This is a genomic window from Celeribacter persicus (assembly GCF_003050785.1).
GTDB lineage: Bacteria > Pseudomonadota > Alphaproteobacteria > Rhodobacterales > Rhodobacteraceae > Celeribacter > Celeribacter persicus.
Genome location: NZ_QAOH01000006.1, coordinates 1 through 111,665 on the forward strand (window position 1 = coordinate 1; position 111,665 = coordinate 111,665).

Annotated in this window: 117 protein-coding genes and 1 tRNA gene (1 of these 118 running past the window's edge); 48 read left to right on the plus strand and 70 right to left on the minus strand. The window is 61.1% G+C overall.

The features are described 5' to 3' along the window. Positions 1 to 89 precede the first annotated feature (89 nt). Positions 90 to 165, minus strand: a tRNA-Thr gene (locus C8N42_RS09100). A gap of 258 nt (positions 166 to 423) precedes the next feature. Then, entirely contained in the window at positions 424 to 2,115 is a 1,692-nt protein-coding gene (locus C8N42_RS09105; protein ID WP_107816495.1) for an ABC transporter permease, read from the minus strand. A 217-nt stretch (positions 2,116 to 2,332) separates the two neighbouring features. On the opposite strand from C8N42_RS09105, the gene C8N42_RS09110 reads away from it, so the two are divergent. Beyond that, entirely contained in the window at positions 2,333 to 3,211 is an 879-nt protein-coding gene (locus C8N42_RS09110; RefSeq protein WP_107816262.1) for a hypothetical protein, read from the plus strand. A gap of 27 nt (positions 3,212 to 3,238) precedes the next feature. After that, on the plus strand, positions 3,239 to 4,465 hold the full coding sequence (locus C8N42_RS09115; RefSeq protein WP_107816263.1) for an MFS transporter: 1,227 nt from the start codon (positions 3,239 to 3,241) through the stop codon (positions 4,463 to 4,465). Between the two features lie 6 nt (positions 4,466 to 4,471). Here C8N42_RS09115 and C8N42_RS09120 read toward each other — a convergent pair whose 3' ends face one another. Further along, a complete protein-coding gene (locus C8N42_RS09120; RefSeq protein ID WP_107816264.1) occupies positions 4,472 to 5,152 on the minus strand; it encodes a hypothetical protein in 681 nt (226 codons plus the stop codon). 35 nt (positions 5,153 to 5,187) lie between these two features. Next, on the minus strand, positions 5,188 to 5,460 hold the full coding sequence (locus C8N42_RS09125) for a DUF2312 domain-containing protein (protein ID WP_425430521.1): 273 nt from the start codon (positions 5,458 to 5,460) through the stop codon (positions 5,188 to 5,190). 179 nt (positions 5,461 to 5,639) lie between these two features. Here C8N42_RS09125 and C8N42_RS09130 point away from each other — a divergent pair, with 179 nt between their 5' ends. Then, positions 5,640 to 5,855: a hypothetical protein gene (locus C8N42_RS09130; protein ID WP_107816265.1), complete on the plus strand. Its 216-nt coding sequence runs from the start codon at positions 5,640 to 5,642 to the stop codon at positions 5,853 to 5,855. A gap of 345 nt (positions 5,856 to 6,200) precedes the next feature. Then, positions 6,201 to 7,211 (plus strand): phosphoadenosine phosphosulfate reductase, encoded by a 1,011-nt coding sequence (locus C8N42_RS09135; RefSeq protein ID WP_107816266.1) that lies wholly within the window; start codon positions 6,201 to 6,203, stop codon positions 7,209 to 7,211. A gap of 8 nt (positions 7,212 to 7,219) precedes the next feature. On the opposite strand, the gene ureG is transcribed toward C8N42_RS09135, so the two are convergent. From ureG to C8N42_RS09150, 3 genes are read right to left on the minus strand one after another with little or no spacing between them, the layout of a single operon-like run. Next, positions 7,220 to 7,834 (minus strand): urease accessory protein UreG, encoded by a 615-nt coding sequence (gene ureG, locus C8N42_RS09140; RefSeq protein ID WP_107816267.1) that lies wholly within the window; start codon positions 7,832 to 7,834, stop codon positions 7,220 to 7,222. A 9-nt stretch (positions 7,835 to 7,843) separates the two neighbouring features. Further along, on the minus strand, positions 7,844 to 8,479 hold the full coding sequence (locus C8N42_RS09145; RefSeq protein WP_107816268.1) for an urease accessory protein UreF: 636 nt from the start codon (positions 8,477 to 8,479) through the stop codon (positions 7,844 to 7,846). Positions 8,480 to 8,485: 6 nt separating this feature from the next. After that, the gene (locus tag C8N42_RS09150) at positions 8,486 to 9,028 is read right to left on the minus strand and encodes an urease accessory protein UreE (RefSeq protein WP_107816269.1); all 543 of its coding nucleotides are present in this window, start codon (positions 9,026 to 9,028) and stop codon (positions 8,486 to 8,488) included. 75 nt (positions 9,029 to 9,103) lie between these two features. Between C8N42_RS09150 and C8N42_RS09155 the strand changes: the two genes are divergently transcribed. Both C8N42_RS09155 and C8N42_RS09160 read left to right on the plus strand, forming a co-directional pair. Further along, positions 9,104 to 9,841: a hypothetical protein gene (locus C8N42_RS09155; RefSeq protein ID WP_107816270.1), complete on the plus strand. Its 738-nt coding sequence runs from the start codon at positions 9,104 to 9,106 to the stop codon at positions 9,839 to 9,841. 39 nt (positions 9,842 to 9,880) lie between these two features. After that, on the plus strand, positions 9,881 to 10,219 hold the full coding sequence (locus C8N42_RS09160; protein WP_107816271.1) for a coiled-coil domain-containing protein: 339 nt from the start codon (positions 9,881 to 9,883) through the stop codon (positions 10,217 to 10,219). A gap of 158 nt (positions 10,220 to 10,377) precedes the next feature. Here C8N42_RS09160 and C8N42_RS09165 read toward each other — a convergent pair whose 3' ends face one another. The 7 genes from C8N42_RS09165 to C8N42_RS09195 all read right to left on the minus strand — a co-directional run bounded on the left by C8N42_RS09165 (position 10,378) and on the right by C8N42_RS09195 (position 15,567). Continuing rightward, positions 10,378 to 10,602: a hypothetical protein gene (locus C8N42_RS09165; protein ID WP_107816272.1), complete on the minus strand. Its 225-nt coding sequence runs from the start codon at positions 10,600 to 10,602 to the stop codon at positions 10,378 to 10,380. A gap of 226 nt (positions 10,603 to 10,828) precedes the next feature. Continuing rightward, entirely contained in the window at positions 10,829 to 11,869 is a 1,041-nt protein-coding gene (locus C8N42_RS09170) for a YncE family protein (RefSeq protein ID WP_107816273.1), read from the minus strand. A gap of 46 nt (positions 11,870 to 11,915) precedes the next feature. Then, positions 11,916 to 13,658, minus strand: a complete 1,743-nt coding sequence (ureC, locus tag C8N42_RS09175; RefSeq protein WP_107816274.1) for an urease subunit alpha — start codon at positions 13,656 to 13,658, stop codon at positions 11,916 to 11,918. A 10-nt stretch (positions 13,659 to 13,668) separates the two neighbouring features. After that, on the minus strand, positions 13,669 to 14,067 hold the full coding sequence (locus C8N42_RS09180) for a lysozyme inhibitor LprI family protein (protein ID WP_245890018.1): 399 nt from the start codon (positions 14,065 to 14,067) through the stop codon (positions 13,669 to 13,671). Then, positions 14,064 to 14,369: an urease subunit beta gene (locus C8N42_RS09185; RefSeq protein ID WP_107816498.1), complete on the minus strand. Its 306-nt coding sequence runs from the start codon at positions 14,367 to 14,369 to the stop codon at positions 14,064 to 14,066. Before C8N42_RS09185 ends, C8N42_RS09180 begins: the two co-directional genes overlap by 4 nt. Positions 14,370 to 14,420: 51 nt before the next feature. Next, complete coding sequence (locus C8N42_RS09190) at positions 14,421 to 14,723, minus strand: urease subunit gamma (RefSeq protein WP_107816275.1); 303 nt, start codon at positions 14,721 to 14,723, stop codon at positions 14,421 to 14,423. A gap of 19 nt (positions 14,724 to 14,742) precedes the next feature. Next, positions 14,743 to 15,567, minus strand: coding sequence for an urease accessory protein UreD (locus tag C8N42_RS09195; RefSeq protein ID WP_107816276.1), 825 nt, complete (start codon positions 15,565 to 15,567; stop codon positions 14,743 to 14,745). Positions 15,568 to 15,741: 174 nt separating this feature from the next. On the opposite strand from C8N42_RS09195, the gene pyrC reads away from it, so the two are divergent. From pyrC to C8N42_RS09270, 15 genes are all read left to right on the plus strand, one after another. Next, the gene (gene pyrC / locus C8N42_RS09200) at positions 15,742 to 16,782 is read left to right on the plus strand and encodes a dihydroorotase (RefSeq protein WP_107816277.1); all 1,041 of its coding nucleotides are present in this window, start codon (positions 15,742 to 15,744) and stop codon (positions 16,780 to 16,782) included. Positions 16,783 to 16,797: 15 nt separating this feature from the next. Beyond that, complete coding sequence (locus tag C8N42_RS09205) at positions 16,798 to 17,478, plus strand: orotate phosphoribosyltransferase (RefSeq protein WP_107816278.1); 681 nt, start codon at positions 16,798 to 16,800, stop codon at positions 17,476 to 17,478. Positions 17,479 to 17,711: 233 nt separating this feature from the next. Next, positions 17,712 to 19,253 carry a replicative DNA helicase gene (locus C8N42_RS09210; protein WP_245890020.1) on the plus strand — a complete coding sequence of 514 codons (1,542 nt, stop codon included), beginning with the start codon at positions 17,712 to 17,714 and terminating at the stop codon, positions 19,251 to 19,253. Between the two features lie 57 nt (positions 19,254 to 19,310). Further along, positions 19,311 to 20,351, plus strand: coding sequence for an alanine racemase (alr, locus tag C8N42_RS09215; protein WP_107816279.1), 1,041 nt, complete (start codon positions 19,311 to 19,313; stop codon positions 20,349 to 20,351). Further along, the gene (locus C8N42_RS09220) at positions 20,348 to 21,133 is read left to right on the plus strand and encodes an MlaE family ABC transporter permease (protein WP_107816280.1); all 786 of its coding nucleotides are present in this window, start codon (positions 20,348 to 20,350) and stop codon (positions 21,131 to 21,133) included. The genes alr and C8N42_RS09220 overlap by 4 nt, the downstream gene beginning before the upstream one ends. Continuing rightward, positions 21,130 to 21,879 (plus strand): ABC transporter ATP-binding protein, encoded by a 750-nt coding sequence (locus C8N42_RS09225; protein ID WP_107816281.1) that lies wholly within the window; start codon positions 21,130 to 21,132, stop codon positions 21,877 to 21,879. The genes C8N42_RS09220 and C8N42_RS09225 overlap by 4 nt, the downstream gene beginning before the upstream one ends. 7 nt (positions 21,880 to 21,886) lie before the next feature. Further along, entirely contained in the window at positions 21,887 to 22,354 is a 468-nt protein-coding gene (locus tag C8N42_RS09230) for a paraquat-inducible protein A (RefSeq protein ID WP_107816282.1), read from the plus strand. Between the two features lie 30 nt (positions 22,355 to 22,384). Next, on the plus strand, positions 22,385 to 23,755 hold the full coding sequence (radA, locus tag C8N42_RS09235) for a DNA repair protein RadA (protein ID WP_107816283.1): 1,371 nt from the start codon (positions 22,385 to 22,387) through the stop codon (positions 23,753 to 23,755). 26 nt (positions 23,756 to 23,781) lie between these two features. Beyond that, the gene (locus tag C8N42_RS09240) at positions 23,782 to 24,336 is read left to right on the plus strand and encodes a CvpA family protein (protein ID WP_107816284.1); all 555 of its coding nucleotides are present in this window, start codon (positions 23,782 to 23,784) and stop codon (positions 24,334 to 24,336) included. A gap of 165 nt (positions 24,337 to 24,501) precedes the next feature. Continuing rightward, complete coding sequence (gene purF, locus C8N42_RS09245; protein ID WP_107816285.1) at positions 24,502 to 25,974, plus strand: amidophosphoribosyltransferase; 1,473 nt, start codon at positions 24,502 to 24,504, stop codon at positions 25,972 to 25,974. Further along, positions 25,975 to 26,493, plus strand: coding sequence for a DUF2199 domain-containing protein (locus tag C8N42_RS09250; RefSeq protein ID WP_107816286.1), 519 nt, complete (start codon positions 25,975 to 25,977; stop codon positions 26,491 to 26,493). Positions 26,494 to 26,524: 31 nt separating this feature from the next. Then, on the plus strand, positions 26,525 to 27,193 hold the full coding sequence (locus C8N42_RS09255; RefSeq protein WP_107816287.1) for an SDR family NAD(P)-dependent oxidoreductase: 669 nt from the start codon (positions 26,525 to 26,527) through the stop codon (positions 27,191 to 27,193). Between the two features lie 112 nt (positions 27,194 to 27,305). Further along, on the plus strand, positions 27,306 to 28,088 hold the full coding sequence (gene surE / locus C8N42_RS09260) for a 5'/3'-nucleotidase SurE (protein WP_107816288.1): 783 nt from the start codon (positions 27,306 to 27,308) through the stop codon (positions 28,086 to 28,088). After that, positions 28,088 to 28,729, plus strand: coding sequence for a protein-L-isoaspartate(D-aspartate) O-methyltransferase (locus C8N42_RS09265; RefSeq protein ID WP_107816289.1), 642 nt, complete (start codon positions 28,088 to 28,090; stop codon positions 28,727 to 28,729). The genes surE and C8N42_RS09265 overlap by 1 nt, the downstream gene beginning before the upstream one ends. Before the next feature lie 98 nt (positions 28,730 to 28,827). Further along, the gene (locus C8N42_RS09270; RefSeq protein WP_107816290.1) at positions 28,828 to 30,000 is read left to right on the plus strand and encodes a LysM peptidoglycan-binding domain-containing protein; all 1,173 of its coding nucleotides are present in this window, start codon (positions 28,828 to 28,830) and stop codon (positions 29,998 to 30,000) included. A gap of 78 nt (positions 30,001 to 30,078) precedes the next feature. Here the strand turns inward: C8N42_RS09270 and C8N42_RS09275 are convergent, their stop codons facing one another. The 4 genes from C8N42_RS09275 to C8N42_RS09290 all read right to left on the minus strand — a co-directional run bounded on the left by C8N42_RS09275 (position 30,079) and on the right by C8N42_RS09290 (position 32,541). Continuing rightward, entirely contained in the window at positions 30,079 to 30,921 is an 843-nt protein-coding gene (locus tag C8N42_RS09275) for an ATP-binding protein (protein ID WP_107816291.1), read from the minus strand. Next, entirely contained in the window at positions 30,911 to 31,798 is an 888-nt protein-coding gene (tatC, locus tag C8N42_RS09280; protein ID WP_107816292.1) for a twin-arginine translocase subunit TatC, read from the minus strand. Before tatC ends, C8N42_RS09275 begins: the two co-directional genes overlap by 11 nt. After that, positions 31,795 to 32,250, minus strand: coding sequence for a Sec-independent protein translocase protein TatB (gene tatB, locus C8N42_RS09285; RefSeq protein WP_107816293.1), 456 nt, complete (start codon positions 32,248 to 32,250; stop codon positions 31,795 to 31,797). The genes tatC and tatB overlap by 4 nt, the downstream gene beginning before the upstream one ends. A 69-nt stretch (positions 32,251 to 32,319) precedes the next feature. Continuing rightward, the gene (locus C8N42_RS09290; protein WP_107816294.1) at positions 32,320 to 32,541 is read right to left on the minus strand and encodes a twin-arginine translocase TatA/TatE family subunit; all 222 of its coding nucleotides are present in this window, start codon (positions 32,539 to 32,541) and stop codon (positions 32,320 to 32,322) included. A 217-nt stretch (positions 32,542 to 32,758) separates the two neighbouring features. Here C8N42_RS09290 and C8N42_RS09295 point away from each other — a divergent pair, with 217 nt between their 5' ends. Together C8N42_RS09295 and C8N42_RS09300 are read left to right on the plus strand one after the other, a co-directional pair. Then, positions 32,759 to 33,085: a hypothetical protein gene (locus tag C8N42_RS09295; RefSeq protein WP_107816295.1), complete on the plus strand. Its 327-nt coding sequence runs from the start codon at positions 32,759 to 32,761 to the stop codon at positions 33,083 to 33,085. Between the two features lie 2 nt (positions 33,086 to 33,087). Next, positions 33,088 to 33,813 carry a helix-turn-helix transcriptional regulator gene (locus C8N42_RS09300; protein ID WP_107816296.1) on the plus strand — a complete coding sequence of 242 codons (726 nt, stop codon included), beginning with the start codon at positions 33,088 to 33,090 and terminating at the stop codon, positions 33,811 to 33,813. A gap of 201 nt (positions 33,814 to 34,014) precedes the next feature. Here the strand turns inward: C8N42_RS09300 and C8N42_RS09305 are convergent, their stop codons facing one another. The 3 genes from C8N42_RS09305 to C8N42_RS09315 are packed head-to-tail and all read right to left on the minus strand — an operon-like array spanning position 34,015 to position 37,013. Then, the gene (locus tag C8N42_RS09305; RefSeq protein ID WP_107816297.1) at positions 34,015 to 35,100 is read right to left on the minus strand and encodes an ABC transporter ATP-binding protein; all 1,086 of its coding nucleotides are present in this window, start codon (positions 35,098 to 35,100) and stop codon (positions 34,015 to 34,017) included. 56 nt (positions 35,101 to 35,156) lie between these two features. Beyond that, a complete protein-coding gene (locus C8N42_RS09310; RefSeq protein ID WP_107816298.1) occupies positions 35,157 to 36,209 on the minus strand; it encodes a methyltransferase domain-containing protein in 1,053 nt (350 codons plus the stop codon). Positions 36,210 to 36,233: 24 nt separating this feature from the next. Continuing rightward, positions 36,234 to 37,013, minus strand: coding sequence for an SDR family oxidoreductase (locus C8N42_RS09315; protein ID WP_107816299.1), 780 nt, complete (start codon positions 37,011 to 37,013; stop codon positions 36,234 to 36,236). Positions 37,014 to 37,240: 227 nt separating this feature from the next. Here C8N42_RS09315 and C8N42_RS09320 point away from each other — a divergent pair, with 227 nt between their 5' ends. From C8N42_RS09320 to C8N42_RS09340, 5 genes are all read left to right on the plus strand, one after another. Then, positions 37,241 to 38,416: a Hint domain-containing protein gene (locus tag C8N42_RS09320; RefSeq protein WP_245890022.1), complete on the plus strand. Its 1,176-nt coding sequence runs from the start codon at positions 37,241 to 37,243 to the stop codon at positions 38,414 to 38,416. A 102-nt stretch (positions 38,417 to 38,518) separates the two neighbouring features. Further along, the gene (locus C8N42_RS09325) at positions 38,519 to 40,126 is read left to right on the plus strand and encodes a peptide chain release factor 3 (protein ID WP_107816301.1); all 1,608 of its coding nucleotides are present in this window, start codon (positions 38,519 to 38,521) and stop codon (positions 40,124 to 40,126) included. A gap of 66 nt (positions 40,127 to 40,192) precedes the next feature. After that, on the plus strand, positions 40,193 to 40,780 hold the full coding sequence (locus C8N42_RS09330; protein WP_107816302.1) for an exopolysaccharide biosynthesis protein: 588 nt from the start codon (positions 40,193 to 40,195) through the stop codon (positions 40,778 to 40,780). Between the two features lie 114 nt (positions 40,781 to 40,894). After that, entirely contained in the window at positions 40,895 to 41,344 is a 450-nt protein-coding gene (locus C8N42_RS09335; RefSeq protein WP_107816303.1) for a hypothetical protein, read from the plus strand. A gap of 139 nt (positions 41,345 to 41,483) precedes the next feature. Then, positions 41,484 to 42,911 carry a DEAD/DEAH box helicase gene (locus C8N42_RS09340; RefSeq protein WP_107816304.1) on the plus strand — a complete coding sequence of 476 codons (1,428 nt, stop codon included), beginning with the start codon at positions 41,484 to 41,486 and terminating at the stop codon, positions 42,909 to 42,911. A 106-nt stretch (positions 42,912 to 43,017) separates the two neighbouring features. Here the strand turns inward: C8N42_RS09340 and C8N42_RS09345 are convergent, their stop codons facing one another. The 28 genes from C8N42_RS09345 to C8N42_RS09480 all read right to left on the minus strand — a co-directional run bounded on the left by C8N42_RS09345 (position 43,018) and on the right by C8N42_RS09480 (position 67,763). Further along, positions 43,018 to 44,682, minus strand: coding sequence for a ribonuclease J (locus C8N42_RS09345; RefSeq protein ID WP_107816305.1), 1,665 nt, complete (start codon positions 44,680 to 44,682; stop codon positions 43,018 to 43,020). Continuing rightward, entirely contained in the window at positions 44,679 to 45,455 is a 777-nt protein-coding gene (locus C8N42_RS09350) for a type III pantothenate kinase (RefSeq protein ID WP_107816306.1), read from the minus strand. Before C8N42_RS09350 ends, C8N42_RS09345 begins: the two co-directional genes overlap by 4 nt. Then, positions 45,455 to 46,207 (minus strand): biotin--[acetyl-CoA-carboxylase] ligase, encoded by a 753-nt coding sequence (locus C8N42_RS09355; protein ID WP_107816307.1) that lies wholly within the window; start codon positions 46,205 to 46,207, stop codon positions 45,455 to 45,457. Before C8N42_RS09355 ends, C8N42_RS09350 begins: the two co-directional genes overlap by 1 nt. Continuing rightward, positions 46,191 to 47,627 (minus strand): NADH-quinone oxidoreductase subunit NuoN, encoded by a 1,437-nt coding sequence (gene nuoN / locus C8N42_RS09360; RefSeq protein WP_107816308.1) that lies wholly within the window; start codon positions 47,625 to 47,627, stop codon positions 46,191 to 46,193. The genes C8N42_RS09355 and nuoN overlap by 17 nt, the downstream gene beginning before the upstream one ends. A gap of 12 nt (positions 47,628 to 47,639) precedes the next feature. Further along, a complete protein-coding gene (locus C8N42_RS09365) occupies positions 47,640 to 49,172 on the minus strand; it encodes an NADH-quinone oxidoreductase subunit M (protein ID WP_107816309.1) in 1,533 nt (510 codons plus the stop codon). Further along, complete coding sequence (gene nuoL / locus C8N42_RS09370) at positions 49,172 to 51,274, minus strand: NADH-quinone oxidoreductase subunit L (RefSeq protein WP_107816310.1); 2,103 nt, start codon at positions 51,272 to 51,274, stop codon at positions 49,172 to 49,174. Before nuoL ends, C8N42_RS09365 begins: the two co-directional genes overlap by 1 nt. A gap of 6 nt (positions 51,275 to 51,280) precedes the next feature. Next, positions 51,281 to 51,595 carry an NADH-quinone oxidoreductase subunit NuoK gene (gene nuoK, locus C8N42_RS09375; protein WP_107816311.1) on the minus strand — a complete coding sequence of 105 codons (315 nt, stop codon included), beginning with the start codon at positions 51,593 to 51,595 and terminating at the stop codon, positions 51,281 to 51,283. Between the two features lie 87 nt (positions 51,596 to 51,682). Beyond that, positions 51,683 to 52,297 carry an NADH-quinone oxidoreductase subunit J gene (locus C8N42_RS09380; protein ID WP_107816312.1) on the minus strand — a complete coding sequence of 205 codons (615 nt, stop codon included), beginning with the start codon at positions 52,295 to 52,297 and terminating at the stop codon, positions 51,683 to 51,685. Further along, the gene (locus C8N42_RS09385) at positions 52,294 to 52,683 is read right to left on the minus strand and encodes a carboxymuconolactone decarboxylase family protein (protein WP_425430524.1); all 390 of its coding nucleotides are present in this window, start codon (positions 52,681 to 52,683) and stop codon (positions 52,294 to 52,296) included. Before C8N42_RS09385 ends, C8N42_RS09380 begins: the two co-directional genes overlap by 4 nt. Before the next feature lie 30 nt (positions 52,684 to 52,713). Next, positions 52,714 to 53,205 (minus strand): NADH-quinone oxidoreductase subunit NuoI, encoded by a 492-nt coding sequence (nuoI, locus tag C8N42_RS09390; RefSeq protein WP_066704083.1) that lies wholly within the window; start codon positions 53,203 to 53,205, stop codon positions 52,714 to 52,716. A gap of 3 nt (positions 53,206 to 53,208) precedes the next feature. Next, the gene (gene nuoH, locus C8N42_RS09395) at positions 53,209 to 54,246 is read right to left on the minus strand and encodes an NADH-quinone oxidoreductase subunit NuoH (RefSeq protein ID WP_107816314.1); all 1,038 of its coding nucleotides are present in this window, start codon (positions 54,244 to 54,246) and stop codon (positions 53,209 to 53,211) included. Between the two features lie 15 nt (positions 54,247 to 54,261). Further along, complete coding sequence (locus tag C8N42_RS09400; RefSeq protein WP_211309171.1) at positions 54,262 to 54,684, minus strand: hypothetical protein; 423 nt, start codon at positions 54,682 to 54,684, stop codon at positions 54,262 to 54,264. Beyond that, complete coding sequence (nuoG, locus tag C8N42_RS09405) at positions 54,684 to 56,702, minus strand: NADH-quinone oxidoreductase subunit NuoG (RefSeq protein WP_107816501.1); 2,019 nt, start codon at positions 56,700 to 56,702, stop codon at positions 54,684 to 54,686. The genes C8N42_RS09400 and nuoG overlap by 1 nt, the downstream gene beginning before the upstream one ends. Before the next feature lie 7 nt (positions 56,703 to 56,709). Continuing rightward, complete coding sequence (locus tag C8N42_RS09410) at positions 56,710 to 57,108, minus strand: DUF5333 family protein (RefSeq protein WP_107816315.1); 399 nt, start codon at positions 57,106 to 57,108, stop codon at positions 56,710 to 56,712. Next, complete coding sequence (locus C8N42_RS09415; protein WP_107816316.1) at positions 57,105 to 57,515, minus strand: DUF5333 domain-containing protein; 411 nt, start codon at positions 57,513 to 57,515, stop codon at positions 57,105 to 57,107. The genes C8N42_RS09410 and C8N42_RS09415 overlap by 4 nt, the downstream gene beginning before the upstream one ends. After that, positions 57,512 to 58,018, minus strand: a complete 507-nt coding sequence (locus C8N42_RS09420; protein WP_107816317.1) for a DUF3291 domain-containing protein — start codon at positions 58,016 to 58,018, stop codon at positions 57,512 to 57,514. The genes C8N42_RS09415 and C8N42_RS09420 overlap by 4 nt, the downstream gene beginning before the upstream one ends. Then, positions 58,018 to 58,431 (minus strand): hypothetical protein, encoded by a 414-nt coding sequence (locus C8N42_RS09425; RefSeq protein ID WP_107816318.1) that lies wholly within the window; start codon positions 58,429 to 58,431, stop codon positions 58,018 to 58,020. Before C8N42_RS09425 ends, C8N42_RS09420 begins: the two co-directional genes overlap by 1 nt. A 9-nt stretch (positions 58,432 to 58,440) precedes the next feature. Further along, positions 58,441 to 59,739, minus strand: a complete 1,299-nt coding sequence (gene nuoF / locus C8N42_RS09430; protein WP_107816319.1) for an NADH-quinone oxidoreductase subunit NuoF — start codon at positions 59,737 to 59,739, stop codon at positions 58,441 to 58,443. A gap of 13 nt (positions 59,740 to 59,752) precedes the next feature. Further along, a complete protein-coding gene (locus C8N42_RS09435; RefSeq protein WP_107816320.1) occupies positions 59,753 to 59,974 on the minus strand; it encodes a DUF5337 domain-containing protein in 222 nt (73 codons plus the stop codon). Between the two features lie 13 nt (positions 59,975 to 59,987). Next, positions 59,988 to 60,680: an NADH-quinone oxidoreductase subunit E gene (locus tag C8N42_RS09440; RefSeq protein WP_107816321.1), complete on the minus strand. Its 693-nt coding sequence runs from the start codon at positions 60,678 to 60,680 to the stop codon at positions 59,988 to 59,990. Between the two features lie 64 nt (positions 60,681 to 60,744). After that, complete coding sequence (locus C8N42_RS09445; RefSeq protein ID WP_107816322.1) at positions 60,745 to 61,899, minus strand: NADH-quinone oxidoreductase subunit E; 1,155 nt, start codon at positions 61,897 to 61,899, stop codon at positions 60,745 to 60,747. Beyond that, positions 61,899 to 63,140, minus strand: coding sequence for an NADH-quinone oxidoreductase subunit D (locus C8N42_RS09450; RefSeq protein WP_107816323.1), 1,242 nt, complete (start codon positions 63,138 to 63,140; stop codon positions 61,899 to 61,901). The genes C8N42_RS09445 and C8N42_RS09450 overlap by 1 nt, the downstream gene beginning before the upstream one ends. Positions 63,141 to 63,142: 2 nt before the next feature. Then, on the minus strand, positions 63,143 to 64,039 hold the full coding sequence (locus C8N42_RS09455; protein ID WP_107816324.1) for a sulfotransferase: 897 nt from the start codon (positions 64,037 to 64,039) through the stop codon (positions 63,143 to 63,145). A gap of 3 nt (positions 64,040 to 64,042) precedes the next feature. After that, positions 64,043 to 64,645, minus strand: coding sequence for an NADH-quinone oxidoreductase subunit C (locus tag C8N42_RS09460; RefSeq protein WP_107816325.1), 603 nt, complete (start codon positions 64,643 to 64,645; stop codon positions 64,043 to 64,045). Between the two features lie 11 nt (positions 64,646 to 64,656). Next, positions 64,657 to 65,190: a NuoB/complex I 20 kDa subunit family protein gene (locus tag C8N42_RS09465; protein WP_211309172.1), complete on the minus strand. Its 534-nt coding sequence runs from the start codon at positions 65,188 to 65,190 to the stop codon at positions 64,657 to 64,659. Then, the gene (locus C8N42_RS09470; protein ID WP_107816326.1) at positions 65,181 to 65,546 is read right to left on the minus strand and encodes an NADH-quinone oxidoreductase subunit A; all 366 of its coding nucleotides are present in this window, start codon (positions 65,544 to 65,546) and stop codon (positions 65,181 to 65,183) included. Before C8N42_RS09470 ends, C8N42_RS09465 begins: the two co-directional genes overlap by 10 nt. 361 nt (positions 65,547 to 65,907) lie before the next feature. Further along, positions 65,908 to 67,101 (minus strand): DegT/DnrJ/EryC1/StrS family aminotransferase, encoded by a 1,194-nt coding sequence (locus C8N42_RS09475; RefSeq protein WP_107816327.1) that lies wholly within the window; start codon positions 67,099 to 67,101, stop codon positions 65,908 to 65,910. After that, positions 67,098 to 67,763, minus strand: coding sequence for an HAD-IA family hydrolase (locus tag C8N42_RS09480; RefSeq protein WP_107816328.1), 666 nt, complete (start codon positions 67,761 to 67,763; stop codon positions 67,098 to 67,100). The genes C8N42_RS09475 and C8N42_RS09480 overlap by 4 nt, the downstream gene beginning before the upstream one ends. A gap of 171 nt (positions 67,764 to 67,934) precedes the next feature. On the opposite strand from C8N42_RS09480, the gene glmU reads away from it, so the two are divergent. The 4 genes from glmU to moaA are packed head-to-tail and all read left to right on the plus strand — an operon-like array spanning position 67,935 to position 72,813. Next, complete coding sequence (gene glmU, locus C8N42_RS09485; RefSeq protein ID WP_107816329.1) at positions 67,935 to 69,287, plus strand: bifunctional UDP-N-acetylglucosamine diphosphorylase/glucosamine-1-phosphate N-acetyltransferase GlmU; 1,353 nt, start codon at positions 67,935 to 67,937, stop codon at positions 69,285 to 69,287. A 1-nt stretch (position 69,288) separates the two neighbouring features. Next, entirely contained in the window at positions 69,289 to 71,103 is a 1,815-nt protein-coding gene (glmS, locus tag C8N42_RS09490) for a glutamine--fructose-6-phosphate transaminase (isomerizing) (protein ID WP_107816330.1), read from the plus strand. A gap of 10 nt (positions 71,104 to 71,113) precedes the next feature. Beyond that, positions 71,114 to 71,758 carry a DNA alkylation repair protein gene (locus C8N42_RS09495; RefSeq protein ID WP_170109258.1) on the plus strand — a complete coding sequence of 215 codons (645 nt, stop codon included), beginning with the start codon at positions 71,114 to 71,116 and terminating at the stop codon, positions 71,756 to 71,758. 41 nt (positions 71,759 to 71,799) lie between these two features. Then, entirely contained in the window at positions 71,800 to 72,813 is a 1,014-nt protein-coding gene (gene moaA / locus C8N42_RS09500; RefSeq protein WP_107816332.1) for a GTP 3',8-cyclase MoaA, read from the plus strand. Here the strand turns inward: moaA and C8N42_RS09505 are convergent, their stop codons facing one another. Then, a complete protein-coding gene (locus C8N42_RS09505; RefSeq protein WP_107816333.1) occupies positions 72,814 to 73,908 on the minus strand; it encodes a hypothetical protein in 1,095 nt (364 codons plus the stop codon). Between the two features lie 79 nt (positions 73,909 to 73,987). Then, positions 73,988 to 75,151 carry a M20 aminoacylase family protein gene (locus tag C8N42_RS09510; RefSeq protein ID WP_107816334.1) on the minus strand — a complete coding sequence of 388 codons (1,164 nt, stop codon included), beginning with the start codon at positions 75,149 to 75,151 and terminating at the stop codon, positions 73,988 to 73,990. A 341-nt stretch (positions 75,152 to 75,492) separates the two neighbouring features. Between C8N42_RS09510 and C8N42_RS09515 the strand changes: the two genes are divergently transcribed. From C8N42_RS09515 to C8N42_RS09540, 6 genes are all read left to right on the plus strand, one after another. Then, the gene (locus tag C8N42_RS09515) at positions 75,493 to 76,551 is read left to right on the plus strand and encodes an ABC transporter ATP-binding protein (protein ID WP_107816335.1); all 1,059 of its coding nucleotides are present in this window, start codon (positions 75,493 to 75,495) and stop codon (positions 76,549 to 76,551) included. Beyond that, complete coding sequence (locus C8N42_RS09520) at positions 76,541 to 77,539, plus strand: ABC transporter ATP-binding protein (protein WP_170109259.1); 999 nt, start codon at positions 76,541 to 76,543, stop codon at positions 77,537 to 77,539. The genes C8N42_RS09515 and C8N42_RS09520 overlap by 11 nt, the downstream gene beginning before the upstream one ends. Before the next feature lie 59 nt (positions 77,540 to 77,598). Beyond that, entirely contained in the window at positions 77,599 to 79,311 is a 1,713-nt protein-coding gene (locus C8N42_RS09525) for a peptide ABC transporter substrate-binding protein (protein ID WP_107816337.1), read from the plus strand. 78 nt (positions 79,312 to 79,389) lie between these two features. After that, entirely contained in the window at positions 79,390 to 80,397 is a 1,008-nt protein-coding gene (locus tag C8N42_RS09530; RefSeq protein WP_107816338.1) for an ABC transporter permease, read from the plus strand. Between the two features lie 12 nt (positions 80,398 to 80,409). After that, entirely contained in the window at positions 80,410 to 81,327 is a 918-nt protein-coding gene (locus C8N42_RS09535; RefSeq protein ID WP_107816339.1) for an ABC transporter permease, read from the plus strand. A gap of 229 nt (positions 81,328 to 81,556) precedes the next feature. Further along, positions 81,557 to 82,621 (plus strand): YeeE/YedE family protein, encoded by a 1,065-nt coding sequence (locus C8N42_RS09540; protein ID WP_107816340.1) that lies wholly within the window; start codon positions 81,557 to 81,559, stop codon positions 82,619 to 82,621. Here C8N42_RS09540 and C8N42_RS09545 read toward each other — a convergent pair. The 7 genes from C8N42_RS09545 to C8N42_RS09575 form a co-directional block, all read right to left on the minus strand. Beyond that, complete coding sequence (locus C8N42_RS09545) at positions 82,554 to 83,840, minus strand: DUF3422 family protein (RefSeq protein WP_107816341.1); 1,287 nt, start codon at positions 83,838 to 83,840, stop codon at positions 82,554 to 82,556. The genes C8N42_RS09540 and C8N42_RS09545 overlap by 68 nt on opposite strands. Before the next feature lie 120 nt (positions 83,841 to 83,960). Next, positions 83,961 to 85,148, minus strand: a complete 1,188-nt coding sequence (locus C8N42_RS09550) for an amidohydrolase (protein WP_107816342.1) — start codon at positions 85,146 to 85,148, stop codon at positions 83,961 to 83,963. A 76-nt stretch (positions 85,149 to 85,224) separates the two neighbouring features. After that, positions 85,225 to 85,596 carry a carboxymuconolactone decarboxylase family protein gene (locus C8N42_RS09555; RefSeq protein WP_107816343.1) on the minus strand — a complete coding sequence of 124 codons (372 nt, stop codon included), beginning with the start codon at positions 85,594 to 85,596 and terminating at the stop codon, positions 85,225 to 85,227. Next, positions 85,589 to 85,960: a MerR family transcriptional regulator gene (locus C8N42_RS09560; protein ID WP_107816344.1), complete on the minus strand. Its 372-nt coding sequence runs from the start codon at positions 85,958 to 85,960 to the stop codon at positions 85,589 to 85,591. Before C8N42_RS09560 ends, C8N42_RS09555 begins: the two co-directional genes overlap by 8 nt. A 174-nt stretch (positions 85,961 to 86,134) precedes the next feature. After that, positions 86,135 to 87,568 (minus strand): NAD(P)(+) transhydrogenase (Re/Si-specific) subunit beta, encoded by a 1,434-nt coding sequence (locus tag C8N42_RS09565; RefSeq protein ID WP_107816345.1) that lies wholly within the window; start codon positions 87,566 to 87,568, stop codon positions 86,135 to 86,137. Between the two features lie 12 nt (positions 87,569 to 87,580). After that, positions 87,581 to 89,152: a Re/Si-specific NAD(P)(+) transhydrogenase subunit alpha gene (locus C8N42_RS09570; RefSeq protein ID WP_107816346.1), complete on the minus strand. Its 1,572-nt coding sequence runs from the start codon at positions 89,150 to 89,152 to the stop codon at positions 87,581 to 87,583. 110 nt (positions 89,153 to 89,262) lie between these two features. Next, positions 89,263 to 89,706 (minus strand): methyltransferase family protein, encoded by a 444-nt coding sequence (locus C8N42_RS09575; RefSeq protein WP_170109260.1) that lies wholly within the window; start codon positions 89,704 to 89,706, stop codon positions 89,263 to 89,265. A 77-nt stretch (positions 89,707 to 89,783) separates the two neighbouring features. Here C8N42_RS09575 and C8N42_RS09580 point away from each other — a divergent pair, with 77 nt between their 5' ends. After that, complete coding sequence (locus C8N42_RS09580; RefSeq protein ID WP_170109261.1) at positions 89,784 to 90,248, plus strand: GNAT family N-acetyltransferase; 465 nt, start codon at positions 89,784 to 89,786, stop codon at positions 90,246 to 90,248. Positions 90,249 to 90,258: 10 nt separating this feature from the next. Here the strand turns inward: C8N42_RS09580 and C8N42_RS09585 are convergent, their stop codons facing one another. Both C8N42_RS09585 and C8N42_RS09590 read right to left on the minus strand, forming a co-directional pair. Continuing rightward, complete coding sequence (locus tag C8N42_RS09585; protein ID WP_107816348.1) at positions 90,259 to 91,035, minus strand: gamma-glutamyl-gamma-aminobutyrate hydrolase family protein; 777 nt, start codon at positions 91,033 to 91,035, stop codon at positions 90,259 to 90,261. A gap of 133 nt (positions 91,036 to 91,168) precedes the next feature. Then, the gene (locus C8N42_RS09590) at positions 91,169 to 93,310 is read right to left on the minus strand and encodes a malate synthase G (RefSeq protein ID WP_107816349.1); all 2,142 of its coding nucleotides are present in this window, start codon (positions 93,308 to 93,310) and stop codon (positions 91,169 to 91,171) included. A gap of 182 nt (positions 93,311 to 93,492) precedes the next feature. Here C8N42_RS09590 and pepN point away from each other — a divergent pair, with 182 nt between their 5' ends. From pepN to C8N42_RS09605, 3 genes are all read left to right on the plus strand, one after another. Further along, positions 93,493 to 96,042, plus strand: coding sequence for an aminopeptidase N (gene pepN, locus C8N42_RS09595; RefSeq protein WP_107816350.1), 2,550 nt, complete (start codon positions 93,493 to 93,495; stop codon positions 96,040 to 96,042). 216 nt (positions 96,043 to 96,258) lie between these two features. After that, entirely contained in the window at positions 96,259 to 96,717 is a 459-nt protein-coding gene (locus tag C8N42_RS09600; protein WP_107816351.1) for a c-type cytochrome, read from the plus strand. 15 nt (positions 96,718 to 96,732) lie between these two features. Further along, the gene (locus tag C8N42_RS09605; protein ID WP_107816352.1) at positions 96,733 to 97,332 is read left to right on the plus strand and encodes a cytochrome b/b6 domain-containing protein; all 600 of its coding nucleotides are present in this window, start codon (positions 96,733 to 96,735) and stop codon (positions 97,330 to 97,332) included. Positions 97,333 to 97,374: 42 nt separating this feature from the next. Here C8N42_RS09605 and C8N42_RS09610 read toward each other — a convergent pair whose 3' ends face one another. From C8N42_RS09610 to C8N42_RS09625, 4 genes are all read right to left on the minus strand, one after another. Further along, complete coding sequence (locus C8N42_RS09610; RefSeq protein WP_107816353.1) at positions 97,375 to 97,698, minus strand: peptidase associated/transthyretin-like domain-containing protein; 324 nt, start codon at positions 97,696 to 97,698, stop codon at positions 97,375 to 97,377. Between the two features lie 16 nt (positions 97,699 to 97,714). Continuing rightward, the gene (locus C8N42_RS09615; RefSeq protein WP_170109262.1) at positions 97,715 to 98,248 is read right to left on the minus strand and encodes a dioxygenase family protein; all 534 of its coding nucleotides are present in this window, start codon (positions 98,246 to 98,248) and stop codon (positions 97,715 to 97,717) included. A gap of 110 nt (positions 98,249 to 98,358) precedes the next feature. Next, complete coding sequence (locus C8N42_RS09620) at positions 98,359 to 98,814, minus strand: Lrp/AsnC family transcriptional regulator (RefSeq protein ID WP_107816355.1); 456 nt, start codon at positions 98,812 to 98,814, stop codon at positions 98,359 to 98,361. Continuing rightward, the gene (locus tag C8N42_RS09625) at positions 98,811 to 99,266 is read right to left on the minus strand and encodes an Lrp/AsnC family transcriptional regulator (RefSeq protein WP_107816356.1); all 456 of its coding nucleotides are present in this window, start codon (positions 99,264 to 99,266) and stop codon (positions 98,811 to 98,813) included. The genes C8N42_RS09620 and C8N42_RS09625 overlap by 4 nt, the downstream gene beginning before the upstream one ends. 227 nt (positions 99,267 to 99,493) lie before the next feature. Between C8N42_RS09625 and C8N42_RS09630 the strand changes: the two genes are divergently transcribed. The 6 genes from C8N42_RS09630 to C8N42_RS09655 all read left to right on the plus strand — a co-directional run bounded on the left by C8N42_RS09630 (position 99,494) and on the right by C8N42_RS09655 (position 104,384). Next, positions 99,494 to 100,621, plus strand: coding sequence for a Hint domain-containing protein (locus C8N42_RS09630; protein ID WP_107816357.1), 1,128 nt, complete (start codon positions 99,494 to 99,496; stop codon positions 100,619 to 100,621). A 157-nt stretch (positions 100,622 to 100,778) separates the two neighbouring features. Then, entirely contained in the window at positions 100,779 to 101,801 is a 1,023-nt protein-coding gene (gene ilvC / locus C8N42_RS09635) for a ketol-acid reductoisomerase (protein ID WP_107816358.1), read from the plus strand. Between the two features lie 69 nt (positions 101,802 to 101,870). After that, a complete protein-coding gene (locus C8N42_RS09640; RefSeq protein ID WP_107816359.1) occupies positions 101,871 to 102,458 on the plus strand; it encodes a cupin domain-containing protein in 588 nt (195 codons plus the stop codon). Then, positions 102,448 to 103,392 (plus strand): DMT family transporter, encoded by a 945-nt coding sequence (locus C8N42_RS09645; protein WP_170109263.1) that lies wholly within the window; start codon positions 102,448 to 102,450, stop codon positions 103,390 to 103,392. Before C8N42_RS09640 ends, C8N42_RS09645 begins: the two co-directional genes overlap by 11 nt. Before the next feature lie 50 nt (positions 103,393 to 103,442). Continuing rightward, entirely contained in the window at positions 103,443 to 103,844 is a 402-nt protein-coding gene (locus tag C8N42_RS09650; RefSeq protein WP_107816360.1) for a hypothetical protein, read from the plus strand. 84 nt (positions 103,845 to 103,928) lie between these two features. Further along, positions 103,929 to 104,384, plus strand: coding sequence for a hypothetical protein (locus tag C8N42_RS09655; protein WP_107816361.1), 456 nt, complete (start codon positions 103,929 to 103,931; stop codon positions 104,382 to 104,384). A 77-nt stretch (positions 104,385 to 104,461) separates the two neighbouring features. Here the strand turns inward: C8N42_RS09655 and glmM are convergent, their stop codons facing one another. From glmM to glyS, 6 genes are all read right to left on the minus strand, one after another. Further along, entirely contained in the window at positions 104,462 to 105,808 is a 1,347-nt protein-coding gene (gene glmM, locus C8N42_RS09660; protein WP_107816505.1) for a phosphoglucosamine mutase, read from the minus strand. After that, entirely contained in the window at positions 105,798 to 106,826 is a 1,029-nt protein-coding gene (gene folP / locus C8N42_RS09665; protein WP_107816362.1) for a dihydropteroate synthase, read from the minus strand. The genes glmM and folP overlap by 11 nt, the downstream gene beginning before the upstream one ends. A 1-nt stretch (position 106,827) precedes the next feature. Next, positions 106,828 to 107,733 carry a dihydroneopterin aldolase gene (locus C8N42_RS09670; RefSeq protein ID WP_107816363.1) on the minus strand — a complete coding sequence of 302 codons (906 nt, stop codon included), beginning with the start codon at positions 107,731 to 107,733 and terminating at the stop codon, positions 106,828 to 106,830. 149 nt (positions 107,734 to 107,882) lie between these two features. Next, the gene (locus tag C8N42_RS09675) at positions 107,883 to 108,566 is read right to left on the minus strand and encodes a cell wall hydrolase (RefSeq protein WP_107816364.1); all 684 of its coding nucleotides are present in this window, start codon (positions 108,564 to 108,566) and stop codon (positions 107,883 to 107,885) included. Between the two features lie 207 nt (positions 108,567 to 108,773). Beyond that, positions 108,774 to 111,323 (minus strand): putative PEP-binding protein, encoded by a 2,550-nt coding sequence (locus C8N42_RS09680; RefSeq protein ID WP_107816365.1) that lies wholly within the window; start codon positions 111,321 to 111,323, stop codon positions 108,774 to 108,776. 125 nt (positions 111,324 to 111,448) lie between these two features. Continuing rightward, positions 111,449 to 111,665 carry the 3' portion of a glycine--tRNA ligase subunit beta gene (gene glyS / locus C8N42_RS09685; protein ID WP_107816366.1) on the minus strand. It continues 2,012 nt past the right edge of the window, so only the last 217 of its 2,229 coding nucleotides appear in the window; its start codon lies beyond the right edge, outside the window — the gene reads right to left on this strand; it ends in the stop codon at positions 111,449 to 111,451.

Consider the following 111,665-nt stretch of genomic DNA (forward strand, 5'->3'; position numbering starts at 1 on the left):
CTTGGCCTATGACCGTAAAAACGGTTATCGAACTCCGCAAGCGTCTGTTATATTTGAGTTTTTTGAGAATTTCACAGCAAAATGTGAAATGGTGCCCCCACACGGACTCGAACCGCGGACCTACTGATTACAAATCAGTTGCTCTACCAGCTGAGCTATAGGGGCACTTCGGGGCTCATTTAAGCGTGCGGGAAAGGGTGTGCAAGCGGTTTGTCGCTTTTCAACCCGGAACATCTTCCAAAGCCACCCGATTTTCATCCTCGAAGCAGGGGGAAACGGGTTGTGTACGGATGCCTGTAAGCCAGCCATAAAGACACATCCCCTCAACGGGTTTCCCGCACCAGCCGTGTCATGTCATATTCGGCCTCCGCGAAGTCTTCGGGCATCGCGCACCCCAACGCGGTCCAAAGCGGGGCAGGACGATCAGGTCAGATCCGATGCATTCTCGGAGCGCGCCAGAAGCAGCACGGCAACCAGTCCGACGGAGATCACCAGCAGCGCGGCGGGAGAGGCGGCTTCAAGCTGTTCGAGGGAGGCTTTCTCGAACACTCGCGTCGCCAAGGTGTTGTAATTGAACGGACGCAGCAGAAGCGTCGCGGGCAGTTCCTTCACACAGTCGACGAAAACCAGCAAAAGCGCGGTGCCGACTGAGCCACGGATCAGTGGCACATAGACCCGGCGCAACGTTCCGCCGAGCGTCTGCCCCAAAGAACGCGCGGCCATCGGCAGGGAAGGTGCGACACGACCAAGGGCGGCATCGGTCGCGCCCTGCGCAATCGCGAAGAACCGCACAACATAGGCAAAGACGATGGCAAAGGCCGTGCCGGTCATCAAAAGCCCCGGATCGCGCCCGGTCAACGCCGCGATGCCATCGGCCAGAATATGATCGAGCCCCGCCAGCGGAAACAGGATACCGATGCCCAGAACCGCCCCCGGGGCGGCATAGCCCAGCGTCGTGAAGGGCAGCACGACACGCGGCAGTTTGCGCCCGGTGAGACGCACGCCGTAAACCATGAAGAGCGCGGCCACAACGGTCAGAATAGCCGCGGCCCCCGCCACGGTCAGCGTGTTCGTAAGCGCCGTCAGAAGCCCCGGCGCAAGCCATTGCTCCGGCTCCCCCAGTGCGTGATGCAGGATCACCCCCACGGGCAGGATGAAACCCACGGCGAAGGGTACGAAACAGAGCGCCAACGCCAAGATGCCCTGCCAGCCGGTGAGACGGATCGGCGAAATCGGCCGGGCCTGACGCGCGCCTTGCGAGTAACGCGCCCGACCGCGCGAAGATTTCTCCAGCGCGACCAGAAGGAAGACGACCACCAGAACAACGGAGGCGATCTGCGCCGCGCCGCCCGCATTGCCGCCTTCGAGCCAGGTAGAGAAAATGCCGGTGGTGAGCGTCTGCACCGCGAAATAGGTGACTGTGCCGTAATCCGAGACCGTCTCCATCATCACGATCGCCGTGCCCGCTGCAATGGCCGGGCGGGCGAGCGGAAGACCCACGCGCCAAAACCGCTCGAACGGCCCCGCGCCCAGGGCACGGGCGGTTTCATAGACCGAGCCGGATTGCTCACGAAACGCCGCACGGGTCATGAGGAAAACATAAGGCGTCAGGGCGGCGGCGAGGACGATGATGGCAAAGCCGAGGGAGCGCACCTCCGGGAACCAGTAATCGCGCGCGGTCTGCCAGCCGAACACTTCACGCAAAAGCCCCTGCACCGGCCCGGCATATTCGAGAAAATCGACCAGAGCATAGGCCCCGACATAGGCCGGGATCGCCAAGGGCAGGAGCAAAAGCCATTCCAGAGCCCGCGAGAAGGGAAAGCGGTACATGGTCACGAGCCAGGCCGCGCCGGTGCCGACACAGGCGGCGAGCCCCGCGACGCCAAAGGCCAGAAGTGCCGTGGTGGTCATGTAACGCGGCAACGTGGTGGCCATGAGATGCGGCCAAATATTGTCGCTCGGGTGGAGGGCGATCCAGATCACGCTGATCAGCGGCATGAGCACGAGGGCCGCGATCACGAAGGCCCCCACCGACCACGGCGACAGGCGCGACACACGGGCAAGCCCGCCGTGACGGGCGTTTTGACGGGCATCGCAGGCCGGAAGCTGTTGCATTTGGTCGGTCATTTCACCGGCTTACTGCCTTTCGTACAGGACGTGAAGCCCAAGTTGCCCGTGAATGCGGGCAGGTTGCGACCGGTTTGCCGCATCAAAGCCCCCGCGAATTCGGTTTCCCTGACGATAAAACCGTTTATATTAACGCTAACGTGCCGCTTCCGGAGACAGGCCCGGTATAAGACCAAGAATATTAGAGACAGGACCCACCGAACCCATGATCATCTCCATGCATATCGGCGCCCATTGCACCAATGGCGCGCAGCTCATGCGCGGGCTTCTCAAGAACAAGACGGTTCTGGCCGAACACGGGGTCGCAGTGCCAGCGCCCTCGCATTACCGCGATGTGCTGCCGCAGATCATGAAGAAGGTAAAAAACAACCGCGCCAGCCCCGAGACGCAGGAGATGCTGCTCGACCAGATGCTCGAAATGGAGGATTGCACGCGGATGGTGCTGTCCTATGAGGATGTGATCTGCATGCACCCGCTGATTTTCGAGAAGGGTCAGTTCTACGGCAAGGCGGATTTCAAACTGCCCTGGCTGCGCAACACCTTCGCCGATCACGAGATGGAATTCTTCATCGGGGTACGCAACCCTGCGACCTTCATCCCCGAGGCCTTCTCCTACTGCGGTCCGAACACCAGTTTCGAGAACTTCCTGTCCGGCGTCAATCTCGACACGCTGCGCTGGTCGGCGCTTCTGACCCGCATCCGCAACGTCTGCCCGGATACGCCTGTCACCTGTTTTGCCTTCGAGGACACGCCGCTGACCTGGGCGCAGGTGATGCGCGAAATGACCGGGGTCGGGCAAATGGTGCCGATGTCGGGCGGGCTCGACATTCTCGCCACCATCATGAAGCGCGAGGGCATGAAGCGTCTGCGCACCTATCTGCACACTCACAAGCCGCAAACCGAGGAACAGCGCCGCCGCATCCTGCAAGCCTTTCTCGACAAATATGTCGACGAGGAAGCGCTTGAGGAAGAGATCGAGGTGCCCGGTTGGAACGAGGCGCTGGTGGCCCGGCTGACCGAAGCCTATGAGGAAGATCTCGACCGGATCGAAGCCATGCAGGGCGTGCGCTTCATCGCGCCCTGAAATCCCTGTAAACAAGGAGCGCAGCCGATGATCGACCTCTCCGTGCTGCGCCTCAAAAATTTCCGTCTGCTCTTCGCTTCAGCCAGCCTGAGCAATCTCGGCGACGGGGTAATCGCGGTCGCCCTGCCATGGCTCGCCACGCTTCTGACCTCTGATCCGGTTCTGATCGGTCTCGTGGCCGCCGCCCGTCAGGCCCCGTGGTTCGTCCTGTCTCTGCCTGCGGGCGTGATCACCGACCGGATTGCCCACGCCCGTGTGCTGATCCTCTGCGACACGGCACGGTTTGTCACCGCCCTTCTGACCCTCGCACTTGCGCTTCTGGCCACGCCCGGACCTGAGGCGGTTCTGCTGCTTGCGGCTCTGGCCTTTACCCTCGGTTCGGCGGAGGTGCTGCGCGACAACACCGCGCAAAGCTTCATCCCCGCGCTGGTGCCCGAACAGAGGTTGGAAAGCGCCAACGGACTGCTCTGGGCCTCCGAGCAGGCGGCAGGACAGTTGCTCGGCCCGCCGCTCGCCGGTGTCCTGATCGCCCTCACCATCGCCCTGCCCTTCGGATTTCAGGCCGCAGGCCTGCTCCTCGCCGTGCTTCTGGTGTCACGGATCGCCCGGCCCACCGCCCTTGAGCCGCGCCCGATGCCTGCCCCTTTCGTCACGGCGCTGAAAGAAGGGCTGGCGTGGCTCTGGCATCACGCCATGCTGCGCCGTCTGGCAATCGCCGTGGGCGCGTTCAACTTCACCGGTGCAATGTTCTGGGCAATCTTCGTGCTTTACGCGCAGGACGTGCTGGGCCTCGATGCGCTGGCCTACGGGCTGTTGCTCACGAGCGCGGCCTGTGGTGGTGTGGCGGGCAGTCTGCTCGGTCCCGCGATCCTGAAACGCACCGGCCCGACGCGCGGATTGTTCATTGCCATGGCAACCTTCGTATTGACCGCCGCCACGCTGGCACTCAGCGCTTCGCACATGCTGGTGGCCGTGATGCTGGCCGCCGAAGCCTTTACCACGATGATGGCGAACATCGCCGCCGTCACCTACCGGCAGCGCACCATCCCCGCGCCGCTTCTGGGGCGGGTGAATGCCGCCTATCGGTTCTTCGGCACCGGGCTTGCCGCCTTCGGCGCATTGGCAGGTGGCGTGGCGCTGGCGCTCGCAGCCCCTTTGGGGGCGGCGAACGCGCTGCATCTGAGTTACGGGCTTGTGGCCTGCGGTGCGTTTATTCTGCTGATCTACGGTGTCTTCCAGTTGCGATTGGAGTGATCCGGCTTACGGTGCCAGATGCTCTGCAACCAACCCATCGATGCCGCTCACCGGATGCGCCTTGAGCCAACGCGCCACACGGCATCCGGCCTGCGCATAAAAGCTCGCATCGCGCGCGCCCATGGAATGCCGCCAACTTTCGGCCTTCTCGGGCAGCGCCCCCTGCCCCGGATCGCAACTCTCGGGATTGAGATCGAAGCGCGGGTCACGCGACACCCAGACGGCAATGCCTTCGTCGAGCCAAGCCGGAAACCGCGCCTGTGCCCGCAAGCCGATCTGCCGGTGCAATGCCACATGGCTCAGTTCATGGGCGATGATCTCCGTGTCGTGACCGCGCGGCGTAAGGTAGAACAGATGACTGCCATAAGCCATGGCGCGCGCCTCCATCCCGCCCATGACCTGATTACAGGTTTCGGTGTAACAGATCAGCATGCGCGGGCGTTTTTGCGGCCCGAAAGCCATGGCGACCCGAGCTTCGGCCAGCACAAGACGGCGTAGCATGTCCTCGGAAGTGGTTGATCCGGTCAGTTCGGAATAGACCTCGGGAGCGATCCTCTTGAACCCGAAACAGCCGGGACAACCCCCGGCCAGAACCGGGGTGAAGCCCAGCGCCAGAAGCCCCAGACCGAAACCCAGCACGAGCGCGATCAGCGAAAGCGCAATGCGGTGGCCGAGACGCCGGGCCATGAGAGGTGCTCAGAGGAAAGCTCTGGACAGGCGCCTCAGCGCATGCCCAGAGCTTCCTTATACATATCGAGGATCGCCTCTTCCTCGGCGATCTCGTCGGCGCTTTTCTTGCGCAGGGCGATGAGTTTGCGCATCGCCTTGGTGTCGTAACCGCGCCCCTTGGCTTCGGCCATCACCTCTTTCTGCTGATCGGCGATGTCCTTTTTCTCAAGTTCGAGACGCTCGAAACGCTCGATGAACTGGCGCAGTTCATCGGCGGTCACGCGGTAGGAGGCGTCGGGGCCGGATGTGTTCTCTTCGTCCATCATGATGGAAACCTTCCTCGGGTCTTATGCTCTTGTCTGCCCGTTCCCTACCCGTCCCATGAGGGTGAGGCAAGTCTTGCCGGAGCCGATGTCCGCATCCGTGCTTGCCTGATGCGGAGCGAGACGTTAGGCGATCAGGAACAGCTTCGGCAAGTCATGGCAAACGGAATGGGGAGAACAGCATGGATGCATTGATCTGGGGGGGCGTGGTGTTGACGCTGATCGGCGTGGGCCTTTTGGTCTATTGCATCGTCGCCGCGATGAAAGCGAAGAAACAGGGCGGCTCCGACGAAGACATCCGTGCCCGGCTGCAAAAAGTTGTGGCGCTCAATCTGATCGCGCTTCTGGTCTCCGCCATGGGGCTCGGAGCTGTGACGATCGGCATCATCCTCGGCTGATTCCGGCGCTACTCCGGGCGAGTCGGCACACAGGTTCCCGAAAAGGGGCGAACAGATGCCATACCGTGTCCGGTTTCGCCACATTTCCCGGCGCGGAACGATCAAAAGCGCCCCGCAATCGCACATCGTTTCGCGACAGGTAACAGTCGCGCGAAGAACAGCGGAATTTCTTTCCCCTGCCGCCGAAAGCGCTTAACTGGATAAGCGAACGTTAACCATTTCGGCCTTCCCCTGTCCGCCACCGCCGGTTCGAACCGACACGGCGGTACAGGGAGAGGGCCTGTTTCCGACCGCATGGCGCCTGACACTGCGCCTGACATCGGATAAAGCATGAGGAGAGGTCTTATGAGCCAAGCCGATACCGAGCTTCAGAACGCCATCCGCGACGTTCAGGACATTTCCGATCTGCCCAAGGACGAATGGGCAGAGGCGCTGGAGGAATTTTCCGAAGCACATGGCCATTACGAGCCGCTGGGCGAGCACTTCGCCGCCGTTTTCCTCGACGAGAAGCCCCGGCTTCTGGTCAGTTTCGATACGTTCGAACAGGCCACGGAGCGCAATGAAAAGGGCTATCCGACGGGGATGATGCTGGCCGCGAAACACGGCTGGTCCTCGCTGACCCTACTTGCGCATGATCTCGATCCGAACGACCGCTGGTTCCGTTCCAAAAGTGTCTATCGCTATTTCGACCGGCTGGTCGATGAGGGGTTTTTCGAGGATTTCGATCAGGTCGTGTTCTACGGTGCGGGGGCCTGTGGCTATGCCGCCGCGGCCTATTCCGTCGTCGCCCCCGGCGCGACCGTGATCGCCATCGCGCCACAGGCGACGCTCGACGGGCGGCTGGCAAGCTGGGACCGGCGTTTCCCGAAAACCCGCCGGATGGATTTCAGCAGCCGCTACGGCTTCGCCCCCAACATGGTGGACGGGGCAGAAAAGGCCTTTGTCCTCTATGACCCGCGCGTAAGCGAAGACGCGATGCATGCCGCCCTGTTCAACCGACCGCATGTCACCCGTATTCCCTGCCGTCTCTTCGGCCCCGATCCGGAATATGAGATGATCGAAATGGGCGCTCTTGCCCCGATCCTCGAAGCCGCGATCGAAGGGCGCCTCGATCAGAGCGAGATCACGCGCGCGCTGCGCAAACGGCGCGATCATATGGGCTATCTGCGGCGCCTTCTGGCCGAAAGCGCATCAGGCTCGCGGCCCTATCAAACCGCGCTGCTCTGCCGCTATGTGCTGAACAATCGCAAATACGCGCCGCGCTTCCGCAAGGCCTATGATCATGCGCTGGCCGTTCTGGAGGAAAAGGGCGTCAGCTTCCCCGATCTGAATGAGCCGTTTCACGAAAAGGCCTGAGGCGGGGCTCAGCCGAGACCGCCCTCTTCCTCGACAAATCGAACGACCTCATCCACCCCCTCGCCATGGCGCAGCGCCGCCATGACATAAGCGCCTTGGCCCCGCGCCCGTTTGGTGTCCTCTTCGAGCAACGCCCGGTCGACCCCGACATAGGGCGCAAGGTCCACCTTGTTGACGACCAGAAGGTCCGAGCGCGTCACCCCCGGCCCGCGTTTGCGCGGAATGTCCTGCCCCGCCGCCGTGTCGATCACGTAGATCGTCAGATCGGCAAGTTCCGGCGAAAAGGTCGCCGCAAGGTTATCGCCACCGCTCTCGATCAGGATCACATCGAGATCGGGAAATTTCTCCGACAGATCGGCCACAGCCGCAAGGTTGATCGAGGCATCCTCGCGGATCGCCGTATGCGGACAACCACCGGTCTCGACACCGCGAATGCGCTCCATCGGCAGAATTTGCTGGCGCATCAGCGCCTCCGCATCCTCGCGCGTATAAATGTCATTGGTGATGACCGCGATGGAATATTTCTCCGCAAGCGCCTTCGCCAGCGCCCCGGTCAGCGTCGTCTTGCCCGCCCCCACGGGACCGCCGATCCCGACGCGCAAAGCTCCGTTCGGTGATGCCATGTCTGCCTCCTATGTCTTGAATATCCGCACATCCATATCTTCATGACGGGCGGCATTGAGATCGGCGGCAAAAGCCCCCGTCGACACCCCTTTGAGTGTCGCTCCCAGCGCCTCTTCCGCCACGGTGTCGATCACCTCATGGAGCCGCGCCAGTACCCTTTGCCCCGCCGCCTGTCCGAGCGGAATGAAACGTACGCCTGCGGAGACGAGGTTCGACGTAAAGCTATGGAGATAAAGTGAAATCACGGTTTTCGGCGCCAGATCGAGTTCACGAGCCGCCTCGCCCACCGCCACCGGAAGCGCCCTCGGGGGGCGTCTCGGCCCGCCCATCTCCGCCACGGTGCGTGCGAAGGCCGTGCCCTGCTCGAACGTCTCCGCCCAGCGCTCTTTCGAGCCTGCCAGAGCCTCCGCCAGCGCTGCCATTTCATCGGCATCCGCACCTTGCAGCACCATGGACAACAGCCAGGCATCCACCCGCCCGCCGCCACGCGTCAGGATCGCGCCGAGCCAGTCCTCAAGCGCCTCTGCATCGCGGACCTGCCCCTCACTGACCGCCAGTTCCAGCCCGTGCGAATAGGCAAACCCGCCGAGCGGAAACGCCGGCGAAAGCCATTGCGTCAGGGTCAGAAGCGCCCGTTCCGTCATGCCCGTTCAGTCATCATGGTGATGGTGGTGCCCATGGTGGTGACCATGTTCGTGATCATGACCGTCGTGATGATCGTGGCCGTGTGCATGGTCATGCGAATGCCCGTGGTCGTGCCCCATGGTCCGGCCATGCCCGTAAGCCCCGCCCTCCGGAGTGAACGGCGCCACGATCTCCGTAACCTCGGCCCCCAACTGTTCCAGCATGGCTTTCAGCACCGGGTCGCGCTGGATCACCAGCCGGTCTGCGGCGATCTCGCAAGGCGTATGCCGGTTACCGACATGCCAAGCATAGCGCGTCACTGTCTTGCCCGTGACGGCATAAAGCTCTTCCTCGGCGGCCCGTACCCCGATCACCGTCCCGTCTTCGCAAACGAACCCGTCTCCCTCGCCGAGCGACACGGTTTGCGGCAGGTCGACAAAGACCGTCAGGCCGCCTTCAGTCACCAGTTTCTTGCGCCGCAGCAGGCGCTGATCATAGGTCAGCGCGACACGATCCGTCGCCGTATCAGCACCGCCGAAACTGAGTTCATAGGCTTTCAACCCGCTCATTTTGCACCCTCCTGCCGGGAATTGGGACTTTCTTAACCGACTCGCCCTCAAATGTAAGGCAAGGAGACCCTGCCCATGCGTTTTTCCAAGCGTTTTTCGTCTTGCGATCATAGCACCACCGACGGCCCTTTCGAGGCCGTGGATGCACTTTTCGCGCTGCGCGCCGAAATTGTTCGTCTACGGCAGCGGGAAGCGGAATTATGTGATGAAATTCTGACCTTTGCCCACGCTCAGGAATGTGACGAAGTGCTCGGTGCAGCGCGCATGGCAGTGATCGAAACCCGCCACCCACGTCGCATCGCCCCCGAACATCTGCCCCGGGAGTTGCTTCTCGACCCAGATGTGTTTCGCAGTCGCGAGGAAACCGTCATCCTGCTCGCTCCCCGCGCCAAGGAGCACATCCCGATCGAAACCGAGACGCGGATGAAAGTGAGGTCGACCTCCGTGCCCGATCCTTTTGTACAGGCCGACGATCCCTTCGTTCTCAAAACCGCCAGCCCGCGCATGACAGGCCCAGACCTGCCCCCCGTCGAAGTCGGAGATGTGCCCGAAGGGGAAACCCCGCGTGATCTGCGCCCGACCGGGCATGCCGAATTGCAACCGCTGGCCGGGTTGCAGGAGGAAGCCGTGGCACAAATGCTGGCCGATGCCGAGGCTCCCCTCCCCATGGCCACCCTGCCGGACGCGCTCGAGCTGGTCCACACGGTCGAAGCAAAGGTCGATCTGATCTTTGAGCAGGACGCCGATGAGGACGCCAGCCCCCCCGACACCGCCTTTTCCAGCCGCCGCATCGCGACCGGAGGTGAGGGCTAACTGGGCCATTGCCCCCCCTTGTTCCAGAAGGAAAAGATCATGGATATGTCGCTCTCTCCCGTTGACGAACTTGCCCGACTGCGTGCTAAGCTCGCCGAGCTGCGCGCCCGCGAGGCCGCACTCGAAGCCGGTTTTCTCACGTTCAGCGGGACCTCCGGCACTGTCGGTCGCTATCATGGCCTGACCTGTGATGTGGTGGTCTCCCGCACCGGCTATCAGGTGTTCGACATTTCGAAACTGCCATCGGAGATCCTGCATGACGCGCGTTATTATGCGACGAAACAGGTCACCTCGATCCGCATCGAAGAACATGGTGAAGACGATCTGCCCGCCACGTACGACGGGCCGCAAGCGATTCCGCTGCTCTCACAGACATGAGCGCGTTTCATACCAAAGCGCCCCGCCTTTAACCTGAGCTATCAGAGAAAGGGGAGGCGCGTGCAACGCTCATATCTTGCGCGGCGTTCCGCCAAAAGCTGTGTCACAGGTTTTTGGCGGAACGCTTTATCCACTCGACATCAGGTGTTTCGCCTCCGTCAAACGCAAAACAAATCCCTGAAGACATAATGTGGAATGCGCTCGCGGGTGATGCCCATGGCCAGAAGCTCCTCATCGCTCAGGGCATCGAGCCGCGCGAGTTCCCCCAGACGTTTGCGTCGCACGGCATAGGCGTTCACCCCCTGCCCCAGTGTAACGAAAAACAGATCGAGCCGCGCCCGGAGGCTTGGTGTGAGAATGGCGATATTGGCAACATGCTGCATATCCGGAAACCTTTCTGGAGTCGGGTTTCCTCCCTGGACTTTCAGGTTACGGAAATTTCCTGAACAAACAACGCGGGCGACTGCGGCGGCACGCAACGCCCGCCCGCCACCAACGGGAATTGCATGATTTACGGGCAGCCTGCCGCCTCGGGCACCGCAATGGGAAACAGCGCACCAACATCCGGGGCGCATCCGTGCGACGACATGGCGGGCGATGGCGTCACGCTCAAAAAGGAAGCTTCTCCAGATCGAAAACCCGCAACGGCGTTTCCTCGCATGTCGCGAGCAGAAGCCTGCCGTGACAGGCAAGCTCCATCCCTTTCATCCCGCCCTCTGCCTCATTGACGTGCCCGGCGCGAAATTCGGCCTCCGTCACAGGACAGAAACGCTGGACCGGCTCCGCCTCGATGGACCAGTTGGCCTCGGCCGCATCGAAGACATGGATCAGCGGCGCCCCGGCGTCCGCAACATAAAGCCGGGTTCCGTCGGGAGAAAAGCGCAGCCCGTGCGGATAGCACATCCCACCGAGACGACCGACCGGAGGACGCTTTGGATCGTTGCGTCGGTCATAGGGATAGATCAGCACCTCATGCGTCCCATGCGACGACACAGCCAGAAACCGCCTGTCGGGCGAGAGCGCAATCCCGTCCGGCACGTTCATCCCCGCCGCATAGGCAATGCCATTGCGAGACGGCAAACGCCAGCGACGGGAAAAACGGTGACGCGACAACCGGTGCCGGTAATTGTTACAGGCGATGACCTCGACCGTGTCGTCCTGTACATCGCTCACGACCACCGAGCCGGGCGCGCGTAATTGCCGTCGCAGGCTGGCCCGGACAATCTTGCGCCGGGGCCTTGCGACACACCGATGCACGCCCATCCGGGCGGCGGGCAGGTCGAAAAGCGTCAGCCCGCCCCTGCGATTGCCCACGATAAGCAAGTCCTCACCAATGAAGTCGAACCCGTGTGGCTCGGCCAGATCGGGCGAGGATATTTCCGTGGCGCCCATGAGCGTCAGAACCGGTTGCGCCTCATCTCCCCAATCGCACTCGAACAACAGGCAACTGTTCGCCAGATATCCGGCCACGGCCATGCGTCGCCCGCTTGGAGACAGACGGATATCCTCCGTGCGGCCAAGTCGGGTCAGTTCTGCGGCGATGTCGTCCGACATGCGCGGCACGAGAATGGCCCCCGCCGCGTCAAGTTCCTCAAAATCCAGCGCGTTCTGCGCCAACACCTGCCAACGCGCGAAATTTTCGCCCTTCATTCTCCCCCCTTGGTCCATTTCGAGATACGCGCTCGGCGTGCCTCACTCAGAACAGGAAATAGCGCTGCGCCATCGGCAATTCTGTCGCCGGTTCGCAAGTCAGCAACTCGCCATTGGCCCGCACCTCGTAGGTCTCGGGATTCACCTCGATCTCGGGCGTCGCATTGTTCATCACCATCGAGGATTTGCCGATATTGCGCGTGTTCTCCACCGCGAGCGTTTGCTTGGCGAGGCCAAGTTGCTTGCCGATGCCATCGGCCTGTGCCGCCTGCGACACGAAAAGCACGGCGGAGTTTTCCACCGCGCGTCCCATCGCCCCGAACATCGGACGGGAATAGACGGGCTGCGGCGTCGGGATCGAGGCGTTCGGATCGCCCATCTGCGCCACGGCGATCATGCCGCCAAGCAGAACCATCTCGGGCTTCACACCAAAGAAGGCCGGCGACCAGATCACCAGATCGGCGCGTTTACCGACCTCGACCGAGCCGATATGCTGGCTCATGCCATGCGCAATCGCCGGGTTGATGGTGTATTTCGCGACATAGCGCTTGACCCGCACGTTGTCGTTGTCACCGGTTTCGGCGGACAGACGGCCGCGCTGTTTCTTCATCTTGTCGGCGGTCTGCCAAGTGCGGATAATCACCTCGCCGACACGGCCCATCGCCTGACTGTCCGAGGAAATGACGGAGAACGCCCCCATGTCGTGCAGGATATCTTCGGCGGCGATGGTCTCCTTGCGGATCCGGCTTTCGGCGAAGGCCACGTCCTCGGGGATCGACTTGTCGAGGTGGTGACAGACCATGAGCATGTCGAGATGCTCTTCGAGCGTGTTCTGGGTGAAGGGCCGCGTCGGGTTGGTGGAAGACGGCAGAATATTCTCATGCCCCACCACCTTGATGATGTCGGGTGCATGTCCGCCGCCCGCACCCTCTGTATGATAGGCGTGGATCGTCCGGCCTTTGATGGCCGCCAGCGTGTTCTCCACAAAACCGCTCTCGTTAAGCGTATCGGTGTGGATCATCACCTGCACATCCATGTCGTCGGCCACGGACAGGCAGCAATCAATCGCCCCCGGTGTGGTGCCCCAATCCTCGTGCAGCTTGAGCGCGGCCGCCCCTGCCCTGACCATCTCCACCAACGCGCCGGGTTGCGAGGCGTTGCCCTTGCCCGCCAGCGCGATGTTCATCGGCACGCCATCGAGCGCCTGCAACATCCGCCCGATGTGCCAAGGCCCCGGGGTGCAGGTGGTCGCCAAAGTGCCGTGCGCCGGCCCCGTCCCGCCGCCCAGCATGCAGGTCAGCCCGGAATGCAGCGCATCCTCGATTTGTTGCGGACAGATGAAGTGGATGTGGCTGTCGAACCCGCCTGCGGTGATGATCCGGCCCTCACCCGCAATCGCCTCGGTCCCCGGCCCGACGATGATATCGACACCCGGCTGAGTGTCCGGGTTGCCCGCCTTACCGATGCCCGCGATGCGCCCGTCCTTGAGACCGATATCGGCCTTGTAAATCCCGGTCACGTCGAGGATCAGCGCATTGGTGATCACCGTGTCCACAGCCCCCTCGGCGCGGCTCTTCTGCGACTGGCCCATGCCGTCACGGATGACCTTGCCGCCGCCGAATTTGACCTCCTCGCCATAAAGCGGAGCATTCCTGCCCTTGCCCGCAAGCTCTGAGGTCAGGTCACGCTCAACCTCGATGATCAGATCGGTATCGGCAAGCCGAACCTTGTCGCCGGTGGTCGGGCCGAACATGTCGGCATAGGTCGCGCGGGAGATTTTTGCAGGCATCTTGTCCCTCTCAGTTCAGCTCGTAAACGGCGCGGATGTCTTCGATCCGCCGCCGTGTGATGTTCTCAAGACAGCGCGCCACGATCATCGGCTCCATCGACCCGCCACGCACCAGAAATCCGGTCGCTTCACAAACCTTGTCGCGATAGGGAATCCACGCCCTCTGCGCCTCGCGCAGCGCCTCCGAGGCACAGCACAGATCCTCCGACAGACCCAGATCCCACTCTTTCGCCACCGCCATGGCACTCTGATAGACCAGATTGAGATCCTCATCCGCCGCCTTGTAATCGCGCCCGGCACAGATGTTTATCTCCGTCTGGGTCATCGCATTGGCACAATCAATCTCCGCCTCCTGCGCCAAGGCCGGAGCCGCCACAAAGGCCAGCGGTATGAGCACGAAACGGATCACAGCTTCCCCATGACTTTCTGGTTGAAGCCGTAAACCTCCCGCGCCCCAGCGAGTGGCACAAGGTTCACCTCCCGCGTCTGCCCCGGCTCGAACCGCACGGCCGTTCCGGCGGCAATATCAAGCCGTTTGCCCTTCGCCGCCTCACGGTCGAAATCGAGCGCGCCGTTGGTCTCATAGAAATGATAATGCGAACCGACCTGCACCGGGCGGTCGCCAGTGTTGGACACAGTGAGCGTCGTGACCTCCGCACCCGCGTTCAACTCGATCTCGCCCTCCTGGATAAAGTACTCACCCGGAATCATTGTGGGGATCATAGGCGCGCCTCCTGCTTTCTGATGGCCAAAATACTCATATCAACGAATGGGATGGTGCACGGTGACAAGCTTCGTCCCGTCCGGGAAGGTCGCCTCCACCTGCACCTCATGAATCATCTCCGGCACGCCGGACATACACTGATCGCGGGTGATCACATGGGCGGCGGCCTGCATCAGTTCGGAGACCATCTTGCCGTCGCGCGCGCCTTCGACCACGAAATCGGTGATCAGCGCGATGGCTTCCGGGTGGTTCAGCTTCACGCCGCGTTCAAGTCGATTACGCGCCACCATGGCCGCGACCGAGACCAGCAGCTTGTCCTTTTCCCTCGGCGTCAGGTTCATTGTCGTTCCTCGTTTGTCGTCACATTTGCCAGACGCGCGGCAGATCCGCCTGTCTGATTTTCGTCAAAACCCGCGCCACATAACGGCGCAGCGGATAGCCGTCGGGCGCCATGGCCCGGATCACAAGCTTGCCGTTCCAGCCCGAAACACCGGCGGTCACACCATCATGCTGAATGGGTTTGACCAAATCGGCAAGCGCTTCCGCACCGGGCGCGAACAGACCCACGGTCGCAATCGCCCGCGCCCCCGACAGGAGCGCCGGATTGTCCCGCTGCGCGAGAAGCCCGGCGTCGATCTCCAGCGGTTCGAGGAATTCCAGCCGCCCCGCGCGCCGAATTTCCCGCCGATCCGACAGGTGCAGCGTTTCGACCGTCTCTCCCATGGCGGCACGCCCCAGAACAACCATCTCGGAGAACAGGAACCGCGCATCGCCCGCAATCTCGGCCCGCGTCAACCGCGTCAGCCGCGCGGTTTCGAACAGGATGGTCTCCTGCGGCAACCAGTCGAGTCGCGCGCCCGCACCTGCCACCAAATCCACGGAGACCTCGGCGTCCGCCCCTTCGGCGACAGAGGCATAGGCTCGCTCGGCGGTCTGCGTCGTCCCGATCAGCGCCCCACCCGCTTCGACCTCAAGCCGGTAATCGAGCCGATCCCCGGCGGTCAGCCCTCCGGATGTATTGAGAAACACCACTTCGGGCACGGCGCTGTGCACCCTGGGCAGCATCGCCTTGGCGGAACCCTGCTGATAGAGGTCCTTAAGCCCGGATACGCCCATCACCACATGGGCACGACCGCGCACACGCTGCAAGCGGGCGGCATCAATGGCGTATGGGCTGTCGAGCATGAAGTCCTCCGGATCGGTCTCGACCCTAGCCGGGCACAGCCGAAGGCTTCAATCCCGGACCCGCGCGTGGCCCCTTGTGGACGAACGAAAAACTGACCGACAGCTTAAAAAATAAGCGCCACGGCCTGCGCGCACCATCTGGCGCTTTGTCCGCGAAAGCGCTAAGGCAAGGCCATGACCGACACACTTACGCTTCGCCGCCCCGACGACTGGCATCTGCATCTGCGCGATGGCGCGATGATGGAGGCCGTTCTGCCCGAAACCGTGCGCCATTTCGCCCGCGCCATTGTCATGCCGAACCTCGTGCCCCCAGTGGTCACGGGCGCAGATGCGGCGGCGTATCGTGAGCGCATTCTCAAGGCCAATCCGGGCCGTGGCACCTTCGAGCCGCTGATGACGCTCTATCTGACCGAGGCCACCGACCCCGAGGACGTGGCCGCCGCGCACGCAAGCGGGCTGGTGAAAGCGGTGAAACTCTACCCGGCGGGCGCGACAACCAACTCGTCCTCCGGCGTGCGCGATTTCGACAAGGTGCGCCCGGTGCTTGAGAAAATGGCCGAGATCGGCCTGCCGCTCTGCACCCATGGCGAAGTGGTCACCCCCGAGGTCGATATCTTCGACCGCGAAGCGGTGTTCATCGAAACCGTGCTCGACCCGATCCGCCAGAAAACGCCGGGGCTGCGCGTGGTGATGGAGCATATCACCACCAAGGACGGCGTCGATTACGTCGCAAGCCAGGGCGACGATATGGGCGGCACGATCACCACGCATCACTTGGTGATCAATCGTAACCACATCCTCGTGGGCGGGATCAAACCGCATTATTATTGCCTGCCGGTGGCGAAACGCGAAACGCACCGTCTGGCGCTGGTCGAGGCCGCAACCTCCGGCGACGCGCATTTCTTCCTCGGCACCGACAGCGCCCCGCATCTCGACCACGACAAGGAAAGCGCCTGCGGCTGTGCCGGATGCTTCACCGCGACCAACACCATGTCGATTCTCGCCGAAGTGTTCGAACGCGAAGGCAAGCTCGACAATCTGGAGAAATTCACCTCCGTGAATGGGCCGAATTTCTACCGCCTGCCTCTCAACGAGGCGACGATCACACTCAGGAAGGGCGCACCCGTCACCTACCCGGCCAAGATCGACAGCGCCAACGGCCCGGTGACCGTATTCGACCCGCAGATGCCGCTCCACTGGAGCGTGGAAGCCTAAGACGAAGGACCGACCATGATCCCCTCCTCCTTTCCCGATCAAACCGAAATCGCCCGCCTGACGGCACGGATGCTTCTTGAAATCGGCGCGGTCAACTTCCGCCCGGAAGAGCCCTATATCCTCGCCTCAGGCCTGCCCTCGCCGACCTATATCGACTGTCGCAAGCTGATTTCCTTCCCGCGCATCCGTTCGACACTGATGGATTTCATGGCGATCACGATCATGCGCGAGGCGGGGTTCGAGGCATTCGATAATGTTGCGGGCGGTGAAACGGCGGGCATTCCTTTCGCCGCGCTGGTCGCGGACCGGCTTGGCCTGCCGATGACCTATGTGCGCAAAAAGCCCAAGGGTTACGGCCGCAACGCCCGGATCGAAGGCGAGATGTCCGAGGATCAGCGCGTGTTGCTGGTCGAGGACCTGACGACGGATGGCGGTTCGAAACTTTCCTTTGTGGACGCGATCCGCGACACCGGCGCCACCTGCAACTGGACGGCAGTGATTTTCTACTACGGCATTTTCCCGGACACCGAAAAACGGCTCGCCGATCACGGGGTCAAGCTGATCAGCCTGTGCACCTGGTGGGACGTGCTGGAAGAGGCAAAACGGCAGAAGACCTTCAACGCCGCAGCACTTGCAGAGGTCGAACATTTCCTCGGCGCGCCGCATGCCTGGCAGGAAAAGCATAAGAAGGCCTGAGCCCGCCCCCACCCGGGCGCTTGCCAAAAATTTCAGCGCCGCCTTGACAGGCGGCGTTTTGCTTTGCCGACAGGCGGTTACACGCCATGCCGCAGGACAGCAGAGTTTTCCACAGGTTATACATTTTGAAACCCGCGCCCGAGGCGGGTAAGCAGAACGAACCCGCAAGCACCACGCGACTCGCGGGATGAGACAGCAGCCCAAATCAGACCAAGTGAGCAGGGAACTGACGGATGAGCGAAATCGCCAATCTCCAGGATATGCGCAAGGACGAGAACGAAGAACCCGCCTCGAAAAGCGGCGCGAAAGGCCTCGTGATCACGCCTTACGAGGGGGCCGTGCCGCATAATATCGAGGCAGAGCAACAACTTCTCGGCGCTCTTCTGACCAACAACGACGTGTTCGACAAGATCGCCTCGATTATCTCGCCGGAGCATTTCTTCGATCCGGTGCACAGGGATATTTTCGAGAAAGCCTCCGAACGTGTCTCAAAGAACATGCTGGCCTCGCCGGTGACGCTGAAGGCCTATATGGAGGATCACGAAGGGCTCAAGGAGCTCGGCGGCCCGGCCTATCTGGCGCGTCTGGCCGCTTCGGCGATCTCGACCTATGCCGTGCGCGACTATGCACAACTGATCTACGACCTGTTCCTGCGCCGACAGTTGATCGAACTGGGCAATGAGATCGCGGGGTCCGCCGCTTCCGGCTCCGACGCGCGCGATCCCGGCGAACAGATCGTCGCCGCCGAGCAACGGCTCTATTCGCTCGCAGAACAGGGCAAGGGCGAAACCGGGTTCACCTCCTTTCTCTCCGCAGTGACCCAGGCCGTGCTGAACGCCAACGCCGCCTATGAGCGGGGCGGCGGCATGGCCGGTATTCCCACGGCGCTGATTGATCTCGACAAGAAAATGGGCGGCCTGCACCCCTCCGACTTGATCATCCTCGCCGGACGTCCTTCCATGGGGAAAACCTCGCTTGCCACCAACATCGCCTTCAACATCGCCAAGGCCTATAAAAAGGGCACCCTGCCCGACGGGCGACAAGGCGCGGTCGAAGGCGGCGTGGTCGGCTTTTTCTCCCTCGAAATGAGCTCCGAACAGCTCGCCGCGCGGATTCTGGCCGAAGCCTCAGAGATTTCCTCTCACAAAATCCGTCAGGGTGACATGACCGAGGAGGAGTTCCGCCGCTTCGTCGATGCCGCCAAGACGCTGGAAAGCTGCCCGCTTTACATCGACGACACGCCCTCGATCCCGATCTCGCAGTTGGCCGCCCGCGCCCGGCGCCTGCAACGGACCCACGGTCTCGATCTTCTGATCATCGACTACCTGCAACTGGTGCGCGGCACGTCCCGGACCGAGGGCAACCGGGTGCAGGAGATCGGCGAGATTTCCATGGGGCTCAAGGCCATCGCCAAGGAACTCAACATCCCGGTGATTGCACTGTCGCAGCTCTCCCGGACGGTGGAATCCCGCGACGACAAACGCCCACAGCTCTCGGATTTGCGCGAATCCGGCTCCATCGAACAGGACGCCGACGTGGTGATGTTCGTCTATCGCGGCGAATATTACAAAGAGCGCGAGAAACCCGATGACGACAATCTCGAAGCCATGGAAAAATGGATGCAGGACATGGAGCGTCTGCATGGCAAGGCCGAAGTGATCCTCGGCAAACAGCGTCACGGGCCGATCGGCACGGTGGAGCTGTCCTTCGAGGCCCAGTTTACCCGCTTTGGCAACCTTGCCAAGGACCGCTACAACAATTTCGAATACGAGTGACCCTCCACGCCGGATTGCGCTTGCGACTCTCTGCGGCGGGGGCCAATAAACACACCCATGGGCACCTCTACACTTCATATTGATCTCGATGCGCTCGCCGGAAACTGGCGCGCGCTCGACAAGCTCTCCTCGGACGCGGTGGAAACCGCCGCCGTGGTCAAGGCCGACGCATATGGGCTGGGGGTCGGCAAGGCCGCCCGGGCACTCATGAAAGCCGGTGTGAAATCCTTTTTCGTCGCCGCCGCCGAGGAAGGCGTGGCGCTGCGCGAAGCGGTCGGCCCCTCGCCCTGGATCGGCGTGTTCGCCGGCCACATGGCGGGCGACACCGACATGATCGGCGATATGGGCCTCGTGCCGATGCTCAACTCGCTCGACCAGATCACCCGCCATTTCGAGGCGCTGCCCGGTCGCCCCTTCGGCATTCAGCTCGACACCGGGATGAACCGTCTCGGGCTTGAGCCGGTCGAATGGGACGCGGTGAAGGCTCTGGTGATGAAGGCCAGGCCGGACCTGATCATGAGCCATCTCGCCTGTTCGGATGAGCCCGGGCACGAGATGAACGCTTATCAGCTCAAGACCTTCCGCGAGATGACCGACGGGCTTAAAGCCCGTCGCGCGCTCTCCGCGACCGGCGGGCTTTTGATGGGGCCGGAGTATCATTTCGATCTCGTCCGTCCCGGTATCGGGCTTTACGGGGGCCTGCCCTATGAAAACGGCAAACCCGTGGTGCGCCTCGAATGCCCGGTCATCCAGACCCGCGACGTGCAACCGGGAGAGACTGTCGGCTATTCCAACAGCTGGACCGCCGAAGTGCCATCGCGCATCGCCACCGTGGCGGCGGGCTATGCCGACGGCATCACCCGGATGATTTCCAACAAGGCGGTGCTGTTCGACGGCGAAACCCCCTGCCCGCTGGTGGGGCGCGTGTCGATGGACCTGATCACCGTGGACATCACCCATCTCGATCAGGTGCCGCGCTCGCTCGATCTTCTCTGTGCGCATCAGACGGTGGACGATCTCGCCACCGTCGGCGGCACCATCGGTTATGAAATCCTGACCTCGCTCGGCGCGCGTTATCAGCGCCGCTATATCGGATGAGCGTGATCACCCGGCCTCTGGCCGCGCTTGGCGCGGGGGTCCTGTCCACGCTGGCGACGGTGGGCCGGGTGGCGCTGTTCGCGCTCGCTGCCTTTCGCCACATCCTGACACCGCCGTTTTATGGCCGCGAATTCCTGCATGCGCTGATGCACGTGGGCTATCTCTCGCTGCCCGTCGTGGGCCTCACCGCCGTCTTCACAGGCGGCGCTCTGGCGTTGCAAATCTACGCCGGTGGCGCACGCTTCTCCGCCGAACAGGTGGTGCCACAGATCGTGGCCCTTGGCGTCGTGCGCGAGTTGGGCCCGGTGATGGTGGGCCTAATGATGGCGGCGCGGGTGACATCCTCCATCGCTGCCGAGATCGCCACAATGAAGGTGACCGAGCAGATCGACGCGCTGGTCACGCTCTCCACCAATCCGATGAAATATCTGACCGCGCCGCGCGTCTTCGCGGGTCTCGTGACCGTGCCGCTTCTGGTGGCGGTGGGCGACGCCATCGGTGTGTTCGGCGGCTGGTTCGTCTCCGTGCAATCGCTGGGCTTCAACCCGGCAGTTTATCTCAAGAACACGGTCGATTTCCTCGAAACACCCGACATCGTGTCCTCTCTCGTCAAAGGCGCGGCCTTCGGCGTGATCGCGACCCTGATGGGATGCTATTTCGGGATGCATTCGGGCCGTGGTGCACAGGGCGTCGGCCAGGCGACGAAATCCTCCGTGGTGGCCGCCGCCGTGCTGATCCTCGCCGCCAACTTCCTTTTGACACAGGCCTTCTTCGCGACATGATCAGCCTTCAGGACGTGCATAAGGCCTTCGGGGCGAAAGAAATCTTGCGGGGTCTCGATCTCGATGTGGCCAAAGGCGAAAGCTGTGTGATCATCGGCGGCTCGGGGTCCGGGAAATCCGTGGCGCTGAAATGCGTACTGGGCCTGATCACTCCGGATCGCGGAACGATCATGGTCGATGGCGAAGACATCACAAAGACCGGCGACCGCGACGCTTTCCTCGCCCGCTTCGGCATGTTGTTTCAGGGCGCGGCCCTGTTCGACAGCCTCCCTGTCTGGCAGAACGTCGCCTTTCGTCTGTTGCGCGGTTCTCTGAAACGCCCGCGCGCAGAGGCGAAAGAGATCGCCATCGAGAAACTGCGCCGTGTCGGCATGGGACCCGATGTGGCCGATCTTTTCCCCGCCGAACTGTCGGGCGGGATGCAGAAACGTGTGGGCCTCGCCCGCGCCATCGCCGCCGATCCGGAGATCATCTTTTTCGACGAACCCACCAGCGGGCTCGACCCGATCATGGCGGGCGTGATCAACGAGTTGATCCGCGAAATCGTCGTCGAGATGGGCGCGACCGCCGTGACCATCACCCATGACATGACCTCGGTGCGTGCCATTGCCGACAAGGTCGCCATGCTGCACCGGGGCAAGATTCGCTGGCACGGGCCCGTGGCAGACATGGACAGGGCGGACGATCCCTATCTGCGCCAGTTCATCACCGGCTCGCCCAACGGTCCGATCGAGACGCTGCGGTGAGGGTGCCATGACCCCGCTCCGCCTTGCCAACCTTTCACTTCTGATCCTCTTCCCCGTCGCCTGGGTCGCGCCGCTGATGCGGGCGGGACTGCTGCCGCTGTTCGGTCTGTCGGAGATTTCGATGCTTTCGGGCATCGCAAGCCTTTGGGACAAGGACATTCCCCTCGCCCTCGTGGTCGTCTTCTTCGCCCTGATCGCGCCAATCACCAAGGTCATCGCGCTCGAAGCCCTGCTCTCCGGGCGTCTACCCGCACGGGTGAAACCGTGGCTCTTCCAGCTCGGGCGCTTCGCCATGGCGGATGTGTTTCTCATCGCGATCTATATCACTCTCGCCAAGGGCATCGGCGTCGGGCGCGTGGAAGTGGGCTGGGGATTGTATTTGTTTACGTTCTGCGTGCTCGCGAGCCTCGGATTGAGTATTTTTGCCATCAGAAAGCCCGAAGACAGCTTGCCGCACGGGGGCGGGACGGATTAGAACAAAAAAAGAACAATCCGGGAGCCGCAGATGGCCAAGGCACAGAAGAACTTCGTTTGCTCCAATTGCGGGGCGGTGACCAACAAATGGTCCGGGCGCTGTGATGGTTGCGGCGAATGGAACACGATCTCCGAGGAAAAACCCCTCTCCGCCGCCGGTCCCACGACGAAAACGCTGGGCGGAATGCGGGGCAAGGAAATTCCGCTCACGACACTCGCCACGAAAGAAGCCCCGCCCCCGCGCACCGCGTCCGGCATGGAGGAATTCGACCGGGTTCTGGGTGGTGGGCTTGTGCCTGCCTCGGCCATTCTGGTCGGTGGCGATCCCGGCATCGGCAAATCGACGCTTCTGTTGCAGGCAGCGGCGAAATTCGCGGGCGCGGGGCTCAAGGTGATCTACATCTCCGGCGAGGAGGCCAGCGCACAGGTGCGGATGCGGGCGCAGCGGCTGGGGCTGGAGGAAGCGGCCGTGCAGCTTGGGGCGGAAACCAACTTGCGTGACATTCTGACGACGCTTGAGACGGAGCGGCCCGATCTGGTGATTATCGACTCGATTCAGACCATGTGGGCTGACAATGTCGAAAGCGCGCCGGGTTCGGTGTCGCAGGTGCGCGCGGCGGCGCACGAACTTGTGAGCTTTGCGAAAACCCGTGGCGTGTCCGTCGTTTTGGTCGGCCATGTGACCAAGGAGGGCCAGTTGGCCGGGCCGCGCGTGGTCGAACATATGGTCGATACTGTGCTCTATTTCGAAGGCGAGCGCGGACATCAGTTCCGCCTGCTGCGTGCGGTGAAAAACCGTTTCGGCCCGGCGCATGAAATCGGCGTCTTTGAGATGACCGGCGACGGTCTGTCGGAAGTCACCAACCCCTCCGCGCTGTTCCTGTCGGAACGCGACGAACCCGCGCCGGGATCGGTGGTTTTTGCGGGGATTGAAGGCACAAGGCCGGTTCTCGTCGAGTTTCAGGCCCTCGTCGCCCCCTCTCCCCATGCGCAAGCGCGGCGCACGGTGGTCGGCTGGGACGGCTCGCGCCTTGCGATGATCCTTGCCGTTCTGGAAGCGCGTTGTGGGATTCCTTTTGCGGGGCTCGATGTCTACCTGAACGTCGCGGGCGGGATGAAAGTATCGGAACCCGCCGCCGATCTTGCAGTGGCAGCCGCACTTTTGTCGGCGCGTGAGGATGCCGCCCTGCCGAAAGATTGTGTGGTTTTCGGGGAACTTTCGCTCTCCGGCAGTCTCAGACCGGTTGGTCAAACCGAAAACAGGTTGAAAGAAGCGCGAAAACTTGGTTTTTCCTCAGCCATCGCCCCGTCGCAATCGAAAGCGGGCGAGAAAAGCGGCATGGAGATCCGTCAGATGAGCGATCTGGTGGGCTTTGTCGGAGAGGTCTTCGGCGCGGGTTAACGCGCCCAAAAACGAGTGAGGCGCCCATGGACGGCTTTACAATCATCGACGGCATCGTTGCGCTGGTCATCATCGTCTCGGCGCTTCTGGCCTATTCGCGCGGCTTCGTGCGCGAGGGCATGGCCATCGCCGGCTGGATCGTGGCCGCCATTCTCGGCTACATCTTCGCACCGAAAGCCGTGCCGCTGGTCAAGGAAGTGCCTTACCTCGGCGATTACATCGCGGGCTCCTGCGAGCTTTCGGTGATCACCGGCTTCTTTGCGGTCTTCGCGCTCGCGCTGATCATCGTCTCCGTCTTCACCCCGCTGTTCTCCTCCGCCGTGCAACGCTCGGCTCTGGGCGGGATCGACCAAGGGCTCGGCTTTCTCTTCGGCGTCATTCGCGGTATCGTTCTGGTCGCCATCGTGCTTGTGGTCGTTGATCGCGTCTCCACCGGCGATCCGATCGAAGTTCTGGAAAACTCCCGCACCGCGAAAGTCTTTGCCCGTTCGCAGGACAAGATCGACGAAAGCCTGCCGGACAGTGCGCCGGACTGGATCACCCAGCGTTACGAGGCCCTGGTCTCCACCTGCACCGAATAACAGAGAGGGCGGCCCACGGGTCGCCTTTTTCATATCTGCGCCTCGCAACCTGTTCCCGACACGCAAGATGTGACGAAATGCTATGTGATCCTTTCGTGACACTCGGGCCCTGAGGCCTTAAAGGAGGGTCGAAAACGCCCGCTACAGGATTCGGAGCCAGGCTTCATGCACACCATGCCCCCGTCTCACCCGTTCGACGATGACAAGCTCAAGGAGGAATGCGGTGTCTTCGGCGCGATCGGTGTCACCGATGCGGCCTCCTTTATTGCGCTCGGACTGCACGCCCTGCAACACCGTGGTCAGGAAGCGGGCGGCATCGTCACCTATGACCCGGAGGCCGGGTTCCATTCCGCGCGCCGCTTCGGCTATGTCCGTGACAACTTCACCTCGCAAAAGGTGATGGAAACCCTTCCCGGCTCCATCGGCATCGGCCATGTCCGCTATTCGACCGCCGGTTCCAAAGGCACCACCGCAATCCGCGACGTACAGCCTTTCTTCGGCGAGTTCGCCATGGGGGGCGCGGCGATTGCCCATAACGGCAATATCACCAATGCCGATGCGCTACGCCGTGAGCTGATCGAACGTGGCTCGATTTTCCAAAGTTCGTCGGATTCCGAATGCATCATTCACCTGATGGCGCGCTCCCTGCAACGCAACATCCCCGAGCGGATGAAAGACGCGCTGCGCCGGGTCGAAGGGGCGTTCTCCGTCGTCGCCATGACCCGCACAAAACTCATCGGCGTGCGCGACCCGCGCGGGGTGAGACCGCTTGTCCTCGGCAAGGTGGGCGACAAGGGCTATGTGCTCAGTTCCGAGACCTGCGCCCTCGACATCATCGGCGCGGAATTCGTGCGTGAGATCGAGCCCGGCGAAATGGTGGTGATCTCGGATCAGGGCAAGTTGACCAGTTCGAAACCCTTCGAGCAGCAGGCCTCCCGCTTCTGCATCTTTGAGCACGTCTATTTCTCCCGCCCCGACAGCATCCTCGAAGGCCGTTCGGTCTATGAGACCCGGCACCAAATCGGCGTGGAGCTGGCCAAGGAATCGCCCGTCGATGCCGATCTCGTCTGTCCGGTACCGGACAGCGGCACGCCTGCGGCCATCGGTTACGCCCATCAGAGCGGCATTCCCTACGGCATGGGCATCATCCGCAATCAGTACATGGGCCGGACCTTCATCGAACCTTCCGAGCAGATCCGCAACATGGGGGTGCGCCTCAAGCTCAACGTCAACCGCGCCCTCATTCGCGACAAACGCATCATCCTCGTGGACGACTCGGTGGTGCGCGGCACCACGTCGCGCAAGATCAAGGACATGCTCTTGGACGCCGGCGCCGCCGAGGTGCATTTCCGCATCGCCTCCCCGCCCACCATGTGGCCGTGTTTCTATGGGGTGGACACCCCTGATCGCGACAAGCTTCTGGCCGCACAGATGTCGGTCGAGGAAATGCGTCAGCATCTCGGTGTCGACAGTCTGGAATTCATCTCGCTCGACGGTCTTTACCGCGCCGCAGGCGTGGCCGAGGGCCGTGACCCGAAGGCCCCGCGTTATTGCGACGCCTGTTTTTCCGGCGAATACCCGGTCGTGCCCTCCGACATGATCGCCAAAGGGTTCGAGATGAAGACGGCTGCGGAATAAGTGGCCTCTCTTCTCGACCTCGACCCGCGCTGGCGGGCGCTCATGGACCCCGAGGGGGCATTCGGCGGCGTGATCGACATCGGGTTCGACCATCCGTCTGCGTGGCCGCATGAGGCACGCGGGGATCAGCCCTTTGTCAAGGCAGGCAAAGATCAACTGACCTCAGAACTTTGCCGATCAGGTGACGCACGTTTCATTCGCGCCACGCTCACCCTGCCCATTCGCGGCTCCGATGAGGCATTGATCGTGGCGCTCTGGGCCGAGGTTCCGAATCCGGCGTTCTATGCCTATCTCGACCTTCTGGACGGCGGTCCTGTACCCAACGACTGCGCCGCCCGACTGGCCAATGACCTCTCTCCGCTGGCCGATTTGGGCAGTGCCGTGACGCTGACCTTCGGCGACGGCACAGAGCGTCCGCAGATGACACACGCCAAGACAAAAGACATCTCCCTCGACGAACTTCTCGATCTCTACGAGGCCACCGGGACACTGGACCGCAGCGCGCTCAAACCCTCTTGACGCTTCCGCGCGCAAACGCCACACCGCTGTCATGACAGAGCAAACGAAAATCGCCCTCATCACCGGCGCCTCGCGCGGTCTTGGTTTTTTCCTCGCCGAAAACCTCGCACCCGAATATCACATCGTCGCCGTGGCCAAGACCACCGGCGCGCTTGAGGAACTGGACGACCGGATCAAGGCGCGCGGTGGTCAGGCCACGCTCGCGCCGATGGACATCACCAACCCGGACGCCATGGCACATCTGTGCCGGAGCATCTACGATCGCTGGGGGCATCTCGATCTCTGGGCGCATACCGCGATTTACGCGCAGCTTCTGTCGCCCGCCGATCACATGGACCCCAAGGATTTCGACCGCACGATGACCACCAATGTCATTGCGACCGGCAAGCTGATCCCGATGATTTCCCCGCTTCTGAACATGGCCGCGACGCCCGGCGACGTGCTGTTTTTCGACGATCCCCATGCAGGTGAGAAATTCTTTGGTGCCTATGGCGCGTCGAAAGCCGCGCAGATCGCCATGGCGAAAAGCTGGCAGGCTGAGACCGCCCATGTGGCGAAAGCACCGCGCATTCATGTGCTCTCCCCCGCGCCGATGCCCACCGCAACCCGCGCGCGGTTCTTTCCCGGCGAGGACAGATCCGGGCTGACACATCCGCGCGACGAGGCTCCGCGTCTCCTGAAACAGGCCGGGTTGCTCTGAACCGGGCTTGAATTCGCTTTTCTGAAGTTTACGCGGCTCTTTTGGGGACCGTGGCTTGCCGCGATTCCGCCCCTGCTTTAAGGAGATAGGCAAGACAACAGAAAGCGGGTCCATGCGTATCCTGATCACCAATGACGACGGCATCAACGCCCCCGGCCTCAAGACGCTGGAAGCCATCGCGGCAGAACTGGCCGGGCCAGAGGGAGAGGTCTGGGTCGTGGCCCCGGCGTTCGAGCAATCCGGCGTCGGGCATTGCATTTCCTACGCCAACCCGACGATGATTTCCGAGCTTGCTCCCCGTCGCTGGGCTGCCGAAGGCTCGCCTGCCGATTGTGTCCTGGCGGGTCTGCACGACATCCTGCCTGCCCGCCCCGATCTGGTGCTTTCCGGTGTTAACCGGGGCAACAATGCGGGCGAAAACGTCATGTATTCCGGCACCATCGGCGGCGCGATGGAGGGCGCGCTTCAGGGGGTGAAATCCATCGCCCTGTCGCAATTCCTCGGCCCGCGCAATGTCACGATGGACGATCCGTTCGAAAGCGCGGCCGCGCATGGCGCGCAGGTTATCCGCCGCCTGCTCGATCATGCCCCCTGGGGAGAAGGCGAGGATTACCGCCTGTTCTACAATGTGAACTTCCCGCCCATTCCTGCCGCTGAGACCAAGGATATCGTCATCGCCCGTCAGGGCCGCCGCCAGACCGCAGGGTTTGCCATGGAGGGACAGGTTTCCCCCACCGGGCGGCGTTTTCTTTGGGTGCGCGGCTCGGAACAGGCGGTGGACACCGGTCCCGGCACCGATGTCACCGCCAATCTAGAAGGCCATATCTCGATCACGCCGATGCGCGCCGATCTCACCGCCCACGATGTGCTCTCCGATCTGGAGGCCGCCCTCTGATGGCAATGGATGCCGAAAGCCAGATGCAATTCCTCTACACGCTCCGTTCCAAGGGTGTGACGGATGCGCGCACGCTTTCGGCCATGGAAAAGATCGACCGCGGCGATTTCGTCAAGGGGCTTTTCACCGCCCGTGCCTATGAGGACATGCCGCTGCCCATCGCCTGCGGCCAGACAATTTCCCAGCCCTCCGTCGTCGGCCTGATGACGCAAGCACTGAACGTACAGCCGCGCGACAAGGTGCTCGAAGTGGGCACGGGATCGGGCTATCAAGCCGCCGTCCTGAGCCAGCTCGCCCGCCGCGTCTATACGGTCGACCGCTATACCCGCCTCGTGCGCGAGGCACAGGCGATCTTCAACCGGCTCGGCATCGTCAACATCACCGCCATGGCCACAGACGGATCTTTCGGCCTGCCCGATCAGGCGCCGTTTGATCGCATCCTTGTGACCGCCGCCGCAGAAGACCCCCCCGGCCCCCTCTTGGCGCAGTTGAAAACAGGCGGTATCATGGTTTTGCCGGTGGGCCAGTCCGATGCCGTGCAGAGCCTGATCAAGGTGACGCGAACGGAGACGGGTTTCGACTACGAAGAACTGCGCGCCGTGCGTTTCGTGCCCCTCGTCGAGGGGATGGGTCAGGAGTGAGAGTGACACAAAACAAGCGTCAAAAGCGTGAGTGTCATATGAGTAAAACGGACAAAGCCTCCATCAGAGAGGCGGGCATCCGAACCGAGGACAGAGCCATGACGATTTCCCCTTCCCGCCAGCCCCTGCGTCTGATGTTTGCCGGCTGTGCCGCGCTGGCGCTTACGGCCTGTGACAAGCCGGTCGATTTCGACCTGCGCGGCCTGACCGACGCCTTCTCCACCGCACCCGCCGCGAATGAGGCGAAAACCATGGCGAAACCGACGCCGAACGCTCAGGGCATCGTCTCCTATCCGAATTATCAGGTGGCCATCGCCAAACGCGGCGACACCATCGCCTCGGTCGCCGCACGCACCGGCCTGCCCGCCGGGGACCTCGCGCGCTACAATGGCATTACCGAAGACGTCACTCTGCGCGAAGGCGAGGTCATCGCCCTGCCCCGCCGTGTCGACGGGTCTTCCACCACCACGCGCGCGGGTACCATCGCGACCGGCGAGCGCATCGACATCACCACGCTGGCCGAAGAAGGCATCAGCAACGCGCAAAACGGCAAGACCACGACCACAGTGACACAGGCGCAAGCCTCCGATCCGATCGAGGGCATGGAACCTGTGCGCCACCAGGTGCAGCGTGGCGAAACCGCCTATTCCATCGCACGCAAATACGGCATCTCCGTGCGCGCGCTCGCAGACTGGAATGGGCTCGGCTCCGATCTCGCCGTCACCGAAGGGCGCTACCTGCTGATCCCGGTGAAAGCCTCCGAAGTCAGCGCCACGACCGTGGAAAGCGAACCGGGGCAAGGCTCGCCGACGCCGACACCGCCCTCCGCCGCCGAGCCGCTGCCCGATCCGGCCGCGGCCCAACCCGCGCCGCAGGAAACCAAACCCGCGGCAGACCTCGGCGCGACCCAGACCACCACGACCTCGGAAATGGTGAAGCCCGTCTCCGGCGCGATCATCCGCGACTACGACAAGACGAAATCGAAATTCATCCTCTTCGCCGCCACCGCCGGCACACCTGTGAAGGCCGCGAAAGACGGCACGGTGAAGCTGATTTCGACCAATGCCGACGGGGTGAAAATCATGGTCATCGACCACGGCGGCGGCTTGCAGACGGCCTACAGCTTCATCGACGACATCGCGGTGAACAAGGGCGACAGCGTGAAACGTGGCCAGACCATCGCGAAGGTGACAGCCAACGAATTCAACGCTTTGCAGTTCATGGTGTTCAAAGGCACGCAGACGGTCGACCCGACGCCTTACCTGAACTGATCGGGAAAGCGAGTATTTGGACCATCAGAAAACCAGGATCGGCAAAAGCGTATCCGGGCTTTCTGATGGCTCAAATACTCAGCCCAGTATCACGCCCTTGCGCCCCGCCAGATCGGTAAAGAACTGCCAAGCCACCCGACCCGAGCGCGCGCCGCGCGTGGCCTGCCATTCGATCGCCTCGGCACGCAGCGTCTCGTCGTCGATCTCGACACCGTATTCCGTACAATACCCCCGGATCATCGCCAGATATTCGTCCTGCGAGCAGGGATGGAACCCGAGCCAGAGCCCGAAGCGATCCGACAGGGAGACCTTCTCTTCGGTCGCCTCCGAAGGGTTGATCGCGGAACTGCGCTCGTTCTCGATCATGTCGCGCGGCATCAGGTGGCGGCGGTTCGAGGTGGCATAGAACAGAACGTTCTCGGGTCGCCCTTCGATGCCGCCATCGAGCACCGCCTTGAGCGATTTGTAATGCTCGTCGTCATGGCTGAAGGACAGGTCATCGCAGAACAGCACGAAACGGTGCTCCGCCCCGCGCAACAGGTTCAGAAGGCGCGCCACGGAGGGCAGGTCCTCGCGCTGCATCTCGACGATCTTGAGCGGCGTGCCCTCGGCATTCACAGCGGCATGAACCGCCTTGACGAGAGAGCTTTTGCCCATCCCCCGCGCGCCCCACAAAAGCGCATTGTTGGCCGGAAGGCCGCGCGCGAACTGTCGGGTGTTTTCCAGAAGCGTATCGCGCGCCCGATCCACCCCGATCAGGAGCGAAATGTCCACGCGCGACACTTTGGTCACGGGCTGAAGCGCGTCCGGTTCCGTCTGCCAGACATAGGCATCGGCGGCATCGAATTCCGGCGCGGCCAGAGGCGCGGGCGCCATGCGTTCCAGCGCCTCGGCGATGCGTTTCAAAAGCTTAGTCTTCATCGTCAAACTCGGAGAATAGGTCTTCGTCCTCATCCAGCACACCGGCGGCACGCAACTCTTCGGTACGCTTCTTCTCGACACGGGCGACGAGGAAGATCGAAATTTCATAGAGCCCGTAGACCACGGTAAAAAGAATAAGCTGGGTCGTAACATCCGGCGGCGTCACCAGAGCGGCAACGGTCAGAATGCCGACAACGGCGTATTTCCGGGTCGAGCGCAGCCCGTGCGCAGAGGCAAGTCCCGCCTTGCCCATCAGGGTCAGAAGCACCGGAAGCTGGAAACACAGCCCAAAGGCCACGATCATTTTCAGAGTGATATCAAGGCTTTCGTTGACCTTCCCGTTGAACACGATGTCGATCCCCGTGTCCTTGGTCGCCGTTGCCACATCGCCGCCACTGGTCACCAACGCCCCGACAAAGGACGGCAGATCGGCAAAGCCCAGAAAAAAGGTCATCGCCAGCGGCACGACCACGAATTGCGCAAAGGCCGCGCCCATCAGGAAGAGCACCGGAGAGGCGATCAGGAAGGGCAGGAAGGCGTTCTTTTCATTGCGATAAAGCCCCGGCGCGACAAAGCGCCAGAGCTGATATGCGATCACCGGAAAAGCAAGCGCCAGACCGCCCACCATGGAAATGCGGATCAGCGTGAAGAAATATTCCTGCGGCGCGGTGTATTGCATCACCGGGTTCGGGTTTCCGAGCGACCGCATGGTTTTCTCAATCGGGATCAGGAGGAAGTCGAGGATCTGCCCGGCCACGGCAAAGCAGATCACCATCGCCACGATGAACGCCAGCGCCGCACGGATGATTCGCGTGCGCAACTCGGCAAGGTGTTCGATCAGCGGCGCGCTGCTGTCGTCGATGTCGCTGTCGCTCATGCTTCGCCGTCCTTCTTCGCTTCCGCCTCAGCGTCGAGCTCTGCCTGAAGCCGCTCCGTCGCCTTCTTCGCCGCCGCATCGGAGATTTTCTGGGCAGCCTCGGCCCGGTCCGGGCTCAGCTCATCCTTCTGAAGCGCCATCGTTTTCTCTGCGGGCGTACCGTCCGGGGCCTTCATCGGGTCCCATTTCTCGAACTTGTCGGCGGCTTCATTGAGCTTGTCGAGGCCGAATTTCTTCGGATTGGCCGCGCCTTTCAAAGCGTCCGTCGCCTCCTTGACCCCGGTTTCATCGGCCGCCGCCTCCATCGCGCGGGAAAACTCGCGCGCCATGGATTTCGCCCGCGCCGTGAACCGTCCGAGCGTGCGAAACATGCCCGGCAGGTCCTTGGGGCCGACGACAATCAACGCCACGACCCCGATGATCAGAAGTTCTGACATGCCGATGTCAAACATCCTGCACCGCCTTGTCTAAAAGCCACGCCAACGGGTTGCCCCGCCCCGAAAATGCCGAACCAGAAAGGCTCAGACCTTGTCTTTCTCTTTTTCTTCTTCGGGGGTGACGTCCTTGGCCACCTTTGCGGCTTCGTCTTCGATTTCCTTGGTGCCTTCGGCCACACCTTTCTTGAAGGAGGTGATGCCTTTGCCGACCTCGCCCATGAGGCCGGAAATCTTGCCGCGGCCAAAAAGGACCAGCACCACGACAGCGATGAGCAGGAGGCCCGGAAGGCCGATGTTGTTGAGCATGTCAGTCTCCATCTGAGAGGGGCGTTTGCCCGTCGGTCTAATCTCGCGGGTCCCAGAATTAGAAGGGTCGCGAGGGAAGGAAAAGCGCAAAATCGCGCCTGCGGCCCCGTTGCACAACATTGGCGCGGCCCGGACCGCTGGAAATCCTCAACTGACAGGTTTATGTCAGTTGAACAGGCGCATTCTCAGACCATCGTAACCGAATCGGAGAAACACGATGACTGACATTCAAATAATTGAAACCGTTACTTTTCGCCTGAAAGAGGGCGTGAGCGAAACGGATTTCATGGTGGCAGCACAGGGCATCGACGACTATCTCGACAACTGCGAGGGCCTGTGCGCCCGCACGCTCTCTCGCGACGCAACCGGGCTTTGGCGCGAAGATTACGTCTGGGCGAATGACATGGCGGCCAAGGCGGCCGATGCCGGGTTCATGGCCGCACCGGAGGCCCAAGTCTTCATGGCACTGGTCGAACGGGACAGCATCCAGATGGCACACGCGCCCGTGGTTCTCTATCGCAGCACCAAGACCGTGACGGCCTGATCATGGCAGGCGGTCGCAAACAAACCGGCATCCGGCGCAGCGACCGCCTGTTCGATCTCATCCAGATCCTGCGCGATGGCAGATTGCACACCGCGCGGGAACTCTCGGAATGCGTCGAAGTCTCTGAGCGCACGATCTGGCGCGACATGGCGACGCTCAAGGCCTCCGGCGTGCCGGTCGAGGGTGAGCGCGGCGTCGGCTACATGATCACCGCACCGATCACCCTGCCGCCCATGAACCTCAGCATGGGGGAACTTGAGGCATTGCACCTTGCCGTCGCGATCCTGAGCGAGGCCACCGACCCGGAATTGGCACAGAATGCCAAAAGCCTTGCCGCGAAAATCGACGCGGTGCTGCCGGAAAACACCGGCCCGCCCGCCGCCGGATGGGGCATGGCGGTGCATCCCTTTGCCTTTGCCGACGCGCGCACCGGGTTTCGCCACATGCCGCTCCTGCGTCAGGCGGTGCGCGAGAAAAAGGTGCTGCGCATTGCGTATCTGTCGCTCGACGGCACAAAGACCACCCGGCTGGTGCGACCTTTGCAACTCGATTACTGGGGGCGGGTCTGGACCATGTCCGCCAGGTGTGAGACGCGCGAGGACTTTCGCACCTTCCGCGTCGACCGGATCGAGAACGTCATCGACACCGGCGCGCAGTTTCGCGACGAGCCGGGCAAAACATTGGCAGAGTTCATTGCAGCTCAAAAAGCCTCAAAGGTTTTGAAATGAGTATTTTCGCCATCAGAAAAGCCTGATGTTCAGACAATGTTAACCAGGCTCGGCCAGTTTCACTTTGCGGTACAGGCGGGAGCGCCGATGACCGCCCATCGGAAAGCCGCCCCGGCTCGTGTGGCCGAAAACCCTTCCGGAGCGTCACTGCGCTATGCACCGGCGGTCGGGGCGCATCTGGTTTTCTGATGGCGAAAATACTCAAAGAGCGTCACTCACCGGGAACACGAAACACCGATCCCGGCGCATCATCAGCCACATCGGTGTGCCCGGTTTCGGCAGGAAGACCGAAGGCACCGTGGCCTTGAGCACAGAACCGTCGAAATCCATCCTGAATTCCACAAGGCTCTCACGCCCCATGAAACGGGCGCGTTGCACCACGCCCCGCGCGGGGGTGCCATCCTGCGGTGTCGGGTTCGGGCCGCGACCTGCACGGTCGAAGTCGATGCGCAGATGCTGGGGGCGGATGACGATCTCCACGTCCGTGCCATCCGGCTGGCCGGGGACAAAGAACTCCCCGAAGGCGGTGGTCACGGCCAGTTTCTGAACCGTGCCGTGGATCACGTTGATATCGCTAAAGAACGCTGCCGCTTTACGATCCGTGGGCGCATTGTAGATGTTATAGGGCGCGCCCTGTTGCACGATCCGCCCGTCGCGCATGAGCGCGATCTCATCGGCCATGCGCATCGCCTCGTGCGGCTCGTGCGTCACCAGCAATACAGCGGTGTTTTCCGCCTTGAGCACGTCGAGCGTGCTGTCGCGGATGTCGTCTTTCAGACGTTCGTCGAGGCCGGAAAACGGTTCGTCCATCAGCATGATGGAGGGGCGTGGCGCAAGCGCGCGGGCAAGCGCGATACGTTGCTGTTCGCCGCCCGACAGCTCATGCGGATATTTGTCATAGGCCGGGAGCAATCCGACCTTGTCGAGCAATTCTTCGATCCGGGGCTTTTTATCGGATTTGTGTCCTTTGAGGCCAAATCCCACGTTCTCTGAGACCGACAAATGTGGGAAAAGTGCAAAATCCTGAAACATCAAACCGATCGAACGGCTTTCTGGCGGAACCCGGTAAACCGTGTCGCAGACCAGTTGACCGTCGACGTAAATCTCGCCCGCGTCCTGCATGTCGACACCCGCAATGATGCGTAGCGTCGTGGACTTGCCACAGCCCGACGGTCCCAGAAGACAGGTCACCTGCCCCGGCATCACCTTGAGCGACACGTCGGAAACCACCTCGCGGCCCTGAAAACGGCGGCGGATGTTGCGGATTTCCAAACGTGGGTCGGTCACGGGCGCGGTCTTTGTCTGACGAAAATTCTCAAGTTCCCTATCAGGCGGCAGCGGCCTTAGCAACAGCCGCCAGAGACTGACGCGCCACTCTCGGTGAGGCGGTCGAAGGGGCTGTTACCGCCACAGCCCGCGAAAATACCGTAATGCGTGGAGAAGTCACCGATAAGGTCGAAATGCGGCGCGAACCGGGTTTCCGACAGCATTTTGAACGTGTTGCCACAGACCGGAAACACCTTGCCCGCCTCGATCCGATGCCCGGCATCGAGATCGAACACATGCGGCATCTCCGGCACCATGCCCTTGTAGATCACCGCCTGACCGTAATCCTCGCATTCGGGTTCGAGATCGAGTTTGAACAGGCGATAGGTGGCGGAGATGAAACGGATCGGCGCGACTCTGGCCTCCAAAACCGGGTTCTCGACCGTCAGGGCCCGATGCGTGACAAGACGCGGATCGGCAAAGCCCGACGCCCGCGCCATATATTCGAAATCGTTCCAATAAAGCGCACCGGAGAGGCATTCGCCGTAGAGTACCGGATCGGCCCGAAGCGCCTCCGGCACACGGCGGTCGGCGTAAACGTCGGAGAAATACATCTCCCCACCGGGTTTCAGCAGGCGATAAGCCTCGCGCAGCACGGCGGGTTTATCCATCGCGAGATTCAGCACGCAGTTAGAGACGATCACATCGAAACTACCCTCTTCCAGAGGCAGCTCGTCAAGTTTTTCAATATAGCCCTGATGGAACTCGACGTTGGATTTGGCATAACCGAAACGCTCGGCATGCCAGTCCTGATGCCGTCGAGCTACAGAAAGCTGTTCCTCGGTCATGTCGACACCGACTACGAAGCCCTCTTCTCCAACGAATTGCGACAGGGCATAGACATCGCGCCCGGAGCCGGACCCGAGATCGAGCACCCGCGCGCCCTCAAGCACCGCAGGCGCGATCAACCCGCAGCCATAGTAGCGCGAGAGCACCTCGTCATGGATGTTGGAGAGCGCGCGTTTCAGCCCGTCCGACATCTCATCCGGCGAACAACAGGCATTGGTTTTGAGATCCTGCGATCCCTGCAAGACCTTGCCATAATAGTCCTTCACATCGGCGTGGCTCATGGTGGCGCTCCCTTATACTTTGGTTTACATCGTGCTGTTGGTCGCGCCGCCATCCAGAAGGATGTTCTGGCCCACCATGAACCCCGCGAATTGCGAGCACATAAAGGCACAGGTGGCACCGAACTCCTCGGGCGTGCCGTAACGCCCGGCGGGGATGGTCTTGCACCGTTCGGCACGGATCGCATCGGGCGTGGTGCCTGCCTTTTCCGCCTGCGTCCCGTCCATCCCCACCATGCGATCGGTGGCATGAAAGCCGGGCAGAAGGTTGTTCATGATCACGCCCGCGCCCGCAATCTGGCGCGAGGTGCCCGCGACATAGCCGGTCAGCCCCGCACGCGCCGAATTCGACAGGCCAAGCACGCCGATGGGCGCCTTGACGGAAACGGAGGTGATGTTGACGACCCGGCCCCAGCCCCGCTCCATCATCCCCGGCACCAGCGCCTTGATCAGCGCGATGGGGGCGAGCATGTTGGCGTCGAGCGCCTTGATGAAATCCTCACGCTCCCAGTCGGTCCACATGCCCGGCGGCGGGCCACCGGCGTTGGTGACAAGAATGTCGACGCCCTGCGCCTTGTCCAGCACGGCCGCGCGCCCCTCTTGCGTGCTCACATCGGCGGCAACCGTATCGACCGTAACACCGAACTCTGTGCGGATATCGGCAGCCGCGACCTCAAGCGTCTCCACCCCGCGCGCATTCATCACCAGATCGACCCCGGCCTCGGCCAGCGCCCGGGCACAACCCAGCCCCAACCCCTTGGAAGAGGCGCACACCAGCGCCCGTTTGCCCCTGATCCCGAGCTCCATCTCCGTCTCCTTCCGTTCCTGTGTTCTGTCATGATATGTAGAACCCGACCCAAGGCTTGTCATCCGCCAAGTGCCCAACCCTGCTGCACCTGTCGTGATAATCGCTTTCAAGAACCATGCTGCATACCAGAGAATGAACCACTCTCGCCCAAATCCCGCCATTGTTTCCGGTCATATTGAGGCTGTTTAACCAGTATAGTCGCGTAAAGAGAGTGGCAGGTGTTCCTATGTACAATGTCACCGTGTCCCGGCATAATGAGGCCTCCGTTGCCGCAGGCAGGATCGTGCGGGTCTTCGTGCCGGGACCGTCACAAATCACGCCAGCTAAGGGTAGTTTTCTGAGGAAAGTGTCGGGGAAAGGTATGAAGGCAGGGATCGGGGATCATATGCAGGCTCAGTTTCAGGGCCAGATGGGCCTTCCGGTACAAAGTCTTGCCGTGTACCGCGCGGGGGCACTGCGGGTCACCAATGGGGTGAACCTTGGTGAGGCGTTGAGCAATGCCACCGAACTGGAACTCGCCGATGCCTACCATCTGCGCAAACACGCCAATCGCGGGCGGCTCTCCGTCAACGTGAATGGCGACAAGCTGAGCGTGTCCAAGGGGACCGAGCTCGGTGCGGAAGGACATGACCTTCACCTCGACTGCATCGCCACCTTCATGGCCGGATCCGGCAATACGATCGAGGTTCTTGTGCTTGTCGAGACCGATGCGAACGGCTTGATCGAGGACACGTTTTTCCTGCCCTTCGCCCCGTTGCAGCCGGACGTGGAATATGTGCTCGTGAAGGTCGACGAGGATACCGCGCGCACCCGGCTGGCCGATGTCGCCTGTGTCGCCTTTACCCGAGGCACGCGGATCACGCTGGCCAACGGGATACAAAAGCCCATTGAGGACCTTGCTGTCGGCGACCGCGTGCTGACCCGCGATCACGGACCTCAGGAGGTGCGCTGGATCGGCAGCCAGACCGTGCGTGCCACCGGGGCCTTCGCCCCCATCGTGATCCGCGAAGGGGCGCTGAACAATGCCCACGATCTGGTCGTTTCGCCGAACCACCGCATTTTCATCTATCAGCGCCACGACGCAGTGCGGGCCGGGCGCGCGGAAGTGCTCGTCAAAGCGAAACTGCTGGTCAACGGCCAGAACGTGATCCAGGCCGAGGGTGGTTTCGTCGATTACTTCCAGCTTTTGTTCGACACCCATGAGATCATCTATGCCGAGGGCATCGCCGCCGAAAGCATGTTCGTCGACGGACGGGTGAAACCGTTTTTGCCCGAGGACGTGCAGGCGCGCATCGCCTCCGAGCACGTCTATGCCGAAACCCCGCGCGCGTTCGAACTGCGCGACGGGATGCTGGAGCCTTCGGTGGCGGCCGAGGTACTGCGATCAGCGTCGGGGAACTGAGTATTTCCGCTGCAATGAAGACAAAGAGCGCGCCTGTCGTCGGGCGCGTTTTTGTTTTGTGGCCCATTGCCGGGGAAGACGCCCGCGCGTATATGAACGCGCATGTTGGATCGCAGCCATAACGCCCCCGAATTGCCGCCGGAGATTGCCCGTCGCCGGACCTTCGCCATCATCTCGCACCCGGACGCCGGTAAGACGACGTTGACGGAAAAATTTCTGTTGTACGGCGGCGCCATCCAGATGGCCGGTCAGGTGCGCGCGAAAGGCGAGGCGCGGCGGACACGCTCGGACTTCATGCAGATGGAAAAGGACCGCGGGATTTCCGTGTCGGCCTCTGCGATGTCGTTCGATTTCTCGGGCTACCGCTTCAACCTTGTCGATACCCCCGGCCACTCGGATTTCTCCGAAGATACCTATCGCACGCTCACCGCCGTGGACGCCGCGATCATGGTGATCGACGGGGCAAAGGGCGTGGAAAGCCAGACGCAGAAGCTTTTCGAAGTCTGTCGCCTACGCGATCTGCCGATTCTGACTTTCTGTAACAAGATGGACCGCGAGAGCCGCGACACGCTTGAGATCATTGACGAAATTCAGGAAAACCTTGCGATCGACGTGACGCCCGCCTCTTGGCCGATTGGCGTCGGACGGGATTTTCTTGGCTGTTATGACGTGTTGAATGATCGTCTTGAGCTGATGGATCGCGCCGACCGCAACAAGGTGGCCGAAAGCATCAAGATCCAAGGGCTGAATGATCCAAAACTGGCCGAACACGTGCCAGAGCACCTGTTGGAGCAGCTCAAGGAAGAGCTTGAGATGGCGCGCGAGCTGTTGCCACCTTTCGACCGCCTGGCTTTTCTCGACGGCACGTTGACGCCGATCTGGTTCGGCTCCGCGATCAACTCCTTTGGCGTCAAAGAACTTATGGACGGGATCGGCAAATACGGTCCGGTGCCACAGCCGCAATCCGCCGAGCCGCGCCCCATCGGCCCGGAAGAAACCAAGGTCATGGGCTTTGTCTTCAAGGTTCAGGCCAATATGGACCCGAAACACCGCGACCGTGTGGCCTTCGTGCGTCTGGCCTCCGGCCATTTCAAACGCGGCATGAAACTGACCCATGTGCGGTCGAAAAAGCCGATGGCGATCTCGAACCCGGTGCTATTTCTCGCCTCCGACCGCGAGCTTGCCGAAGAGGCCTGGGCGGGCGACATCATCGGCATCCCGAACCACGGGCAATTGCGCATCGGTGACACGCTGACCGAAGGCGAGGACATCCGCGTGACCGGCATCCCCTCCTTTGCACCCGAACTGTTGCAGGGCGTGCGCGCTGGCGATCCGATGAAGGCCAAGCATCTCGAAAAAGCACTGATGCAATTCGCCGAGGAAGGTGCCGCGAAAGTGTTCAAACCGGCGATTGGCTCGGGCTTCATCGTCGGTGTCGTCGGCGCGCTTCAGTTTGAAGTGCTGGCTTCGCGCATCGAGCTTGAATACGGGCTGCCTGTTCGATTTGATGCATCGCAGTTCACATCTGCCCGCTGGGTGAGCGGCCCGAAGTTGGAAATGGACAAGTTTATCAACGCGAACAAACAGCACATCTCCTATGACCACGACGGCGATCCGGTCTATCTCACGCGTCTGCAATGGGACATCGACCGCATCGAGCGCGATTATCCGGAGTTGAAACTGTCGGCGACGAAAGAGATGATGGTCTGATTTCGACCCGCCTGCGGGAACCTTTCCGGCCGGTCATGCGTCCTTCCTTCAAGGGGGAACAGAGACATGGGCAAACGCGCAGGCAATGACGATCTGACAAAGATTTTTCGCGACCTTGATGAGGTGACGAAAGACGGCTCGGAATTGTCTGTCGGAGAGCTTGTCAGGACCATGGAGTCGCGCGGCGTCGGGCCGTTTTACGTGCTCACCGGCATGCTGGTGATGTTCGTCGGCGCCATCCCGGGCCTGCCCGCCATGGCCGGTGCCCTTTTGATCCTGCTGGCGGCCCAAACGCTGCGGGGCAAGCAGGGATTGTGGATGCCGCGCTGGCTGCGTGAGCGGAAGATTTCCGGGGACAAACTCCGCAATGGCAGCGAAAAAGCCCGCGCCGTTGCCGCAAAGCTGAACCCTTTCATTCACGAACGCCTCACCGGGCTCGCAACCGGAAAACTCCCCTCGCGGATCTTCGCGATTTTCGCGGCGCTCTGCGGTCTTGGCATGATCCTCGTCGGCTTCATCCCCGGACTGCCGATTGCCCTCTCCCTGCCATTGATTGCTCTTGGAATCGGCCTCACGGGACGGGATGGCGCATGGGTCATCGCCGCCCTTGTTTCGTTGATCCCCGCCGTCATGCTTTTGATCACCGGGCTTTGAGGCATCCCGTGCCTCCCGAGGGGCGGCAAACTTCTGCCGGAGACAATTTTCACGGATGCGAAAGCTTTGAGAACCCGCTATATTGATGCAAATTCTGCACTTTCTGGAGCCCCCATGTCCGTCAGCCGCATCGCCCTCACCGCCGGTCTCTCCGCCACTGCCGTCTCCACACTCGGGTTTCCGGCCTTTGCCGAGACCTCCGGCTGGGACATGCTCAAGGGCATCACCATCGAAGAGATCGTGACCGAAACCACTTACGAGGTGAAGAAGGGTTTCCCTGAGCGGCTCAAAAATGGGATCGAGGGGATGGAACTGACCGGTTATGCGGTGCCGCTTACACCTGGTTCGGAGGTGCGCGAGTTGATCCTTGTCTCCGATATGGGCCTTTGCCCGTTCTGCGGCAGCCCGGATCACGGCGCCTCCGTACAGGTCAGCCTGAACACCCCGATCCAGGGCCTTGAGGAAGGTGCCCGGATCACGCTCAAGGGCGACATGATGCCCGTCACCGACCCGGAGACCTGGCAGGCCGCCATTCTCGAAAACGCGGTGGTCGTGGGCGGCTGATCCCCAAATCTGCCTTTCCTTGACCTTTTCGTGATTGAAGCGTAAGAGAGCGGCCAAAGACGTTCCGGCAATCTGGCCGGGCGGGCCGCGCGGGGTTTTGCGGCCATTTCTACAGCCGCACCATCGCGAAAGGCACAATTTGACCAAGTTCACCGATCTCAATCTCGCTCCGAAAGTTCTCAAGGCCATCGAAGACGTCGGCTATGAGACCCCAACGCCCATTCAGGCCGGGGCCATTCCTCCCGCGCTCGAAGGCCGCGACGTGCTGGGCATTGCCCAGACCGGGACAGGGAAAACCGCCTCTTTCGTGCTTCCGATGATCACCATGCTGGCCCGTGGTCGGGCGCGTGCCCGGATGCCGCGTTCTCTGGTCCTCTGCCCGACGCGGGAGCTGGCCGCGCAGGTGGCGGAGAACTTCGATCAGTATACGAAATACATGAAGCTCACCAAGGCGCTGCTGATCGGCGGCGTGAGCTTCAAGGAGCAGGATGCGCTCATCGACAAGGGCGTCGACGTGCTGATCGCGACGCCCGGTCGTTTGCTCGACCATTTCGAGCGCGGCAAGCTGATCCTCTCCGACGTGAAGGTCATGGTGGTGGACGAGGCCGACCGGATGCTCGACATGGGGTTCATCCCGGACATCGAGCGCATCTTCGGCCTGACGCCCTTTACCCGCCAGACCCTGTTCTTTTCGGCCACCATGGCGCCGGAGATCGAGCGGATCACCAACACTTTCCTCTCCGCCCCCGCGAAAATCGAAGTGGCGCGTCAGGCGACTTCTGGCGAGAACATCGAACAGTATGTGGTGATGTTCAAAGGCTCGCGCCGGGATCGTGCTGCGTCGGAAAAACGCAAACTTCTGCGGGCTTTGATCGACGCCGAGGGCGACAAGCTGCAAAACGGCATCATCTTCTGCAACCGCAAGACGGATGTGGATATCGTGTCCAAATCCTTGAACAAATACGGCTATCAGGCCTCACCGATCCACGGCGATCTGGACCAGAGCCAACGCAACGCCACACTGGAAAAATTCCGCAATGGCGAGATCAAAATTCTCGTGGCCTCCGACGTGGCCGCGCGCGGGCTTGACGTAGCCTCTATCACTCATGTGTTCAACTTCGACGTGCCGAGCCATGCCGAGGATTACGTACACCGCATCGGTCGTACAGGGCGAGCAGGGCGTGACGGCAAGGCAATCATGATTTGCGAGCCGCGCGACGAAAAGAATTTCGCCGATGTCGAAGCCCTGATCGCGAAGGAAATTCCGCGTCTGGAGAATCCGCTCGGAAATGCTCCGGTCGAGGAAGAAACCGAGGTCAAAAGCGACAAACCGAAACGCTCCCGGTCGCGCAAACGCAAGACCGAGGATGCGCCGCAAGTCGAGCCTCAGGCAGAAACGCAGGTCGAAGCTCTCCCCCGCGAAGAGAGCCGGAAATCCGAACCGAAGTCGGACAGTCACTCTCGCCGTGGGCGTGGCCGCAAGGAGGACGACAACAAAGTCGTGGGCCTTGGCGATCACCTGCCCTCCTTCATCGCGCTGAGCTTTGAGGAACGTCAGGCGGGCTGACCCCCCTACCCTTTCCGGACATTGAAAAACCCGCGCTGAGAGCGCGGGTTTTTGTTTTGAGTATTTTCAGCAGCAAAGGAAACAGGCAGCCTGAGCCACCCGTTGCTCAGCTCGACAAGCGCGAGATCACGATCTGGACTTCAGGCTTCTTGCCCACCTCTTCGAGTGTCGTCTTGCGGATGATCCGGCGCATTTCCTCTTCCAGCGCATCGTCATCCGACAAGGTTTTCGGCTTGGCGCGCATCAGGAACTGGTTCACATCCTCTTCGAGCACATCGACCAGAGGCGCGCGCGACAGGCCAACCTCTGGCAGGCCGCGCAGCTCGCACCAGCAATCGCCCAGCGGCTCATCGTCCTCGACGATCACCGTGGCGACCACCAGCCCATTCATCGCGATGCGGATACGGTCACGCACGATGCCATCGAGCGCGCCAATCTGCACCGAACCATCGAGATAAGTGCGACCGGTTTCGATATATTCCGACACACGCGGCGTATTGCCCGACAGGTCCACACCGACACCGTTTGGCGCGACAATGGCCTGAAAGCCGTTGCTTTCGGCCAGTTTCGCATGTTCGCGCAGGTGACGGTGTTCGCCATGCATCGGGATGACGATCTGCGGTTTGACGATCTCATGCAGAAGCGCCAAATCGGGACCGTTGGCATGGCCGGAGACGTGATATTCATCGCGACCGGAGATGGTCTCGACCCCCATTTCCGAGAAGCTGTTGAGAATACGCCCGACGGAGACCTCGTTGCCCGGAATGGTTTTCGAGGAAAAGATCATCGTATCCCCCTCGGCCATTTTCAGGCCAAGGTATTTCCCGCGCGAAAGCTGCGCGGTGGCGGCGCGATGCTCGCCCTGCGACCCCGTGGTCAACAACATAAGATTCTCACGCGGAATGTCGCCCGCGTTTTCCGGCGATACGGTTTTGGGGAAATCGGCGATGATGCCGGTTTCAATCGCCGCCGTGATCATCCGGCGCATGGCGCGCCCCAATAGCACGACGGAGCGCCCAGCCTTGGAGCCCGCTTCGGCGAGCGTTTTGACCCGAGCGATGTTGGAAGCGAATGTGGTCGCAGCGACCATACCGTCTAGCGAGGCAATGAGCCGGGTAATCGGTTCAACCACCTCGGATTCCGAGCGACCCGGCTTGGGTGAAAACACGTTCGTGGAGTCGCAGACCAGCGCCTTGACGCCGGAAGAGGCGACGCTCTCCCAAAGCGCGCGGTCGAACGGCTCGCCCACAACGGGGTTTTCGTCGAGTTTGAAATCGCCGGTGTGGATCACCCGGCCCGCAGGCGTGTCGATCACAAGAGCGGAGGATTCCGGAATCGAATGCGACACCGGCAGGAAACCCACGGTAAACGGCCCGCATTGGATGGTTTCCGGCCATTTCGAGACCGTCTTGATCTGCAATTCGTCATGGCCGTGCTCTTCGAATTTGAGCCGGGCGATGTGGGCGGTGAAGGCGCGGGCATAGACCGGCGCATCGAGACGGGGCCAGAGATGTCCGACCGCACCGACGTGATCCTCATGCGCATGGGTGATGAAAATCGCCTCGATCCGGTCCTTGCGCTCTTCGAGCCACGCGACATCGGCGAAGATCAGATCGACCCCCGGCGTGCCGTCCATCGACGGGAAGGTGACGCCGAGATCGACCACGATATAGCGCTCGTCGCCTTCCGGCCCATAGCCGTAGACGTAACAGTTCATGCCGATCTCGCCGGCACCACCCAAGGGAAGATAGAGAAGACGTTCGCTCATCAGTTGCCCATGTCCTTGTTATAGTTATGGATCACGACAAGGCCGTGGATCGTCAGAAATTCATCGAAATGGTCAAAGAGCTTGTGACCCTGATTGAACAGCGGCGCAAGCCCCCCGGTCGCAATCACACGCATCGGGCGGCCATATTCGTCCTTGATGCGGTTGCAGGTCTCGCGCACGAGACCGATATAGCCCCAGAACACGCCGGACTGCATACAGGCCACGGTGTTGGTGCCGATCACCTTTTGCGGCATGGTCACATCGACATGTGGGAGTGCCGCAGCGGCGTGGTGCAGGCTTTCGAGCGAGGCGTTCACACCGGGGGAGATCACACCGCCGACATAAGCGCCGTCTTGCGCCACCACGTCAAAGGTCGTCGCCGTGCCAAAATCCACGACGATGAGATCGCCGCCGTATTTGTCAAACGCGCCCGCAGAGTTGACAAGACGGTCAGGACCCACGGTCGTCCCCTCGTCCACCCGAGGCATATGCGGCAGGAGGCATTCGGGCTTGCCGACGACAAGAGGGCGGCAGTCGAAATAGCGGTTCGCCAGAACCCGCAGATTGAACACCACGCGCGGCACGGTGGAAGAAATGATCACCTCGGAAATATCCGCCTCGATCTTCTGGAAATTCATGAGCGTCGAGAGCCAGACGTAATACTGGTCCGCCGTGCGCTGATGCTCCGTCGAGGTGCGCCATGTGGCGATGATCTCGCTGCCGTTCCAGATGGAAAAGACGGTGTTGGTGTTGCCGGTGTCGATACAGAGAAGCATCAGAAATAGACCTCTGCGGCTGGGATGGTGAGTTTGCCCGCTCCAGTGTCGAGCACGAGATTGCCAAAGGCGTCCACGGTCTCGAAAATGCCGTGATGCGTCTCGCGCATGGTGCGGGCGCGGATTTCGGTGCCAAGACGCGCGGCACGGGACAGCCAGGCCTCGCGCACCGGGCCAAAGCCATAGGTGGTGAACTGGCTCTCCCAATAGGCGTAGGCGGGCGCTAGCTGATCAAGAAATTCTTCGGGGGCGACAAGCGCACCGGTTTCATCGGCCAGAGAGACCGGCGGCGTGGCCCCCTCTTCGACCTCTGCGGTGGAGGGCGCTTCGACCAGATTGATACCGATACCGATGGCGAGATGAGACGCGCCGCGCTCCAGAAGAATGCCCGCCACCTTCCCGCCGTTGAGCAACACGTCATTCGGCCATTTCAGCGCGAAAGGATCGGCGCGCCCGGTGATCGCAACGAAAGCGTCGTGAAGCGCCAGAGAGGCCACGAAAGACCGTAGCGCGACAAGTGCGGGCGGCTCGGTCGGGAACATCAGGAGCGTGGCCGCGAAGTTGCCTTCCGGCATGGACCAGGGACGACCACGACGGCCATGCGCGCCGGTTTGGTTCAACGCGAGAATCCATTGCGGAAACGCGGAAGAGGCCGCGACACGCGCGGCCTCCGACATGGTGCTGTCCACGGAGGGAAGGACGATGCGCCCCACCCCTTCGGGCCATGTATGGCGGTTATTTGACAAGAGCATCCGCCGCAATCGCGGCCATACCGTCGACGCCGAACATGTTCACGATCCCCACAAGCATGATCAGGGCCGAAACCATAAGCAACAGAACGGCCACCGGGCTCTTGGTGTTGTCGAGCGGCTCCACCTCGCTGCCGAAATACATGTAGTAGACGACACGGAGATAGTAGAAGGCCGCAATCACCGAAGCGATCACACCGAAGATTGCAAGCCAGGTGAGACCTGCGTTCCAGGCCGCCATGAGCACGGAAAACTTGGCGAAGAAGCCGAGCATCGGCGGCACGCCGGCGAGCGAGAAGAACAGCACCAGCACAGCGAGCGCCTTGGTCGGCGACACGCGCCAGTAGAGGTTCAGCGCGGAGAGGTCGGTCACCGGTTTGCCGTCGCGCTCCATCGTCATGATGAAAGCGAAAGCACCGATGTTCATCGCGACGTAGATCGCCATGTAGACCATCGCGGATTGCACGCCTTCGGCATTGGCCGCCGCCAGCCCCATCAGGGCAAAGCCCATGTGGGTGATGGAGGAATAGGCCATCAGACGCTTGATGTTGGTCTGACCGATCCCGGCGAAGGCGCCCCAGAACATGGAGGCCACGGCGATCACTGCAAGCACCTGCTGCCAGTCGCCCGGCACACCGCCGAAAGCGTCGAACAGCACGCGGGCGAAGAGCCCCATGGCGGCGAGCTTCGGCGCGGTGGCGAAGAAGGCGGTGGTCGGCGTCGGCGCGCCTTCATAAACGTCCGGGGTCCACATGTGGAACGGCACGGCGGAAACCTTGAACGCCAGACCGGTCATCACGAAGATCAGGCCGAACAGCACGCCCAGCGGCACGTTGCCCTGCACCACGGAGATGATACCGGCGAAAGAGGTGGTGCCGGAGAACCCGTAGATCAGCGAGGAACCGTAGAGCAACAGGCCCGAGGAGAGCGAGCCGAGCACGAAATACTTCAGGCCCGCTTCGGTCGATTTCACGTTGTCACGACGGAAGGAGGCGATGACGTAGAGCGACAGCGACATCAGTTCGAGGCCGAGATAGAGCGACATCAAATCGCCCGCCGACACCATGACCATCATGCCGATCGTCGAGAACAGCAGAAGGATCGGGTATTCGAACTTGGCGAAGCCGCGCTTTTCAAGAAAGTCATGCGACATCACAAGCACGGCTGCACCGGCGAGCAGCACGCCCACCTTGCCGAAGCGCGAGAAGGCGTCGTCAATGAACAACCCGCCGAAAGCCACGCGGCTGCCCTGCCCGCCGAGCCCGATCCACAGCGCCACGATCACGAAGACCGCCGCGGTGAGCCAGGTGACGAGGCCGGAAAGCTTGTCCTTGCCGGTGTAGACGGCGAACAAGAGCGCCGCCATGCCGTAGACGGCAAGGAGGACTTCCGGCAGGACGATGGAAAAGTCTGTAGAGGTCATATCCCGTGTCCCTTAGTGCGTTGCAGCGTCTGCGACCATCGGCAGAGCGGCATGGTAGTTGTCAATCAGCGCCGAGACCGAAGGCCCGATGAGATCCGTCACCAGCGACGGATAGACGCCGAGGATCAGGGTCATCGCCACGAGCGGAGCGAAAATCCATTTCTCGCGCGCGTTCATGTCCTTGATGGTCTTCAGGCTTTCCTTGATCAGATCGCCAAGCACGACCCGGCGGTAGAGCCAGAGCGCATAAGAGGCGGAGAAGATCACACCGGTGGCGGCCACAAGGGCGACCCAGGTGTTGGCCTGGAACATGCCGATGATGGTCAGGAATTCACCGACGAAACCCGAGGTGCCCGGAAGGCCGACGTTCGCCATGGTGAAGAACATGAAGACGAGCGCATAGGCCGGCATGTTTTTCACCAGACCGCCGAAAGCGTCGATCTGACGGGTGTGCATCCGGTCATAGATCACGCCGACACAGAGGAAGAGCGCGCCGGAAACGAACCCGTGGGAGATCATCTGAAAGATCGCGCCGTCGAGGCCTTGTTGATTGAAGGAGAAAATCCCCGCCGTGACGTAGCCCATGTGGGCGACCGAACTGTAGGCGATGAGTTTTTTCATGTCCTCTTGCACGAGCGCGACGAGCGAGGCGTAGACGATGGCGATCACCGAAAGCCAGAGCACGAAATTGGCCAGCAGATCGGAGGCGTAGGGGAACATCGGCAGCGAGAAGCGCAGGAAGCCGTAGCCGCCCATCTTCAGAAGGATCGCGGCCAGGATGACCGAACCTGCGGTCGGAGCCTGAACGTGGGCGTCCGGCAACCAGGTATGCACCGGCCACATCGGCATCTTCACTGCGAAGGAGGCGAAGAAGGCGAGGAAGGCAAGCGTCTGGAACCCGCCGACGATGTGGAAGCCCAGCACCGTGATCGTCTCATGCGAGAACTCGTGGCCGAGAAGGGTGACGATATCGGTGGTGCCCGCATCGACATACATGGCGATCATCGCGATCAGCATGAGCACGGAGCCGAGGAAGGTGTAGAGAAAGAACTTGAACGCGGCGTAGATCCGGTTCGGTCCCCCCCAGATGCCGATGATCAGGAACATCGGAATGAGGCCCGCCTCGAAGAACAGGTAGAAGAGCACCAGATCGAGCGCGGTGAACACGCCGAGCATGAGCGTTTCCAAGAGGAGGAAGGCGATCATGTACTCTTTCACACGCACCTTCACGTCCCATGCCGACCAGACAGCGAGCGGCATGAGCGCAGTGGTGAGCATGACGAACAGGACCGAAATCCCGTCCACACCCATCTTGTATTTCAGCCCCATGATCCAGTCGGCCTCTTCGACCATCTGGAAGCCGGTGTCTTCGGGATCGAAACCGAAGAGAATGAAGAGTGAGATCACGAAGGTGATCACGGTCGCGAACAAAGCCACAACCTTGGCGTTTTTCTGCGCCACCTCGTCGTCGCCACGCAGGAAAAGCGCGAGCAGGAGAGCGGCCACCGTCGGAAGGAAGGTGACGAAGGACAGCACGTTATCCATTACTGTGCCCCCCCGCCAATCGTCATCCAGGTAATCAAGAGTACAATCCCCAGAACCATGCTGAATGCATATGTGAAGATGAAGCCCGTCTGCGCCCGGCCCGCAAGCCGGGTGAAGAAGGGCACGATGCCCATGGCGAGACCGTTGATCGCGCCGTCGATGGTGCCTTCGTCGCCGCGCTTCCAGAAGAAGCGGCCAAGGGCGAGCACGGGACGCACGATGAGCGCATCGTAAATCTCGTCAAAGTACCATTTGTTGAGCAGGAAGCGGTAGGCGACCGGCTGGCTCTCGGCCAGTTTCTTCGGCAGCGACGGGCTCCAGATGTAGAACCACATCGCCATCACGAAACCGATCAGCATCGCGATGAAGGGCGAGACTTTCACCCAGGTCGGCGCATGGTGCGCATCGTCCAAGATGGTGTTGTCGGCCGCCACGAAAATCGCACCCTGCGGCGCCATACCTTCTGCATGAGCCTCGGCATGCATCTCTTCACCATGGCTGTCGGCGACGACCGTTTCGCCATGTGCGTCCGTCGCCGCTTCGCCATGACCGTCCGCCATCTCAACCTCCGCGTGATGCGGCAGGCCGAAGAACTCGGTGAACTTGTCATGATCGCCGAAGAAGCTGTTGTACCAGAGCATCCCGCCGAAAATCGCACCGAGCGACAGGACCCCGATCGGGACCAGCATCACCAGCGGGCTTTCATGGGCATGCTCATGAGCGTGATGATCGCCGCGTTCCTTGCCGAAGAAGGTCAGGAAGATCAGACGCCAGGAGTAGAAGGAGGTGAACAGCGCCGCGATCACCAGCATCCAGAAGGCGTAGCCGACACCGGAGGCAAAGGCGCTCTCGATGATCGCGTCTTTCGACAGGAAACCCGCGAAACCGAAATGGGTCAGCGGAATGCCCACACCGGTGATCGCCAGCGTGCCAATGATCATCATCCAGAAGGTAAACGGGATCTTTTTACGAAGACCACCGTAATTGCGCATATCCTGTTCGTGGTGCATCGCGGTAATGACGGAGCCAGCGGAGAGGAAAAGCATCGCCTTGAAGAAGGCGTGTGTCAGCAGGTGGAACATCGCCGGACCGTAGGCGCCGACACCGGCGGCCACGAACATGTATCCGAGCTGCGAACAGGTCGAATAGGCGATGACGCGTTTGATGTCGTTTTGCACGAGGCCCACCGTGGCCGCGAAAAAGGCCGTGGTCGCACCGATATAGACGACGAACATCTGGGCCTGCGGCGCATATTCGAAAATCGGCGACATGCGGCACACGAGAAAGACACCGGCGGTCACCATAGTCGCGGCGTGGATCAGTGCGGAGACCGGCGTCGGCCCTTCCATCGCATCCGGCAACCAGGTGTGCAGGAAGAGCTGCGCCGATTTCCCCATCGCGCCGACGAACAGCAGGAAGGCCAGAAGGTTGGCAGCGTTCCAGTCGGTCCAGAGGAAGTGCAGCGTGGTCTCGGCCAGAACCGGCCCCTGGGCGAACACGTCATCGAGGCGGATGCTGTCGGTCATGAAGAACAGGCCGGCCATGCCGAGGATAAAGCCGAAGTCACCGACACGGTTGACGATGAAGGCTTTCATCGAAGCAGCACCGGCCGAGGGTTTCTTGATATAGAAGCCAATCAAAAGGTAGGAGGCAAGGCCCACGCCTTCCCAGCCGAAGAACATCTGCAACAGGTTGTCGGCGGTCACCAGCATCAGCATAGTGAAGGTGAAAAGCGAGAGATAGGCGAAGAAGCGCGCCCGGTAAGGCTCGTCATCGCCAAAGTTCTCGTCATGCGCCATGTAGCCCAGCGAGTAGAGGTGCACCAGCGCCGAGACCGTGTTGACCACGATCAGCATGATCGTCGTCAGACGGTCGAGGCGAATGCCCCAGTCGACGGAGAGCGAACCGCTGTCGATCCAGCGCAGGATCGTGACGTGATGGGTCTGGCCGTCATGGGTGAGAAAGAGAACCCAGGACAGGATCGCAGCGAGGAAAAGAAGGCCCGTCGTCAGATACTGCGCACCCTTCTCCCCGATCACACGCCAGCCGAAACCGGCGATGATGGCACCGACCAGCGGCGCAAAGAGGACAATCGATTCCATGGTCCCTTATCCTTTCATCACGTTGACGTCTTCGACGTCGATCGTGCCGCGGTTGCGGAAGAAGCTCACGAGGATGGCTAGCCCGATGGCGGCCTCGGCGGCGGCCACGGTCAGCACAAGCATCGTGAAAATCTGTCCCGTCAGATCCCCCAACCCAACTGTCGAGGAGGAAAAGGCGACAAGGTTGATATTGACCGACAGCAGGATCATCTCGATCGACATCAGGATGATGATGATGTTCTTCCGGTTCAAAAAGAGCCCGAAGATGCCGATGACAAACAGCGCCGCGGCCACTGTCAGGTAATGTTCAAGTCCGACCATGTCGTCCCTCAGTTCTTTCTCTCTCGCCGCCGTTTGCGGCCTTTGTTTCGGGGCGGCGTGCGGTCGCCCCGGTCATTCATCTGAGGCTCAAAGCCCCTGCCCCGGTTTCACGTCCTTCATCTCAAAGGAGTCTTCCGGTTTGCGATACATCTGATGCAGCACGTTCTGGCGTTTCACGTCGGAGCGGTGGCGCAGCGTCAGGGTGATCGCACCGATCATCGAGACCAGAAGCACCAGACCCGCAAGCTGGAACAGCATCAGGTACTGGTCATACATCACCATGCCGATGGCTTGGGTGTTGTGAATCTCGGTCGCCTCCGGCGTCACCGTGCGGCGCAACGCCTCGGCGCCCGGTGCCTGCACCCAGTCTCCAAAGGCGAGGAACAGTTGCAGGATCAGCACAACACCGATCAGCAGGCCGAAGGGCAGGTATTTCGTCGCCCCCGCCCTGAGCGCCGCGAAATCGACATCGAGCATCATGACCACGAAGAGGAAGAGCACCATCACCGCACCGACATAGACGATGATCAGGAGCATCGCGACGAATTCCGCCCCCAGAAGGACGAAGAGCCCCGCCGCCGACAGAAAGGTGAGGATGAGCCAGAGCACCGAGTGCACCGGGTTTTTCGAGACCACGGTAAAGGCCCCGGCCACCAGCATCAGGATGGCGAAACAATAGAATGCGAAATCCGCGACAGTCATTCACTGTCCTCCTGCGTCTCGGAGAAGACGGCCTGCGCCAACTCCAGTGCTTTTGACATAGCGGGCACACCGCCCAGCATTGACATTTGGTAGATCACTTCCGCGATCTCTTTTTGTGTGGCCCCCGCCTCAAGCGCATGGCGGACGGTCAGTTTGAACGGCACCTCGGCCTGCGCGCCCTGCGCGGTCAGCCCCGCGAGCACCACCAGAAGCCGGGTCTTGCTGTCGAGACCGTCCTTGTTGAACGTGTTGCCCCAGAGCATTTCCATCTGCTCTTTCCCCATCGTGGGGAACAGCTTGTCGAAAGCAGGCATCTGGAAATTCTCCAAAGCCGGATTGAACGCCGTGGCCATTTTCTGGCCCTGCGCGATCATCTCTCCGAACATTTTGGCGAAATCGTTCAACGGGTGGGTTCCTTAGCGATAGGGGGCGTCCAGTTCGAGGTTGCGGGCGATCTCCGCCTCCCAGCGCGCGCCGTTCTCAAGGAGTTTTTCCTTGTCATAGAACAGTTCCTCACGCGTCTCGGTGGAGAATTCGAAGTTCGGGCCCTCGACGATGGCATCCACCGGGCAGGCTTCCTGACAGAAACCGCAGTAGATACATTTCGTCATGTCGATGTCGTAGCGCGTGGTGCGGCGCGAACCGTCTTCACGCGGTTCGGCATCAATGGTGATGGCCTGCGCCGGGCAGATCGCTTCGCAGAGCTTGCAGGCGATGCAGCGCTCTTCGCCGTTCGGATAACGGCGCAGCGCGTGCTCGCCCCGGAACCGCGGGCTGAGCGGGCCTTTTTCATGCGGGTAGTTGATCGTCGCCTTGGGCGAGAAGAAATACCGCAGGCCGATTTTGAAACCAGCCCAGATGTCCATCATCAGGAAATACTTGGCGGCGCGGGTGTAATCGAGAGCCATGGATCAGCCTCCAATCGTCCAGCGCGCCCAGAACGCGCCGAAGACTTCGTATTTGGCAAGGAACGCGACCAGAACGACCCAGCCCAGCGACAGCGGCAGGAAAACCTTCCAACCGATGCGCATCAGCTGATCGTAGCGATAGCGCGGCACGATGGCTTTCACCATCGAGAAGATGAAGAAGAAGAACAGCATCTTGCCGACGAGCCACAGGATGCCATCGGGCAGGAATTCAACCGGGGAGTTCCAGCCGCCGAAGAACAGGATGGAGATCAGCGCACACATCAGCACCACGGCCATCAGTTCGCCCATCATAAACAGAAGGAACGGCGTGGAGGAGTATTCCACCTGATAACCGGCGACCAGTTCCGATTCCGCTTCCGGCAAATCGAACGGCGGGCGGTTGGTTTCCGCCAGAGCCGAGACGAAGAACAGGAAGACCATCGGCAGGTGCGGCAGCCAGTACCAGGAGAATATCCCTGCCCCGTCTTGTGCTGCGACGATGTCGCCGAAGTTCATCGACCCGGTCGAGATGATCACGCCGATGATGATCAGGCCGATCGAGACCTCGTAAGAGATCATCTGCGCGGCGGAGCGCAGCGAGCCGAGGAACGGGTATTTCGAGTTCGACGCCCAGCCGCCCATGATCACGCCATACACTTCGAGCGAGGAAATCGCGAAGATGTAGAGGATCGCGACGTTGATGTCGGAGATCACCCAGCCGTCGTTCCACGGGATCACCACCCATGCGATACAGGCGGTGATGAAGGTGATCATCGGCGCCAGGTAGAAGACGAATTTATCCGCCCCTGCCGGCACGACCACCTCTTTCACGAGGTATTTGATGAAGTCCGCAAAGGACTGCAACAGGCCGAAGATGCCCACAATGTTGGGACCTTTGCGCATCTGGACAGCCGCCCAGATTTTCCGGTCGCCATACATCAGGAAGGCGAGCGCCACGAAGAGCGGCACGAGGACCAGCAAAATCTGCCCGAGTGTGAGCAGGAAGATCCCCAGATTTGTTGTCGTGAAATATTCGACCATTGTCGTCCTAGCCTTTCACACCGTCGGTATTCCGTTGTCCCGGCAGTTTGCGACGACGACTTCAGCGTCGAGCTGGCGCAAACCGTCGGGGAGCGCTGGCGAGATGGTGTAAACAGCATCTGCCCGCCAAATTCCACCCTCTTGTGCGACATTTGTGCGCACATGACGCGCAAATCCGTATCCCCGGATCAACGCGTATTGCGCGGCGGCACAATCTGCATAGGCCACCACGCTGTCTTTTGCCCCATCCCCTTGTGCGGAGACGAAAAAATTCACCAGATCGCCATCGAGAAGACGGGTCTGCACACCGAGGAAATCGGTGGCTTGCGCCGCGCGCGACACATCCGGCACGGGAGCCGTACAGCAGGTCTGCCCGCAAGCGGAAAGACCCGTCAGCATCAGCCCGAAACCGGCCATATGTGTGGCGCGGTGCCCCATTACTCGGCCGCCATTGGCGTCTCAGCGCGGGCTTTCGCCATAGCGGAGAGCTCCGCCATCAATACGGACGCGCGCGCAATCGGGTTGGTGAGGTAGAAATCCTTCACCGCGTTGCGGAAAGTGGCCTTGCCAAGCGATTTCGAAGGCAGGGCAACCACAGCATTTTCCGGCACTGTGTCGATCTTCGCCAGATGCGGCACCTCGGCAATCAGCGCCTTACGCAACTGCGCCAGAGAATCGTAGGGCAGCGTCGCACCGAGTTCGGCGGACAGCGCCCGCAGAATCGCCCAGTTCTCTTTCGCCTCGCCCGGCGGGAAGGCAGCACGCAGAGCCAACTGAGGCCGACCTTCGAGGTTCACAAACAGTCCGTTTTCTTCCGTGTAGGCCGCCCCCGGCAGAATCACGTCGGCGCGGTGCGCGCCAAGATCGCCATGCGAGCCCTGATAGATCACGAAGGGACCGGCGGCGATTTCGACCTCATCGGCACCGAGGTTATAGATCACCTCTGCCCCGTTGGTCGCAGCGTCCAGCCCACCTTCGGTCACGGCATTCACATCCATCGCCCCCACGCGGGAGGCGGCAGTGTGGAGCACCATGAGTTTCGACCCGGTGGCTTCCGCGAGTTTCTGCGCCGTGGCCAGAACCGCTTCGCCATCGGCCTCGTTGATCGCCCCCGCACCAACGATGACGATGGACGGCTGATCCAGAACGTCGCCGTAATTGTGGCTCAGAAGACCTTCGAGCGCCGCACGGTCGGTGCCGACATGGGCATAATCGTAAGTCAGATCGACGGGCTGGCCGACGAGACCGACCTTGGCGCCTTTCGCCCAGGCCTTGCGGATACGGGCGTTCAGCACCGGCGCTTCATCGCGCGGGTTGGTGCCGATCAACTGAATGTATTTCGCATCGTCGATGTCGGCGATAGTCGCAGTACCGGCGTAAACGCCACGGTTGCCCGCGGGCAGTTTCGCGCCATCGACACGGCATTCGATGTTACCGCCCAGCCCCTCGACAAGACCTTTCAACGCATAGATCGCCTCGACCGGAGCCAGATCGCCCACGAGAGCGGCAACTTTCTTGCCCTTCATCGCCGCAGCCGCGACGGAGAGCGCCTCGGCCCAGGTGGCCTTGGTCAGCTTGCCGTTCTTGCGGATATAGGGCGTGTCGATGCGCTGACGCTTGAGACCGTCCCAGATGAAGCGGGTCTTGTCGGAAATCCACTCCTCGTTCACGTCGTCATGGTTGCGCGGCAGGATACGCATCACTTCGCGGCCCTTGGTATCCACACGAATATTGGAGCCCATCGCGTCCATCACGTCGATGGTTTCGGTCTTGGTCAGTTCCCACGGGCGTGCGGTAAAGGCATAGGGTTTCGAGGTCAGCGCGCCGACCGGGCACAGGTCGATGATGTTGCCTTGCAGGTTCGAGGCCAGCGTTTCGTTGAGATAGCTGGTGATCTCGCTGTCTTCGCCACGACCGGTCTGGCCCATCTGGGTGATGCCCGCGACCTCGGTGGTGAAGCGTACGCAGCGGGTGCAGGAAATGCAGCGGGTCATGGTGGTCGCGACGAGCGGGCCGAGGTTCAGATCCTCGGAGGCCCGCTTCGGTTCGCGGTAGCGGGAGAAATCCACACCGTAGGCCATGGCCTGATCCTGAAGGTCGCATTCGCCGCCCTGATCGCAGATCGGGCAATCGAGCGGGTGGTTGATCAGGAGAAACTCCATCACACCCTCGCGGGCCTTCTTGACCATCGGCGAATTGGTTTTCACCACCGGCGGAGCGCCTTCCGGCCCCGGGCGCAGGTCACGCACCTGCATGGCACAGGAGGCCGCCGGTTTCGGCGGGCCGCCCACGACCTCGACCAGACACATGCGGCAATTGCCCGCAATGGAGAGCCGTTCGTGATAGCAGAACCGCGGCACTTCGATCCCGGCCACTTCACAGGCCTGGAGGATCGTCATGGCCGGATCGACTTCGACCTCGGTCCCGTCAATGATGATTTTGCGCGTATCTGCCATGGTCACATCACCTGTTCTTCATCAGCTTGCCGAGCGGCGTCCGCCCTGCAATCTGCGCTTTGCCGAAGGCGCACATCGCCTCCGTGTCTCGTTTCTCAATGCCCTGAGCGGCAAAGAAGCTTTTCGATTCATCCGCCAGAACCGCCAGAAAGGCCGGGTCCTGAAGGGTTTGAATGTCGTCCGCGCCATAGCCCTTGGCGACGATCGTCGCCATCATGGCCTGCGCCTGTTTGTTGACCTGCGCCGTGCGCGGAGCCAGTTTCGGACAGATGGTCGTCAGTTCGGTGACGATCATGTTGTCGACCAGAGGACCACGGATGTCCGGGTCCTCGGTGATCACCATCTGCGCCACTGCGGGCATGGCCCAGAGCGCGACAACAGCGGGATATGCGAAGCGACCGATCATTTCACACTCCTCAGAAAACTGCCGATGAGCGACCCTTTGGCGATTTCCCCTGCCCCGAAGGCACAGAGCCCCTCTGGCGTTTTCGGATCGAACCCCGCGCGGCGGATATAGTCCTCGCCCAGGCGGCGAATACGTGCTTCTTCGGCGTCACTGTCCACATAGGCGCGGATCTGGTCATCTGAATACCCCATGGAAGAGGCCTTGTGTTTCAGCCCCCAGAGGAAGGACAGGCCCTTGAGCTTTCTCACCTCGATGGTCGGGCATTCGTCCGCCACCTCGATGGCCAGACCGGCCCAGAGCATGTTCTGGTCGATCTCCCTGACTTCACGAAGCGGCGGCAACTCGGCAGCGGCGGCGGCACCTGCGGCGAAGGCGAAAGCGAGGGTGACATATTTGATCTGTTTCATAGGAAAACTCCCTGAGCGGGCCGACAGCTTTTCGTCGTGAAAAGCGTGGCCTGTTTCAGATACGACCAGCCAAAGGCATGATCGCTGTCCCCATGTTCCTGCTTGTAGGCGAGACGTTCCATCGCCTCTGCCAGTGTGGGCTTGTGCCCTTCCTCGACATACCACATCACGAAATGCTGGTCGGCCATCAGCTCGAACCATTCCGCGCGGCGGTCGTAAAACTGTTTGTGCACCGTATTGAAGACGAAATGCTCAAGGCTTTCGACATCTTCCCAAACGGTGAGATTGGCGACGAATTGCGGATCGTCACCGATGTTGTTCTCGGTGTTTCCGGTGCCAGGCTCTCCCGAGCCCTCCATCATCCAGACAAACCCCGGCATGCGTTTGCCCATGCCGTTGATCCGGTCCAGCGCGCCCATGAATTCGGCCACGCGCGGATCGTCCGTCGGGGCCACAAGGCGCCCGATGTTCAGTTCCGCGAGATATGTGCCGACAGGTTGCATCAGCGAGCCGGTCCTTCCACCAAGGTTGCGCCCAGGGGCGTCATTTGTTTCATCTCTGCACGGGCAGCCGCACAGAACGCCTTGCCGTCCGCCACGCCATGCTGCGCTACGAACGCGGCGCGTGCATTCTCATGCCGTGCGGCATTGACCGCCGGGTCGATGAACGGCTGGCGCTCGACCCGCGATGAGAGGAAGCTGTGCACCTGCGAGTGCGTCCCGATCCCATCACAACTCTCCGCAATGTCTTGCGACAGCAAGAGCATTCCCGCCAACTCTTCCGTCCCCATATCGCGAAATGCCGCCCGCGCGACCGTCATGCGATCCTGAGACATGCCGCGCATGGCCTCATTCGCTTCGTCCACCTGACAGGCGGCGAGCAGCATGAACGGCAATATGGCGAGGGCGGGTTTCATGAGCTTGTCTTACTCCGCCGCAAAGGCCGCCGTCACGCGGCCGGTTTTCTTGGCTTTGATACGATCCTCAATCTCGCCACGGAAGTGACGGATGAGACCCTGGATAGGCCAGGCCGCCGCATCGCCCAAGGCACAGATGGTGTGCCCTTCGACCTGTTTGGTCACATCGAGCAGCATGTCGATCTCTTCGATCTCCGCATCGCCCGTCACCAGCCGCTCCATCACGCGCATCATCCAGCCGGTGCCTTCGCGGCACGGTGTACACTGACCGCAGCTTTCGTGCTTGAAGAAGGCCGACAGGCGCCACACGGCTTTCACTACGTCCACGGAATTGTCCATCACGATCATGCAACCGGTGCCGAAGGAACTCTTGTTCTCCCGCATCCAGTCGAAGTCAAAAATCGCATCTTCCAACGCCTCTTTCGGCAGCACCGGGCACGACGCCCCGCCCGGAATGATTGCCTTGAGATTGTCCCAGCCGCCGCGAATACCACCGCCGTGTTTCTCGATGATCTCGCGCACGGACATCGACATCTCTTCCTCGAACACGCAGGGCGTGTTGACGTGGCCGGTGAGCGCCATGAGCTTGGTGCCTGCGTTGTTCGGACGCCCGAAGGAGGAGAACCAGTCCGCGCCACGCCGGATGATCGTCGGCACGACGGCGATGGATTCCACGTTGTTCACCGTGGTCGGGCACCCATAGAGACCCGCACCCGCCGGGAAGGGCGGTTTCATCCGGGGCATGCCCTTTTTGCCTTCGAGAGACTCGATGAGGGCGGTTTCCTCGCCACAGATATAGGCCCCTGCCCCATGGTGCAGGTAAACATCGAAATCGTAGCCGGATTTGCAGGCGTTCTTGCCGATCAGACCGGCGTCATAGGCCTCGTCGATCGCAGCTTGAAGCGCCTCTTTCTCGCGGATGTATTCGCCGCGAATGTAGATATAGGCGGCAACCGCGCCCATGGCGAAACCGGCGATCAGCGCGCCTTCGACCAGCGTGTGCGGATCGTGGCGCATGATCTCGCGGTCCTTGCAGGTCGCGGGCTCGGATTCGTCGGCGTTGATCACCAAATAGGACGGACGCCCATCGCTTTCCTTCGGCATGAAGGACCATTTGAGGCCGGTCGGAAAGCCCGCGCCGCCACGACCACGCAGGCCCGAAGCCTTGACCTGATCAATGATCCAGTCGCGCCCGTTGGCGAGAATGCCTGCCGTGCCGTCCCAATGGCCGCGCGCCATCGCACCTTTGAGGCTACGGTCATTCATCCCGTAGAGGTTGGTAAAGATCCGATCCTGATCCTTGAGCATCGCTCTTGTCCCTTCAGTCCTGCTGACGCGTGTCGCGCCAGATCTGATAAATCACCACGAAGGCCCACACGAAAGCGGCCAGCGCCATGAGGTCGAGCAGGAACGCGTAACGCACAGGCATTCCGAGTTTCCCGCCCAGCCACTGGGCCCCGAGCCAGACCAGCATCGTCAAAGCAATCACCAGCGCCACCATGCGCGCCTTTTTCGCCAGATGCCGGTCCTTGTCGGGAACCATTGTCTTTCACTCCTCAGTACACGTCGCCATCCTTGACGCGTTTCGAGAATTCCGTTTCTTCGCCCTCGGAGAGGGCTTTCGCCTGACCGACCCAATCGTCCCGGGTCACCCGGCCTTTGAACCCTTTCAGGTTCGCATCCATCCAGGCCACTTCGGCATTGTTCCAGGCGGCGATCTGACCGAAATGGTAGACCCCCATGGAGTGCAGCAGCGTCTCAAGCTTCGGCCCCACGCCCTTGATCTGTTTCAGATCGTCGGCCCCGCCTTCGAGCGGCATCTTGAGAAGCGTCGGCTTTTCGCCAGCTTCCGTGACGACCTCCGCCACCGTCTCCTCTGCGGCCTCTTCGACCGGCTCTGGCTCAGGTGTCGCAGCCGCGGCAGCCGAGCGCACCTCGCGCGTGTCGGCGGCATGTGGTTCCGGCGCGATCTCCTCGGCCACCGAGATCGGTTCATCTCCGACGGAGGCCGTCGCCATGAGGCCCTCGGCGCTCACCTCCGCTTCGGGATGTCCCTCCGGCGGTGTGACCTCTTCCTCGTGCCAGCCGATCCACAGCAGGATCGCCACGAGGAAAGTCACGAGAACGCCCACGATGATCGAGTCTGCGGTCGCATATCCTGCGATCCACAAAAGGGCCAGAAAGGCCAATACCCCGCAAATGGCTGAAATCAGCCAAATCTTGGGTGTTTTGGTCGTCGCCTCACTCATCGTGTTCTCCTCTACCGGTCCCTGTCAGGTCGTCGTCGGGCCTTTGGCCTCTCTTGTCATCGTCTCAGTATTTCGCACGTTTGGAGAACTCAGTCTCCCCGCCCGCCGCAAGAATTTTCGCCTGTTCGATCCAGCCGTCCCGTTCGATCCGGCCCTTGAATTTCAGGCGGCTGTCGACCCAGGCGATTTCCGCCGGCGTCCAGTTCGCGACCTGATCGTAATGGTAGAAGCCCAGCTCGTTGAGCGTCTGCTCAAGCTTCGGCCCCACACCTTTGAGTTTCTTGAGGTCATCCGCCCCGCCCTCGCGCGCCGCGCTTAGAAGTTCCGGCTGTTTCTCTTCCACCGCCGGAGTTCCGGTCGAGGTGGCGTCCGCCTCTTGCTTCGTCACACCGTTTTCGCTGACCGGCTTGTCTTTTGCCGGTTTCGGCTCGGCCTTTTTCGCATCCGCAGCCTGCTGCACGGCGGATTTCGCCGCCGCCGGGGCTTTCGGCACGGAGCCGTGGCCCGCCCCCTTGGAAATCCACGGGGTCAGAAGCGGCACTTCGGTGCCGTCGATGCGTTTGATCGTATCGCCGATGTCGACGGCGCGCTGCACGGAACCGTTATATTGCGCACCGGTGCCCTTGTACTCGGCCAGCACCACCGGACCACCGGCGGGCTCAGACGAATAACGACCGGCTTGCGAGCCGGGCAGCGGCACATTGCCCGCTTCCATCTGATCGAGCAGCTTCTCGAAATTTTCGGCGGTCAGGTCCTCGTAATAGTCCTTGCCGATCTGGGCCATCGGCGCGTTGGCGCAGGCACCCAGACATTCAACCTCTTCCCAAGAGAACTTGCCATCGGCGGAGAGCGTGTGCGGTTTCCCGGCAATGCGGCGTTTGCAGACCTCGATGATGTCCCCCGAGCCGCAGATCATGCAGGTCGTGGTGCCGCACACCTGAATATGCGCCACGGATCCAACCGGTTGCAGTTGGAACATGAAGTAAAAGGTCGCCACTTCCAGCGCCCGGATATAGGCCATGCCCAGCATATCCGCGACATATTCGATCGCGGGTTTGGTGAGCCAGCCCTCTTGTTCTTGCGCCCGCCACAGAAGCGGAATGATCGCGGATTGCGCCCGACCTTCCGGGTATTTGGCGATCTGCCCCTCGGCCCAGGCGAGGTTCGCGGGCGTGAATTCGAAAGAGGCGGGTTGTTCAGAATAAAGACGGCGGAGCATTAGCGGTCGACCTCCCCGAAAACGATGTCCATGGTGGCGATGATGGCGGAGACATCCGCGAGCTGGTGGCCCTTGGCCATGTGGTCCATCGCCTGCAAGTGAAGGTACCCCGGCGCACGGAGTTTCGCACGGTAGGGTTTGTTCGTTCCGTCGGAAACGAGGAACACGCCGAACTCGCCTTTCGGCGCTTCGACGGCGGCATAGACCTCGCCCTGCGGCAGTTTGAACCCTTCGGTGTAAAGTTTGAAGTGATGGATGAGTGCCTCCATGGAGGTTTTCATATCACTGCGTTTCGGCGGCGTGAGCTTGCCACGGGCCAGCACATCGCCCTGATTTTCCGGCATCCGCAGCATGGCGCATGCCTGTTTGATGATCTTGGTCGACTCGGCCATTTCCAACATGCGGCACATGTAGCGGTCATAGCAGTCGCCGCTGGTGCCGACCGGAATCTGGAAATCGAACTCGTTGTAGCACTCATAGGGCTGGCTGCGACGCAGGTCCCAGGCAAGGCCCGAGCCGCGCACCATCACGCCAGAGAAGCCCCAGTCGAGCACTTCTTCCTCGCTGACGATGCCGATGTCGACGGTCCGCTGTTTGAAGATGCGGTTGTCCGACAGCAGGTAGTGAATGTCGTCAAGCACTTTCGGGAAGTGATCGGCCCAGGCCTCGATATCGTCGATCAGCTCCGGCGGCAGGTCCTGATGGACGCCGCCCGGACGGAAATAGGCGGAGTGAAGACGCGCGCCACAGGCCCTCTCATAGAAGATCATGAGCTTTTCACGCTCTTCGAAGCCCCAGAGCGGCGGCGTCAGCGCACCGACGTCCATCGCACCGGTGGTGGTGTTCAGAAGGTGGTTCAGAACGCGGCCGATCTCGGAATAGAGCACGCGGATGAGAGAGGCACGGCGCGGGATTTCGACACCGGCCAGACGTTCGATGGCCAGACACCAGGCATGTTCCTGGTTCATCGGCGCCACGTAATCGAGACGGTCGAGATAGGGCAGGTTCTGGAGATACGTACGGTTCTCCATCAGCTTTTCGGTGCCGCGGTGCAAAAGACCGATATGCGGGTCGGCGCGCTCCACGATCTCACCGTCCAGCTCCAGAACCATCCGCAACACACCGTGGGCCGCAGGGTGCTGAGGCCCGAAGTTGATGTTGAAGTTCCGGATCTTCTGTTCGGTGTCGGTCGCGTCGTGCGAACCGTCATCGTAGGTGTTTTGCCGGATATCGACGTCCATTCTCAGATCCTCGCCATATTCGCCTGCCACCGCGCGGGCAGCGGGCCAAAGCTCTTTTCGACATAGGCATATTGCGGCGCCAGGAATTGCGCTGCCTCATGCCGCTGTTTGTCACTCAGTTTCAGATGCACACCTTCATGCGCATGCGGTTCTTGGTCTACGGGCTTCTCAGAAATTCCAAGGAAAGCGCAGAGACTCGTAAGCCCCTCGCCCGACAGCACGTCCTCGGTAAAGCCCACGAAAAGCTTGTCCTCGGGCACCGCCCGTTTGAGTTTTTCCACGATCCCGACATAGTCGCCGCGTTCGGGAATATGGGTTTCCATGCCCTTTTTCATCGTGCGGTTCATGATCCGCCGGGCCTTGATCGCGACCTCTTCGCCGGGCTGGCGCTGGCGCGTGGCCTGCATGCGCACATGCGACCAAAGACGGTCCACCGGATCGCGCATCAGGAAGACGAAACGCACATCGGGCGCCATATGCGCCATCTCGCGCAGGCGCTCTTCGGTCAAAAGACCGTAGCCCGGTGTGATGTCGCCCGCGACTTTCTTGTCCCCGATCCCGTCCAGAAGATAGAACAGGTAATCGGACACGCCCTCGCGCCCCAGTTCGAGAATGCGCACGATCTCGTCCACATCCATGATCTGACGCTCAAGATTGCCCACCTTCCAGAGATTGGCGTTCTTGCGCGCGATATTCTGGCGTCCGACAAGATCGGCGCGCAGACGGGCGTAGACATCAAACTGATGCTCGTAATCGTCGAAATCCACAGTGTCGAAATAGTGGATTTCCTTGATCGAACGCATGTGGCAATCCGGGTGATCGTGCAAATAGCGATAAAGCGAGCTGGTGCCCGCTTTCGTCGCGCCGACGCAGATCATGATGGCCGGATCGCCGCTCACGTCTCAGGCCCCCTTCTCGTCGCCGGGAAGGATGTATTTCGCGCCTTCCCATGGGGAAAGGTTGTCGAACTGGCGGTATTCCTGCACGAGGCTCACCGGCTCGTAGACCACGCGTTTCAGCTCTTCGTCATAGCGCACTTCGGTGTAACCCGTGGCCGGGAAATCCTTGCGCAGCGGATGGCCGCGGAAGCCGTAGTCGGTCAGCAGACGACGCAGGTCCGGGTGACCGGAGAAGATGATGCCGAACATATCGAAGGTTTCACGCTCGAACCAGCCCGCCGACGGGTGCACGGAGATGATCGAGGGGATCGTTTCCTCTTCGCGCAGGGCGGCGATCACGCGGATGCGCTGGTTCTGATACATCGACAGGAAGTGATAAACCACGTCGAAGCGCTGCTCGCGCTCCGGGTGATCGACCGCCGTGATGTCCACCAGCGAGGAGAACTTGCAGGTGCCGTCGGTTTTCAGAAAATCGACGAAATCCACAATCCCGGCGGCGGTCACGGTCACATTCAGCTCGCCAAAGGCCACCTCGGTCGAGAGCACGTCATCGGGACGTTTCATCTCGATATGGGCGGCGAGTTCCAGAAGGGCTTCTTCGCTCATCAGATCTCTCCTTAGCGGGCAATCGTGCCGGTGCGGCGGATTTTGCGCTGCAATTGCAGCAACCCGTACATCAGCGCTTCTGCGGTCGGCGGGCAGCCGGGGACATAGACGTCCACGGGCACGATGCGGTCACAGCCGCGCACCACCGAATAGCTGTAGTGATAATAGCCGCCGCCATTGGCGCAGGACCCCATGGAGATCACGTAACGCGGTTCCGGCATCTGGTCGTAGACCTTGCGCAGGGCGGGGGCCATCTTGTTGGTCAGTGTACCTGCGACGATCATCAGGTCGGACTGGCGCGGGGAGGCGCGGGGTGCCGTACCGTAGCGTTCGAGATCGTAACGCGGCATGGAGGTCTGCATCATCTCGACGGCGCAGCAGGCAAGACCGAAGGTCATCCAGTGCAGCGAGCCGGTGCGCGCCCAGTTGATGATGTCCTCGGTCGAGGTCAACAGAAAGCCTTTGTCCTGCAATTCCTTGTTCAGAGCTTGGGTGGCGACTTCTTTGTCGGCCCCGGCCGTATTGGCTCCGGTCATCACGCCCATTCCAGCGCCCCTTTCTTCCATTCATAGGCAAAGCCCACGGTCAGCACGCCGAGGAACACCATCATCGACCAGAAGCCCGTCATGCTCAGATCCTTGAACGCGACGGCCCAGGGAAAGAGGAAAGCGATTTCGAGATCGAAAATGATGAACAGGATCGACACGAGGTAGAACCGCACGTCGAACTTCATCCGCGCGTCATCGAACGCGTTGAACCCGCATTCATAGGCCGACACTTTTTCCGGGTCGGGATTGCGAACGGCGAGGATGAGGGCTGCGAAGATGAACACCAGGCCCAGCGCAATGGCGAGGCCGAGGAAAATGACGATGGGGAGATATTCCCGAAGCAAGTCTTCCACGAGCGGCTCCTTGGTTTGCGCGCTCTCGGGGAGACTCAATTGTCGAGCAACCTCGGGCGCGCTGCTTTGCTAGCTTGCTGTGGTTTAGCCCCCTGCGACAATATGGTCAACCAAACGCGCAGTGAGAAAAGCCTTAATTTCAAGGGGTCTGACACGTTTTTTTGCACTCGCGATCACGTTACATGGCGCCGCGGCGGGATTTGCCGATACGTCGCGATTCGAAGGGATTTTTCTTATTATTTTTGTCGGAATTCGCAAAATTGCATGCATATGCACACTATTTCGTCACATTCCCCAACGCATATCAAAATACGAATATTTCCTGAACCTTATCCCCTGCCCCACGGACGGGTCGCACAGCTCACCCGGCCCGCAGGATCTCCTCGCGAATAATCCGCGACAATATTGCGCAGTCCTCCAGACTGAAGGTCAGCGGCAAGCGCACATCCATGATCGCGCGCAGCACACGGTCGCTGTCGGGCAGGCTTTGCGGCTTGGCATAGCGCCAGCTTTCGTAACGCGAGGTGAAGGCCACCGGCTCAGGTGCCCCGAACCATTTGAGTTCCACACCACGCGCAAGACAGCGCGCCACCAGCGCTTCGATCTTTTCATCCAGCCAGTCCATCAAAAGAAACTGAAACGAAGAGCCGACATAATGCTCCTGCTGCGAGCGTAGGGTCAGGGTGAGCCCCGGCGTATCCCGCAGCCCCTCCTCGACCACGCGGTAGCGCGCGTTCCAGTTCTCCACCTGACTGTCGAGATTGCGAAGCTGCACCCGCAGGATCGCGGCGCGCAGATGATCCATCCGTCCCGACACATTCGGTGTCTGATATTTGATCGCCTCATACACTTCCGGCGCAGGACCGGCAGTGTGCTTGCCATAGAGCATGTACGATCCCGACAACATGATGGCCCGCGCCGCGATCTCGTCGTCATCGGTGATGAGAAAGCCGCCCTCACCCGAATTGATATGTTTGTAAGTCTGGGTCGAATAACACCCGATGACCCCGTGCCGCCCCGAAGGCACCCCGTCCCAATGCGCTCCCATCGTATGCGCACAATCCTCGATGACGGCAACACCCGCACCGTTACAGATATACATGAGCGCATCCATGTCGACGATATGCCCGCGCATATGAGACAGCATCAGCACCTTTGCCCCGCTCTCCGCAATCTTCACCGGAAGATCGTCGAGGTCGATCACCAGCCCCTCGGTCACACCGACGAACACCGGCCTTGCCCCCACGGAGGCTATCGCACCGGGTACGGGAGCGAGCGTGAAGGCGTTGGTCAGGACCGGCTCACCGGGTTTGACCTCAAGCGCACGCAGCGCACATCCCAGAGCATAACCGCCCGAGGCCACCGCAAGCGCATATTTCGCGCCCGTATAGGCGGCGAATTCCTCTTCGAGTTCCGCGACCTCCCCCTTCTCCCCCGGAAGCGTGTTGTAGCGGTGCAGCCGCCCCGAGCGCATGACCTCCACAGCCCGCGCGATAGCCTCTTCCGGGATTGGCTCCTGCTGGGTGAAGTTACCTTTAAAAACCTCGTCACTCATCCGATCAGTTCCTTCGTCAGCCGCGACAGCTCATTATAATGGGTAAGCAAAGCTTCCGGCTCCAACCGTTTCACCCCGTCCCCATCCGGCCCGAAGGTCACCAGCACACAGGGCACCCCCGCCGCCTTCGCCGTCTCCCGATCCGTCTCAGTGTCGCCCACAAGGAAAGACTGGGATAAGACACCTCCGACCTCCTCGACCGCCGCCAGATAGGGTTTTGGATCGGGTTTCGACACGCCCACCGTCTTTGCGCCGATCATCGAACCGAACAGATCGCGCACGCCAAGCCGGGTCAACAAACGATCCGCCAGATCTTCCGGCTTGTTGGTACATACCCCCACGGCATACCCACCGCTGCGCAGTTCCTCGACCGCATCCGCCGCCCCGTCATAAAGCCGGGTGTGTGTGTCGATGTGCTCCGCGTAGACATCGAGCAGGATCGGATATTGCTCCATCACCTCCGCTTCATCGAACCCCGGTTTCACGCGGGAAAATCCGAGCGTCAGCATCGCCCGCCCACCGCGAAACGCCGTATGCGCATCCCTCTCCGGGTCCAGCACATCGCCATATCCCAGCCCCCGGAAACAGGCATTCGCCGCCGCGATCAGATCGGCGGAGGTGTCCGCCAGCGTGCCGTCGAGATCGAAAATCACAGTGCGCATGTCCGGTCCTTGTTGCGGCAGCGGCGGCTCGCTTTGGGCAAACTCCCGCTGAATGCTGTAATCTGGCGTCAGAATAAGTGAAGCCCCATGCCCGCTCGGGCCCTTGCGGCGCTCCGTGTCATGGGTAAAACGGCAGACAGACAAAGAAAAGAGCAGATCGGGACGAAAACCATGGCAACAGCCCTCATTCTTTTGGCCGCCGGACAGGGAACACGGATGAATTCCGACCTGCCCAAGGTGCTGCACCCGATCGGCAACGCCCCCATGTTTGCCCATGCGCTGGCCTCCGGCACCGCTTTGGACCCGGAGCGCACGGTTCTGGTCGTCGGTCATGGCGGCGATCTGGTCGCGACAGAGGCCGCGAAGATCGACGAGGAGATCGTGATCGCCCGTCAGGAAGAACAACTCGGCACGGCGCACGCGGTTTTGCAGGCGAAAGAGGCGCTGTCGGGGTTCGAAGGCGACGCCATCGTGCTCTATGGCGACACGCCCTTCATTTCCGAGGACACGATCCTGCGCATGGCCGAGGCGCGCAAATCGGCCGATGTGGTCGTTCTGGGCTTCGAGGCCGCCGATCCGGCACGTTACGGACGTCTGGTGATGGAGGGTGACAGGCTCACCCGCATCGTCGAATACAAGGACGCGACAGAGGCCCAGCGCGCAATCACCTTCTGCAATTCCGGTCTGGTCGCCGCCGATGCGAACGTGCTGTTTGAGCTTCTCGAACAGGTCGGGAATGACAATGCCGCCGGGGAATATTATCTACCGGACATCGTTGAAATCGCATGGAAAGCCGGACGCACCGCGACCGCCGTTGCCTGTGACGAATCCGAGACGCTGGGCGTCAACACCCGCGCCGAGCTTGCCCGCGCCGAAGCGATTTTCCAGGCCGCCAAACGTGCGGAAGCGTTGGAGAACGGCGTGACCCTCATGGCGCCCGAAACCGTGTTCTTCTCGCTCGACACCTATATCGGGCGCGATACGGTGGTGGAGCCGAACGTGATCTTCGGCCCCGGCGTCACCGTGGAATCCGGTACACGTCTGCGGGCGTTCAGCCATTTCGAGGGCTGTCATGTGTCGATGGGATCGACCGTCGGCCCCTTCGCCCGTCTGCGCCCCGGCGCAGAACTGTCGAACAACGCGCACATCGGCAATTTCGTCGAGGTGAAAAATGCCCTGATCGGCGAGGGCGCCAAAGTGAACCATCTCACCTATATCGGCGATGCGGAGATCGGCGACGGCACCAACGTGGGCGCGGGCACGATCACCTGCAACTACGACGGCGTGTTCAAACATCGCACCGTCGTGGGACGCAATGCCTTCATCGGCTCGAACACCATGCTGGTCGCGCCGGTGACCGTGGGGGATGAGGCGATGACCGCGAGCGGTTCCGTCATCACCACGAACGTCGAGCCGGGCGCTCTCGCGATCGGACGCGCGAAGCAGGTGAACAAACCGATGCTCGCCGTACGAATGTTCGCAAAGTTAAAGTCTCTCAAAGATAGAAAGCAAAAAGGTCAGTAAAATGTGCGGTATTGTAGGGATTTTGGGAAATCATGAAGCGGCTCCGATCCTCGTCGAGTCACTGAAAAAGCTCGAATATCGCGGCTATGACAGCGCTGGCATCGCCACGGTGTCGAACGGCAGGCTCGACCGTCGCCGCGCGGTCGGCAAGCTGGTGAACCTCTCCGATCTTTTGGTGCATGAACCTTTGGCTGGCAAGACGGGGATCGGTCATATCCGCTGGGCGACCCATGGCGCGGCGACCACCGGCAATGCGCACCCGCATCGCTCCGGTCCGGTCACGGTCGTGCATAACGGCATCATCGAGAATTACCGCGAATTGCGCGCGGAACTGGCCGAGGCGGGTCTTCTCCCGGAGACGGAAACCGATTCCGAGACCGTAGCACTTATGACGCGAATGTATATGGATCGGGGACTTGACCCGCACGAAGCCGCGGTTGCCACCCTCAAGAAACTCGACGGGGCCTTCGCGCTCCTGTGGCTTTTCGAGGGCGAGGACGACCTGATGATCGCCGCGCGCAAAGGCGCGCCGCTGGCCATCGGGCACGGTGAGGGTGAGATGTTCGCGGGCTCGGATGCCATCGCACTGGCTCCGATGACCGACCGCATCACCTATCTGGAACAGGGCGATTATGCCTTCATCACCCGCGCAGGTGTCGAAATCTTCGATGAGGCAGGACGACTGGCCAACCGCGACGAGCAGCGCATCGACCTTGGTGCCACGCAGGTCGAGAAAGGCGGCTACAAGCATTTCATGGCCAAGGAAATCGCCGAACAACCTGCCGTTCTGGGTGACGCTTTGCAACATTATCTCACCGATGATGGGCTGAATCTGCCGTCCGATTTGGACTTTTCGAACATTTCGCGTCTGACGCTGGTGGCCTGTGGCACCGCCTTCTACGCCTGTTCGGTGGCGAAATACTGGTTCGAAAGCCTCGCCCGCCTGCCGGTGGAAATCGACGTTGCCTCGGAATTCCGCTACCGTGAACCACCGCTTCCGACCGACAGCTACGCGATCTTTGTCAGCCAGTCCGGCGAGACCGCCGACACACTGGCCGCGCTTCGGTATTGCCATGAAAAGGTTGCGAAAACCGTTGCCGTGGTGAACGTACCCAGTTCCTCCATCGCGCGCGAAAGCGACATCGCCCTGCCGATCCTCGCAGGCGTCGAGGTCGGCGTGGCGTCGACCAAGGCCTTCACCTGCCAACTCCTCGTCCTCGCGAGCCTCGCGCTCAAGGCGGCGCGCGATCGCGGCCATATGACCGAGGCGGAGCTCAAACAACATATGGAAGAACTGCGCATCCTGCCCGGTCTCCTGACCCGCGCGCTCGATCTCGACGAAACGCTGAATATCGTCTCAAATGACCTTTCCGAGGCGCGCGACGTATTGTTCCTCGGGCGCGGGGCGATGTATCCCCTGGCGCTCGAAGGTGCTTTGAAACTCAAGGAAATCAGCTACATCCATGCCGAAGGCTATGCCTCCGGCGAGCTGAAACACGGCCCCATCGCCCTGATCGACAGCCACACACCGGTGATCGTCTTCGCCCCACACGACCCTTTGTTCGACAAGACCGTCTCGAACATGCAGGAAGTCATGGCGCGCGGTGGCAAGGTGCTTCTGGTTTCCGACAGGAAAGGGTTGGAAATTGCCTCCGAAGGGGTCTGGCAGACGGTGCAAATGCCCGAAGTGCCGGATCTTTTCGCTCCGATCCTCTATGCCGTCCCGGCCCAGCTCATCGCCTATCACACGGCGGTCGCCAAAGGCACCGATGTGGACCAACCGCGCAATCTGGCGAAATCCGTGACGGTGGAATGAGATGTTGAACATGAACGCAACCGAAGTGATGAACCGGCTCAAAGCCGCGGGCGCTGCAGAACGCGCAGCCGATCTGGAGACCCGCTTCGGCACGGGCAATTATTTGGGCGTGCCCCCGCAGACTCTGGAAGACATGGCGCGCGAGCTGCGTCAGGAGATTGCCTTCCCCGCGCGCTTGATGGTGGCCCAAGAACTTTGGAACAGCGGCGTGCTCGAAGCCCGGCTCATGGCTGCGAAACTGCTGACTCAGGCTCGTATCGCGGACGATGCTGCCGTTTGGGACCAGATTTGCGCATGGATTTCTGAGGCCGGGAACTGGGCCGAACTGGATGCGCTCGCCAATGCCGGTGCGCGTCGGATCGTCACCGATTTGTCACGGATGGAGACCGTGCATAGGCTCGCGAAATCCGAACGCACCCTCGACCGGCGCGCAGCGCTTGGCCTGTCTTTACCTCTGGCCAAGCTTGCCCATCCCGATGAAGACGAGAAAAACGCCATCGACGATGTCTTGTTCTGGCTCACCCATGCGTTGCAAGATGCGGATAAGGATGTCTCGCGCATGGCCGACACATGGCTCAGGAGCCTTGGCAAACATGATCGCAAGCACGCAAGTATGGTGCGGCGCGTCGTTCAATCCCGCACAAATGCCGATTGAATCGCTTGGCAGCTTCGCCCACACGCCCTAGATTGTCCGCCATGTCCAACGCGCCCCGTCTCATCGACCCGTTTGCCCGTGCGATCACCTACCTTAGGGTGTCGGTGACGGATCGCTGCGATTTCCGTTGTGTTTATTGCATGGCGGAACACATGACCTTCCTGCCGAAAAAGGAATTGCTCACGCTCGAAGAGCTTGACCGGATGTGTTCCACCTTCATCGGTCTGGGCGTCGAGAAACTGCGGATCACCGGGGGCGAGCCTCTGATGCGGCGCGGGATCATGACCTTTTTCAACAACATGAGCCGGCACCTCGACAGCGGTGCGTTGAAAGAGCTGACGCTGACCACGAACGGCTCGCAGCTCGACCGATTTGCGACCGATCTCTATGCCGCAGGCGTGCGACGGGTGAACGTTTCGCTCGACACGCTGGACACGGATAAATTCGCCCGTGTGACGCGCTGGGGCCGTCTCGATCAGGTGCTCCGCGGGATCGACGCCGCGCGAGAGGCCGGTCTCAGGATCAAGATCAACACCGTGGCGCTCAAGGGCTTCAATGAGGACGAACTTTTCGACCTGACGGAATGGTGCGCGCGTGAAGCAATGGATCTGACCTTCATCGAGGTCATGCCGATGGGCGATCTGGGTAATGAGGACAGGATCGGACAATATTGGTCGCTCAAGGATCTGCGCGGCGATCTTGCCATGCGCTACACACTGACCGATCTCACCGAGCGCACAGGAGGGCCCGCGCGTTATGTGCGGCTTGAAGAGACCAGGCAGAAGATCGGCTTCATCACGCCGCTCACGCATAATTTCTGCGAAAGCTGTAACCGGGTGCGGATGACCTGCACCGGCGATCTCTTCATGTGTCTCGGACAGGAAGACAACGCCTCGCTACGCGACGTCATGCGCGCGCATCCCGAGGATGACGGGCCGCTGATCGCCGCCATCGAAGAGGCGATTTCGCACAAGCCGAAAGGCCACGATTTCGACTATTCCCGCCAGCGGGCCGATGGTCAGGTCTCACGGCATATGAGCCATACCGGAGGGTGATCAGGGCAGCCCGGTCAAATAGTCCGGATGCCACCGAAGCGCGATGATCAGGCACAGAAGTGTCACGATCCATCTGCCGCCGGAGTTGCGCCGGAGCCAACCGACATGCGTGGCCGCGATGAACAGCACCGTCAGGCAAAACGCCTGTAGACTTAGCCACCGGCCCCAATCAATCGCCACGAAATACAGCGGCAGAATCGGCACAACGCCACAGAGGATCAAAAACAATCCACGTCTGACGGGCCGCACATCCGCCACAAAGAACGCATAGGGCAGACTCCAAAGCACGGCCCCCAGGCCGAAATACAGCATGTTCCGCTCGCTCCGGGCCGTGTGCAAGAGCGCCAGATGATCTTTCATCTCCGCCGCAGCCCAGGAGATTGCCCCCGCGCAGAAGGTTTCCGGAACATCCCGCTGCAACAGAGGCTCACAAAGCTGCGCGACGTTGTCGACATTTCGGAACACAAGGGCGAAACAGAAACCTGCGCCCCCGAGCAGCAACACGATCCCGGTCGTAATAAGGACGGGGCGCGTCGGTCGTCCGATATCTTCACGTGATCGCAACACGGCCCAAGAGATCGCCATGAAAACCGGCAAGAGAAATGCCATGGCTTCATGCGCCCAGACCGACAGAACCATGAGCGCACCGGAAAGGTGATAGAGCCAGAGCTTCTGCTTTTGCAGTGCTCCCAGAGCACAAAACAGTGCAAGCGCGCCCAGAATTTCCTTGCGAAAGGTTGCCTCATGTTCAGCGCACCAGAACACCAGAGAAAAGGCCGGGGAGAGGAAAAGCAACGCGGACATGGCATCCTGTGGCAGACGCCATAACACGCGCGCCATCACCACAAGCAGAGCCAGTCCCAGAACGGCCTGCGTCGCGATCACGACAGCCACCGGAGACACAGCGGTCACATCAGACAGCCAAAGGAAAACCTCCCCCACGACACCACGCCGCACGGGACCTCCATGCATGTGAATGAGCCAGTCGCCCTGACGAAAATCCGAACCGCCGTTTTTCCAGTCCCCGGTGAGACTGGAGATGAATGACGCGAGGCAGAAGAGCAACACAAGGAAGAGAAGCGCACGATAGGCCATGCGCCCAGCTCTGTCCGCGTCCCAAGGGAACCCGCTCTTCATATGAGGCCCGTTCGTCACATGATGAGCCTCATCGGGATCACGCCGCCGGCAAGCGGCTTTCCACCATCTCGGCATACCACGAACACCCCGCAGGCAGGGCCTCGTCATTGAACATATATTTCGGGTGATGCACCGGCGCGCCCGGACCGTTGCCGACGATGATATAGGCGCCGGGGCGTTCCTCCAGCATATAGGCGAAATCCTCGCCCCCCATCACCAGCGGATATTCCTCGCAGCCGCCCGACACTTTGGTCGCCGCTTCGATCGCGTATTCGGTTTCGCGGTCGTGATTCACCATGACCGGATAACCCAGATGATAATCGACCACGATATCAGCGCCAAAAGTCGCCCCGATCCCGGCACAAATCTCTTTCAGACGATCCTCCGCCTGTTTGCGCACGTCCGCATCCAGCGTGCGCACAGTGCCTTTCAGCATGACCTGCGCGGGCAGGACGTTGTGCGCCTTGGATGAACTTTCGACCGTACAGACGGAAACGACCACCTGTTTCGTCGGGTCCACATTGCGCGAGGCAATGGTCTGAAGCGCAATCACCAGATGCGCCGCCGTCACCGTGCTGTCCACCGTCTCATGCGGTTTCGCGGCATGACCGCCCCTGCCCTTCACATAGATCTCGAACTCGTCGGCGGCGGCAAAGAACGGGCCGGGACGGATCGCGAATGTCCCCGTCGGAAGGTTCGGCCAGTTGTGCATGCCGTAGACCTCGTCGATGCCGAAACGCTCCATCAACCCCTCTTCGCACATCACCCGGCCACCGCCGCCGCCCTCTTCGGCAGGTTGGAAAATCACCACGGCGGTGCCGTCGAAATTCCGGGTTTCGCACAGATATTTCGCCGCGCCCAGAAGCATCGCCGTGTGACCGTCATGGCCGCAGGCATGCATCACGCCGGGATTTTTAGAGGCGTATTCGGAGCCGGTTTCCTCAAAGATCGGCAGCGCATCCATATCGGCGCGCAGCCCCACGGTGCGGCCCTTGCTGTCCGTTTTGCCCTTGATCACCCCGACGACGCCGGTCTTGGCCATTCCCTCGACCACCTCGTCACAGCCGAACTCGCGCAAAAGGTCCGCCACTTTCTTCGAGGTGCGCGGCAGGTCGAATTGCAATTCGGGGTGAGCATGGATGTCTCGTCGCCAAGCGGTGATTTCGGGAAGCAATTCGGCGAGGCGGTTCTTGATCGGCATATCGGTCTCCGGCGGAGTAGGATGAGGGTGTTCGTAGTAAGGGCCAACATTCTGGCTCCCTGTAACCCGACGCCTTGGGCACAACCGAGGCAAGATGCGTTTTGGCACACCCCCCTGATCGCGCCCCATGTCGCGGGGTTTGTTCCGAGCGTGATCGCGCTTTGCACAGAGGTCAAGCAGATGTGCCTCACAATTTATCCATTGGTAAAAAAAGTTGCACTTTCGGGCACCTTGCCCCTTGCGCCCTCAAAAAGAGGTGATACCGTTTTGTCATACCGACTTCGGACCAACCGGAGCGGAAACATAATAACAAAGAAAACCAACAGTTTGGGGGTCACCGTATGGCCGATGGGGCCGCACCCGTACTCAATGTCCGGGACCTGAAGACCGTTTTCAAAACGCGGTCGGGGTCCGTTCATGCCGTCAATTCCGTGTCTTTCTCGCTCAAGCCTGGTGAATTATTGGGCGTTGTTGGCGAATCCGGCTCCGGCAAGTCGGTGACCATGATGTCGCTGATCGGTCTGATCCCCTCGCCTCCCGCGCAGGTCTCGGGAGCGGGTGTCGATTTCGGCGGCACCGACCTGCTCAAGGCTTCCGACGATGAGTTACGCAAAATCCGTGGTGCCCGCATCGGCTTCGTGTTTCAGGACCCGATGACCTCGCTGAACCCGGTGTTCACGGTCGGCTATCAGATCATGGAACCGCTGCGCAAACATATGAAGATGTCTAGGGCGCAGGCGCGCGGGCGGGCGAAGGAACTGCTCGAACTCGTCGGCATCCCCGATGCGGAGCGCCGCCTGTCGGATTTCCCGCATCAGTTTTCCGGCGGCATGCGACAACGGGTGATGATCGCCATCGCGCTGGCCTGCGATCCCGAGGTGCTGATCGCCGACGAGCCGACCACCGCGCTTGACGTCACCATTCAGGCGCAGATTCTCGAACTGATGCATGAGTTGCGCGCAAAACTCGGCATGGCGGTGATCTGGATTACCCACGATCTGGGCGTGATCGCCGGGATCGCCGACCGGGTTCTGGTGATGTATGGCGGACAGATCGTCGAACATGCGCCGGTGCGCGAGTTGTTCAAACATCCGCGCCATCCCTACACCCGCGCTCTGCTCAAAACCGTGCCCTCCGTGCGTGGCGAACGGGCCGAGCGGCTTGAGGTGATCGAAGGCCAGCCACCGATCCTGCGCGCAGAACCGTCGAGCTGTTCCTTCGCCGCACGCTGCCCCTTTGCCTTCGCACGTTGCCTGTCCGAGAACCCGGCACGGTTCGACGTCGGACCGGGCCATGATGCCGCCTGTTTTTACGATTTCGAAGCCGGAGCGCCCAGAGCCACGGTCAGCGCCGCCGCCGTCGGCAGGCCCGAATTCGAGGGAGGTGCCCATGCTGGATGACACCAAATCGAACAAGGTTCTGGTTGAGGTCCGGGACCTGAAAATGCATTTCCCGATCCATGCGGGCGTGCTCAGGAAACGCGTGGGCGAGGTGAAAGCCGTCGACGGGATTTCCTTTGACATTTACGAAGGTGAAACGCTTGGCCTCGTGGGTGAAAGCGGCTGCGGCAAATCCACCGCCGGACGCGCGATCCTGCGGCTTTACGACATCACCGAGGGCACGATCAGGATCGACGGGGTGGAGATCGGCCACACGCCGCAGCCCGACCTGCGCAAGATGCGCCCGACCATGCAGATGGTATTTCAGGACCCGCAGGCCTCACTCAACCCGCGCATGTCCGTGGCGGCGATCATCGGCGAGCCTCTGGACGAACATGCCAGACTCTCGAAAGCGGAGAAGCGCGAAAAGGTGCTCTCTCTGATGGACGCAGTGGGGCTAAACCGCGACTTCGCCAACCGTTATCCGCATGAGTTTTCCGGCGGTCAGCGCCAGCGGATCGGCATCGCCCGCGCGCTGGCGCTCAATCCGAAATTCATCGTCTGCGACGAACCGATCGCCGCGCTCGATGTGTCGATTCAGGCGCAGGTGGTGAACCTTCTGGAAGATTTGCAGGAAGAGTTCGGCCTGACCTACCTCTTCATTTCTCACGACCTGTCGATGGTGCGCCATATCGCGGACCGGGTGGCGGTGATGTATCTCGGGCGCGTCGTGGAGCTTGCCTCCCGCGAGACGCTGTTTGCCGATCCGAAACACCCCTACACGCAGGCGCTTTTGTCCGCCGTCCCCGAGCCCGATCCGTGGCTTGAGGAAAAGGTCGAGCGCATTCTTTTGCAGGGTGACGTGCCCTCGCCGTCCAACCCGCCGAAAGGCTGCAATTTCTGCACCCGCTGCCCGCAGGTCATGGACATCTGCCGCGAGATCGACCCGCTGGGTCAGGAGATCGCACCGGGGCATCAGGTGACCTGTCACCTGTACCAAACGACCTGAGAGAGCGCCACCAAGGCGCCGGTTTCGAGGACAAGAGCATCCAACAAGGAGAGGTTAAAATGAATATCAAGACTGCCCTGATGGGCACCGTTTTGGGAACCGTCGCAGGGTTCGCCATGGCCCCGGCCGCGTTTGCGGAACGTGGCTCCGACGGCCATGTGAACATCATCTACTGGCAAGCGCCCTCGACGATGAACCCCTATCTGTCGGGCGGCACCAAAGAGCTTGAAGTCGGCTCGCTCGTGCTGGAACCGCTGGCACGTTATGATGCGGAAGGCAACATGGTGCCCTTCCTCGCCGAATCCGTACCGACCGTGGAGAACGGTGGCGTCTCCGAAGATCTGATGAACGTCACATGGAAGCTCAAGGAAGGCCTGCTGTGGTCCGATGGCAAGCCGCTGACCTCCGAGGATGTGCGTTTCACCTGGGAATACTGCACCTCCGAGGGTGGCGGCTGTTCCCAATCCGAGAAATACAATGACGTCACAGATGTGGAAATCGTCGACGACCTGACCGTGATCGTGCATTTCGGCGTACCGAAACCCTTCCCCTACGGGCCGTTCGTGGGCAATCAGGCCCCGATCATCCAGAAGGCGCAGTTCGCCGATTGCACCGGCGAAGCCATGGCCTCCTGCACCGATCAGAACTTTGCTCCCATCGGCACCGGCCCCTTCGTCGTGGACGAATTCAAGACCAATGACGTGGTGTCCATGTCCGCCAACCCGAACTACCGCGATCCGGCGAAACCGGCGTTTGCGACCGCGACCGTCAAGGGCGGTGGCGATGCGGCGGCTGCGGGTCGTTCGGTGCTTGAGACCGGCGAGTTCGATTACGCATGGAACCTGCAACTCGCCCCTGATGTGCTTGCCGACATGGAGAGCAAGGGCAAGGGCAAGCTGGTCTCCGCCTTCGGCACCCTCGTCGAACGCATCATGGTGAACTACACCGATCCCGATCCGGCGCTTGGCGACAAACGAGCCACCGCCGCGCATCCGCACCCGATCCTGTCGGACAAATCCGTGCGTCAGGCGCTCTCGATGGCGATCGACCGCGAGCTTCTTGTGGAAATCGGCTATGGGGCCGCGGGTAAAGTGACCTGTAACGTTCTGCCGGCGCCTGCGATCTACGCCTCCACCGCCAATGACGCCTGCATGGTGCAGGACATCGAAGGCGCGAAAGCCCTGCTCGAAGCAGATGGCTGGGTCATGGGTTCCGACGGCATCCGCGAAAAGGATGGCAAGAAACTCTCACTACTGTTCCAGACCTCCACCAACGCCGTGCGTCAGGATTTCCAGGCGATCATCAAACAGTGGTGGAACGAGATCGGCGTCGAGGTCGAGTTGCGCAACATCGACAGCTCTGTGTTCTTCGGTGGCGACGCGGGTTCCCCGGACACGTTCCAGAAGTTCTTCGCGGATGTGGAAATGTACGCCAACAACTTCGACGGCACCGACCCGGAAGCCTACATGGCCAACTGGGAGTGCAAACAGGCACCGCGTCCGGAAACGCAATGGCAGGGCAACAACATGCCGCGCTACTGCACCGAAGAATATGACGCTCTGGTCGCGGAAATGGCCAAGACCGGCGATCTTGAAAAGCGCGCCGAGCTGGCAAAAACCATGAACGATATGCTGATGCAGGACTACGCGATCATCCCGCTGGTCTATCGCGGCCGTGTCTCCGCCGCGTCTAACACGCTGGGCGGGGTCGAGATCAATGCGTGGGATTCCGAGCTCTGGAATGCCGCCGACTGGTATCGCATCAAAGAGTAATCTCTTTTCGGGCGTCCCCTCCCCGCGAGGACGGGGCGCCCTCTCCCAAGACAAAAGACCTGAACCGAGGCGCCGCCTATGCTCCATTACACGATCCGTCGTCTACTCCTCGCCATTCCGACGCTTCTGTTCATCTCTTTGGTGATCTTCCTTTTGCTGGATCTTGCCCCCGGCGATCCGATGGCCTCCATCCCGCTCACGGTGCCCCCGGAGGTGAAGGAGCGGATGCGCGAAGCTCTGGGCCTCGGCGAGCCGGTGCATATCCGCTTCCTGAACTGGCTTTACCAGTTCTTCATCGTGGAGCCGCAGGTGGCTTTCGATCATCTCTTCGGCACGGATTTTTCCGAGGGCAAACAACGGATCATTTCCTTCCAGTCCCGCTCACCCGTCATGTCCGTCGTCGCCGAACGTATGCCGCAAACGCTCTGGGTCGTGGGTCTTTCCTATGTTTTCGCCACGCTCATCGCCGTACCGATCGGCATCATTTCCGCCTACCGGCAATATAGCTGGTTCGATCAGCTCGGCACCTTCGTGTCGATGATCGGGTTCTCCATCCCGACCTTCTTTTCCGGCGTGCTGCTGATCGTGATCTTCTCCGTCACCTTGGGCTGGTTCCCCTCGATCTACGACACAACGCACGAAGTCACCGACTGGTCTTCCTTCGTCTTCCAGATGAAACAAATGGCCATGCCGGTTTTCGTTCTCACGCTGTACAACGCAGCCCAGGTCAGCCGCTTCATGCGCGCCTCCATGCTCGACAACCTCAATCAGGATTACGTCCGCACCGCCCGCGCCAAAGGCATGTCGGAGAAAGTCGTCGTCCTGCTGCACGTGCTGCGCAACTCGATGATCCCGGTCGTCACCGTGATCGCGCTCGGCGTGCCCTCGATCTTCGGCGGGGCGATCATCACCGAGCAGGTGTTTCAGGTGAACGGCCTCGGCCAGATGCTGATCACCGCGATCTACGCCTCGGACGCGCCGATGGTGCAAACACTGACCTTCATCTTCGCTGTGCTCATCGTGCTCTTCAATCTCATCGCGGACATCCTCTACGGCATTCTCGATCCGCGCATCCGCTACGACTAAGGGAGGTTGATCATGTCAGACGCAACCGTGACCACCACCGTCAAACCGAAAGCTCCCCGCAACCAGTGGTGGGATGTCTGGGACCAGTTCAAGACCCACAAGGGCGCCATGGCGGGGCTGATCTTCTTCGTCTTCATCGTGCTGGCAGTCTACCTCGGCCCCTTCCTCTGGAAGATCGACCCGACCTATATCGACTTCCGCGCCCGCAATCAGGGACCGTCTCTGGCGCATCCCTTCGGAGCCGATCAGTTGGGCCGTGACATCCTCGCCCGGATGCTTGCGGGCGGGCAGGTGTCGATTTCCGTCGGTCTCACCGCCATGATCCTGTCGCTCGTTCTGGGCACTTTCGTCGGCGTCCTCGCAGGCTATTGGAAAAGGCTCGACGGCATGCTGATGCGGCTCACCGACCTGTTTCTGGCCCTGCCGCTCCTGCCGCTTCTGATGGTGATCATCATGCTGTTCCGCGATCCCCTGCGGAAGATGTTCGGGCTTGAGGCCGGGATTTTCATCCTGATCGTTTTCGTCATCGGCATTACAAGCTGGATGCAGACCGCGCGGATCGTGCGGGGCGACGTGTTGGCGCTCAAGGAACGCGAATACGTGCTCGCCGCCCGCTCCATCGGCACACCCTCCCGCCGGGTTGTGTTGCGGCACATCCTGCCCAACATCATGTCACCGATCATGGTGTCGGCCACTCTGGGCATTGCCAATGCGATCATCACGGAAAGCGCGCTCTCCTTCCTCGGCCTCGGCTTCCCGCCGGATTACCCGACATGGGGACGGCTCTTGTTCGACGCCAAGGACATGATCCAGCAATACCCCGAACGCGTGATCTGGCCGGGTCTGGCGATCTCGCTCACCGTGCTGGCGGTGAATTACATCGGCGACGGGCTGCGCGACGCGCTCGACCCGCGTATTCGTGGCCGGTAACACTTGGGGCAAAATAAAAACAACAGACGCGCCGCACGCCCGGCGCGTTTTTCTTTGTTTGCCGCCTCGCTCACGAGGCATGACTGCGTTTTCCCAAGACCGGAAACCAGAGAACAATGTTCTCCGCAGTCCTGCCAAACCCATCCAACGAAAGATTGCCACAGCGTATTTCCTCCGCATATGCAGACGGAAATTCCTCACACATTCCCCTCTCCCGGAGATCTGCGACATGTATGAAACATTCGGACTGGACATGACCCCGCGTCAGGCCTCGGTGATCCTTGGGCTCGGGATCGGCGTGCTGTTCGGCGCGCTGGCCGAAGTGTCGCGTTTCTGTTTCCGCCGTGCCGTCGCCGGTCCGCGTAACGAGCGCGGCGCCGCTGCGGGCGTCTGGCTCGCAGCACTCGCCAGTGCCGTGATCGGCACCCAGATCGCGGTTGCCGAAGGGCTGATTTCCTTCGCTGATCACCGTTTTCTCGCCCTCGACCTGCCCTGGCTCGCCATCGTGACCGGAGGGCTGATGTTCGGCTCCGGGATGGTTCTGACACGCGGCTGCGTCTCCCGTCTTACCGTGCTCAGCGGCTCCGGCAATCTCCGCGCCGCCCTTGTGCTCGTGGTCTTTGCCGTGGTCGCACACGCGACGCTCAAGGGCGTACTCGCTCCCGTCCGCACCACGCTCGGCAACATCACCGTCCCGCTCGACAGTGCCGCCCTGCCCGGCCCCGCCCTGCTCTGGACCGCGCTGATATCGGGGACGTCCGCGCTTGTCGCGTGGAAATACGCGAACAGCGGGCGCGATCTGATCCTCGGCGGGCTGATCGGCCTTCTCGTGCCTGCCGCATGGATCGGCACCGGCTTCGTCCTGTTTGACGAATTCGATCCGATCGCAATGGAAAGCCTGTCCTTCACCTCACCTTCGGCGGAGACCCTGTTCTGGTCCGTCGCCGCCTCCTCCATCCCTGCGGGGTTCGGCACCGGCCTGATCGGCGGTGTCCTTCTGGGGGCTCTCGCCTCGTCGCTGTTGTCTGACCGCTTCCGCTGGCAGAGCTTCGAGAGCCCCCGTCAAACCGGGCGTTACATGGCGGGCGCGGCACTGATGGGCGTGGGTGGTGTGCTTGCGGGCGGCTGCACCGTCGGCGCGGGGCTTGCGGGTGTGCCGAGCCTATCGCTCGCCGCCATCCTCGCGCTGATCTCCATCGCTTTGGGTGGCGTACTGACCGCGCGGGTTATCCGAGATGATGTTTCTTTATCCGCCGCAGCCCAAGCCAGACCGCAAGGACAACCAGCGGAGTGAGCAGCGCAAGCGCCACGCCTTTCGACAGGCCCAGCGGTTCCAGTACCGGATAGATCAGGTAGCCCGCAAGACTTACGGCATAATAGCTGATCGCCACCACCGACAGCCCCTCCACCGTCTCCTGAAGACGCAGTTGCAGATCGGCGCGCTTGTCCATGCTTTCCAGAAGCTTCTGGTTCTGCGCCTGACGGCTCACATCGACCTTGGTGCGCAACAGGTTCGCCGCTCGCGCCGTCCGTTCGGCGAGATTCTCAAGCTGCGTCTTTGCGGCATGCACCGTGCGCATCGCGGGATCAAAGCGCCGCATCATGAACTCGCTGAACAGCTGCCGCCCCTGAAACCGGCTTTCGCGCAGCACGTCGACCCGCTGCGTCACGATCGCCTCATAGGCCCCGGTCGCACCAAAGCGGAAATTCGTCCGTGTCACGATACCCTCAATCCGGGTCGACAGCCCGAGAATATCCTCAAGCATCTCCTCGGCGGGCACGTCCTGTTTAGCGGTGAGCGTCGCCATCAACTCCGCCAGCTCCTTCTCGATATCGGCCAGCTCACGCACCACCTTGCGCGCCTGCACAAGGCCCAGCATCGACATCGCCTTGTAGGTCTCGATTTCGCAAAGCCGCTGCAAAACCCGCCCGATCCGGCGTTGCCCGCAATCCGTGCAGGGGAAGATCGCGAAACGCATATGCCCCGCTTCGTCGATGCGAAAATCGCCCGCCACAACCATCGCCCCGTCGAGCACACGGGCCACGGCAAGGCTTTCGCGCTCGAACCAACTGTCGATCCGCTCGATGATCTGCGCGTCCTGTTCCACGGTCTCGACCCTGATCAGCGCGGAGGTGATCCGTAGCCCTGGTGCCGCGTCGAGCCAGTCTTCGGGAAAGAGATCGAAGGTGTTCTTGTCGAAGGCCCGCTCCGCCACCCCTTCGGCGAAGATTGTGTAGGTCACGAACTCCGTATGGCTTTCCCACTTGAGACGGTATTTGCCCAGAGGCCCTATGTAATGCGTCGCCCCCGGTGCCGGATGCGGCGCACCGTAGCGGTCCAGAAGCGCCAGAAGATGCGCCCGGTCGAGATCGCGGTCGCGCCGCGCCGCATCGCCCGCCGCCCGGATCGCCAGATAGGCCGCCCGCGCGTTGGTCGTCACTTCGGGAAAAGGACGGGCGTGCAACTCATTGGCCAGTTCATAGCGGCGCGGGTGATCGGTCAAAGGAGCCATGGGAGTCTCTGTGAAATATTATGTCTTTCGCCTATAGCCCAGGCATGCCTCCCGAGGCAAATTAAAAATTCATTCTTTATCAGTGGCTTATATGGATGCGATGGTATACCGCAACCCGCTTCACCCAAGTTCCTCGGCCACGACATTCATCCAGTAGGCCACACCGATGGGAATGAGCGCGTCGTTGAAATCGAATTTCGGCGTATGAACGAAGGCCGCATTTGGTCCATCGCCATTCCCGATCGACACGTAAGCCCCGGGAATCTTTTCGAGATAATAAGCAAAGTCCTCACTGGCCCCGATCGCAGGCGCTTTGGTATCGGTCAACCCCGCCCCGGCTCCTGCCGCATGGGCACGGCCAGCAACTGCGACTTCATCCGCCGTATTCACCAACGGCGGATAGCCGCGATCATAGTGCACCTGGGCTTCGACCCCGGCCGCCAGCGCGCAACCTTCGGCCAGACGGGCAATCTCACGCTCCAGCGTATCGCGCACCTCGGGGCGATAGCTCCGCGCCGTACCCGCCACCAGCACGCTTGCCGGAATGATGTTCGGGCTTTGCCGTTCGCCCCCCGCGACATGGCCAATGGAAACCACCGCCCAATCGGTCAGCGCCACCTTGCGCGACACGACATTGCCGAGCGCGACCATGAACTGCCCCGCGGCCACGGTGGGATCGGTCGCCTTCTCCGGCGAGGCGCCATGCCCGCCGGTGCCCTCGAACACCACCTCCCAATCGTCAGAAGCGGAGGTATAGGGACCGACCCGCGTGGTCATCTGCCCCAGCGGATCCATCGGACCGTTGTGCACACCATAGATCGCATCGGTCGGGAAGAGATCGAACAAACCATCCCTGATCATCTCATGCGCACCGCCTCCGCCCTCCTCCGCCGGTTGAAACACAAAGCGCACCGTGCCCGCAAAATCCGGATCGGTGGCGAGTTTCTCGGCGGCAGCGAGCAGCATCGTCGTATGCCCGTCATGACCACAGGCATGCATCTTGCCCGGCACTTGCGAAGCGTAGGGCAGCCCGGTGGCCTCGGTGATATGCAGCGCATCCATATCGGCGCGGAGCGCGATCACCTTTTGCCCCGGTCGCTTGCCCTTGAGCGTTCCCACCACGCCGGTCTTGCCAAGCCCGCGATGCACCTCGATTCCCAGTTTCTCCAAAAATTCCGCCACCAAAGCAGAGGTCCGCACCTCTTCGAAAGCGGTCTCGGGATGGGCGTGAATGTCGCGGCGGATCGCCGTCATCTTCTCGATGAAACGTGTATCTGCGGCAATCTCTTCGGGGGTCACATGATTCATGCTGAGGCTCCTTTGTCCCGAGCATGACCGCTTGCGGCAAAGATGAAAAGCCATCGCACCGCAAGCCGGCTGTGCGTCAGGCGGCCCCAAACACCTCTGTCGCGGCATTCAACCCGTTGATCGCGGCAGGCATCCCGGCATAAAGCGCCATTTGCCAGATCACTTCGGCGATTTCCGTCTCACTGGCACCCGCCGCCAGAGCATGTTCGATGTTGATCTTAAGCTGCGGCGCGGTGCCCCCACCCAAGGCCGTCAGCGCCGCAACCGTGCAAAGCTGGCGGGTTTTCAGATCCACGCCCGCACGCGCATATTGCCGCCCATAAGCCCATTCGATCAGGGTCTCTGCCATGTCCGGGACGATCCCGTCATAGCGTTCCGACAAGATGGTCTCCAAATCGGGGTTCAGCACCTTGATGACCTCGCGGCCCTTTTGCAATGCGTCAGACATGGCTCTCTTCCTCTGATTCAAGCTTTTGATAAATCGCGACCTTGCGATCCATGAGGGCGAGTGTTTCCTGCATCAGCACCAGCTTACCCCGGATCACCTCCCGGTGCGCCTCAAGCATTTCGCGACGCGCCGTGTAAGTGGCCGCACCCTGACGCCGCAACTCAGCATAGCGCACCCGCTCCGCCTGCGGCATGCCCGTGGCATTGAGCTGACCGAGGAATGCGATCCAGCCGATCACATCGTCCGGGTAATCGCGCCGCCCCGCCCCATCGCGCGGTGGCGGGTCGATCAGGCCGATCTTCTCGTAAAACCGGAGCGTGTCGATGCTCAGACCAGTGGCGGTCGAGACCTCTGAAATCTTCATCTTGCCCTCATGTCTTCAAGGTCGAAACAGAGCCTAGGTGCTGGAGCATACTCCAGCTCAAGCACTTTCTCCCGACCATTCCTGCAACCACCCTGTGCGTTTCCTTTGTGCCCCAAATACTCAAACAAAAAGGGCGACCCAAAGGCCGCCCTTTCTTTGTTCTGTCTGCCCCGATCAGTCGATCTTCGGAAGCAGATCGCCGATGGACTGTTTGGCATCGCCGTAATACATGCGCGTGTTGTCCTTGTAGAACAGCGGGTTCTCGATGCCCGAATAGCCCGTGCCCTGACCGCGTTTGCAGACGAAGACCTGTTTGGCTTTCCACACTTCCAGAACCGGCATCCCCGCGATGGGAGAGTTCGGATCTTCCTGTGCCGCCGGGTTCACGATGTCGTTCGAGCCGATCACGATCACCACATCGGTGTCCGGGAAATCCTCGTTGATCTCGTCCATTTCCAACACGATGTCGTAAGGCACTTTCGCCTCGGCCAACAGCACGTTCATATGCCCCGGAAGACGGCCCGCCACCGGGTGGATGGCAAAACGGACGTTCTTGCCCTGCGCGCGCAGCTTGCGGGTCAGTTCGGCCACGTTCTGCTGTGCCTGCGCCACCGCCATGCCATAGCCCGGCACGATGATGATGCTGTCAGCCTCGTTCAGAGCCGCCGCCACGCCGTCGACGTCGATCGCGACCTGTTCGCCCTCGACCTCCATCGCCGGACCCGTGGTGCCGCCGAAACCGCCGAGGATCACGGAGACGAAGCTGCGGTTCATCGCCTTGCACATGATGTAAGACAGGATCGCACCCGAAGAACCGACCAGCGCGCCGACCACGATCAAAAGATCGTTGCCAAGCGAGAAGCCGATCGCCGCCGCGGCCCAGCCCGAGTAGGAGTTGAGCATGGAGACCACGACCGGCATATCCGCGCCGCCGATACCCATGATCAGGTGGTACCCGATGAAAAACGCCAGAAGCGTCATCAGGACCAGCGTCCAGCCGCCCGCACCGTTCATGTAGAGGATCAGCAGAACGACGGAGAGGATCGCAGCGCCAGCGTTCAGCGCATGACCGCCCGGCAATTTGGTGGCTTTCGAAGTCACCTTGCCCGCGAGCTTGCCAAAGGCAACCACGGAGCCGGTGAAAGTCACCGCCCCGATGAACACGCCAAGGAATAGTTCGACCTTGAGGATGTTCAGTTCCACGGGCGTCTTATGCGCCACAACCGCGGCGAAGCCTTCGAGCAGGTGTTTCTGATCTGCGGTCATCGCGGCGATGCGCGCGGCTTCGATATGGGTGTTGAACCCCACGAAAACGGCAGCGAGACCAACAAGGGAGTGCATCGCGGCGACAAGCTGCGGCATCTCGGTCATCTCGACCTTTTTCGCCACATACCAGCCGATGACACCGCCCGCCGCGATCAGGATCGCAGAGAGCACCCAAAGGCCAGAACCCGGCCCGATCAGCGTCGCGAACACGGCCAAAGCCATGCCGACAATGCCATACCAGACGGCGCGTTTCGCACTTTCCTGCCCCGAGAGACCGCCGAGTGCGAGAATGAAGAGAACGGCAGCGACCACATAGGCCGCAGTGGTAAATCCGTAGTCCATAATCTCTCTCCCTTACGATTTCTGGAACATGGCGAGCATGCGCCGCGTGACAAGGAAGCCGCCGAAGATATTGATCCCGGCCATGAAGACCGAAAGCGCGGCGAGAAGGATCACCAGCCAGGAGCCGGAGCCGATCTGCATCAGCGCCCCCAGAATGATGATCGAGGAGATCGCGTTGGTCACCGCCATCAGCGGCGTGTGCAGCGAATGCGACACGTTCCAGATCACCTGGAAACCGATGAAGACGGAGAGCACGAAGACGATGAAGTGCTGCATGAATGAGGCAGGTGCCACAAGGCCCACGCCCAGAAGCAGGATCGCACCCACAGCGATCAGCGTCACCTGATTGCGGGTTTGCTTCTTGAACGCGGCCACTTCGGCGGCGCGTTTTTCCTCGGGCGTCAGTTCTTTCGGCTTTTCCTTCGGCTTCGCAGCAATCGCGGCCACTTTCGGCGGCGGCGGCGGGAAGGTGATCTCGTGATCGTAGGTCACGGTCGCACCGCGGATCACATCGTCTTCCATGTTGTGCACGACCTTGCCGTCTTTCTCCGGCGTCAGGTCGGTCATCATGTGACGGATGTTCGTCGCATAAAGCGTCGAGGCCTGGGTCGCCATGCGGGACGGGAAATCGGTGTAACCGATGATCACCACACCATTGTCGGTGACGACGCGCTCGTCCTTCACCGTGCCCTCGACGTTGCCGCCACGCTCGGCGGCGAGATCGACGATCACGGAGCCGGGCTTCATCGCCTCAACCATATCCTTGGTCCAGAGCACCGGCGCCGGACGGTTCGGGATCAGCGCGGTGGTGATCACGATGTCCATCTCGGGGGCCAGTTCACGGAACTTGGCGAGCTGGGCGTTGCGGAATTCCTCGGACTGCACGGAGGCGTAACCACCGGTGGCGGAGCCATCCTGCTGCTCTTCCTCGAAATCGAGATAGACGAACTCGGCGCCCATGGATTCGACCTGTTCGGCAACTTCGGGCCGCACATCGAACGCGTAGGTGATCGCACCCAGCGAGGTCGAGGTCCCGATGGCGGCCAGACCGGCCACACCGGCGCCGACGATCAGCACCTTGGCGGGCGGCACCTTACCGGCGGCGGTCACCTGACCGGTGAAGAACCGGCCAAAGTTGTTGCCCGCCTCGATCACGGCACGATAGCCCGCGATGTTCGCCATCGACGACAGAGCGTCCATCTTCTGCGCGCGCGAAATACGCGGCACCATTTCCATGGCGATGACGTTCGCACCCGTCTCTTTCGCCTTTTCCATGCCCTCGGCATTGCCGCCCGGGTTGAAGAACGAAATAAGCGTCTGGCCTTTGCGCAGATAGCCCATTTCGGTCTCGTCCGGCTGGCGGACTTTCGCGACGATATCGCAAGCATCCCAAAGCGCCTTCGCGCCCTCGATCACCTCGACACCGGCCTCTGCATAGGCCGCATCGGAAAACCCGGCGGCAGCACCCGCCCCGGATTGAATCGCGCAGTCATAGCCAAGCTTCTGTAGCTGCCTGGCACTCTCAGGCGTCAGCGCAACCCGCGCCTCCCCCTCGAACACTTCCTTAGGAACACCGAATTTCACGTGTCGATCCTCTTTTTCCCCAGTCTTCTCTCGTTGGCACCTTCCTTACCCAATCGCGGCAATGCAGCGCAACATTATTGCGCAAACATTGCCGAAACTGTGACGGGAGGTCACAGCCAGCGCCGTGTCTTTTGCGCCCAGGTTTGAAACTCCTCCGAAAATTTCGTCCTGAGCCATGTTTCTTCCTCAGCAATGAACCGCCTTTGTATCACCGTCATAAAGACGGGGATCAAAAACACGCCTGCCGGGCTGCCGAACAGTAAAGCAAAGCCAGCAAGTGTAAAGGCATCGCCGAGGTAAATCGGGTTTCGTGTCAGCCGGTAAACCCCGTCGGTCACAATGTCGGACGGAATCCGATGCGGCACGACGGTGGTGTGATGTCGGCGCATGGCGAACACAGCCAGTCCCATGAGCATCACCCCGAGAGCAATCAACACACCACCAAGAAACCTGAGCCAGAACGACAACAAAATCACCAGACCCAACTCCGCCAGCCCCCATGTCAGCACCATGAAAGCCAGCAACCAGATCGGAGGATAATCAAGATATTTCATATCTAAAATATATAACCTCTTTTGCCTCGTGCTGAAAAGCCCTACTGAACCAGAACCCGTCAGGCGAGGAAAATGTCGTGAAACTGCGCAGAGTGCAAAGAGAAGATGCCGATGCCTGTTATGCGCTCTTTCATCGCACCATCCATGGCGGCACAGGCGCGTTTTACGATGCCGAACAACGCGCCGCATGGGCCCCCGCCCGAGAACACGCACCCCAAAGCTGGCCTGACCGGCTCACCAGCGGCTATGCAATCTGCGCCACACGCTGGGGGCGGATCAAAGGCTTTTTCACCATGGGATACGACGGGCATATCGACTTCGCCTACGTCGCCCTCGAAGAGATGGGCAAAGGCACCGCACTCAAACTCTACGCGGCCTGCGAGGCGGAAGCGCAGCGCCTGGGCCTGAGCCACATGGACACAGAAGCCTCCCACCTCGCCCGCCGTTTCTTCGAGAAACGCGGCTGGGCGGTGGTGGCGCGCCAAACCGTCATCCGGGATTCGGTCGGGATCGAGAACTTTCGTATGGAAAAGCGGTTGTGAGCGCCCCCGCTCACGCCTCCTCGGACACCCTCTCCCGTCGCGCCTCGGCAAAAGCGTACACCGCCTTGCCAAAGGCCTCGAACAGGGGCCGCGACACCGGGTCTTCGCCCGCGCGGTATTCCGGGTGCCATTGCACCGCGAGCGAGAACCCCGGCGCGTCCTTCACATAGATCGCCTCGGGCGTACCGTCGGGGGCATAGCCGTCGATCACGATGCGCGCGCCGGGTTTCTTGATCCCCTGCCCGTGCAGCGTGTTGGTCATCACCTCGTCCGCACCTAACAACGCCTCGAACACGCCGCCCTTGGTCAGCTTGACTGGGTGGCGCAGCGCGAATTTCTCCTCAAGCGTCCCCTCCGGCGGCATGCGATGATTCATTCGCCCGGGCAAGTCACGAATCTCTGGATAAAGCGTGCCGCCCATCGCGACATTGATCTCTTGAAATCCGCGACAGATGCCGAAAATCGGCTGGCCCGCCGCGACACAGGCCCGGATCAGCGGCAATGTCACCGCATCGCGGCAGCGGTCAAAGCACCCGTGCGCAGCGGTTTCCTCTTCGCCATATTCTTCCGGATGCACATTCGGGCGTCCGCCGGTGAAGACAAACCCATCACAGGCCGCCATCAGTTCTTCGACGGAAACAAAGTTCGGATGCGGCGGGATCAAGAGCGGCATGCAGCCCGCCACGTCGGACACGGCTTCGGCATTCATATGCCCGCCGGTAAAGGCCGGGTAACTGCCGTGCAGCAGATCCGTATTGCCAATAATACCGACGACTGGTCGTGTCATGATTTGACTCTCCTTTTCCTCAAAGATACCGGCTTTTACCGAAGAGAAAAGGCCAAGCCACGCGCAGCCCCTCTGCATCTGCGCGCGTTTTTACGGCTTGGGCGTGAAATTGTGCACAGAAGGGTTGAGTTGCTCAATCCGCAGCCTTCAACTCCAGCCGCCGCGCGTGCAGCACCGGTTCGGTGTAGCCCGACGGTTGGACCCGGCCCTTGAACACGAGATCGCAAGCCGCCTTGAAGGCGATGGTTTGATACGACGGGGCCATCGGCACATAAAGCGGGTCACTTGCATTCTGGCGATCCACGACGGTGGCCATTTTCTTCATCGCCTCCATCACCCGTTCCTCCGAAACCACGCCATGATGCAGCCAGTTGGCCAGCCCTTGCGAAGAAATCCGGCAGGTGGCGCGGTCTTCCATCAGACCAACGTCGTGAATATCCGGCACCTTTGAACAGCCCACGCCCTGATCGACCCAGCGCACCACATAACCAAGGATGCCCTGCGCGTTGTTCTCGATCTCGGCGGTGATTTCCTCGTCCGACCAGTTGACGCCTTTGGCCACTGGGATGGTCAGCAAATCCTCAAGCGTGCCACGAGCACCGCCTTTCGCGATCTCGTCCTGCACGGCAAAGACATCGACCTTGTGATAGTGCGTGGCATGCAGCGTCGCGGCCGTGGGCGATGGCACCCAGGCACAGGTCGCGCCCGCTTTCGGATGGCCGATTTTCGCCTCCAACATGGCGTGCATCAGATCTGGCATAGCCCACATGCCTTTGCCGATCTGCGCGCGGCCCTTGAGACCACAGGCGAGGCCAATATCGACATTGCGCTCTTCATAGGACTTGATCCACGGCTGATCCTTCATCTCGCCCTTGCGGATCATCGGCCCAGCTTCCATCGAGGTATGAATCTCGTCGCCGGTGCGATCCAAAAAGCCGGTGTTGATGAAGGCCACGCGATGTTTCGCGGCGCGGATGCATTCCTTGAGGTTCACGCTCGTGCGGCGTTCCTCATCCATGATCCCGAGTTTCACGGTATAGGGCTCCAGCCCGAGAATGGCCTCGACACGGCTGAAAATCTCATCCGCAAAGGCGACCTCTTCCGGCCCGTGCATTTTCGGCTTCACAACATAGACCGATCCTTTGACGGAGTTGCGCGGGCCTTCGGTCTTTTGCAGATCGTGCAGCGCAATCATCACGGTCACCAGCGCATCCATGATCCCCTCGCCGATCTCGCACCCCTCCGGGTCCAAAATCGCCGGGTTCGTCATCAGATGCCCGACGTTGCGCACAAGCATCATCGCGCGGCCCTGAAGCGTGATCTCCGTCCCGTCCGGCGCGGTGAAGACCCGATCACCATGGAGCGCACGGGTAAAGGTCTTGCCCCCCTTCTCGACCTCCTCAGTCAGATCGCCCTTCATCAGGCCAAGCCAGTTGCGATAGGCGCCAACCTTTTCCTCTGCATCGACGGCAGCGACCGAATCCTCGCAATCCATGATGGCGGAGACCGCCGCTTCCAGCAGAATGTCGGAAATCCCAGCCCTGTCCTGTTGTCCAACAGGGGTCGTGGGATCGATCACGATGTCGATGTACAGCCCGTTCTTTTGCAGAAGGATGTGGCCATCCGATGAACCGGCGAATTGCGAGGGATCGGCCAGCCCTGTCTCCCCCATAGCCCCTTCGACCAATAGAAGCTCGCCCTTCACGGTCAGTCCCGTCACATCCGCCCAAGAACCACCAGCCAGCGGCGCCACCGCATCCAGATGCGCCTTGGCCCAGGCGATCACCCGCGCCCCACGCGCCACGTCATAGCCCTTCCCCTCGGGCAAATCGCCCAGCGCATCAGTCCCATACAAAGCATCGTAGAGAGACCCCCAACGCGCATTCGCCGCGTTCAGCGCATAGCGCGCATTGGTGATGGGCACGACAAGCTGCGGCCCCGGTTTGGTCGCGAATTCCGGGTCGATCTTTGTCGTCTCGATCTGGAAATCCGGTCCCTCCGGCACGAGATAGCCGATGTCTTCAAGGAAAGCCCGATAAGCCGCCGCGTCGAACTCCTGCCCTTTGCGCGCCAGATGCCACGCGTCGATCCTGGCCTGAATCTCTTCGCGTTTTTCCAGCAATGCGCGATTCCTCGGCCCGAAATCGCGGACCATCTCCGCAAGCCCCTCCCAGAACGCCGCAACCGTCACCCCCGTGCCCGGCAGGGCCTCGGTTTCGATGAATTGGGCAAGCTCTTGGGCGACCATCAGGCCGGATTTATCGACGCGCGTCATGGAGGAATCACCTGTGTCTGAGAAGTGTCGGAGGTGCAGACTAAAGAGTTTCCTATCGGAAACAACCCGCAGCCCTGCGAAGCATCGCACACCCCCTTTCGCACCTCGCGAACCCCGTTGCAGCCCCCACGCCCGAGGCCTACCCTCCCCTGACCCGAGTCTCCTGCAAGAAAGTGCCACCGATGAAAGACGCAGCCCCCCAGACCATCTACCTCAAGGATTACACCCCGTTCGGGTATCGGATCGAAAGCGTCGATCTCACGTTCAGGCTGCACCCGACCGCGACACGCGTGATCTCGAAAATCGTCTTCGCGCCGAATCCGGAGGCCACCGACAAGCGGTTCTTCCTGCATGGCGAAGAACTCGAACTGATCTCCGCCACGGTCAATGGCGATCCGATCACCCCGCGTCTTGTCGAGGGCGGGCTTGAGGCCGATGTGCCCGAAGGGCCGTTCATCTGGGAGGCGGAGGTGGAGATTTCCCCGCAAACCAACACGGCGCTCGAAGGGCTCTATATGTCCAACGGGATGTATTCGACGCAATGCGAGGCCGAAGGATTTCGCAAGATCACCTATTACCCCGATCGGCCCGATGTGATGGCGGTTTTCACGGTCCGGGTGGAGGGCGATCTTCCGGTGCTGTTGTCCAACGGTAACCCGGTGGAGCGCGGCGCAGGGTTCGCCGTCTGGCACGATCCCTGGCCGAAACCTTCCTATCTCTTCGCTCTGGTCGCGGGCGAACTGATCAACCACCCCGACACATTTACCACGAAATCGGGGCGTGAAGTCGAGCTGAACATCTGGGTTCGTCCCGGCGACGAGGACAAATGCGCTTTCGGGATGGAGGCACTCAAGAAGTCGATGAAATGGGACGAAGACACCTATGGCCGCGAATACGACCTGGACATTTTCAACATCGTGGCCGTGGACGATTTCAACATGGGCGCGATGGAGAACAAGGGGCTGAACATCTTCAACTCGTCCTGTGTTCTGACCTCGAAAGAGACCTCGACCGATGCGAATTTCGAGCGCATCGAAGGCATCATCGCGCATGAGTATTTTCACAACTGGACGGGAAATCGCATCACCTGCCGCGACTGGTTTCAGCTCTGCCTCAAGGAAGGTCTGACGGTTTACCGCGACCAGATGTTCTCCGGCGACATGCGCTCGCATGCAGTGAAACGCATTGAAGAAGTTATGATTTTGCGCGCCCGCCAGTTCCGGGAGGACAACGGTCCGCTGGCCCATCCGGTGCGTCCGGAAAGCTTTGTCGAGATCAACAATTTCTACACCGCGACCGTTTACGAGAAGGGCGCGGAAATCATCGGCATGCTGCGACGTCTCATCGGCGATGAGGCTTATCGCAAAGGCTGCGATCTCTATTTCGACCGCCATGACGGTCAGGCTGTGACCATCGAGGATTGGCTCAAGGCTTTTGAGGATGCGACGGGGCGTGATCTTGCACAATTCAAACAATGGTACAGCCAGGCAGGCACGCCACGCCTGAAAATGGAGGAAAGCTGGGACGACGGCACGCTGACGCTCACCTTCACCCAGTCGACGCCCCCCACACCCGGCCAGAGCGGGAAGAAACCACAGGTGATCCCGATCGCCGTCGGTCTTATCAGCCCCAATGGCGACGAGGTGGTGCCGACCACTGTTCTTGAGATGACCGAAGCGCAGCAGAGCTTTACCTTCGAAGGTCTCGGCGCGCGCCCTGTGGCCTCCGTGCTGCGCGATTTCTCCGCACCGGTGATCCTTGAGCGCGAGATTGACAATGACACCCGAGCCTTCCTGCTGGCCCATGACACCGACCCGTTCCAGAAATGGGAAATGGGCCGTGCGCTCGCCAAGGACACGCTGATGTCGATGATCGTCAAAGGCACGAAGCCGAGTTTCGCCTATCTCGACGCGATCAAATCCGTGCTGGTGGACGACGGTCTCGACCCGGCCTTCCGCGCCCTGTCGCTCGGCCTGCCCGCGCAGGACGATCTGGCGCAATCTCTGTTCGACGCGGGCGTCACGCCCGATCCGCAACGCATCTTCGAGGCGCGCGAAGAGCTTCGGCATCTGCTCTCCGCTCACCTGCGCGAGGTGCTTCCGGCACTCTACAAGGAGAATGAGACCGGGGCTTTCGTACCCGATGCCGAAGGTTCCGGCAAACGCAGCCTGCGCCTTGCGGTGCTGTCGCTTCTCAGCCTGCGCGATGAGGGCGTCACCGCCCGCGCGCTTTACAAACGCGCCGACAACATGACCGAACAGGCCGGTGCCTTACAGGCGCTCCTGTCTGCCGGACTAGGAACGGAAGAACTACAAGCCTTTGAAGCGCAATGGAAAGGCGACCGCCTCGTGATGGACAAATGGTTCACCATGCAGGTCGCTTCCGCCGTCCCCGAGACGGCCGCTCAGGTCGCCGAGACATTGAGCCGCCACCCGGCGTTCACCAACAAGAACCCGAACCGCTTCCGCGCGGTCTTTGGCGCACTGTCTGCGAACCATGCCGGGTTCCACCACGAGAGCGGTGCAGCCTATCGTCTTCTGGCGGATCAGCTCATCACGCTCGACGCAATAAACCCGCAGATCACCGCGCGGATGAGCGGCGCGTTCGAGACCTGGAAACGCTACGACGCGGACCGGCAGGACATGATCCGCGCCGAACTGGAGCGCATTCTGGCCACACCGGGCCTGTCGCGGGACACGACGGAAATGGTCAGCCGGATTCTCGCAGCCTGACCTGGCTGCACAGATCGCCCGAGAATTGTTTGCGTGAACTTTTTGCGTTTGCGCAAACAGTTCCACATCATAACGAAAAGTTGAACCGCTTCGGACGCTTGCCAGCGACGGAACGGATAGAATGTCACATTTAAATTAAGCGACGCTGTGACATGATCTAACCCATCGTGCGGACAGCCCGCTTTATATTTGTAACCAGACAGGGATTCCCATCCAATGCGTAAACTTCTTATCTCCACCGTAATCGCGGCCACCGCGGCCACCGGCGCCATCGCGCAGGCCCCCTCCGACGTGGCAAAAGCCCGTCGCGCTTTCTACACGCTTGTCGGCTACGAAATGGCCACACTGGGCGGCATGGCCCAAGGCAAGGTCGACTATGACGCCGAGGTTGCCAGCCAGTCCGCCAAGGACCTCCTGACGCTCACCGGCTACCACACCGCCGATCTCTTCGTGCCGGGCACCTCGAACGAGGACCTGCCGGGCGAGACCCGTGCGAAAGCGGACATCTGGTCCGACATGGAAGGCGTTCAGGAAAAAGGCATGGCCTTCTATCAGGCCGTGGTCGAGCTCAACGACGTGGCTGGCAATGGCCTCGACGCGCTGCGTCCGGCGGTCGGCAAACTCGGTGGCACCTGCAAGGCCTGCCACGACGACTATCGCGCTGCTGATTTCTGATCGGGGCGGCGAGACATGACGGACCGGCTTGAAAAGACCTACCTCTGGGACCCGGTGGTGCGTGTGCTGCACTGGGCGCTCGTGATCGCGTTTTTCACCGCCTTCGGGCTTGGGAAATTCGGCCCCGACCAGATGACGCTGCATTTTTACGCGGGCTATACCGTGGCCGTGATCGTGGTTCTGCGCGTGCTTTGGGGTTTTTTCGGCTTTTATACCGCGCGTTTCGCCAATTTCGTCAAAGGTCCGGGCAAGGTGATCGCCTATGCCCGGACGCTTCCCTCTACGACGCCCTCGCGCTCCTACGGGCACAACCCGGTCGGCGCGATCTTCGTCGTCGGCGTGCTGATCGTTCTGGCGATGCAGGTTCTGACGGGAATGCTGTCCGACCCGGAGGATTACATCAACGTCGGCCCGCTGGCGCAATACGTGTCGATCGAGACCGCGCGCAAGGCGCTGTCCTATCACGAGCCGCTGTCCTTCCTGCTTCTGATCATGGTGATCGCCCATATCGGTGCAATCTTCTGGTACAAGACGCGCAAGGGCGAAAACCTCGTGACGCCGATGATCACCGGTTACGCGGAGCTTCCGCCGGAGAAAATCCCGCATCGGCAATAAGAAAAGGGCGCTCTCGGGCGCCCTCTTTTGTCTTTGCAGAGATCACAAATCCTGCGTCGGCATCGGCGGCATGTCACCGTTCATCTCGCCCGGCATGGACGGCGGGGTATCTACAACACGCTCTGCGGTGAAATCAATCGGGATCACAACGGAGCCATAATAGCCCTCCGACACACTCCCCTTCATCTCCAGTGTTTGCTGGGCGATCTCATCCTCAGAATTGTCGCCAAACACGTTATCGCCGGAGAGCGAGTTGTTGTTCAGGTTCTCGGTGCTGTCGTTGTAATTGTCGGCCTCATAGACCAGACGCGCCTGATCCTCCGGGATTGCGATCTGCGCGGTCAGCACAGAATTCTCACCGGCCACGGCGGCCTCGGCGCTTTCAAAAAACCTCGAAATGAATATGCGGCCAGCGCGACGGGTAACAGCCCGGCACGATGGTGGTGAACTTGACCTTGCCTTCCGCATCGGCAATCGCCAACCCACGCAACCAGTTGGCCTCAGTATGGTCATAGAGCGAATACTTGCCTTCACCATCGCAATGCCAGATGTAAATCGCATAGCCTTCGAGCGGCGTGCATCCGTCATGATCCTGAAGCGTCAGTTCAAGCTCAAGCGGCACACCTTCGACCTCGCCCTCATAATCGCCAAAGGAGGTCGTGATGTCCGTGCGCAGGATACCTTCCTGTTCAAGCACGTTCACCACCTGACCGTTCTTGCTGTTGGACCCATCCGCAGGGTACGGGCCCTGCGTCTCCCAAGGCAGCGCAATGCATTCGAGCGCCGCGGCAGGCAGACCGGAAGCAGAAGCGAGGCCCAAACCGCCCATCACGCCCAGAAAACGGCGGCGGCCCAGAAGTTTCGGAAGGTCATGTTTGAATCCATGGTCATGGCTATGATCGTGGCTGTGCGTCATCGGATGTCTCCTGATCGTTTGCTTTGACAGACAAACGCGGCAGCGCGGCATTTCAGTCGCCCGAAGACGTCAAATGAACGTGATGGAACCAAACGCGCCGATCCGCGTACTTAGAGCGGTCCGGGACGACGTTCTTCGGAGAGCACGACGTTCGCCTCCACGTTCCCCACGCCCGGAAGCGTCATGATCCGCCGCCGCAACACACGCTCGAAATCCGGCAAGTCCTGCGCCACGACGCGCAGTCGATAATCGAACAGGCCAAGGACATGCTGCACCGTCTGCACCTCCGGGATCGCCCGCACCGCGCGTTCGAAATCCTCAAGGCTGACCCGGCCTTTGGTGGCAAGCTTCACCCCCAAGAAGACGGTCACCCCGAACCCCAGCGCTTCAAGATCGAGATCGACCCGGCGCGGCCCGAACACCCCCGCCTCTCGCAACCTCTTGATCCTGCGCCATGTGGCCGGTTGACTGAGGCCGAGATCCCGCCCCAAGGCCCCCGCCGATTGCGTGGCATCCTCGCACAGCGCGCGGATGATCTTGCGGTCGATGTCGTCAAGCTCGATCATAGTGGCACCGACTGGCTGTCCTTGATCGTCGCCACCTGCATCAGCGCCTCGATATCGGTCATGTGTGGCAGGGTCAGAATTTTGTCGCGGTAAATCCGTTGGTAATCCGCCATATTCCGCGCAATCACCAGAAGCCGTGCATCCACCCGACCGAGAAACGTCCCGATGCTGATCACCTCGGGCACCTCGCGGGCGCTCGCAATGAATTCGTCAAAGGCACGCGGTTCGGTCTTGTCGAGTGTGATCCGCAGACTGACTTCCACCGCATAACCGAGCGCGCGCCAGTCGACCTCTTCGCGGATCGTTTTCACGATCCCGGTTTTGCGCAAACGCTCAAGACGCCGAATATATGTCGACTGTGTCATGCCCGCACGCTCCGCCAGTAATGAAACAGACGCATCTGGAGCGGCCTGCAATTGCCTTAACAGGCGTCGATCCGCATCATCTACCATAAAGCCCCCGAAAATTCCGTTATTTCTGCATAATAAATAAGCCAAGAAGAGATTTATACAAAAAATCATACTCCTGAACAGCCGCCCCCCCGAAAGAGCACCACGCCGGCCATGGCATAAAGAAGCCAAAGCGTTTCTCATATCGGGAATTCATTTCGCGAAAAGCAAAAAGACATGGTATGGTTAACCAAAAAACTTGAGGCAGAAACAAAGAAGCGCATACCGACATGAGCGAAACAACCCTCTATGTTTACGAGGTCAGTGCGATCTCCGTAACCACGACAAACGGTGTAGCCGTCCCCAGTGTTCTTGAAAAAGCCCTGTGGGGCGATGCATTCAGTTGGGAAAAGCCGAACGATCTCGTTCTGACATTGCCGGAAACGACAACTGCAATCGTTTACAATGACGCCGATGGCTTGTTACAGGACGACCCGTATTCCGGCAGCTCCGTCACGGACCAGACCCTGCTTGAAGAAACGACACTGAACGGCACGACATATTCGCCGAGCGAGGGGACTGTGAGATGGGGCTACCCATCCCCTGTTACGGTTGAAAGCGAATACAGCGTGGAACTGCTCGGGTCAGACGGCGAAACATATACGCTGGTCGGCATTTCGATCACGACCGGTTACAATACCGAAATCGTCGGCGTTGCATTCGACGGGGCCCAACCGCCAGCCGGGGTTACGCTGACATATGTGCAGGGCAATTCCACCTATCAGTCTACGGGCCCCAACCTTGACCCCACCCCGACCGTTCCCTGTTTTGCCGCCGGAACGAAGATAGAAACCCCCAATGGTGAGGTTCCGATCCAATATCTGAAAGTTGGCGATCTTGTCTCCACACTGGATCACGGTCCCCGTCCCATTTTATGGATCGGGCATAGTACCGTAGACGGTCGCAGCAAACTCGCCCCCATTCAGATCGAGGCAGAAGCCCTCGGAAACCGTAACGCTCTGAAAGTCTCGCCAAATCACCGCTTCCTCCTGCATGGCGCTGATATCGAGCTTTTGTTTGGCGAAGAGAGTGTGTTCGCTCCGGCGAAAGCGCTGGTAAATGACATATCCATCCGCCGCAGCCCCTGTCATCGCGTCACATATTTCCACATCCTGCTCAGCGGGCATGAAATCATTTTCTCCGAAGGCATCGCGACGGAAAGCCTTTTTACGGGTCCAATGGCCATGAGCGCACTCGACGACGCTGCACGGAATGAACTCTATGAGATTTTTGGCGACGCGTTACCCGATGCAGCGACCTTGAGCCGCCCGGAAATCACGGTTTCCGAAGCGACCGCGCTCAAGCTTGCCCCGAGCCCGGCTTCACGGCACCAAATTTATTTCACGGGTCGAATCTAAATCGGCGCACCCAACCAAAACGAAAGAATGATTTATTCACAAAATAGAAAAATAAAGCATGATTGCGCACATATAAATCCATAATAGCGACATTATGCACCCCACATCCTGGAATGACGCGTATTTTCCTCTCAATACAAACGAGAAGGAATGCCAAATGCGCGTTTATTACGATCGCGATTGCGATGTGAACATCATCAAGGACAAAAAAGTCGCCATTCTGGGCTATGGTTCGCAAGGCCACGCCCACGCGCTGAACCTGCGCGATTCCGGTGCGAAAAACCTTGTCGTCGCGCTGCGCGAAGGCTCGCCCTCGGCCAAGAAAGCCGAAGCCGAAGGCCTCACCGTGATGGGCATCGCCGAAGCCGCCGCCTGGTGTGACGTGATCATGTTCACCATGCCCGACGAACTTCAGGCCGAAACCTACAAGAAATACGTCCACGACAACCTGAAAGAAGGCGCCGCGATTGCCTTCGCCCACGGCCTGAACGTGCATTTCGGTCTCATCGAGCCGAAGCCGGGCGTCGACGTAATCATGATGGCGCCGAAAGGTCCGGGCCACACCGTGCGCGGCGAATACACCAAAGGCGGCGGCGTGCCCTGCCTCGTGGCCGTGAACAACGACGCCACCGGCAAGGCGCTCGAAATCGGCCTGTCTTATTGCTCCGCCATCGGTGGCGGCCGCTCCGGCATCATCGAGACCAACTTCCGCGAAGAGTGTGAAACCGACCTCTTCGGCGAACAGGCCGTGCTTTGCGGCGGTCTCGTCGAACTGATCCGTTGCGGGTTTGAGACCCTCGTCGAAGCCGGTTATGCCCCGGAAATGGCCTATTTCGAATGTCTGCACGAGGTGAAACTGATCGTGGACCTGATCTACGAAGGCGGCATCGCAAACATGGATTACTCCATCTCCAACACCGCCGAGTACGGCCAGTACGTCACCGGCCCGCGCATTCTGCCCTACGATCAGACCAAGAAGGCGATGAAAGAGGTTCTCTCCGACATTCAGGCCGGCAAATTCGTACGTGACTTCATGCTGGAGAACGCCGTCGGCCAGCCGACGATCAAAGCGTCCCGTCGCGCCAATGACGAGCACCTCATCGAGGAAACCGGGGCAAAACTGCGCGGCATGATGCCGTGGATCACCGCTGGCAAGATGGTGGACAAAGAGCGCAACTAAGCGCTACCTCATCCGAGACGAAAGGCCCCGGCGCATGCGTCGGGGCCTTTTCATGTCAAAGAGGTGGTCATGCCGAAATTTACCCCACAAACCGTCCGCACCGACAGCGGTCACTCCGCCGCCTGCGGTCCCTATGAGGCCCTGCTGTTCAGCGACAGCGGAGAGTTGACGCAATTCGGTGCCTTTCTCGAAATTCTGCCACCGGGCTCCGCCTCCGCACTCAAACACTGGCATGAAGGAGAGGACGAGATGGTCTATATGATCGCGGGCGAGGTCATCGTCACGGAGGGAGATGAAACCTATCCGCTCAGCGCGGGAGAAGCCGCAACCTTCAAGGCTGGCGTGGCCCGTGGTCATTGTCTGCGTAATAACGGTCCCGATGAAGCCCGTTATCTAAAGCCTTTCGCAATAAACTTGAGATACGAGTTGATTGCGAAAGGCCCGCCACATCAAAACGTTACGCCACGTTTCCCGAAAATCTGTGATTCAGGTCTTTCGCGAAACGCTTTGGTGATCGGCACGCGTTCTGCGGGAGATACAGTCACCTATCCCGATCACGACCGCATCCTGAGATTCACCCGCAGCGGCGCCAATATCACGACCCGCACACACACTACCACAAATGGCATCCCCTCCGGCTCTCCCTATGAAGACTGACATCTCCCCGCTTCCCAATATCACCCCCGCCTCCTGGATCATGGTCGGCATCCTCGGCTTTGTCTGGGGCTCCACCTTTATGGTGATCGAGATTGCCCTCACCGGCATCTCGCCCTTCTGGCTCGCCACCTTCCGGCTAACCATCGCGGCGCTTGTCATGGCCGCCTTCTGGGGCGTAGACGGGTTCAGAATGGGCACAGAGCCGGACAACAAACCGCATCCCATGGCGCTGATCTGGGCCGGGGCGATTTCCTCCGGCGTACCGTTCCTATTCCTGAACTGGGGCCAGCAATACGTGACCTCCGGTTTCGCCGGGACCTCCATGGCCGCCGTGCCTCTGGTCGTGTTGCCAATGGCGCATTTCATGGTGGCAGGTGAGCGTTTGACAATCCGCTCCGTCATCGGTGTGGCACTTGGTTTTCTGGGCGTTTTCCTTCTGGTCGGGCAGGATGCACTCCATAGTTCAGGCGCGGATCTCGAATTCTGGGGGCGGATGGCCTGCCTCACCGTCGCGTTTTGCTACGCGCTCAATTCGATCACCATCCGCCGCCTGCCACCCATCAACCCGACCGCGCTCACCACGATCATGATGGCCAGCGGGGCGCTGATCACCCTGCCCTTCTCCCTTGCCGCCGAAGGTCTCCCCGGGCTGCCGCCGCTCAAGGCCTTTGTCGCGCTGATCTTCCTCGGCGTCGTCTCCACTGCCGCGATGAATCAACTGCGCGTACTGGTGATCCGCTCCGCCGGACCGACCTTCATGACGCTGGTGAATTATCAGGTGCCGCTCTGGTCCGTGATTTTGGGCGCGTGGATACTCAGCGAGCCGCTGCCGCCCACACTGATCCTTGCGCTGGCCTTGATTCTGGGCGGCGTGATGATTTCGCAATGGCCCTCCCTACGCCCCATTGTGCGTCGGATTTTCGCGCAGCTCTGACTTGCAGCCAAGCAGCAATCGTGAGCAGATGGCGTACAAAGGAGTCCGTGATGACCAAGCCCGAACATGACGACCACATCCCCGCCGACCTCACGCCCGCGAACGAGAGTGAGATTGAGGCCGAACGCGCCCGTATGTTCACCCTCGACTTCTGGAAAAGCCTTCTGGCCGGGCGCGAAGGTCTGGGCGATACGTTCTGGGCGGGCAATTACCTTGCCGCGCTGTTTTTCGTGCCGGTCTATGTGCTCCTGATCGCGATCCCGCCGCTTTACGGGCTGATCCCCGTCGTGTTCATCCTCTTCGGCATCTATTTGTTGTTCGTCGCCCGCGCAGTCTGGCTCGCCAAGCCCAAGGGCAATGCAGGCAAGGGCTGGAAGATCGCCGGCGTGATCTGGACCCTGATGAACGCCGCCATGTCCTTGGCCTATACGCCATTCACCGGCGGGTCCTGATCTCGCAAAAGCCTTAACACAGCCTTAATTCGGCTCCGATCCTAGTGTAAAACACCGGAAACAGGCCCAAATTTCACGAGACCGATGCAAATCAAACCTTTCCTCGCCGCCCTTCTCCTCTCCGCCGCCCCGGCCTTCGCCGACGGGCTGGCCCCCGATTACGCCGTTATCCCGCTGGCCTCGCATCATTACGGCGACTGGGGCGACGAGGAAGGGGACGATTTCAACGAATTCAATCCGGGTCTGATGTTCACATGGGCGGAGCGCGCCTATGGGCTGAACTACACGGTCGGCGCCTACCGCGACAGCCGCTCGGACACCTCGCTGCACCTCTCCGCCGCCAAAATGTGGGATATCGGTGCGCATGCACAGGCCGGGATCGTCGGTGCCTATATCCATTCCTTTGGCGATGGCTACACCGGTTTTGCCCCCTCCCTGCAAGTGAGCTACAAATCCCTCTTCCTGAATGTCGCGACCGGGTATGACGATGGGGTTTATGGCGTGATCTCGACCGGTTTCATCATTCCGCTCGGGCGCTGAACGCGCACAAATCCTGTCGTAAAAAGCAAAAGGCGGCCATCTCAGCCGCCTTTCTTGTCCTTTTCGAACAATCGCCGTTATTGCGTCGCCGCCTGAACGGCCTCGACCACATTGTCCACCGCCGCGTTAAGGATCGCCTCGTCCACGCTTTCCGCCATCACGCGAATAAGCGGTTCGGTCCCGGATTTGCGGATCAGAAGTCGACCGTTGCCGGAGAGCTTCGCCTCCGCATCGGCGATGGCGGCCTGCACCTGCGCCTCCTCCAGCGGATTTTGCCCGGTGCCGTAACGCACATTCTTCAAAAGCTGCGGCACCGGCTCGAACACCTGCGCCAGATCGGATGCTTTCCTGCCGGTCTCGACCATGGCCGCGAGGAATTGAAGCCCTGCCAACAACCCATCTCCGGTGGTCGCATAGTCGGTCATCACGATATGGCCGGATTGCTCGCCACCGAGATTGAACCCGCCCTGACGCATCCGCTCGACCACATAGCGATCACCCACGGCGGTGCGCTCAAGTCGCAGCCCTTCGGCCTCCAGAAACCGCTCAAGCCCAAGGTTCGACATCACGGTGGCGACCAGGGCCCCGCCCGCAAGCCGTCCCTGATCGGCCCAGCTTTTCGCCATCAACCCCATGAGCTGATCGCCATCGGCGACCTGCCCCCGTTCGTCGAGGATCATCACCCGATCCGCATCGCCATCGAGGCAGATGCCGACATCCGCGCCATGAGCCACCACGGCCTCGGCGGCGGTCTGGACATAGGTCGACCCGCAATGATCGTTGATATTCTTGCCGTTCGGCGCGGTACCGACCGCGATCACCTCCGCGCCCAGTTCCCAAAGCACCTCAGGCGCCGTGCGATAAGCTGCGCCATTGGCGCAGTCGATCACCACCTTCAGCCCCTGAAGGCTCATCCCGCGCGGCAGGGTCGATTTCACCCGCTCATTGTACCGGAACCGCCCGTCGTCGATGCGTTTGGCGCGCCCGATATTGCTGGCCTGCGCGGGCTCGACACCCTCCTCCATCAGCCGCTCGATCTCGCTTTCCGCCTCATCGGAGAGCTTGAACCCGTCGGGGCCGAAGAACTTGATACCGTTATCCTCGGCGGGGTTGTGCGAGGCGGAAATCATCACGCCGACATCTGCACGCATCGACGTGGTCAGCATCCCGACCGCAGGCGTCGGAACCGGCCCAAGGAGAAAGACGTTCATGCCGGTCGAGGTAAACCCCGCCGTCATCGCGGTTTCGAACATGTAACCCGACAGCCGCGTGTCCTTGCCGATCACCACCCGGTGCTCGCGCGAGCCGTCGCGGCGGAAATAGCGCCCGGCGGCAGCTCCGAGTTTCAACGCCATTTCGGCAGTCATCGGATGGCTGTTTGCGCGCCCGCGCACCCCGTCCGTACCAAAAAACTTACGAGACATACCCATCTCCCACACCTGTCGCCGCCTGCCAAAGGGCAAGCGCCTGTTTCGTCTCTTTGAAATCATGCACACGGTGAATCTGAATGCCCTGCCCGAGCGCCGCCAGCGTCACCGCCATCGTGCCCGGCGCGCGATCCTGCGCCACGGGGGCCCTGCCGATCTTGCCGATGAAGCCCTTGCGCGATACGCCCAGAAGGATGCCACAACCAAGACCATGGAACAGAGAAATCCGCTCCAGAAGCGCCAGATTATGCGCCACAGTCTTGCCAAAGCCGATACCGGGATCGACGAGGATTTGCGCTCGCGGAATGCCCGCCACCTCGGCCACTTCGATCCGATCTTCAAGAAAATCGTACACATCGAGCAGTACGTTGTCGTAGTGCGGATCGTCCTGCATCACCTCGGGATCGCCCTGCGCATGCATGAGACAGACCGGCGCGCTGGCCTCGGCACTCACCCGCGCCAGATCCGGGTCGTGGGTGAAGGCGTAGACGTCATTGACGAGGCTCGCCCCGGCTTTCAGCGCCGCCTGCGCCACCTGGCCTTTGCGCGTGTCGATGGAAATCGGCACAGTGCTTTGTGCCCGGATCGCTTCAATCACTGGCGTAGTGCGGACAATCTCCTCCTCAACGGGAACGTAATCCGCGCCCGGACGCGTGCTTTCGCCGCCGATGTCGATAATATCGACACCCGCCGCAAGCATCTCCTGCACCTGCGCCAGTGCCACTTCGGGACGGTTGAACTTGCCGCCATCGGAGAAACTGTCAGGCGTGACGTTGAGAATGCTCATCACCGAAGGCTGACCCAGATCGAGCCCTGCAAGGGGCGCACGCCGCGCAGTCAGACGCGTGCGCGCCTCCTCCGACAGATTGGAAACCGGCAGAATCTCGGGCGGCTCATCCCGGCGCAACCGTTCCACATGGGTGAACCAGCACCAGCCCCCCGCAAGTGTCAGCGCTCCCTCCGGACGGGCCGGATCGCAGCTTGGGATCGGCCTGTCATAAAACGCCTGCGCCATGTCAGGACAGCTCCACCGCACCGTCGGGATCGCAGGTCTCTGCGCCCTCGATCAACACCGAGCCAAGGCTCAGAACCTTGGTCGCGGACAACTCCTGCGCCAGCCACGCAACCATTTCCGCGATGCCGCCCTTCGGCCCATGCACCGCATCGAGCACGAGTTTCGACGGCGCCCAGACTGAAATCTGCCCCTGTTTCATCGCCCAATCGAGCTCGGTCCGGCTCGCCCGCACGACACAGCGCGCGTCCCGCCCGGCCAGAACCCAAGCGTTCTGTTCCATCGCCAATAGGTCGATCCGCCGCTGCGCCGCCTTATGCGCCGCCTTCGGCCAGTCGCCCGAAGGCAGTCCGACCGTGAGGATCACCGGACGCGGATCGGCCGCCAGCGTGTCGATCCATTTGGGGAGCTGCGCACTCGCCAAGGCCTCCGCCCCGAGATGCACGATCAGCGGATGCGGCACCGGGGCTTCCATCGCCACGGCGCGCCCGACCTGATCGGCGCTGCGCACGATCTCGACGCCCAGAGCGCCGGGCCCCCGGTCGAGCTTTTCGATCCGCACGAACACCCGGAAGGCACGCGGCTCGGTCAGGATACGCTCGGCGATCCGTTCGGCGAGGGTTTCGAGCAGATTGAGACGTTCAGCAGCAAGCTCCGTATGGATCGCCTCTGTGAGTCGGTCATAGGACAGGATGCGGTCCACATCGTCGTCAATCGGCCCGGAGACCGGCGTCAATTCCACCACGATGTTGAAGGACACCCGCTGACGCACACCACGTTCGGCCTGAAACGCACCGATTTCCACATCTACCACATGATCGCGCAGCGAAATGCGGTCGAGCGGCACCGCGTCGGATGTCGCCAGTGCGCGGGCCTCGGGGTGCTCGAAAGCCTGTCGAATTTCGGACATTGACGGTCCCTTTTGCAAGTTTGGCCCTTGCTACCGCTTTGCCGCAACCGGGCCAAGGCCCAATCGCCCGCCGCAGGGCCTTGCCCATGAAACGGCAAAACCCCGCCGTTTTACGGGCGGGGCCTGAAACAATTCCGTGAGTTCGTGCGTTAAGCCTGCGGCATCCGGTAGAACATGTGAACGCCGATCTGCGCCGTCTTGGCGAATGTACGCGCCCAACGAGGGCTCACAGCGCGGGTATGATAATGGGTCGCGCCCTGGGTCAGGCTGCGCGGCGCCCCATCGAGCATGAGACGGGCAACCTTGGCGACCTGCTCGTAGGCAGCCTTTTCACGCACCACGTCGGAATAGCCGTCGCAGGTGTAGGTGAACTGGCACTGGTATTTCTTCCCGGTGCCCTGATGCACCACGCCGCACACCGTGTTCGGGAAGGCGGGGGAGGACACGCGGTTGAGGATCACCTCGGCCACGGCGAACTGGCCTTTGACACTTTCACCGCGTGCTTCGAAATAAAGCGCCTCGGAGAGGCATTGCCATTCTGTGCCCCCGTTGGCGGTTGGGCGGCTGTCAAGGAAGGCCTTGGTGTATTCGAGCGCTTTCGGAGCGGACGATTTCGGCTTGAAGCTTTGCAGAAGGCGCTCGATCGCATCCGTGCCCGCATTTTCGAGACCGTCACGTTCCTGATCCAAAAGCGCGTTGAGTTCCATGCCGAGCACCGGGTTCGGATCGTTCGAATGGCTCACCGTCACATCGGCCTGAGCCGCGCCGGTCAGCGTACAAAAGCCGAGCGAGGCCAGAAGCGCGAACGCCTTGAGCCGAGCTGAGAGTGTCATAAGGGTTATCCCTCCATTGCGCCCCGAAAGCGGGGCCTCACGGGTGGTTTCGACGGGCGGACATAGGGGGAAAACGCCAAAAGGTCCACCCCGAGGTGGTCCGGGCGATTTTCGAAGCGTCAAGAGAAAGGCGAAAACCAGCCTTCAAACCGCCCGAAATCGGCGGTGCTTCGCCTTTATTTTCAGCCCTTTGTCAAAAGACTGTGATTATTTTGCATCTATGGCAGCAAGCTGCGCCGCGGCAAGGCGGGCCACAGGCACCCGGAAGGGCGAACAGGACACGTAATCAAAGCCCGCCGCACGGCAAAAGGCGATTGATTCGGGGTTGCCGCCATGCTCGCCACAGACTGCCACGGTCAGCTCCGGGCGCACCTTGCGACCGCGTTCGGCGCCGATCTTGAGCAGTTCGCCGACGCCCTCGAAATCGAGCGTATGGAACGGATCTTCGGGGAACACGCCCTGTTGCACATAGGCATTCATGAAACGTCCGGCATCGTCCCTCGACAGACCGTAAGCCATCTGCGTCAGGTCGTTCGTCCCGAAGGACAGGAAGGCGGCGTTCTGGGCGATGTCTCCTGCACGCAGAGCCGCGCGCGGGGTTTCGACCATGACGCCGAGCCGATAGGTGAACTCCGCCCCGGTCTCGTTGCGCACCGCTGCCGCGACCCCGTCGATCTGGGTCTTGACCAGTTCGACCTCGCGTTTCGCAGACACCAGCGGGATCATGATCTCCGGCACCACCGGCGCACCGTGTTTGCTGGCCTCGATGGTAGCCTCGAAAATCGCGCGGGCCTGCATCTCGTAAATCTCGGGGAAGGTGATACCGAGACGCACCCCCCGCATGCCGAGCATCGGGTTGAATTCCGACAGCCAGTCGATCCGACGCGTCACATCCGAGAGCGGCAGATCGAGCGCCTCGGCGAGTTCCTTGGCCCCTTCGCGATCCGAAGGCAGGAATTCGTGCAACGGCGGATCGAACAGGCGAATGCAAACCGGCAGGCCTTCCATGATGCGGAAAAGCTCAATAAAGTCAGATCTTTGCATGGGAAGCAATCGCGCAATAGCCTCTGCTCTATCCTCGTGCTTTGCGGCAAAGATCATCTCCCGCATCACGGTCAGACGGTCCCCTTCGAAGAACATATGCTCAGTGCGGCACAGCCCGATGCCCTGCGCCTTGAAATTGCGCGCGACGGCGGCATCCGACGGCGTGTCGGCATTGGCGCGCACCCCGATGTCGCGGATTGCATCCGCCCAGTCCATCAGTTGAAGATACCACTGATCCTTGACCGGCGGCAGCAGTCGTACCGCCCCCAGCAACGCCTCGCCCGCAGAGCCGTCGAGCGTAATCACATCGCCTTCCTCAAGCTTGCGACCGTCTCCGAGCGTCAGCGTGCGCTCGCGAGTATTGATCCGGATCGAGGCCCCCACGACACAGGGCATACCGATGCCCCGTGCGATCACCGCCGCGTGCGAGGTCACGCCACCACGCTCTGTCAGAATGCCGACAGAGGAATGCATGCCGCGAATGTCCTCTGGCGTGGTTTCGCGCCGCACGAGAATGCAGGGCTCGCCGCGCGCCTCATAGGTCTGGGCCACGCTGGAGTTGAACACGATCCGCCCGACCGCCCCGCCGGGCGAGGCCGCAATCCCCTTGGCCAGCACATCGCGCTTGTCCTTGGGATCGACCTGCTGGTGCAGCAATTCGGTAAGCGAGCGGGCGGGAATGCGCAAGATCGCCTCCTCACGCGGAATGATCCCATCCTCGGCCAGTTGCACGGCGATGCGCAGAGCGGCGCGGGACGAGCGCGGCACCCGCACAGCGTCGAGCACGTAGAGCTTGCCTTCGGAAATGGTGAATTCCACCTGCATCTCTTCGCGCAAACGCACCCGGCAGAGCCGCGTCATCTCCACGAGTTTGGCGAACAGCTCCGGCTGCGCCTCTTCCAGAGAACCGCCTCGCTCATCCTTGGAAAGGTAAAGCACATCCTTGCCCGCGCCCGCAGTGACCGCCGCACGCCCCTGTGCCTGCCGCATGTAACGTCCTTTGACCAGAGGTGCGCCGGTCTGCTCATCGACGAGTTGCACCACCCCGGCCCCGCTCTCGCCCGGTCCGAGCCCCAGTGCCATGCTCTGCACGATCAGCCCGAGGCCGGCATCTGCGGGCGCCCCTTTGGCCTGACGCAGGAGACGCGCCGTGGTGCCCTCCCAGGCGCGCGCCATGGAACGCAGCACCTGTCCGAGCTGATGTGCCGGGTCTTGCGGGAACGGATCGCCGGTCTCATCCTCATTTGCGGCCAGCGCCGATTTCAGCGCCTCCTGCACCGGGACAGACGTATCGAATTCGAACAATTCGGGATCGAGTCGCTCCACATGCACCGCGAAAGCTTGCACAAATCGAAGATAAAGCGCGTCCGCCGCCTCTGCCCCGTGACTGTCAGTCAGTTCCGCATGACGGGCGTCATTCATGCCGATATTGAGGATCGCGCCGGGCCCGCCCCAGTCCGGGTCCTCGGACGAGGGCCGCACGGACAGCAGGGGCGCATCGCCGAAGACGCGCAAAAGGGCCTTCATGTCGAAAGCCTGCCCTTCCGCCAGACGATGCACGGCGTCAAAAGACAGGGCAACGGTTTCGGGCACAGGCAGGTCGAGACGGATCAGTCGTTGCAAGCATTTTGCCCGACCGCCATGGGTATTGACCGCGATCGGAGCGACGCGGCGGATGCGGGTGAACCCGAGGATGTCGCTCTCTTGCTGCACTGCGGCACCTCCCCTTTGGCGGCACGCTACGCCTCATGGGGACGTGAGCGCAACCGTTAACCGTAACGGCACAGAGAATTGGTGAGAAACCGTTGCCGGAAAACGATCCCGGCAACGGGGACGGATCAGCTCTCCACCCGCGTCAGATCGGCCACCGACAGGCAAATCTCGCGAATCCGGCCCAGAAGATTGAGCCGGTTGCGCCGCACGATGTCGTTGTCGGTGTTGATTTGCACTGCCTCGAAGAAAGCATCGACCGCGGGGCGCATATCGGCCATGGCGGACATGGCAGCGGTAAAATCCTCATCCTTCATCGCCGGTTTGATCGCATCAGACGCGGCA

Excerpts from the sequence above, each read along its gene's own strand:
- C8N42_RS09145 (WP_107816268.1), bottom strand. The coding sequence starts at position 8,479 with ATGACGGAACGGGCGCTTCTGACCCTGACGCAATGGCTTTCGCCGGCG.
- C8N42_RS09670 (WP_107816363.1), bottom strand. The coding sequence starts at position 107,733 with ATGTCCGAAATTCGACAGGCTTTCGAGCACCCCGAGGCCCGCGCACTG.
- C8N42_RS09440 (WP_107816321.1), bottom strand. The coding sequence starts at position 60,680 with ATGAGTGAGGCGACGACCAAAACACCCAAGATTTGGCTGATTTCAGCC.
- C8N42_RS09160 (WP_107816271.1), top strand. The coding sequence starts at position 9,881 with ATGGATATGTCGCTCTCTCCCGTTGACGAACTTGCCCGACTGCGTGCT.
- pepN (WP_107816350.1), top strand. The coding sequence starts at position 93,493 with ATGAAAGACGCAGCCCCCCAGACCATCTACCTCAAGGATTACACCCCG.
- ureG (WP_107816267.1), bottom strand. The coding sequence starts at position 7,834 with ATGGCATCACCGAACGGAGCTTTGCGCGTCGGGATCGGCGGTCCCGTG.
- C8N42_RS09150 (WP_107816269.1), bottom strand. The coding sequence starts at position 9,028 with ATGAGCGGGTTGAAAGCCTATGAACTCAGTTTCGGCGGTGCTGATACG.
- C8N42_RS09630 (WP_107816357.1), top strand. The coding sequence starts at position 99,494 with ATGAGCGAAACAACCCTCTATGTTTACGAGGTCAGTGCGATCTCCGTA.
- glmM (WP_107816505.1), bottom strand. The coding sequence starts at position 105,808 with ATGTCTCGTAAGTTTTTTGGTACGGACGGGGTGCGCGGGCGCGCAAAC.
- C8N42_RS09565 (WP_107816345.1), bottom strand. The coding sequence starts at position 87,568 with ATGGACTACGGATTTACCACTGCGGCCTATGTGGTCGCTGCCGTTCTC.
- C8N42_RS09645 (WP_170109263.1), top strand. The coding sequence starts at position 102,448 with ATGAAGACTGACATCTCCCCGCTTCCCAATATCACCCCCGCCTCCTGG.
- ilvC (WP_107816358.1), top strand. The coding sequence starts at position 100,779 with ATGCGCGTTTATTACGATCGCGATTGCGATGTGAACATCATCAAGGAC.
- moaA (WP_107816332.1), top strand. The coding sequence starts at position 71,800 with ATGTCCAACGCGCCCCGTCTCATCGACCCGTTTGCCCGTGCGATCACC.
- C8N42_RS09365 (WP_107816309.1), bottom strand. The coding sequence starts at position 49,172 with ATGGATAACGTGCTGTCCTTCGTCACCTTCCTTCCGACGGTGGCCGCT.
- pyrC (WP_107816277.1), top strand. The coding sequence starts at position 15,742 with ATGACCGACACACTTACGCTTCGCCGCCCCGACGACTGGCATCTGCAT.
- C8N42_RS09505 (WP_107816333.1), bottom strand. The coding sequence starts at position 73,908 with ATGGCCTATCGTGCGCTTCTCTTCCTTGTGTTGCTCTTCTGCCTCGCG.
- C8N42_RS09185 (WP_107816498.1), bottom strand. The coding sequence starts at position 14,369 with ATGATTCCGGGTGAGTACTTTATCCAGGAGGGCGAGATCGAGTTGAAC.
- tatB (WP_107816293.1), bottom strand. The coding sequence starts at position 32,250 with ATGTTTGACATCGGCATGTCAGAACTTCTGATCATCGGGGTCGTGGCG.
- C8N42_RS09425 (WP_107816318.1), bottom strand. The coding sequence starts at position 58,431 with ATGAAACCCGCCCTCGCCATATTGCCGTTCATGCTGCTCGCCGCCTGT.
- C8N42_RS09560 (WP_107816344.1), bottom strand. The coding sequence starts at position 85,960 with ATGAAGATTTCAGAGGTCTCGACCGCCACTGGTCTGAGCATCGACACG.
- C8N42_RS09355 (WP_107816307.1), bottom strand. The coding sequence starts at position 46,207 with ATGCTCTTGTCAAATAACCGCCATACATGGCCCGAAGGGGTGGGGCGC.
- C8N42_RS09445 (WP_107816322.1), bottom strand. The coding sequence starts at position 61,899 with ATGCTCCGCCGTCTTTATTCTGAACAACCCGCCTCTTTCGAATTCACG.
- C8N42_RS09110 (WP_107816262.1), top strand. The coding sequence starts at position 2,333 with ATGATCATCTCCATGCATATCGGCGCCCATTGCACCAATGGCGCGCAG.
- C8N42_RS09310 (WP_107816298.1), bottom strand. The coding sequence starts at position 36,209 with ATGAGCCACGCCGATGTGAAGGACTATTATGGCAAGGTCTTGCAGGGA.
- C8N42_RS09315 (WP_107816299.1), bottom strand. The coding sequence starts at position 37,013 with ATGGAGCTCGGGATCAGGGGCAAACGGGCGCTGGTGTGCGCCTCTTCC.
- C8N42_RS09295 (WP_107816295.1), top strand. The coding sequence starts at position 32,759 with ATGACTGACATTCAAATAATTGAAACCGTTACTTTTCGCCTGAAAGAG.
- C8N42_RS09460 (WP_107816325.1), bottom strand. The coding sequence starts at position 64,645 with ATGAGCGAAGAAGCCCTTCTGGAACTCGCCGCCCATATCGAGATGAAA.
- C8N42_RS09550 (WP_107816342.1), bottom strand. The coding sequence starts at position 85,148 with ATGAATCATGTGACCCCCGAAGAGATTGCCGCAGATACACGTTTCATC.
- C8N42_RS09465 (WP_211309172.1), bottom strand. The coding sequence starts at position 65,190 with ATGGGCGTGATGACCGGAGCCAATACGGCCGGGGCCGACAAAGAAGTC.
- C8N42_RS09275 (WP_107816291.1), bottom strand. The coding sequence starts at position 30,921 with ATGAAGACTAAGCTTTTGAAACGCATCGCCGAGGCGCTGGAACGCATG.
- C8N42_RS09495 (WP_170109258.1), top strand. The coding sequence starts at position 71,114 with ATGAACGCAACCGAAGTGATGAACCGGCTCAAAGCCGCGGGCGCTGCA.
- C8N42_RS09480 (WP_107816328.1), bottom strand. The coding sequence starts at position 67,763 with ATGCGCACTGTGATTTTCGATCTCGACGGCACGCTGGCGGACACCTCC.
- nuoG (WP_107816501.1), bottom strand. The coding sequence starts at position 56,702 with ATGGCAGATACGCGCAAAATCATCATTGACGGGACCGAGGTCGAAGTC.
- C8N42_RS09165 (WP_107816272.1), bottom strand. The coding sequence starts at position 10,602 with ATGCAGCATGTTGCCAATATCGCCATTCTCACACCAAGCCTCCGGGCG.
- C8N42_RS09125 (WP_425430521.1), bottom strand. The coding sequence starts at position 5,460 with ATGATGGACGAAGAGAACACATCCGGCCCCGACGCCTCCTACCGCGTG.
- radA (WP_107816283.1), top strand. The coding sequence starts at position 22,385 with ATGGCCAAGGCACAGAAGAACTTCGTTTGCTCCAATTGCGGGGCGGTG.
- glmU (WP_107816329.1), top strand. The coding sequence starts at position 67,935 with ATGGCAACAGCCCTCATTCTTTTGGCCGCCGGACAGGGAACACGGATG.
- C8N42_RS09270 (WP_107816290.1), top strand. The coding sequence starts at position 28,828 with ATGACGATTTCCCCTTCCCGCCAGCCCCTGCGTCTGATGTTTGCCGGC.
- C8N42_RS09415 (WP_107816316.1), bottom strand. The coding sequence starts at position 57,515 with ATGAAACAGATCAAATATGTCACCCTCGCTTTCGCCTTCGCCGCAGGT.
- C8N42_RS09675 (WP_107816364.1), bottom strand. The coding sequence starts at position 108,566 with ATGACACTCTCAGCTCGGCTCAAGGCGTTCGCGCTTCTGGCCTCGCTC.
- C8N42_RS09585 (WP_107816348.1), bottom strand. The coding sequence starts at position 91,035 with ATGACACGACCAGTCGTCGGTATTATTGGCAATACGGATCTGCTGCAC.
- C8N42_RS09615 (WP_170109262.1), bottom strand. The coding sequence starts at position 98,248 with ATGACGCACAGCCACGATCATAGCCATGACCATGGATTCAAACATGAC.
- nuoH (WP_107816314.1), bottom strand. The coding sequence starts at position 54,246 with ATGGTCGAATATTTCACGACAACAAATCTGGGGATCTTCCTGCTCACA.
- C8N42_RS09525 (WP_107816337.1), top strand. The coding sequence starts at position 77,599 with ATGAATATCAAGACTGCCCTGATGGGCACCGTTTTGGGAACCGTCGCA.
- C8N42_RS09115 (WP_107816263.1), top strand. The coding sequence starts at position 3,239 with ATGATCGACCTCTCCGTGCTGCGCCTCAAAAATTTCCGTCTGCTCTTC.
- C8N42_RS09545 (WP_107816341.1), bottom strand. The coding sequence starts at position 83,840 with ATGGCTCCTTTGACCGATCACCCGCGCCGCTATGAACTGGCCAATGAG.
- C8N42_RS09120 (WP_107816264.1), bottom strand. The coding sequence starts at position 5,152 with ATGGCCCGGCGTCTCGGCCACCGCATTGCGCTTTCGCTGATCGCGCTC.
- C8N42_RS09385 (WP_425430524.1), bottom strand. The coding sequence starts at position 52,683 with ATGTTCGGAGAGATGATCGCGCAGGGCCAGAAAATGGCCACGGCGTTC.
- alr (WP_107816279.1), top strand. The coding sequence starts at position 19,311 with ATGGGCACCTCTACACTTCATATTGATCTCGATGCGCTCGCCGGAAAC.
- C8N42_RS09620 (WP_107816355.1), bottom strand. The coding sequence starts at position 98,814 with ATGATCGAGCTTGACGACATCGACCGCAAGATCATCCGCGCGCTGTGC.
- C8N42_RS09230 (WP_107816282.1), top strand. The coding sequence starts at position 21,887 with ATGACCCCGCTCCGCCTTGCCAACCTTTCACTTCTGATCCTCTTCCCC.
- C8N42_RS09650 (WP_107816360.1), top strand. The coding sequence starts at position 103,443 with ATGACCAAGCCCGAACATGACGACCACATCCCCGCCGACCTCACGCCC.
- C8N42_RS09420 (WP_107816317.1), bottom strand. The coding sequence starts at position 58,018 with ATGCAACCTGTCGGCACATATCTCGCGGAACTGAACATCGGGCGCCTT.
- tatC (WP_107816292.1), bottom strand. The coding sequence starts at position 31,798 with ATGAGCGACAGCGACATCGACGACAGCAGCGCGCCGCTGATCGAACAC.
- C8N42_RS09655 (WP_107816361.1), top strand. The coding sequence starts at position 103,929 with ATGCAAATCAAACCTTTCCTCGCCGCCCTTCTCCTCTCCGCCGCCCCG.
- C8N42_RS09170 (WP_107816273.1), bottom strand. The coding sequence starts at position 11,869 with ATGAAGGGCGAAAATTTCGCGCGTTGGCAGGTGTTGGCGCAGAACGCG.
- C8N42_RS09350 (WP_107816306.1), bottom strand. The coding sequence starts at position 45,455 with ATGCTTCTCTGTATCGACACCGGCAACACCAACACCGTCTTTTCCATC.
- C8N42_RS09510 (WP_107816334.1), bottom strand. The coding sequence starts at position 75,151 with ATGCCGATCAAGAACCGCCTCGCCGAATTGCTTCCCGAAATCACCGCT.
- surE (WP_107816288.1), top strand. The coding sequence starts at position 27,306 with ATGCGTATCCTGATCACCAATGACGACGGCATCAACGCCCCCGGCCTC.
- C8N42_RS09190 (WP_107816275.1), bottom strand. The coding sequence starts at position 14,723 with ATGAACCTGACGCCGAGGGAAAAGGACAAGCTGCTGGTCTCGGTCGCG.
- C8N42_RS09300 (WP_107816296.1), top strand. The coding sequence starts at position 33,088 with ATGGCAGGCGGTCGCAAACAAACCGGCATCCGGCGCAGCGACCGCCTG.
- C8N42_RS09240 (WP_107816284.1), top strand. The coding sequence starts at position 23,782 with ATGGACGGCTTTACAATCATCGACGGCATCGTTGCGCTGGTCATCATC.
- folP (WP_107816362.1), bottom strand. The coding sequence starts at position 106,826 with ATGGCGCAGGCGTTTTATGACAGGCCGATCCCAAGCTGCGATCCGGCC.
- nuoF (WP_107816319.1), bottom strand. The coding sequence starts at position 59,739 with ATGCTCAAGGATCAGGATCGGATCTTTACCAACCTCTACGGGATGAAT.
- nuoK (WP_107816311.1), bottom strand. The coding sequence starts at position 51,595 with ATGGTCGGACTTGAACATTACCTGACAGTGGCCGCGGCGCTGTTTGTC.
- C8N42_RS09605 (WP_107816352.1), top strand. The coding sequence starts at position 96,733 with ATGACGGACCGGCTTGAAAAGACCTACCTCTGGGACCCGGTGGTGCGT.
- C8N42_RS09530 (WP_107816338.1), top strand. The coding sequence starts at position 79,390 with ATGCTCCATTACACGATCCGTCGTCTACTCCTCGCCATTCCGACGCTT.
- C8N42_RS09155 (WP_107816270.1), top strand. The coding sequence starts at position 9,104 with ATGCGTTTTTCCAAGCGTTTTTCGTCTTGCGATCATAGCACCACCGAC.
- nuoI (WP_066704083.1), bottom strand. The coding sequence starts at position 53,205 with ATGGCTCTCGATTACACCCGCGCCGCCAAGTATTTCCTGATGATGGAC.
- C8N42_RS09380 (WP_107816312.1), bottom strand. The coding sequence starts at position 52,297 with ATGACTGTCGCGGATTTCGCATTCTATTGTTTCGCCATCCTGATGCTG.
- C8N42_RS09330 (WP_107816302.1), top strand. The coding sequence starts at position 40,193 with ATGGGCAAACGCGCAGGCAATGACGATCTGACAAAGATTTTTCGCGAC.
- purF (WP_107816285.1), top strand. The coding sequence starts at position 24,502 with ATGCACACCATGCCCCCGTCTCACCCGTTCGACGATGACAAGCTCAAG.
- C8N42_RS09535 (WP_107816339.1), top strand. The coding sequence starts at position 80,410 with ATGTCAGACGCAACCGTGACCACCACCGTCAAACCGAAAGCTCCCCGC.
- C8N42_RS09290 (WP_107816294.1), bottom strand. The coding sequence starts at position 32,541 with ATGCTCAACAACATCGGCCTTCCGGGCCTCCTGCTCATCGCTGTCGTG.
- C8N42_RS09600 (WP_107816351.1), top strand. The coding sequence starts at position 96,259 with ATGCGTAAACTTCTTATCTCCACCGTAATCGCGGCCACCGCGGCCACC.
- C8N42_RS09255 (WP_107816287.1), top strand. The coding sequence starts at position 26,525 with ATGACAGAGCAAACGAAAATCGCCCTCATCACCGGCGCCTCGCGCGGT.
- C8N42_RS09540 (WP_107816340.1), top strand. The coding sequence starts at position 81,557 with ATGTATGAAACATTCGGACTGGACATGACCCCGCGTCAGGCCTCGGTG.
- C8N42_RS09640 (WP_107816359.1), top strand. The coding sequence starts at position 101,871 with ATGCCGAAATTTACCCCACAAACCGTCCGCACCGACAGCGGTCACTCC.
- C8N42_RS09320 (WP_245890022.1), top strand. The coding sequence starts at position 37,241 with ATGTACAATGTCACCGTGTCCCGGCATAATGAGGCCTCCGTTGCCGCA.
- C8N42_RS09105 (WP_107816495.1), bottom strand. The coding sequence starts at position 2,115 with ATGCAACAGCTTCCGGCCTGCGATGCCCGTCAAAACGCCCGTCACGGC.
- C8N42_RS09590 (WP_107816349.1), bottom strand. The coding sequence starts at position 93,310 with ATGACGCGCGTCGATAAATCCGGCCTGATGGTCGCCCAAGAGCTTGCC.
- C8N42_RS09450 (WP_107816323.1), bottom strand. The coding sequence starts at position 63,140 with ATGGACGTCGATATCCGGCAAAACACCTACGATGACGGTTCGCACGAC.
- C8N42_RS09520 (WP_170109259.1), top strand. The coding sequence starts at position 76,541 with ATGCTGGATGACACCAAATCGAACAAGGTTCTGGTTGAGGTCCGGGAC.
- nuoL (WP_107816310.1), bottom strand. The coding sequence starts at position 51,274 with ATGGAATCGATTGTCCTCTTTGCGCCGCTGGTCGGTGCCATCATCGCC.
- C8N42_RS09475 (WP_107816327.1), bottom strand. The coding sequence starts at position 67,101 with ATGAGTGACGAGGTTTTTAAAGGTAACTTCACCCAGCAGGAGCCAATC.
- nuoN (WP_107816308.1), bottom strand. The coding sequence starts at position 47,627 with ATGACCTCTACAGACTTTTCCATCGTCCTGCCGGAAGTCCTCCTTGCC.
- C8N42_RS09265 (WP_107816289.1), top strand. The coding sequence starts at position 28,088 with ATGGCAATGGATGCCGAAAGCCAGATGCAATTCCTCTACACGCTCCGT.
- C8N42_RS09435 (WP_107816320.1), bottom strand. The coding sequence starts at position 59,974 with ATGGTTCCCGACAAGGACCGGCATCTGGCGAAAAAGGCGCGCATGGTG.
- ureC (WP_107816274.1), bottom strand. The coding sequence starts at position 13,658 with ATGCCTGCAAAAATCTCCCGCGCGACCTATGCCGACATGTTCGGCCCG.
- C8N42_RS09205 (WP_107816278.1), top strand. The coding sequence starts at position 16,798 with ATGATCCCCTCCTCCTTTCCCGATCAAACCGAAATCGCCCGCCTGACG.
- C8N42_RS09195 (WP_107816276.1), bottom strand. The coding sequence starts at position 15,567 with ATGCTCGACAGCCCATACGCCATTGATGCCGCCCGCTTGCAGCGTGTG.
- C8N42_RS09325 (WP_107816301.1), top strand. The coding sequence starts at position 38,519 with ATGTTGGATCGCAGCCATAACGCCCCCGAATTGCCGCCGGAGATTGCC.
- C8N42_RS09400 (WP_211309171.1), bottom strand. The coding sequence starts at position 54,684 with ATGGGGCACCGCGCCACACATATGGCCGGTTTCGGGCTGATGCTGACG.
- C8N42_RS09410 (WP_107816315.1), bottom strand. The coding sequence starts at position 57,108 with ATGATCGGTCGCTTCGCATATCCCGCTGTTGTCGCGCTCTGGGCCATG.
- C8N42_RS09210 (WP_245890020.1), top strand. The coding sequence starts at position 17,712 with ATGAGCGAAATCGCCAATCTCCAGGATATGCGCAAGGACGAGAACGAA.
- C8N42_RS09135 (WP_107816266.1), top strand. The coding sequence starts at position 6,201 with ATGAGCCAAGCCGATACCGAGCTTCAGAACGCCATCCGCGACGTTCAG.
- C8N42_RS09225 (WP_107816281.1), top strand. The coding sequence starts at position 21,130 with ATGATCAGCCTTCAGGACGTGCATAAGGCCTTCGGGGCGAAAGAAATC.
- C8N42_RS09220 (WP_107816280.1), top strand. The coding sequence starts at position 20,348 with ATGAGCGTGATCACCCGGCCTCTGGCCGCGCTTGGCGCGGGGGTCCTG.
- C8N42_RS09335 (WP_107816303.1), top strand. The coding sequence starts at position 40,895 with ATGTCCGTCAGCCGCATCGCCCTCACCGCCGGTCTCTCCGCCACTGCC.
- C8N42_RS09625 (WP_107816356.1), bottom strand. The coding sequence starts at position 99,266 with ATGGTAGATGATGCGGATCGACGCCTGTTAAGGCAATTGCAGGCCGCT.
- glmS (WP_107816330.1), top strand. The coding sequence starts at position 69,289 with ATGTGCGGTATTGTAGGGATTTTGGGAAATCATGAAGCGGCTCCGATC.
- C8N42_RS09515 (WP_107816335.1), top strand. The coding sequence starts at position 75,493 with ATGGCCGATGGGGCCGCACCCGTACTCAATGTCCGGGACCTGAAGACC.
- C8N42_RS09575 (WP_170109260.1), bottom strand. The coding sequence starts at position 89,706 with ATGAAATATCTTGATTATCCTCCGATCTGGTTGCTGGCTTTCATGGTG.
- C8N42_RS09555 (WP_107816343.1), bottom strand. The coding sequence starts at position 85,596 with ATGTCTGACGCATTGCAAAAGGGCCGCGAGGTCATCAAGGTGCTGAAC.
- C8N42_RS09130 (WP_107816265.1), top strand. The coding sequence starts at position 5,640 with ATGGATGCATTGATCTGGGGGGGCGTGGTGTTGACGCTGATCGGCGTG.